The following is a 104,644-nucleotide window of genomic DNA, read 5'->3' on the forward strand; positions in this document are numbered from 1 at the left end:
GCGAATCGTGTGCGCCGTGGTGTGTGCCGCGCCAGACACCATGCCGTCAGCGAGCCCCAGGTGCACCATCATGGTTCCGAAGTACGAAACATCGGTGACCGTGTCAGCCGCTTGCTCAAGGGTCACGCCCTTGTGCGCGCGAAGGGCGGCGTACTCGGCGGCGAACTTAGCGACGTACTCCGGGTCGAACGGGCTCACGATGTGAGCACCTTCGAGCGAAACACCGAGCTCCGTTGCCCTGGCGGTGATGGCATCCACATCGCCGAGGATCGTGAGGTCGGCCATATTGCGGGCAAGTACCGTCGACGCAGCCCGCAGAATGCGGTCGTCGTTGCCCTCGGGCAGCACGATGCGCTTGCGGTTGGCGCGGGCACGCTCGACGAGCGCGTATTCAAACATGAGCGGCGTGACGACGACGGGCTTAGCGAGGCCGACGGCTGCCGCGAGCGCTTCTTCGTCGACGTGCGCGCTAAACAGAGCGAGCGCGGTGTCGTAGCGGCGCTGTGCGTCAAGCTCCATCCGGCCGCGCGCGTTCATGACACGCACCGCGGTGTCGAACGTACCGAGGTCGGTGGTGATGATGGGAAGCGGCGACGAAAGTCCCTCGAGCAGACGGGTCACTTCACCTGGCAACTCGAACGGGCCGTTCAGGATGACGGCGCTCATTGTCGGGAATGTGCCCGACTCATGTGCGAGCAGCGTCGCCAGCAAGACGTCAGTGCGGTCGGCGGCAATAACGACAGCAGCATCAGGAGTGAGTCGCGGCAACACGTTCACCATCGACATGCCTGCCACCACGACGCTGAGCACCTCACGAGTCAGGAGTTCGTGATCTCCGCGAATGAGAGTGCCGTCAACCGCGCGAATGATGTCACGCACCGAGGGTGCGACAAGTGTGCGGTCTTCTGGGATCGCCCAGACCGGAACGGTGCGGCCGAGGTCAGCTTCAATGGCTTGCCCCACGGCACCGGTAATCTCAGCAAGCGCATCGGGGTCGGCACGGTTCACGACGACGCCGAGGAGGTCGGCGCGGTCAGAAGCGAGTTCGGTCACCGCGAGGTCGGCTGCCTGCGCAACCTGCAGCGCGCTTCGTGCCGTCGTGGTTCCGAGTCGTTCCGCCTGAGCCTGTTGGTCGCGCCCGCCGAGCACAAGCAGCACGGGGGCACCGAGGTTGGCGGCAATGCGCGCATTGAAGCTGAGCTCTGCGGGGCTCGACACATCCGTGTAGTCGCTACCGAGAATGACGACGGCATCGCACTGCGCTTCGACGGCTTTGAACCGCGCGACGATCGTGGCGAGCGCCGTGTCCGGATCTGCGCGCACGTCGTCGTAGGTGGTTCCGATGCACTCGTCGTAGCTGAGGTCAGCGCCGTCGTGGGCGAGCAGCATCTCGAGCACATAGTCCGGCTCAGATGTGGAACGGGCAATCGCGCGAAATACGCCGACGCGGGGAGCAGATCGGGCCAGCGTTCGAAGAACGCCGAGAGCGATCGTTGATTTTCCGGAGTGTCCTTCGGCCGATGAGATGTAAATGCTCTGAGCCACGCTCTAACCCTACGCTTGCGCCAGTGGCGACCCTGCCTAAAAAAGAAGGGCGCCGAAGCGCCCAGGGTTCTCCGAAGAGTCGCCGCGAGAAAAGATTAAGACCCTCCGCGCACCCGGCAGAGCCTGGTTACCCTTGCTACGTTTCCGTCCTGGGGGAGTTGGCCTGGATACCGCCGCGCGGAGAGCTGGTTCTATCTTACAGGCTTCTGACAGTGCTGTTGTCCGCTCCCCCGCTTTGCCGGTTCGCGCTAGCATCGAGCCAACAATGACGTTGACCGTGATGGGTGGCCTGATGCAAGATTCTGAAGCTCGCGAACTGATGACCCCTGACGAGTTCCGCGCGCTTACGACGGCGATCACCGATTCTGTGGGAACCGTCATTGATGGCAAGCCTGGCGCGCTCAGCGCCGCATTGGTGTGTCTGCTGGCCGAGGGTCATCTGCTCATCGAAGACGTTCCGGGGGTCGGCAAGACGATGCTCGCGAGGGCTTTGGCTTCATCGATGGATGCCGTCGTGCGTCGCATCCAGTTCACCCCCGACCTGTTGCCAGGCGACGTCACGGGCGTGTCGGTGTTCAACCCGGTTACCCGTGAGTTTGAGTTCAAGCCTGGTGCGGTGTTCGCCAACATCGTGATCGCCGATGAGATTAACCGCGCCTCCCCCAAGACGCAGTCGGCATTGCTTGAAGCCATGGAAGAACACCAGGTCACTGTCGATGGTGAGACGCACCAATTGCCTGCACCTTTTCTTGTCGTTGCGACGCAGAACCCGCTCGAGATGGAAGGCACGTACGCGCTTCCGGAAGCTCAGCGCGACCGTTTCATGATGCGCCTGTCGATGGGGTATCCCGACGCCGCTGCAGAAATGGCGATGCTTCGTCAACGAGATGTGCGTAACCCGCTCGAAGGCGTGAAGGCCGTCGTCGACGCCGCCACCGTGCGCCGCCTGATTTGGTTCGCGCGCAACATTCACGTCTCCCCCGTTATTGAGTCGTACGCAGTGCAACTCATTCAGGCCACACGCACTCACCCGGAAGTGCGTCTGGGCGCAAGCCCGCGCGCAACCCTGCAGCTGGTGCGAGCGGCAAAAGTGTGGGCGGCGTTGAACGATCGCGCTTTTGTCATTCCGGATGACATCACCGATCTGCTCGAGCCGGTTCTGGCTCACCGGTTGATTCCGACGCGCGCGGTGTCTGGATCGCGATCGCGGTCGACGACCGATGCCGTCGCCGACATCCTGGCCTCCGTCGCCCGGTCAACACCTGTTCCCATCGCCACACGGGGCTGAGCATGCAAACGCGGCTGGCCCTGACGTTTCGCGGATGGTGTGTGCTCATCATTGGTGCGATCGCTGTGTGGGGTGCCACCCTCATCGCGCTGCCGGATCTGGCCTACATCGGGTGCATCCTCCTCGCGGCGATCGCGGCCGCAGCTGCATGGCAGGTGATCGGTCGCAAGGCGGGCGAGCTGAGTCGGAGTGTGTCGACAGAACTTCTGTCGGTGGGACATGAGTCAACGATCGAAGTGCAGTTTCGCGCGCAAGCGCTGATGCCGACACCTGTCGGGCAATGCACAGACACCTTGCCAGACGCCTTACGCGGAGACGCCACGGCGACCCTCCCTTCCATCGGATCAACGCTGAACCGTGGGGTGCAGACTCTCACAGTGCGCTATCCCGTAACCGGCGTGCGACGCGGCGTGCACCGGGTCGGCCCGCTCCGCGTGACCATCGCCGATCCGTTTGGCTTGCTTCGCCGCCACACATCGCTCGGCGACGCGACGGCCATCACCATCGCCCCCGCCCTGGTTCCGCTTGCCGCACTGCCCGTCTCCGCAGGCGAGTCTGGCGGATCACTGCACTCCAGCACGTCGCACCTGGGTGAGGGAGCCGACAACCTGATCGCTCGGCCGTATGCTCCCGGTGATTCGATGCGCCGAATTCACTGGCGTGCGACCGCACATCGCGACCAGCTCATGGTGCGACAAGAGGAGAAGGAATCAACGCCTCGTGCGATCGTCATTTTGGATCGCGCTATCATGCGGTGGCAGCCACAGGCCGGACAATCCGACGCGAAAGATCCCGCCTTTGAGACCACGCTGTCGCTGTGCGTTTCTGTTGCCGCGCGCCTCATGTACGAGGGGTACCTGGTCTACATCTGCGACCAGGACGGCATTGAGCTCTGCGACCCGCTCGCCGATGACGTCGATATCCCTGGCATGCTCAGCGCGTTCGCGACGCTGACTACGCGTGGAAGTGACCGTTGGGATCAACTGCGCACGCTCGCCCCTGAAGGCGGGGCAGGGCCGGTGGTGTTGCTGACCCGTGGTGTGAGCCCGCACGAGGCAGCTGCGATTGCGCCTCTCGCCCACGCGTCGACATTTGCCGTGCTGTTCGCTGCTGACTCTGACCCACACGCGCTCGACGAATGTCATCACGCGGGTTGGCGCACCAGCACGGTTGCGGCCGCCGCTATCGACAGGCGCGACGATGCGGTGCTGACGGCGTGGCTCACGGCGCTCGAACAGGGGGCGTCGCGTGTCGATTCGTGAGGCGGAACCACGGATTGCGCCGGGTGCGTCGCCGTGGGATAGTGCGCAGGGCGTTGCCATGGGTGCGGTATCGGGGCTAGGCGCGTCGCCCGTTCGCCGTGCAAGACGGTCGGCACCCGATTTGCTGCTCAGTGGCCTCGCCGCGGCGCTCCTCACCGCAGGAATCTTTTCTCTGCTCGGCCCGATCATCGTGGGCCCATGGATCGTCACGTCGATCGTCGTCATTGTGATTGTGTTCGGCGCTGGCTACCTGCTCAGGCGTCTTCACGTACCGCTCGCCGTGGTTCCGCTCGTGCAAATGGTGCTGTTGATCGGCGTGCTGACGCTGTTCTTCGCGCAGGCGACCGCTCTCTTCGGCGTGGTTCCGACGGATCGCACCGTTGAGTTGTTGCAGTGGCTCATGCCGCGCGCGGTGAATGACATCGTGTTCGGTATTGCGCCGATGGTGGCGTCTGAAGCACTCACCTTCGCCCTGGTAGCGGCCGCAGGGCTCTTAGCAATCGTGCTCGACGTGCTCGTCGTCAGCGCACGGTTGCCGATCTTGGGCGGCGTTGCCGTTCTGATTGTGAGCCTTATTCCGCCACTCATCGTGCCGGGGCCCGTTAATCTGAACGCGCTTATCCCGATCGTGGTGCTGATGTTTTTGGCAACGCGACGCGTCACGGCGCTGGCCGAGCGTCGCCTTTCGCCTCAGGCTGAGCGCGGCGGCCCCGCAACGTCAGCTGCTGTCATGTTGGTGGCGGCACTCGTTGTCGGCGGCGCTGTTGCCCCGCTGATCGAGGGGCCGCGTTCGCAGATCATCCCCGGCTTCGGGCCGGCTATGAGCATCTCCCCGTCGCTGAGCCTGGGAGATGATCTCCGGCAACCGCGCGAAACCGATGTGCTCACCATCTCAAGCGACCGCACTACCCCCGCCTATCTGCGTATTTCGACGCTCAATACCTTCAACGGCAAGACATGGATCGCGAGCCCAGACACCGCAGCCGGATCGCTCGGCACCCTCGCCTCGACGCCCACTGTCGACGTGGCGCCAGATATGCGTGTGACGGAATACACCTCAGCGATCATCGTGAAGAATCTTGCGCTGGACTGGCTGCCGCTGCCCTACCCCGCCGTCAAAGTTTCTGGATTGACGGGTGAGTGGCAAGCGGGAGGAGATACGCGCACAGCGCGTGCCGCCGACGAAGAGACCACCGCAGGCAACCAGACCTACACCGTGCTGAGTCGAGAAGTTCGTCCGTCTGCTGAGCAGATTCGTGCTGCGCAAACCGGCGCCGCGCGCTATCCGGACCTCGCTATCCTTCCTGCGGAGACGCCCGCCGTCGTCAGCGAGCTCGCCACGAGCGTGACCGCTGAAGCCACGAACGACTACGACCGACTTGTCGCGCTGCAAACCTGGTTCCGTTCATCGGAGTTTGAGTATTCACTCGACGCGCCCGTTGAAGATGGATTCGACGGCGACAGCATGGAGGCGATCGATCGTTTTCTGGAAGTGCGTGCCGGATACTGTGCACACTTCGCGGCAGCTTTCACCCTCATGGCGCGCTCACTCGACATGCCGGCGCGCATCGTGGTTGGGTTCTTGCCAGGCGAGTCAACCGACGATGTCGACGACGATAACCAGCGCATCTTCAAGGTGACCTCGAGCCAGCTACACGCGTGGCCGGAAGTTTACTTTGAGGGCATCGGATGGGTGCCGTTTGAGCCGACGCCGTCGCTGGGTACGCCAACGTCGTTTGCCGCCAGCCAGCCGGCGGACGCCGGTGGCACAGAGGTGGGCGCGACTGTCGCACCTACCGAAGCGCCGACCGTGCCCGATGAGACGGTGGCTCCGTCAGTCGCCCCGACAAGCGAAGCGTCATCGGGCACAAAAGCCGCGCCGTTCCCCTGGGTGCCGTTGCTGGTAGTCATCGTCGTCATTGCTCTGGTGCTGTTGATTCCGGCGGCGGCGCGCGCCGTGGTGCGATCGTCACGAACCAGCGCGATCCGTGAGGGCTCTGCCGTTGCTGCCTGGCGCGAAGTGGTCGCAACCGCAGCCGACTACGGAATCGCACCATCGGCCATGATCTCTGCTCGAGAGACCGGTGTGCAGTTGGTGTCGCGCGGGGCGCCGAGCAGTGCGATAACGGCCCTGGTGACCGCGATCGAGCGCGCATCGTATGGTTCCGGACACACATGGGATGCCGACAACGGTGCCGCTATGGCTACCGCGGTGGGCGAGGTCCGCGCCGGGCTGCGTTCGCAAACCGATACCGCCCGGCGCATCATCGCTGTCCTGTTCCCCCGGTCTCTGGTCTCGATACCGTTGCTCAACATCGCCTCTCGCGGCGACCGTGCTGCATCGCGCAGAGATGATCAACTCGTCGGTGTGTTCGGCGCGACGATGGCCGGAGCTCGTACTCGCGGGCGAGGTCTGCGCAACCCGACCGACACCGACGCAACGCGCTAGATGGCGGGGGCGGCTCGCGCTGTTTGTGGGGTTATTTGCGGGGCTGTTTGCGGGAAGCCGGGCGGGTGAGGGAGACGCACCCTGCTTGGCAATTTGTCACGTCGTGCGCAACTTTGGCGCGGCACGGCCGATGTGGTTCGCCGCACCCTCCGCGACAGGGTAGGCTAGTCGAGGCTTACGCCAAGGAGAATTCGCCTAGTGGCCTATGGCGCACGCTTGGAAAGCGTGTTGGGTGTTAAAGCCCTCGGGGGTTCGAATCCCCCATTCTCCGCCACATGAGTAACGCGTCGCCCCGCAGGGGTGGCGCGTTACTCATTTATCAGGCAGCGCCCTGCCACGACTCTGCTCGTGGTTCCGCACCCCCTGGTTCCGCACCTCTCCATGCCTTTCCGCCCCCCCCTGGCGCCACACTCTTCGTCGTGAGAACAGGAAAACACCGCGACAGCAGGAAAGTTCTGCGCGTTTCTTCCCGTTGTCGCGACATTTACCTCCCCTCAGGACATCGGGGCGGGGCTCGCAACCACGGCACAGTGCTGAAACCAGGCCGCGCGAGACCCCAATGCGTTGCAGCATATTTCGCGGATGCCGCCACTTTTTGCGCGTTTCGCGAGGCCCGGCTGCAAAACGCTCTCCCGCGCGACGAGGTTGTGTGGGAGGATCGACGCCCAAGGCCAGGTTCAACGGTGAGGAGACGGCATGAGCGAAATGAAGATGCCCGCGGCTGTGCAACACATGATCGATGCGATCAACGATGGCGACACCGATGCGTTTGTTGCGGCGTTCACAACAGACGGAACCATCAATGACTGGGGTCGAGTGCTGAGCGGCGAGAATGGGTTGCGGCAATGGGCCCGCACCGACGCCATCGGCGCGAACGCGGAGATGACCGTCATCACGGCCGTCACTCACGGAGCAACGACGCGCGTTAGGTTCGGCTGGTCGAGCGAGGCATTCAACGGCGAGTCATCGGGAGTCTTCGAAGTCGCCAACGACCTCGTCCGCAGTTTCAGCATCTTAGAAGCCGACGCCGAGCGCGCCGAATAGCCCTCGCCTCGGCTGGCCGACTTACGCCTGTCTGCCCGTGGCGGGCGTGAAGGCCAACAGCGCTACGCTGCGTCGCCGAACGGGCTCTTTCGCGTCGACACGATGCGTGCTCCAAGCGGCATCAATGACACCGGAATCAGCTTGAAGTCGGCGATCGCCATCGGAATACCAATAATCGTCAGGCAGAGCGCGATGCCGGAAATAATGTGCGCAAGTGCGAGCCACCAGCCCGCCAAGATGAGCCAAATCACGTTGCCGAGGAGCGAGGCGACGCCGGCGTTCTCTTTCGGGATGACAGTGCGCCCGAACGGCCAAATCGCGAACCACGCGATGCGGAATGACGCGATGCCCCAAGGGATGCCGATGATCGTAATCGACAACAAAACGCCGGCAAGCATATAGCCGAGGAAGAGAATCCAGCCGGACAACACCAGCCAGATGATGTTGAGAATGAAACGAATCATGCGCCTATCGTTGCACGCGCTTTGCCGCTTCAAAAGCTCATCAACCCGAGATTCTTTCCACATTGACTTATTCAGCCTTACCTGCCAAGCTGACCAAGCAGGTGCTTGGTAGCTCAACGAGGAGCGACATGTTTCAGGTTCATCCGTTTCGTATCGACGTGTCCGACCATGCGATCACAGAACTTAAAGATCGCCTAGATTCGACGCGTCTCCCCCACGATTTCAACAACGACGACGGAACCTATGGGCTGGAGGCACGCTGGCTAGCAGACATGCTGCGTTACTGGCGCGAGGACTTCGACTGGCGCAGTGTCGAAGCACGCATGAACGCTGTACCGCAGTTTCTTGCGACAATCGACGACACTCCAATACATTTTCAGCACGTCAAGGGGCTCGGGAAACGAGTTGTACCGATCATCCTCTGCCATGGATGGCCCTGGACATTCTGGGACTGGAAGGGCGTGATCGGCCCTCTCAGCGATCCACTCGCTTACGGCCTCCCTGACGACATAGCGTTCGACGTTGTCGTGCCCTCGTTGCCAGGCTTCGCTTATTCTTCGCCCATTGACCGGGGCATCGGATGTCGAGAGACAGCCCGCCTCTTCAATACGCTGATGACGACGCTACTCGGGTATGAGACGTACGTTGCTGCTGGCGGCGACTGGGGTGGCAAGGTTGCAGGTGAACTCGCCCTGATGCATCCCGCTTCAGTTCTCGCTTCGTACACGACGTTGCAGGCGGTCCCTGGACATACCGCACCCCTCGACACAGAGGGACGGTTCTCTGACGATGAACGATGGATGGCCGAGCGCCTCGCAGAAGCCTTACCCACCATGACCAGCCATCTTGAGGTGCACCGCCGCGATCCGCAGACACTCGCGTATGCGCTCAACGACTCCCCCGCGGGCTTGGCCGCATGGATTTGGGAACGTCGTCGCGCCTGGCGCGATCCGGCGACTCTGACTGACATCGATGCAGATCGCGAGTTTCTTTGTACAACGGCCTCGCTCTTTTGGTTCACGCAAACCATCGGAACCTCGATGCGGTTCTATAGCGAAAACTTCGGCGACAAGTTGCCCGCTATGCCAGAGAAATCGCAGCCACCGCGCATGGGTTTTGGCATTCTGCCAAAAGACATCTTGTTCCTTCCCCGCGCAGAGGCAGACGCTGCGGCCGACGTCGTTCACTGGTCGCGGCTGGCAGAGGGCGGACATTTCTCGGCCTACGAGGTTCCGGATCTGCTAGCCGCGGATATTCGTGAGTTTGTCGTCGGACTTGACTGCTGACAGCTCCGATACAGAAAAGGGGTGACCCACCGAGCGAGGTACTCGACAGGCCACCCTCATCGCAGGGCCGCTGCTATGCGCGGTGTCGGCGGCGTGCAGTCAGAAGCCCTCCGCCAATCACCAGCATCAGCGCTAGCGCGCCGATGAGCATCGGCACCGGAGCGGCACCGGTGTGAGCGAGGGCGGAACCATGAGTTGCACTGGTTCCGTTGCCTCCTCCCGCAGCGGAACCAGCGGAGGCGTTGATTCCGTTGTCCCCCGCTGTCGCGGAGCCGCCTGAAGCAGCTCCAGAGGCACCCGAGCCTTCTGACGACGCAGATCCCGCTGCTTCTGCAGCTCCTGAGGCATCAGCCGCACCCGACGGGTCTTCCGATCCCGAGGAGGCTGCTGTGCCTGACGAGTCGGCCGTACCTGACGAGTCAGCAGTACCGGACGAGCCCGTCGAATCAGCCGTCCCCGAGGAATCAGCCGTACCAGCGGAATCAGCCGTTCCAGCCGAGTCAGCCGTTCCAGCCGAGTCAGCCGCAGCGGACGAATCAACCGAACCCGCGGAGTCTGCGGTTCCAGCCGAATTAGCCGTTCCCGAAGAATCTGCCGTACCCGACGAGCCCGCGGTACCCGACGAGTCTGCCGTACCCGACGAGCCCGCGGTACCCGACGAGGCAGCTTCACCCGACGAGCCAGCGTCACCCGAAGAACCCGAAGAACCCGAACTATCAACCGAACCCGACGAATCTGCCGTACCCGAAGAGTCCGCCGTACCCGAAGAGTCCGCGGTACCCGACGAGGCAGCCGACCCCGACGAATCAGCTTCACCCGACGAGCCAGCGTCACCCGAAGAACCCGAAGAACCCGAACTATCAACCGAACCCGACGAGTCTGCCGTACCTGACGAATCCGCGGCACCCGACGAGGTAGCCGACCCCGACGAATCAGCTTCACCCGACGAATCAGCTTCGCCCGACGAATCAGCGTCACCCGACGAATCAGCTTCGCCCGACGAGTCAGCGTCACCCGACGAGGCGGCGTCACCCGATGCATCCGCAGCGCCCGACGAATCAGTTTGACCGCTAGGGTCGGCAGCGCCCGAAGAGTCGGCAGTTGCATCATCTTCGAGGTTGTAATCAATGTTTCGGCTCTGTGCCTGCAGGAAGATCGACGGGGTCGCGGGTACGTATCGAGCCGCGAGCACGTGAGCGCCCGGAGCAAGCGCCGGGATCACCAGGTCTGCTCCTCCGTCGACGAGGGAAATTGGATCGTCGGCCGCGACACCATCAACCACTAATTGAACCTGCCCTTCAACGATGGGGGTTGTGCCGGTCGTTCGGGTGCTAACCGAATCATCGATCGCGGTGGCGACAACGGCGACAATGCCTGGCGCACCGGGGGTTGCGTCCACGTCGGCAACCAGATCGACGTTCCACGCAGTGACCTCTACCGCGGCTGTGGCCTCGGCAGGCGCGAACAGCTCATCGCCGGAGTACGCGCCGGTAACCTGCAGAATTTGCGGGTAGGTGGTCGTAACTGCGAACTGGGCGAGCCCATCAACGACGGAGACAACGTCACCGGAACCATTTGAGACAGAAAAATCTACCGAGCCGGTGAGCGCGCGGTTGTCGTTCGCCTCGCCGGACAGAACCTCTGCGGTAACGACGACGGACCGACCAGCCTTGACGGATGCATTCGCAATGTCAAGGGAAACGGGGCTGCGTACCGTTGTCACGGTATCCGAAATAGAGCTCGCGCCGAAGGCGTTAGGGTCACGAGGCGTGAATGTTGCGGAAACCGATTCTTCACCGGCCGGAGCATCGAACGTGAAGTTGGTTACAGCAATGCCATCAACCAGCGCCACAGGCGCAGTCGTGCTCGTACCGAATGTGAAAACAACGGCGCCTTCCGCTGCCGTTCCATCGCTGTCAGCTACCTCAGCGGTGAAAGTCGCTGGCAATCCCACCGCAGGCATCGCCGGCACCACACTAAGCGTTGTCGTCGTCTGTTTCGGCGCCGCTACGACCATGAGAGTGGTTGTGTGTTCCGCTGCCCGTACGGTCGAATCGGCTGGCGTGAAAACCGATCGCATTGTGTGTGCGCCGACGTCGAGACCGGGTAACGTCCACAGCGACTGCGCCCCAGTCGAGGGCACCGTCCCGAGCGATACACCGTCGATAAAGAGCTCTGTCGTTCCTGTCGCCGACCTTCCGCCCGGAACGGATACCGTTGTCGTTGCTGAGAACGGAACATCCGCGACGATACGTTCAGGCACGCCGTGTGAGACGCTGGCTTGGAAAAGGAAGTTGAGCACAATCGTTCCCGCTGGTTGCGTCCGCTGCGGGCGCTGGCTGCTGGAAATAACCCTCTGACCGTCCACTGAACCGGCGACGTAGTGTGCACCTCCCGCTCCACCACCGGCAGGGTTGCTGGCAAGGATTGACGACTGCCCCGGGCCTCCGGCCGAATAGCCGCCGCCACCGCCACCGCCGCCACCGCCACCGGCATTTGCTGGCGAATTCGCCGCGGCCATCGCATGTGGGCCCTGGTTATATTCGCGCGGGCTACTTCCCCCTGCTCCGGCTGCTCCGCCGCGGGCACCGCCAGTCGACGCGGCGCTCCCAGCCAGGCCGCCAGCTCCACCAGCACCTCCGTTGCGGCCGCTGCCATTTCCTGCGCCGCCACCGCCACCGCCACCGCCTGCCACCGCGATGAGCGTTCCGTACGATGTGCTGAGCGAGGCAGACCCACCACCACCGCCACCCCATCCGCCGATCGTACCGGGCGTATTGTGCCCGCTGTTCCCACGGCCGCCGGGCGACCAGCCCGTGCCGGGATTCATAGTCGAAGCGTTCGACGCCCCAAAAGCGTAAAGAACATTCGCGGGACCGCGAGGAATCAGAACCTCGACTTGTCCACCAAGCCCCGCGGCACCGCCGTTCCCACCCCACATTCCTTGACCGGCGAACCCATCGCCGCCAGAGAGCGTGGCTTGCACATGGGTCGCCCCGTTGGGCCAAGCGACGCGTTCTTGAGATGTTCCGGTCACCGTCGCGGTCGTTCCGCCGTTCGACCACGAGATCGCCGCGTGGGCTGGTGCCGCGAAAACAAGCGACGATGCCGCGATCAGTCCAAGAGTTGATAGGGCTGCAGCGCTTGTGCGGCGTAATCGCGGAGGACGAGTTCGTGTAGAAGTTTTCATTGTGTCCTTGTTCGGGTAGCTTGCCACGTAAGTGGAATCACTGAACAAGTATGGACTGCCTCCATAAACATCTGCAAGCTCACCCCTGACTGTAGTCATTAGTGGTAGCGGAGGTTAAGGCAACACTGTTCAACCCTGCGAGCCACGCGGTGATATTCCAAAAGTTCTCAGCAGGGTTTTCAAGCCCGGTGAAGTCTCTACCGAAGCAGGGTTTCCAGCGCCGCAGCAGACAGCGTCGCCCCGAAAAGCGGCTGCCCGGGTTGCAGCGCATACGTCGCCGCGAGCGACCCGACCATCACAGGGTCAAACCCGACCGCATCTACCCACGCCGCAACCGTGGTTCCGGCGTCCGCATCATTGGCCGCCACGGCGACGCCCCACCGATGCGGGTCACCAGAAACCCGCGCGCCACCGGCCAGATCCTTGTACGCGACGTGGTTGAACGCCTTGACGACGCGCGCCCGATCAAACCACCGTTGCACGAGCATGCTCGTCGGCGTCGACGGATCATCAAAGTCGGGCCGCGGCCCATCTGCCTCATCCCAGTGGTTCATCGGGTCAACAACGATGGTTCTGTCGAAGAGAGAACCATCGAGAACTTCGGCATCGCTGAGCGGAATCGCCAGCACCACGATGTCAGCGGCAGTCACCTCGTCGAGAGACGCCGGCGTGGCAGCAATGTCAAAGCTCTCGAGAACGCGCGCCGTGCGCGCGAGGGGGCCGGAACCATGAATCACGACCGAGAGTCCAGCAGCAAGCGAGAGCCGCGCGAGGGTGCGCCCGAGCTTACCCGCGCCAACAATCCCGATTGTCTCCGCCGCGCTCGCCGCCATGCTTCTCTCATCTTCCTGCGTCGCGTGCACGTGAGACACACCGTGAATAATGCGGTTCGGCCCCACGACACCGTTTAAATGCCGATAATAGAAGCATGGTGTCGTCTGCTGCCGGATACAGCGCGATTTCGAGCGAGTCGCGCGTTCAGATCCTTCATATGCTTCAGACCCGACCCCAGCGCACGATCGACGAGCTCGTCGAGTCGACCGGATTGCACGCAAACACGGTGCGCGAACACCTGCAGCGACTCACCGAAGACGGCTATGTCGTCTCTGAGACGGAACGACGCGAAACTCGCGGGCGCCCCCGCACGCTGTACAGCGCGGCCACGGGCACACCAGAGGCGAGTAGCCCGATCGCCGAGCGTAAGGTTCGAGAAGCCGCCAAGCGTGGCGACTTGATGCGCCGCGTCATGCCCGAAACCGATGACAGCGATCTCGACCATGATGAGCTTCACCAGATCGATGCTCTCGTTGAGAACCTCATCGACTCCGGGTTTGACCCGCTTGTTAACCCCAACGACCTCACGATTGACCTTTCACCGTGTGCGCATATGGGCACCCCAGGGCAAGAACCGAGTATGCGCTGCGCCGTGCATGTGACGCTCCTGCAATCGGTCGTCACCCAGGCAGGCGGCCCCCTCAACGTGGAAGGACTCCGCACCACCTGCAACCCGCAGGACTGCGTGATCCAGCTCCGCCGAGCGAACCCAGAAGCATAGCTTCTTATTCACGGCCACACCAGACACCATTTTTCGGCGCTGAGCGTACCGTGAAGGCATGTGCGACTGACCCGTGTCGCGCGTTCTCGGAGGCCCCAACATGGATCTACTCGACCCACTGGCTCTCGCCCGATGGCAATTCGGGTTGACGACCGTCTACCACTACCTCTTCGTGCCGCTCACAATCGGAATGGTGCTTGCCGTTGCGATTTTCCAAACGGCATGGGTACGAACCGGAAAGATTCACTACCTACACCTGACGCGATTCTTCGGAAAGATCTTCCTGATCAACTTCGCGATGGGTGTTGTCACCGGTATCGTGCAGGAGTTCCAGTTCGGTATGAACTGGTCAGACTACTCGCGCTTCGTGGGCGATATCTTCGGTGCTCCGCTGGCTTTTGAGGGTCTCATCGCGTTCTTCTTCGAAGCGACCTTCATTGGTCTGTGGATCTTCGGGTGGAACAAGTTGCCCGCCAAGATTCACCTGCTCACGATTTGGGCAACCGCCATTGGTTCCATCCTGTCGGCGTACTTCATCATCGCAGCCAACGCGTTCATGCAGAACCCGGTCGGCTACGAATTGAATGCTGAGACGGGTCGCGCCGAGCTCGTCGACTTCGGCGCTCTGATGACCAACCCGGTCGCCCTCGCCGCCTTCCCGCACACCATCTTCGCCGCTTTCATGTTCGCCGCCGGTGTCATCATTTCGGTGGCCGCGTGGCACATCTCCCGCGCACAGCACCTCGACTCGATGCGCACCGCGCTGCGCTTCGGCCTGTGGTTCATGATCATCTCGACCATCGGCGTCGTCATCACCGGTGACCAGCTGAGCCTCGCGATGTACGCCACGCAACCCATGAAGATGGCGGCCGCCGAAGCTACGTTCAACACCGCATGTGGCGCCGATGCTTCGTTCTCGCTGTTCACTCTGGGCACGCCAGACGGCAAGACGGAGCTGTTCTCGATCCGCGTTCCGTACCTGTTGTCGATCCTGTCGAACCACACGTTTGATGGCTGCGTGCACGGTATCAATGACCTGAACGCGGAATACGCACAGACGTACGCTGCGATGGGCATCGATAACTTCGCCCCGACCCTGTGGATCACCTACTGGGCATTCCGCTGGATGATCGCCCTCGGCATGGTGCACTGCCTCATCGCTATTGCTGGTCTGTGGGTCACCCGCAAGAAGGCCAAGAAGCCGGTCGCTCAGTGGATGTGGAAGGTCGCGATCTGGTCGTACCCGCTCAGCCTCCTCGCCTCGATCGTTGGCTGGATCTTCACCGAAATGGGTCGCCAGCCGTGGATCGTGTTCGGCCTGATGACCACGCGCGACGGTGTGAGCCCCGATGTTTCGGGTCTTGAGGTCTTGATCTCGCTCATCGCATTCACCGCCATCTACGCGGCCCTCGCGTTCGTCGAGTTCCGCCTCATCATTCGCACCGCGCAGAAGGGCCCGGACGAGACCGAACAAGCTGACGTCGATTCCAAGCCCGCCTCGGTCGTCTACTAAGAAAGGGACATCATGGATCTCAATACTCTCTGGTTCTGGATTGTCGCCTTCCTCTTCGTTGGCTACTTCGTTCTAGACGGCTTCGACTTCGGTGTCGGTATGTCGCTGCCGTTCCTCGGCAAAGACGACGTCTCGCGCCGCCAGATCATCAACACCATCGGCCCGGTGTGGGACCTCAACGAGACCTGGGTCATCGTTGCTGGCGCCTGCCTGTTCGCGTCGTTCCCTGAGTGGTACGCGACGCTGTTCAGCGGCTTCTATCTCCCGCTCCTGCTGATTCTGCTCGCGCTTATCCTGCGCGGTGTCTCGTTTGAGTACCGCCATCAGCGCCCTGATGCAGCGTGGCGTAACCGCTTCGACTGGATGATCATCATCGGCTCCGCCGTGCCGGCGTTGCTGTGGGGTGTGGCTTTCGCCAACATCGTGCAGGGCGTTCCGATGAATGCTGACCACCACTTCACCGGCAACCTGTTCACGCTGCTGAACCCGTACGGCCTGCTCGGTGGTGTCACGACGCTCATGCTGTTCTTCACGCACGGCGCGACGTTCATCGCGCTGAAGACCGACGGCGAACTGCGACAGAACGCACAGAAGCTGGCCCTGAAGTCGGGTCTGATCACGATCGTCGTCGCTGCAACCTTCCTGGTTTGGACCGTTGTCGCACACTTCTCGATCTGGGGTCTGATCCTGGCAGCACTCGCCGCCGTTTCGCTGATCGCCTCGGTGTTCGCCAACTGGCGTGGACGCGAAGGATGGGCATTCACCGCGGGAGCAGCAACGATTGCGTTCGCCGTGTTCGCACTGTTCGCATCGCTCTTCCCGAACGTCATGCCTTCCACGACCGACCCGGCTTTCAGCCTCGACATCTGGAACGCCTCCAGCACCGATTACACCCTCACCATCATGAGCTGGCTGGCTCTGATCTCCCTGCCGCTCGTACTCTTGTACCAGGGCTGGACGTACTGGGTCTTCCGCAAGCGCATCACCCGCGCTGACATCGAGGCAGCCCCACACCAGGTCGACGACACGACAGACGAGAAGGTCACCGCATAAGCGGAGTGCGTTCAAACGCACTGAGGTTAGATCATCAGCAAGAAAGCCCGTTCCGGGCCCGTTGACCCGCGGTTGCTGCGCCATGCGCGCAGTGCCCGCGGGTTCTTCGGCGCTCAGGCTGTTATTTCGCTCCTATCCACCGCCGCGATCATCGCCTTCGCCTGGCTGATCACACATGCCATCGTGGGTGCTGTGGAAGGCACCGGAACCATCGGTGCCGTGCTCGCGGTACTCACGCTGGTGGTCGTGGTGCGGGCTGCGATGGTGTGGGCGACCGAACGCGTCAGCGCTCGCGCCGCGGCCCGGGTCGGTTCGCAACTGCGCACCGCGCTCATCACGGCGATCTCAGCCCGTGGTTCCGCGTGGCTTGCATCGCAAAACTCCGCCCAGCTGACGCTGACCGCGACGCGCGGGCTGGGTGCTCTCGATGCGTACTTCGGGCGCTTTCTGCCTCAGCTCGTCGCGACCATGGTCACGACGCCGATTCTGGTGGCGGTGATGTGGCTGCAAGATTTCCCGACCGGCATCACGCTGCTGATCACGCTGCCACTCATTCCGCTGTTCATGATCCTAATCGGCCTTGCGACTCGCACCGTGCAGGAAAAGCAGTGGAACACGCTACAGAAGCTCGCAGTGCGCTTCGCTGACACCGTGCAGGGCCTCGCCACACTGCGAATCTTCGGCCGTGCTGAACGCGCCGCTGCCTCCGTCGAACGTTCCAGCAACGAGTACCGCGTCGCCACGATGAAGGTGCTGCGCGTCACGTTCCTCTCCGGCTTCGCGCTCGAGCTACTCTCCTCGCTGGCCGTCGCGCTGATCGCCGTGTCGGTGGGCCTGCGCCTGCTCAGCGGCGATCTCGAACTCAGCGTCGGATTGTTCGTCCTGTTGCTTGCACCCGACGCGTTCTTGCCATTGCGCCAGGTCGGCGCGCAGTTCCACGCCGCCACCGAGGGTGTGCAGGCAACACGCGACGTGCTCGATTTGCTTGATGAGGCAACGGTGGCCACCCCTCGTGTCGCGGCGAAACGCGGCGGCGAGCTCGTCCTCAGCAATGTGCGGGTGATGCGCGGCACGCACGAGCTGGCTCCCGTTTCGTTTGTCGCGGATCGCGGAACCATTACTGCCCTCGGTGGGGCAAGTGGCTCCGGCAAGTCGAGTGTTTTTGCCGCACTCCGCGGCGCGGCCCCGTTCAGCGGATCGTGCACATTCGGAGGCGTCTCGACCGCTGAAATGGATCCGTCCACATGGCTCGCGTGGGCTGGACAATCGCCCATGCTTTTCGCTGGCACTGTCGCGACGAACGTCACCCTCGGCTCGGTGACCGATGACGCGGTCATCACGTGGGCGCTACGCACGGCGGGCGCCGCAGAAATTACCGCCGATACTCGGATCGCAGCCGATGGTTCCGGTCTATCAGGAGGCCAAGCACAACGCGTCGCCGTCGCACGAGCGCTGTACCGCTGGCGGGTCGGTGCCGCCGATGTGATCGCCCTCGATGAACCCTCAAGCGCGCTCGACGCTGACGCGGAGGCCGTGCTGTGGGACGGCCTGCGCCAGGTCGCCGATGAGGGTGCCACGGTGCTGCTCATCTCACACCGGCCTTCCGCGTTTGCCATGGCGGACGCGATTGTCACGATGACGGAGGTGCACGCATGACCACCACGCGTGACGTGCTTCGGGCTGCAATGCCGAGCCGTAAGAAGTTCGCGCTCGCCCTGTTCTGGGGCTTTCTATCGGCATCGGCTGCCGTCGCCCTCCTGACCGTGAGCGGCTGGCTTATCGTGTCGGCAGCCATCGTCAACTCGCTCATCTACCTGAATGTCGCGATCGTGGGTGTGCGATTCTTCGCCACGTCACGCGCCGTTTTTCGCTACCTTGAGCGTCTGTCGAGCCACGAGGCCGCCTTCGGACACCTCGCGAAGAGCCGTTCGGATATCGTTCGTCGCCTCACTCCCCTCTCCCCTGCGGGTATGGGGCGCACCGAACAGTCGGGTGTGCTCGCAACGCTCGTTGACGATGTTGACGAACTGCAGAACCTGTCGCTACGTGTAGTACAACCGCTCGTCGTGGGAGCCGCTGTCTCCCTCGGCGCCATCGCTGTTGTGACGATCATCTGGCCTCTGGCCGGTCTCACCCTGTTCATCTGTCTGGCCGCTGCAACCGCCGTCGCAATCACGCTGGGGTGGGCGGCAGGTGCGCGCGCCGAGCGTTCGATCGCGGCCGCCCGCGCGCGGCTCTCGCACGCCGTCACCGCGTACATTCAGGGCTTCGATGTGCTGAGCGCTTACGGCACAGAGCCCGACGCACGCGAGCACGTGTTCGCTGCGGATACCGAGCTGCGCACGGCGCTCACGCGAGCCACAAGCGCACAGGGTATTTCCTCCGCCGTGGTCTCGTTGATGGCTGGGCTCGCGTCGATCATGGCACTCGCCGTCGGCACCCCCGCCGTCCTGGCTGGCACGCTTGACCCGGCGTGGTTCGCCGTCACCGTGCTTGTTCCGATGGCCGTCTTCGATGTCTTCGCCACGGTTCCGGCCGCCGCGAGCGCCTGGCGCCTCGTGCACACCAGCGCCGAGCGTATCGCCGCGGTGGTCCCCGATGAGATTCCCGCTGAGCTTGTTGTGGACGAGGGTTCCGGTGCGCAGCCGTCAGGCACGGCAATTCAGCTCCGAGGCGCATCGGTGTCATGGCCTGGAGGGCCCGACATCTTGCGCGGAGCTGACCTCGACATCGCGCCAGGCGAGCGGGTGCTGATTACCGGGTCAAGCGGAACCGGTAAGTCGACTCTGGCGTACGCGTTGGCCCGCTTCTTGGAGGTACGCGGCGCGTTCACGATCGGCGGCACCGACGCCTCCGGCCTCTCCCCCGCAGGCGTACGCACGCGCGTTGGCCTGTGCGAACAGAATCCCTACCTGTTTGATGAAGACATTCGGCAGAACCTGCTGTTCGCCCGCGATACCGCGACCGACGACGAGCTCTTCACCGTGCTCGAGCGGGTGGGTCTTGCCGATTGGGCGCGCGCTCGTGGCGGCCTGGATGCACGCGTTGGTGAGCGTGGGGCACTTGTGTCAGGCGGTCAGGCCCAGCGTATTGCGCTCGCCCGCGCCCTGCTACGCGGTTTTGATGTGCTGATTCTGGATGAGCCAACGGCAGGAGTAGACGGCGATACCTCCGATGCGTTGCTCACCGACCTCTTGACCGCTGCCGGTGATGACAATCGCACGGTGGTGTTGATCTCCCACGTCGCGCCGCCCGCTGGGCTCATCAATCGCACGCTTCGCCTGCGGGATGGCAAGCTCGTCGCCTAGGCAGCACGTAGCACAGCACTTGCATAGGGCTCCCGGAGTTCTTCCACCCGAGGTTCCTACGATGAGGGCGTGAAGACTCCCGTGAAAGTCGCGCTTGCTACCGGTGTTGTTATTCTCCTGGCGTTGGCCGCTGCCCTGGGCTATGTGCTGACCCAGCGCACCGACGATGTGCAGCCGGATGACGCGCAGAGCACTGCCCAGGTGATGCGGGAAGACTCTCACGTTCTCGATGCCGGCGGCGCTGGTTCCGTCCGCATCGTCGAGTTCTTGGACTTCGAATGTGAAGTATGCGCCGCGTTCTACCCGATCGTTGAAGACCTGCGTGACGAGTACGCTGGCCGCATCACATACGTCGTGCGCTACCTGCCCCTACCGGGGCACGAGAACTCCGCAACGTCAGCGCTCGCAGCGCAGGCGGCGGCCGAGCAGGGACGATTCGAAGACATGTATCACCTGCTGCTGAGCAGGCAGGCCGAGTGGGGCGAAGTCACCCAGTCGCAGAGCCCCATCTTCCGTGGGTACGCTGAGGAGCTCGGCCTCGACATGGACGCGTACGATGCCAGTGTCACCAGCACCGCAAGCCTCGAGCGGGTCAAGGCTGACTTCGATGAGGCCACAGCGCTCGGTGTGACCGGGGCGCCAACGTTCTTCGTCGATGACAAGCAACTTGTGCTGCGCGATTTTGATGATCTTGAAGCCGCCATCGTCGACGCGCTCGACGATGGCAAATAGATACGGTCAGAGGAGCATGCCGTAGGCGGCGCCACCCTCAGACTCAAGTTGCTCGAAGCCCAGCTTCTCGTAGAAGCGCTGAGCGTTCTCGTTGTCGAGTGACGCGACAAGATGCAATCCGCGCACGCGCTCCTCACGAAGTTGCGCGAGGAGTGCCTCGATCAGCGTGCGTCCCCATCCCCCGCCGCGCAGATCATCAAGCAGGTTGATGTGCAGATGCGCGGGATACTGCGACGCGAATCGAGCCGCATCATCACGGCGGCGCGTGAGACCGTTGATGAGGTTCAACGTGCCTTCGTCGGCCCCGCCGCGGTAAGCGGCGTCGCGCTCAGGCCACCACGAGTCGATGAACCACTCTTCGAACGCCGTCGTGTCCGGGGTTGCAACGAGGTAGCCTTTTGCCCCGTCACCGTCATCGACGACCCATGCCCAGTGCGGATCCCGCACCGCATACGGAACCGCGTAGATGTCGCCGAGGATCCGGTCGTCACTGAACCGGCCGGTTGCGTCGTGCCCGGATGCGCCAGTCAATAGGCAGATTTGGGTGAGGGCGTCAGCGTCTCGGGGTTCGTACCGCCGCAGTGTGGCGCTCATGATCTTCTCTCTCCAGCCGTGCGGAAAACGCACCAAGCATGATCAGGGCGGCACCGGTTCCGATCACCACCCCCGCCATCGTATCGGTGAGCCAATGCGCCCCCAGATAGGTACGGGACAGCGCCATCGCGACGATCCACATGACGCCAACAATGATCATCCACGTCTTCCGAATCAGGATGATCAGCACCACCATCAGAGTGGTGGCGTTCGTGACGTGCCCAGAAGGGAAAGACCCAAAGTCACTCGTCACCAAAATCTCCTCGGGCCGGGCGCGCGCAAAAAGCGTTTTCATGGTCTGCACAAGGGCCACGGAAAACAACGAGGCTGCGACGAAGTACGCGATCGCCCACCAGCGCTGAAGCAGCGCCAGCAGCACGATCACCGTCATCGGCACCGCCACCACCGCGCGCCATCCGCCGCCCAGCCAGTCGAGGAATTCGGCGGCTGCGGTGAGCGGCTCAATGCGCGCGGCGGCCATGAGCGCCATCCACCCGCGGTCGACGACGTTCACGGTGCCGATGGCGGTCACGATCAATCCGATCGCAATGCCGACACACACAAGCGCGACACCCCAGAGCGAGGTTTTCATGGCGCGGGTAAGGCTCATTCGACCATTGTGTCGATCAGCCGCCGTTTTCGCGAGCCGACCCGCACCGGAACCCGTAGTTCCGCTCAGGCAGCGTCTACGGGTTAAGCAGACCCACGGTGCGCGGACGCACCAGAGTCCACAGCGCAATGATGCCGATGACCGCGCAGCCCACCATCACGACCGCCATCGTCGTCGCGGTGATCGCCGAGCCTGCGGAAAGCAAACCAACCAGCGGCGAAATGAGGGCAGCGACCGCGTTGTTGCTCGCGCCCAGCAGGGAGGCCGCGGTACCTGCGGCGCTGCCGTGGCGATCGAGCGCGAGCACCTGCACGCAGGGGAAGGTGAAACCACACGCCATCATGAAGAAGAACAGTGGAACCACGGTGCCCCAGAGGCCGAGATCGAGGGCATCCGTGATGAGAATAGCGATGCCCGAGACGAGCAGCATCACCGTTGACCATGCCAGTACCCATTGCGGACCGAAACGTGCAGCCAATCGCGCCGAGGTTTGGTTTCCGATGATGAGACCGACGGAGTTGATCGCGAACAGCAGGCCGTACTGCAACGCAGTGAAGTCATAGGTGACTTGGAAGAGGAAGCTGGACGCGCTCAGGTAGCTGAACAGGCCAGAGAACGTCATGCCACCGATAATCAGCACACCTACGTACACGCGGTCGCTGAGCACGCTCTTGTAGCGGCGGAGAACTGTCTCGCTGCCTTTACCCTGGCGACGCTCCTTGGGGAGTGTTTCTGGCAGGAAAAAGATCGAGCAGATCACCATGAAGAGGCCGTACCCAAGGAGCACCCAGAAGATGCCGCGCCAGTCCATGTGCTCCAGAAGCCACGAGCCGATGAGCGGCGCAATGACGGGAGCCACACCCATGACGAGGGCGAGGCGCGACAACATGATGACCAGGCGCTTGCCGCCAAAGAGGTCGCGCACAATGGCCATCGCCACGACGCTGCCTGCCGCAGCACCCATGCCCTGAATGACACGTGCGGCACCAAGAATCTCGAGGGTCGGCGCAATCGCAGCGACAAGGCTCGCGACAATGTGCAGGGATGTCGCGACGAGCAGTGGCGTGCGTCGCCCGACCTTGTCGGTGAGGGGGCCGACGATAATCTGCCCGAGTCCAAAACCCAGCATGGTTCCGGTCAGCGTCAGCTGAATTGCCGAAGCGGATGTCGAGAAATAGCCCTCAAGCACCGGAAAGGCAGGCAAATAGAGGTCCACGGTGAACGGACCGAGTGCCGTCAGCGCGCCAAGCAGAAGCACATAAAGCAGGCGGCGACGGGCCGAAAGCGCGTCACCCGGGTGCAGCATGATCGGCGCCGTCTGCGGGTTTGAGCCCATCGCCCTGATCGCACCGGTGGAGGTGGGAACCACAATCGCACCGGTGTGCGTTGCGGCGCCCGCCCGCGTCGTAGCGTCAAGCGGAACCTCCGCGCGTTCCGTCACATCAGTGCCAGTGTCAGGAGGAACGACGGAACCAGCAGATTGGTCAGCAGGGTCGTGGGGGTCTTGCGGGGCAGAAGTTGATGTGCTCACGATGGCTTTCAGCTGATCAGTTTCGAAACGATTCGACGTGCGGCGTGCTGCTTAATGTTACTCCTGTTCATACGGGAGGCGCGTGGGTCTCGCATTACCATGACCGAGAACCCTAGGCTCGGCAGGAGCCGGATTTCTGTCTTTTCCCAGCGAGAGTTCTATCCATTCGCATACGATGACGCCATGGCCAAGACTCCCCACCGTGCGAGCGGAAACCCCGCTAAGAATAACGGCGCAATGAATGCTCAATCTCAGAAGCAGCAACGTCAGGACGAACGTCAGGCCAAACTCGCTGAGTACCAGCGCAACATTGCCCGGCGCAAGCGCAACAAGGCCCTAACTTGGGTCATCAGTGGCGTGGCCGTAATTGCCGTCGCCGGACTCGTCGTCGGCTCCTACCTCATGACGCCGAAACCGGTCACGTATGAGATTGCGAACGGCTCGTTGACGATCGAAGGCGTTGAAACATTCGATCATGAGACGCTTCACACCGAAGATCCGGTGGAGTACGAACAGACACCGCCTGCCGGTGGCCCGCACTCCTACCGCTGGCTCACCTGTGGGGTCTATGACGAACCTGTCGCCGACGTCAACGCCGTACACAGCATGGAACACGGTGCGGTTTGGGTGACGTATGACCCCGCACAGGTTACCGCTGAAGATATCCAAACACTCAAGAGCATGACCCCCGACACGTACGCGATCCTCAGTCCGTACGAAGGTATGGAAACCCCGATCACGATGAGTGCGTGGAACGCACAGCTGGCGCTCGACAGCGTCGACGACAAGCGCATCACCGAGTTCTTCAAGAACTACTGGCGCAGCAATCAGGTTCCCGAGCCTGGCGCACTGTGCGTCGAGCCGCAGGGCGGTTGGCCGGCGTGACCGACTCGTCGATCGACGATCTCAATCTCCCTACGGAGCCACCGACTCCGCGATGGCAGAAGATCTTGGGCATCACCGTAGCCGCGGTGACGATTGCGGCGGCGGCCTTCGCGATCGGACGCTTCTCCGCCTTCGACTCCACCCCTGCAGCCCAGGTTCCGCTCGACTCCTCCGCCGAGGCGGGCTTCGCTCGCGACATGCAGACGCATCACCAGCAGGCGGTGCAGATGGCGATGATCATCTACCCGAAGACAGAAGACGCCGACCTCCGCGCCATCGCGTACGACATTGCGACAGCGCAGTCAGCGCAACTCGGCCAAATGCAACAGTGGCTCATCGACTGGAACCTGCCGGCGTACGGCTCGGCCCCGGCGATGCAGTGGATGGCGTCCAGCGGCGATCACAGTGGCCACGGCGACCCATCGCTGACGGCGGAAGAGCGGAATACTCAGATGGGCATGGCCACCGACGCACAGCTCGACGAGTTGGCCGCGGCCTCTGGCACGCAAGCGGACTGCAAGTTTCTTGCGCTCATGATTCGTCATCACGAGGGCGCGATCGACATGGTTGATGCGATTGAAGACGTCGGAACCAATGCGAACGTTCTCGATCTCGCTGGCAAGATGGCGGCGACTCAGACGAGTGAGATCTCCGCCATGCAGACCTTGCAGACGCGCTTCGGGTGCGCTGAATAGGCACGACCACAAGGGTGAGGGACTCGTGACGAATTCACGAGTCCCTCACCCTTTTTGTCACCCCTTCGTGGTTCCGCCCTACCCCTTCGTTGCTCCGGCGAGCAGGCCACGCACGAAGAAGCGTTGCAGGGCGAAGAACACAATCAACGGCACGATGATCGCGATAAACGCACCGGCCGATTGCAGGTACCACTTGTCTCCCCAGCTGCCGGAGAGCGAGTTCAAGGTTTGCGTCAGCGGCAGCGACGTGTCTGGCGCGAAGATTGTCGCGACGAGCAGGTCGTTCCACACCCACAAGAACTGGAAGATGCCGAACGACGCGATGGCAGGCATTGCGAGCGGCAGGATGATCCGGAAGAACACCTGGCCGTGACCGGCTCCGTCCACACGCGCCGCTTCAATGACCTCATTCGGAATCTCCGCGATGAAGTTGTGCAGCATGAAGATCGCCAACGGCAGCGCAAAGATCGCGTGCGCGATCCACACGGTCGCAAAGCTGTGATCAGCGTCGCGCAGGGCAAGCCCGGGGAAGATCGTCACATCGTTAATCGTGAGCCCGCGCGAGAACAGCGACAGCAGCGGAACCAGTGCCATCTGAATCGGCACGATCTGTAGGGCGAAGACAAAGACGAACAGCCCGTTGCGCCCCTTGAACGGAATCCACGCAAAACCGTATGCCGCAAGCGACGCGATGGCAATCGGGATGATCGTCGCCGGAATCGAAATAGCGAGGGAGTTGATGAAACTCTCCCCCAGCGTCAGCGAGGTTCCGCCCGCTGTCAGCGCCGAGAAGTAGTTATCGAGCGTGAAGTTGGGGTTGGTGAAGGCCGTCCACCAGCCGGTGGTCGAGGACTCGGAACCAGGACGGAACGACGTCACCAACAACCCGAAAGTCGGGATGCTCCAGAAGATCGCGATGATGACCGCGGCAATCGTCGCGCCCTTGGAGGTGAGCCGCTTCTGTGCGGACTTTTCGTTGCGTCGCGTTTCGCGCTCGATGTCACGAGCGGAGCGATTGTCCATGACGATCGTCGTTGTCGCACTCATCAGCGGATCTCCCTTTGCTTCGTGAGCTGTCTCGCGTTGAAGATGATCAACGGCAGCACGAACAAGAACAGCACAACGGCGAGAGCCGACGAGTGCCCGTAGCTCTGGAAGCGCTGTTGCTGGTTGACCATCTCAAAACCAAGCACTGTGGTGTCCGCTCGACCACCGGTCATCACGGCGACGATGTCGTAGACCTTGAGGGACATGATCGTGATGGTCGTCAAGACCACGATGAGCGAGCCTCGAATGCCTGGCACCGTGACGTTCGTAAAGCGTTCCCACGAGTTGGCGCCATCGAGGGCCGCCGCCTCGGTCTGTTCCGTCGGCACCGCCTTAATGGCCGCGGAGAGGATCACCATAGCGAAGCCCGTCTGGGTCCAGATGAATACGATCAGCAAGAACAGGGTGTTCCAGATTGGTCGGGCATCAAGCCAGCTCACCGGATCACCACCGAAGGCCGTCACGATGGCGTTCAGGAGACCAATCTGCTCCCCCTGGCGTACGTCGTACATGAACTTCCAGATGATGCCTGCACCGACGAACGAAATGGCGACGGGCATGAAGACCAAGACCTTCAACACCTTTTCGCCACGAGCGCGGTCAATGAACACCGCATAAGCGAGACCGATCGCCGTGGAGATCGTGGGCGCGAGCAGCGCCCAGATCAAGGTGTTAATGATCGACCAGGTGCCCTCGGGGTTGGTCAGCACCCACTCGTAGTTCTCGAGACCGACGAAGTTCGCACCGCTCTTGTCGAAGAAGGACTGCACGACGGTGGAGATGGCCGGGTAGATCAGGCCGATGCCGAGCAGAATTGCCGCAGGCGCCATGAACAGCATGAGCTGGAACAGGTAGCCGGACCCCTGGCGGGCGCGGAGATCTGCGAAGAACAGCAGACCACCGGTTGCCAGTGCAATCGCCACGACATAGAGCAACGCGTTCGCATACGGCCGTAGCAGCATGAAGGCGATAAAGGGGATCGCGAAGGTTGCAACCAGACGAATCCAGAAGTAGACCTTGCCTCGTCGAGGCGCATACTCCACGAGCAGCAGAATTAACCCGATAACGACCCCGAATGCGAGCAACACGATCGGGATCTGCACGAGCGGCTGCATATCGCCGAGCCACTGGAAGAAGGCGTTGAGTGAGAAGCCGAGCGTTCGTGGATTCGCGTCGGGGTTGGGCGTGCTCATCAGAAGAGCGACGATCAACCCGATAATCAGCAGGAATCCGCCGATCACACCGACGGCGGTCATCTTCGTGTTGTACTCGCCTGATTTCGCGAGTGGTTCGGTAGCGAGACTATGAGACATCATTACCCCTTCTGAGCGCATCATTGAACTCGAAGCCAGCCGGAGACGGGTGAGGGGCCGGGGCAAAAATGCCTCGACCCCTCCTGAATCTCTGGCGTGACGACCAGACTAGTTCTTAAAACCAGCTTGGATGTCGCTCAGAACCTGATCAGTGCTCTTTCCGTCGACCCAGCTGACCATTCCCTTCCAGAAGGATCCGGAACCAACGGTTGCGGGCATCAGGTCGGAAGCGTCGAAACGCACGACCGTCGTGTCGTCCTGCAGAACCTTCATAGCTTCCGTCAGGAACTCGCTCGATGCCTTCGACGGGTCAGCGTTCTTGTTAGCCGAGATCGCACCGCCGAGTGCGACGCGAGCGTCAGCAAACTCCTTAGTAGCCATGAACTCCACAACGGCCTGCGTTGCCGCATCGTCGCTGAAGGCGACAACGAACTCGCCACCGACCTCAACCTGCAGCTCGCCTTCCGTCATGCCAGGCATGATGAACGCGTAAAGGTCACCGTCGGGCGCAATGACCGGGGTCTCGCCAGACTCGGTCTTGGTCTCCAGGAGGTTGGCCGTCAGGAACGAGCCCTGGTGCGTCAGCGCGCACGTGCCCTCAGCAAGCTTCGCTGCCACGTCGCCGAAAGCGGTGGTGTTAATGCTCTTGACGTCACCGAAGCCAGCGTTGACGTAATCCGGATTAAGAATGATCTCGCCGACGGCGTCGAAAGCGCTCTTAATCTCAGGGTCGGTGAATTTCACGTCACCCGAGATCCACTTGTCGTACACCTCAGCACCAGACTGGCGAAGCACAAGGTCTTCAATCCAGTCGGTTCCGGGCCAGCCGGAGGCCTCACCTGAAGCGAACCCAACACACCACGGCGCGGCGTTCGTCTTCTCCTGAATCGTTTTCGTCAGGTTGAGCATTTCATCCCATGTCTTGGGAACCTCCACGCCCCATTCCTCGAACTGCGCAGGCGAGTAGAAGATGTAGCCCTTGACGTTCGCGAGCATCGGGGCCGCGTAGAATGTGCCGTCTACGGTTCCGTAGCCCTTCCAGTCCGCCGACCAGTTTTCATCGACGAGCTTCTCAACGGCTTCGGGTGCCGGCTTTGCTTCGCCGGTTCCGATCAGCGTGTTCAACAGACCGGGCTGCGGAACAATCGCAATGTCAGGGGCGGATCCGCCGTCAACCTTAGTGACAATGTTGCCTTCAAAGCCCTTGTCACCGGTGTAGTCGACCTGGATGCCCGTGTCTTTCTCAAACTGCGCGAAGGCTTCGTTCAGCGCATCGGCCTCGGTACCGGTGATGCCACCGGAAATCTTGACCGTTTCGCCTTCAAGCGAACCACCCTCGCCGGGTGCTGCGCCGCCATCTTCTGACTCGGCGCAACCAGCAAGTGTAAGGGCAGCGATGCTGGCGACGGCAAGGCCAACCAGCAAACGACGTCGGGTACGGACAGCCATGTCGATTCCTTTCCAGCGCGAGGAGCTCTTCCTTGCGCTCCCGGCTCCTGTAAGGAACCGCTTCCAGCAGAATCTATTGATTGTTGCCCCGGAGCGCAAGGGTTCAAGTGATCACGACTCGATAACCTCTTGATATGTAATTGGGAGCGCTCCCGTAGCGAATACGCACGCTCTCGCACGCTCGGTACCACCTGGAACCGGTTCCACATATTGGCTGCTTTTCACCTATGCTGAGACCTACTGCGCACCGATGGGAGAGCCGAATGAGCGGAATCGCCGATGTGGCACGCCGAGCAGGGGTATCGAAGTCCACAGCTTCACGCGCCCTCACAGGCAGCGGCTACGTTTCTGCCGAGACGCGTCAACGGGTGCGTGCCGCCGCCGATGCACTCGGGTATGTCCCCTCCACGCATGCGGTCTCACTTGCGACTGGCAAAACACGCACCATCGGCGTGATCGTTCCACATGTGACACGGTGGTACTTCGGCGAAGTAGTTGACGGCATCCAAAGTGCCCTCATTTCGCACGATCTCGATTGCGCCCTGTTCTCCGCAGAGCCGGGGTCGGCGCACCGCCAACGCATGTTCGACACCTACCTCGGGCGCAGGCGATTCGATGGGCTCATTACCGTCGGCATCGAGCCATCCGCGCGCGAACTGGAGCGCATCGCGGAGCTCGGCAAGCCGCTCGTCACGATCGGCAGCTATGACGCAGGCGCCAGCGCTGTTTCGATCGATGACTTCGACGCCGCGCATCGTGCCACCGAACACCTCATCGGGCTCGGCCACACGAACATCACTTTCGTCGGCGGTGCGCCGGAAAACGATGAGCATAGCTTTGGCGATACCCGACGGATCCTCGGTTACCGGGCTGCCATGGCAAAGTCCGGGCTCGCAGAGCACGCGAGGCACGTCCCCTGTGACGTCGATATGCCTGACGGTTATGCCACCGCCGTCGATTTTCTCAGCTCGTCACGTGTACGCCCGACGGCCATTGTCGCGGTATGCGACGAGGTTGCCATCGGCGTCATCATTGCCGCACGCCGCCAGGGCGTCGGTGTGCCCAATGACCTCAGCGTCATCGGTATTGACGACCACGCACACGCCGAAATGTTCTCCTTGACGACCCTGCGCCAGAACCCGCGCGAACAGGGAGAGACGGCGGTTGAGCTCCTGAATCGGCTCATCGCAGAGCCGGCGAGCTCGCCTGAGCGCGTGTGGGCACCAGCCACCATGATCATCCGCAATTCGACTGCGGCACCTCCGGATCACGCACGCGCGTAGGTTCTACTCCCCTGGTTCCGCTCCCCTGGTTCCGGTGCCGGAGTCCACTCTCACGACACACAGAGACGTGCCGGAAAAGGACACAGGGCCCCGGGAAAACCCGGAGCCCTGTGTAAAACGCGAAAGCGTGATTACTTAACGGTAACCGTTGCGCCAGCCTCTTCGAGGGCCGTCTTGGCCTTCTCAGCAGCTTCCTTGTTTGCGCCCTCAAGAACAGCCTTGGGTGCACCGTCGACGACAGCCTTAGCCTCGCCGAGGCCGAGCGAGGTGAGCTCGCGAACGACCTTGATGACCTGGATCTTCTTGTCGCCAGCTGCCTCGAGAATAACGTCGAACGAGTCCTTCTCTTCCTCAGCCTCTGCAGCGCCAGCGCCAGCTGCGCCTGCAACTGCAACGGGAGCAGCAGCGGTAACGTCAAACTTCTCTTCGAAAGCCTTGACGAACTCGCTCAGTTCAACGAGGGTCAGGCCGGCGAACTGCTCGAGCAGCTCCTCAGTGGTGAGCTTAGCCATGGTGGTATCTCCTAGATAAATGTGGATTGTCGAAGAATCGGGGGCTGCTTACGCAGCTTCGGCCGACTCCAGCTTTTCGCGAAGAGCGTCGATGGTGGCTGCTGCCTTGCCCATCGTTGCCTTCATCATGCCCGCAGCCTTCGCAAGCAGAACCTCACGGCTCTCGAGCGAGGCGTACTTGTTGACCTCGTCAGCGGTGAGAGCATTACCCTCAAACACGCCGCCCTTGATCACGAGAAGCGGGTTTGCCTTGGCAAAGTCACGCATAGCCTTCGCGGTGGCGACGAAGTCACCGTGCACGAATGCGATTGCCGACGGACCCTTGAGGTCGTCGTCAAGCGACGTGATTCCTGCCTTGTTGGCAGCAATCTTGGTCAGCGTGTTCTTCACCACGGCGTACTCAGCGTCCTGGCGGATAGCCGTACGCAGCTGCTTGAGCTGGGCTACCGTCAGACCGCGGTACTCGGTCAGCAGGACGGCGTTGGAGTTCTCGAAGTTCTTCGTGAGCTCAACGACCGATGCATCCTTCTGCGCCATGGTCACTCCTTGATGTGTACATAACACCGCGCGGGTGCGGGGTGTCTGCCTTGACCTCACCACAACAAAAAAGCTCCGGCGCAAGCGCACGGAGCAAAATCTTCAGAAGATAATTCGTGTCACCTGCGTGGGCCTCTGCTGAGCAGTGCTTCGATTGCCATGTGAACATGACAATGACCGACGGTCTTTGGCTTCGTTAAGAATAACCCACCCGAACCGCCACACCAAATCCGGCCAGCCGATTACGGCGACCCACGCACGCAAGGCTCATGGCCGCATTAAAGAGGCGTAGCCTCGAGGAGTGACTCCCGAACTTGCTGCCCGAATTGTTGCGGACTCTCGTGACAGGGTGGCGTGGGTTCGAGCCCGCTCGCGCGGTATCACCGCGACGGATGTCGCGACGCTCAGTTCAGCCGCGTCGATTCAGCGGGCCGCCACCGCGAAGCTCGGTGGCGGCGCACGGTTCAGCGGCAACGCTTACACCGACCATGGTCGCCGCCGCGAACCCGAGATCGCAAGCTGGATGGCGGCGACGCACGGCATCATGTCGTCGTCTGCGCTCTTCCACGCCGAGATCGAGAAGCGTCACCTCGCGACGCCCGATGGCATCAAGCAGGATACTGCGGGCCGCATCACGCTGGCCGAGATCAAGACGACAAACAAGCCGTTCCGCTCAATTCCACGCAACTACCTGCGCCAGATCTGGTGGCAGCAACACGTCCTTGGCGCTGAGCGCACTCTGTTCGTGTGGGAAGAGCACGAGAATTTTGTGCCTCTGCACGACGAGCCAAAGTGCCAGTGGGTCGACCGTGACGATACGGAGATTGCCAAGCTCGTGGGTCTCGCAACGAACCTCATCGACGAGCTTTACATCCGCACGACGGGCAACGTGGTCGCGCCTCGCACCCCGCGCGAGCAGTTCCGCGCTCTCGCCCTCGCCGATTAAACGCCACCTCAACGAATCATTTGCGGCGCACTGAGCCGCGGAACCTCGAGCGAAGTAACGGGTTAGCGTTGCGTTGATTGCGCGACGGCTTTGCGCACTTCTTCTCGATCGTCGATGTCAATCAGAGCGCCAGCGATGTCTTGCACCGTCTCGTGGCCGCGACCAGCGATCACGACAATGTCTTCGGGGGCGGCCAGGTCAATCGCCGCAGCAATCGCGTCAGCCCGGGGGAAAATCTCCAGCACCTCGCGCCCTTCACGGCGTTCCGCGACGGCACCCTCAAGCACCTGCGCCCGAATGGAGGCCGCGTCTTCGGTGTGCGGGTCGTCGTCGGTGACGATTGCGATGTCTGCGTATCTGGCAGCAATCTCACCCATCGATGCGCGTTTGATGGCGTCGCGCTCCCCCGCCGCACCGAACACCAAAATGACGCGCCCTGTCGAGGTCTGCACGGTTTCGAGCATGCGCATCAGACCACCGGGGTTGTGCGCGAAATCGACGTATACGGTGGGCGACGTGTTTACGACTTCCATGCGGCCGGGAACGCCCTGCGACAGCGGTCGATCGTTCGATGACACCGCCGCCGAAACAGCAGCAACGTCATATCCTGCTTCCAGCACCATGGTGAGGGCGAGTGCCGCGTTTGAAACGTTGAATCGGCCGGGAAGCCCAACGACGGCAGACAACGAACGCCCATCACGGTGCGTCAGCGTAAAGACGTGCCCGAAGCCTTCTGGACGCACGTCCGTGACGCTCCAGTGACCGCGGTGGGCGCCATCGGTGCTGAGAGTGACAACGTCGACGCCCGCTTCCTGCGCCATACGCTCACCCCACTCGTCGTCAATGACGACAACCGCACGGCTGACAAGTTCAGGCTGAAAAAGCGCGAGCTTCGCTTCGAAGTACGCGTCCATCGTGCCGTGCAGGTCGAGGTGGTCAGGCGACAGGTTCGTAAACCCAGCGACGGCAAACTGAAGACCGGCCGTGCGTTGGAAGACCATCGAGTGTGACGAGACCTCCATCACGGCGGCGCCAACATTACTCTCGGCCATGCGAGCCATCAGGCCGTGCAGTTGCGGCGCTTCCGGAGTGGTCATCGTCGACGGCACGTAATCGTCACCGATCGTGATGCCAATGGTTCCAATCGTCCCCATACCGACGCCCAGCGCCCGCAGCAGCGATGAAACCATGAATGTCGTGGTGGTTTTGCCGTTCGTTCCGGTGACACCGAAAAGCTGGGGCTGATGCGCTGCAGTGTCGTAGACCGCGGCGCTGACAACGCCCAGCTGGCCACGAGCGTCGTCGGCAATGATCGCCGCAATGCCGGCATCATGCGCCAGCGCATAACCGGCAGAATCCGTGTACACCGCGCGCGCACCACGTTCCAGCGCCGCGCGGATGAACTGTGCTCCGTGCACGTGTGCACCAGGAAGAGCAGCGTAGAGGTCGCCAGGCAAAACCGATCGTGAATCGAGCGATACGCCCGTCACCTGAACGGCGTCATCACCGCTCAATCGCACGCCAGGAAGTTGGCTCGCGATGTCTTTGAGCGAAATCGGAACCACGTGCTGAGGTCGAAAGTGCCGCTCTCGATCGACTGCCGTCGCGAAAGCATCACGCGGTTCTTCAACGAGCGCCAACTTCGTCCCATCTATCGCCCTTTTGAGGCGCCCAAGAAACGCCAACAACAAGGATTCAGCCTACTCCTGTCCCCGGCGGATTCCTGAGAGCCTTTGAGCGCTTCCCCAGGCAACGAGGCTCGCTGGGCGTTTCCTATGGATGAGAAATTAGTTGATCTTTGTCAACATTCCTGAGGTATTGTTGACTTTACTCAACTAATGAATGGCGAAGACACCCACTAATGACGTCAATTGCAACTCCTCCGCAGATGAGCCGGAGGCAGGTGCTCGAAGCACTTTCGGGCCTCCTTCTTGGCATGTTCGTTTCGATGATTGCTGGCACCGTGGTCTCCACGTCGCTGCCCGTCATTGTGCACGATCTTGGCGGTGACCAAACCGCCTTCACCTGGGTTATCACCGCAACCCTCTTGACGACGGCCATCTCAACCCCGATCTGGGGAAAGCTTGCCGATCTTTTCAACCGCAAGCTGCTGATTCAGATTGCCCTCGTCCTGTTCGTTGTCGCCAGCGCGGTTGCCGGTTTCTCCGAGTCGGCATCGGCGTTGATTGCTGCGCGAGCCGTGCAGGGCATCGGTGCCGGTGGCCTGGCTGCGCTCAGCCAGATCATCATGGCCGACATCATCAGCCCGCGTGAGCGCGGCAGATATGCCGGCCTCTTCGGTGCTGTCATGGCCCTGGCCACGGTCGGCGGCCCGCTCCTCGGCGGCCTGATTACCGACACTCTCGGCTGGCGCTGGAATTTCTTCGTCGCCGTTCCATTCGCCATTGCCGCCCTCATCATGTTGCAGCTCACACTGCACTTGCCTCGATTGCCGCAGCGGCGTGTGCGTATCGATTACTTCGGCATCGTGTTGTTGTCCGTGTCGGTATCGCTGCTGCTTATTTGGGTCACAATGGGCGGCTCGCAGTTCGAATGGGACAGCCTCACGTCGATCCTGATGGGCGGTGGCGCAGGCGTCGGTATCATCGCCTTCGTTATCGTCGAAATCTTCGTCAAGGAGCCCCTGGTTCCGATGTCGCTGTTCCGCAACCGCACGTTCACGCTCTCCGTCATCGCCTCGATCGCCACCGGTCTGGCGATGTTCGGTATGTCGGTTTACCTCAGCCAGTACATGCAGATGTCGCGCGGCGCATCGCCCACCGAGGCGGGTCTGATGACGTTGCCGATGATCGGCGGACTGCTCATCTCCAGTATCGTGGTCGGCCAGCTGATTAGCCGCTTTGGCAAGTTCAAGATCTACATGGTGGTCGGCTCAATCATGCTGCTGGCGGGCTCTTTCCTGCTCACCACAATCCACTACGACACCAACTTCGGGCTGCTATCCCTCTACATGTTCTTGGCAGGTGCAGGCGTCGGCATGACGATGCAGAACCTGGTGCTCGTCGTGCAAAACACCGCGAAACCGTCGGAGATGGGAGTCGCATCTTCTGGTGTCGCTTTCTTCCGCTCGGTCGGTGGCACCGTGGGCGTCTCGGTCATGGGCGCCATGCTCGCGTCGAAGTTGCTGGAGTTGTTTGGAACCAATGCTGCCGCTTTGAAGAAGGCTGCAGCTGCGGCTGGCACCAAGGGCCGCGAAGCGCTGGAAGGCTTGAGCACGGGCACGATACCCGAGGTACGACTGCTGCCTGCCGGCATTCGTGAAATCGTTGAAGACTCGTATGCGCAGGCCATTGCGTTCTCGTTCTGGATCGCGGTTCCGCTCGCTCTCATCGCACTCATTGCCATCATCGTGCTCCCCAATGTGCCGCTCGGACACTTGACGACGTCCGAGCGCTTGGCAGAAGACGAAGCCTCACTCGCCGCCGTCAGCGGCAATGTGTCAACCGCGACCGGTTCCATCTACCTCCCCGACGTCGCGGACACCGCGGCGGCAACGACAACGGAACCGACGGAACCGCAGGTTCACCCGGCGACGGACGCGCACGCCGCGGGCCGCTCCGCGCGGAGCAGCTCATGATGACAAACGACACTCCGGATCCGTTCGAAGCCGCCATTCGGCAGCTCGAAAGTGAGTTCACCCACCTGATGGGGCACATTCGCCGCTCGTTCCGCGACAATGCGAACCGTGTCTCCCCCGGGATGCTGGTGGGCACCTACAAGGTGCTGACGTTTCTGGCATCGGATGGTCCATTAACGGCATCCGACATTGCGGAAAGGCTGATGCTCGACAAGGGGCATCTCAGCCGCATGATCAAAGACCTCGACGAGCGTGGCTTTGTGCATCGGGAGGCAGACCCCACCGATAAACGGGCGACCCTGCTGTCCGTCAGTGAGGCTGGTCGCGAGCGGTTTAGCGCCGCACGCCGCTCCACCCGCGAGGGCTTGACTGCGGCTCTCGGCGGCTTTGATCCAGCCGACATTGACACGGCCTCCAACGTCTTGCGCGCGCTGCACCAGCACCAGTGGCCGACCGCAGAGGGCCAAGCCACGACCGCGGCCGGACAGCCGTCAACAGCCGAATAGGGCAAACGTCGAAGGGGCTCGCCTGGCATTAGTGCCTGGCGAGCCCCTTCGGGTTCAGCGAGTGATTACGCTTGAGCGTTCTCCTGCGCGGCCTGCTGCTCGGCGATCTGACGACGAACGTCGTCCATGTCGAGACCCTTGACCGCGGTGATGACCTGCTCGAGGCCCTCAGCGGGAAGTGCGCCTGGCTGCGAGAACACCAGAATGTTGTCGCGGAACGCCATCAGCGTCGGAATCGAGGTGATCTGGAAGGCACCGGCGAGCTGCTGCTCAGCCTCGGTGTCAACCTTGCCAAACACCACGTCGGTGTGCGTCGTCGAAGCCTGATCGTAGATCGGCGCAAACATGCGGCACGGACCGCACCATGATGCCCAGAAGTCGACGAGCACAATGTCGTTGTCGGTAATGGTCGACTCGAAGTCGGCCATGGTCAAGTCGCGAGTAGCCATATTTCAACGGTACCGGCGTTCTGCTGAGTATGGGCAGTGTTCGGCATCAGCGAAACCGCACACTAATGCCTTACGCAACCGGTCAGCCGCGCAGTGCGTCGTCGCGGTATTCGTCGCCCGTCCGGCCGTCGGCGTATCGCTCACGCTCGCGGGCGCGCAGCTCGGCGCGACGAATCTTGCCTGAAATTGTCTTCGGCAACTCGGCAAACTCCACGCGGCGCACGCGTTGCCACGGCTGCAGGTTTTCTCGTGCATACCGCAAGATTGCCATCGCGGTTTCTTCGCTGGCCTCCCACCCTGCCGCGAGCGCGACGAATGCCTTCGGCACCGCGTGGCGGTCGGGGTCGGGTGCCGGAACCACGGCAGATTCTGCGACAGCCGGGTGCTCAAGCAGGACGGATTCGACTTCAAACGGGCTGATCTTGTAGTCAGATGCTTTGAAGACGTCGTCGGTGCGACCGACGTAGCTCACGACGCCGTCAGCATCGCGCGATGCAATGTCACCGGTGTGGAAGAACCCGCCGCGGCACGCTTCGGCCGTCTTCTCTGGGTCTCCCACGTATTCGGTCATGAGGGCGAGCGGCTTCTTCGACAGATCGAGGCACAGTTCGCCCTCGCCGATGCCGTCGACAATTTGGTTAGTCTCCGGGTCAACAAGTACCGAAGGCACACCGGGCAGCGCCATGCCCATCGACCCGGGTTTCACCGGACGCCCAGGAGTGTTACCAACCTGTGCGGTTGTCTCGGTCATGCCGTAGCCATCGCGAATCGGCAGGCCCCACGCACGCTGCACCTGTGCGATGACCTCGGGGTTAAGCGGCTCCCCCGCACCGATCGCCTCGCGCAAGTCTTGCGGCTTGGTTCCGAGGTCTGCCTTAATGAGCAGTCGCCACACCGTCGGCGGCGCACACAGCGACGTCACGCGCTGCTCGCGCAGCTGCTGCAAGAATTCGCCTGCTTCGAAGCGGTGATAGTTGTACGCGAGGATGGTCGCCTCGGCGATCCACGGCGTAAAGAATGACGACCAGGCATGCTTCCCCCACCCCGGCGATGAGACGTTCAAGTGCACGTCACCCGGTTGCAGTCCGAGCCAGTACATCGTCGACAGATGCCCAACCGGATACGACACCTGCGTGTGTTCCACCAGCTTCGGCCGCTGCGTGGTTCCGGAGGTGAAGTACAACAGCAGGCGGTCATTCGGCGCGGTTTCGGGGTGCGTCGCTGCCGGAGCCGGCGCGGCGTGTGCATCGCCCAGTGCGTGCCATCCGTCGCGCGGCGTCGTGCAGATGCGCAGGTAGTCGCCCGGAACCTCGTCAAATTTGGGCGCGTCTTCGGCGTTGCAAATCACGGCGCGGGCACGGCCACGCTCGACACGGTCGGCAAGGTCGGTGGGGCCAGCGGCTGTGGCCGTCGGCATGAGCACGCCACCGAGTTTGATGACGCCGAGCATTGTCGTCCACAGCTCGATCTGGTTGTTCAGCATGAGGATGACCGAATCACCCTTACCGATGCCGATGCTCGTGAGGTACGCCACCATCTCATCGGAGCGCTTCGCCAGCTCGTCGAACGTGTAGCGCTCGTCTGGCACGCCCTCGGCTGCAATGATCAGTGCGGTTCTGTCATTGCCGCGGGCCATGGCGTCGAACCAATCGATGCCCCAGTTGAAACGGCTCCCGACATCCGGAAACACAAACTCCGCGTTCGCTCGTTCATGCTCACCGCGTAAAGCCAACAGTTGATCGCGGGCTTCGCGGTACGAGGTGATCGCGTCCGTCATGGTTCCTCCGCCTCCGGCGCCTCGGATGACGCACGGGGTGCCTCCCAGACTATGCCCGTTGACATGACTCAGTGTGCATATGCGTCGTCGGCGGGCCCGCGCTAGTCCAAGACGGCGCGGGCGTGCTCAAGCACCGCCTGCGCAACCTCATCAAGAAGCGCCGATCGCATGTTCCACTGTTGCCAGTAGAGCGGAACCTCAACGTGCGAGTCATCGAGGGGGTGCAGGCGCCCAGCGGCGATCCCCTCATCCATTTGAAACGGGAGGAGCTGCCCCCAGCCGAGCCCCATACGAATGGCGTCGGCGAAGTCACTTGACGCAGGAACGCGGTGTCGCGGCGGCTTCGTCGGGTCAATCCCCCTGGCCACGAGCCAGCGTGTTTGTAGGTCGTCGCGGCGATCGAAGTCGACGAGCGGCGCACGTTCAAGCGCCTCGTTGGAGACACCGTCGGCGAACCAGCGGTCGCGAAATCGGGTGGCAGCGATGGGGGTGTATCGCATAGAACCGAGCGGAACCACGCGGCAGCCGGCGATCGGGTCGCTGCGGCTCGTGACGGCTGCGACGACAATCCCCTGTTCGAGGAGTCGTTCGGTGAAGTCTTGATCGTCGCGGTGCAGGTCAAACGTCACGGGCAGTCGCTCGGCCAGCTCGATCAGGGGTGGAAGCATCCATGTGCTGAGCGAATCGGAGTTGACGGCGATCGGCAGGCTCGTCGGCGTGGTGGCATTACCCATGCCGAGCGCGGCAACGGCATCACGTTCGAGGTGGGCGAGCTGTCGCGCGAAACGAATAACCGCTTCGCCTGCCTCGGTGGCACGCACCGGTCGTGATCGCACCAGAAGCACCTGACCGGTGAGGGATTCGAGGGCGCGAATGCGTTGGCTGACAGCGGGCTGGCTGATGCCGAGCACGACCGCCGCGCCCTCCATCGTGCCCTCATCAACGACGGCGGCCAACGTGAGGGCATGATCCGGTGCGATGCGCATGTGCGGTCCTCTCCAAGCCAACTATAAGAAATACTAATGCTCACGAAGGTTTCACTATTGGACGTTCTTCTCAGGCTCTCCCAGACTGAACCCATGTCGTTCCTCGTTGGCCTGGGCATCGGGCTTTCCCTCATCATCGCGATCGGTGCACAAAACGCGTTCGTCCTACGCCAGGGCGTGCGTCGCGAGCATGTCTTCGCGGTAGCCCTCGTGTGCGCCACGTCAGACGCCATCCTGATTCTGTTGGGTGTTGCAGGCGTCGGTGTTGCTCTGCAGGCTGCCCCCTGGCTCATCGTGATTGCCCGCTGGGCAGGTGTCGCTTTTCTTGTGACATACGCGACCCTGGCGCTGCGTCGGGCACTCAAACCCGGCGATACCGGGCTCGTCGCCGCACCGGACTCGGCGGCAAACCAGGGTGCGCCGCCGCATGGTTCCGGCCCCCGCACCGCCCAAAAGACGCTGATGAGCACGGTTGTCGCAACGCTTGCGATTACCTGGCTCAACCCGCACGTCTACCTCGACACGATCGTGTTTCTGGGATCGGTTGCCCAGACGCAGGACGACGGTCGTTGGCTGTTCGCGTTTGGTGCTTTCACCGGTAGCTTTGTCTGGTTCTTCGCGCTCGCCTATGGGGCGCGCTACCTCGGCCGGTTCTTGAACAGCGCCCGCTCCTGGCAGGTCTTAGACATCGTGATCGCGATCTTCATGCTGATCATCGCGGGTGTGCTCGCGTTCGGCGGCTAACCGCGATCGGCCAGGCTCACTTTTTGTCAAGCCGTCCGTCAATCTCGCCGACCCGGAACGCCACAACCGACCGGATCTGTGGTTCCGCTGTCGATGATTCGAACGGGTAGCGAAGCGCGCCCTTCGCGTGGTGTCCGGGGCCGAACTCCTCAATGATGTGCTCCACCGCGGTGGCTGAGAAGGGGTACACGCCAATGTGCTTGGCGGTGTCCTGCGCGCTGAAGAGCCCCTTGCCGCGGTACAGCAACGCGGCCATACCGTAGCTTTCGCCCTGCTCGACTGTTCCGCCATGCTCGGCGACCACCTCCTCGGCGATCGCATACAGGCGCTCCAACTGTGCGCGACGCGGCTCGTCCCTGCGCGCGAGGTAATCGTCAACGGTGCCCATACCCCCATCTTGCGGTGCCCCGCGCAACCGCACAACCGGTTCCGGAACCGAAGCTGGCGCCAAGCACGTCGTCGGCGGCAACGACAAACGGCTCCCACCCGAAGGTGAGAGCCGTTTGTGTGAAGCGAATTAGATCGCGTTTACATCGAGCGGGATGCCCGGGCCGAACGTGGTCGACACAGCACCCTTCTGGATGTAGCGGCCCTTCGAGCTTGCCGGCTTCAGGCGAACGATCTCGTCGAGAGCTGCCTTGACGTTGTCGTCAAGCTGCTCTGCCGAGAACGATGCCTTGCCAACGATGAAGTGCACGTTTGCGTGCTTGTCAACGCGGAACTCGATCTTTCCGCCCTTGATCTCTTCAACAGCCTTTGCCGGGTTCGGCGTAACGGTGCCGGTCTTCGGGTTCGGCATGAGGCCACGGGGACCAAGAACCTTACCGAGACGACCAACCTGGCCCATGAGCTCAGGGGTCGAGACAGCTGCGTCGAATGCGGTCCAGCCGCCAGCAACCTTCTCGATGAGCTCTGCGCCACCGACCTCGTCAGCGCCAGCAGCGATTGCTGCTTCTGCTGCCGGGCCCGTTGCGAAAACGATCACGCGCGACGTCTTACCAGTGCCGTGCGGAAGCATAACCGTGCCGCGGACCATCTGGTCTGCCTTACGGGGGTCAACGGCGAGCTTGAGTGCAACCTCAACCGTTGAGTCGAACTTTGCCGAGCCAGTCTCCTTGGCGAGTGCTACAGCCTCGGTGGGCGTGTAGAACTTACCTTCTTCGATCTTGGCGACAGCGGCCTTGAATGCCTTGGACTTCGTCATGATATTTTCCTTAGCCCTCGACCGTGATGCCCATGGAGCGAGCGGTACCAGCGATGATCTTCGATGCAGCATCGATGTCAATCGCGTTCAGGTCAGCCATCTTCTGCTCAGCGATCGTGCGGACCTGGTCTGCCGAAATCTTTGCAACCTTGACGGTGTGCGGCGTCGACGAACCCTTGGCAACACCAGCTGCCTTCTTGATGAGCTCAGCTGCCGGCGGCGTCTTCAGGACGAACGTGAAGCTGCGGTCTTCGTAAACGGTGATCTCAACAGGGATCACGTTTCCGCGCTGCGACTCGGTCGCTGCGTTGTAGGCCTTGCAGAACTCCATGATGTTCACGCCGTGCTGACCGAGAGCCGGTCCGATCGGCGGCGCCGGGTTGGCTGCACCAGCGTTGATCTGAAGCTTGATCAGGCCGGTCACCTTCTTCTTAGGTGCCATTTCCTTTTCCTTTCTTCGAACGAAACTCTCATTTCGCTCTCCCGCACTTCCGGCCGTTCCGGAACGCGGTTGTTCGCACGTGCACGAATGCGGCGCACAAACCACACAAGTCTACCCCATATCGCGCCCCACCTTCGACCCGCCCGCGCCCGCGCCCAGCCGCCCCTTTCCCTCTGGCCACCCCTCCTGGTTCCGCACCCCTGGTTCCGCACCCCACCACAATCCTGTTCTGCACGATGAGCGTTCGGCGCGGCGCACAATGCATGGCGTGTTTCGAGGATGCGCGCGTTTCATCGTGCAGAACAGGGAATGGGTCGGCGAGACAAGCGAAATTCGGGCTTGCAGGTTCGAAGAGCCCAACGGCTTGGAAGATTTGCAGGCTCGATGGGCCCGACGGGCTGGGGCTTGGAGGCTTGGGGGAACGCAAAAGGCCCCGGCGAACCGGGGCCTTTTGCAAAAAAGTCTTACATCATCTTGGTGACCTGGTCGAACGACAGCTCGACCGGAGTCTCACGCTCGAAGAGCGAAACCAGAACGGTGAGCTTGCCGCTCTCCGGCTTGATCTCGGAGATCGTTCCGGGAAGGCCAGCGAACGAGCCTTCCTTGATCGTGATCGTCTCGCCGACCTCGAAGTCAACCTCAGCCGAGACCGAGCGAACCGGAGCGGCGATGCCGTTCTTGCCTGCGGCCTTAGCCAGCTGAACGTCCTTGACCTCAACGAGCGACTTCAGCATGTTGAAGGCCTCTTCGAAGCGCAGCGGCGTCGGGTTGTGAGCGTTGCCGACGAAGCCGGTAACACCAGGCGTGTGGCGAACAACCGACCAGGTGTCTTCGTTCAGCTCCATACGCACGAGCACGTAGCCCGGGATGCGCACGCGGGTAACCATCTTGCGCTGGCCGTTCTTGATTTCGACGACGTCCTCCATGGGGACCTCGATCTGGTAGATGTCTTCTTCTACCTCAAGAGTCGACTTACGCTGCTCGATGTTGGCCTTAACCTTGCGCTCGAAGCCAGCGTACGAGTGAATGACGTACCACTTGCCAGGCAGCGTGCGCAGTTCCAGCTTGAACGCCTCGTACGGGTCAGCGTCTTCGTCAGCCTCGGGGCCGTCGTAAGGGGTGACCTCATCAGCAGCGTCAGCAGCCTGCTCTGCAACCTCTTCAGCGAGTGCGTCGGTAAGAACCTCGGCAGCGGCCTCCGCTTCAGCCGTCTCGTTGATGTCGAGCGCGTCGTTCACGATTGCGTCTGCCTCCGGGTCGTTAATGTCAATGTCGTCGAGGTCGCTGTCATCAGCGCTCTCATCGTCGACGATGTGCATGGCAGCCGTCTCGGCTGCATCACTGGCGTGCTCGTCAGCTGCGAGGACGTTGCCCTCTTGAGCCTGGTCATCCTCGCTGGACTGCTCTGCCGCGGGCGCCCAGTCGGCGTCGTCGTGAATACGTTCAGTCACTGGAATCTCTTTCGTCGATGATTGGCGGAACCCCTTCCGCCAATGGGTTCGCGAAGCGAACCGTGCGTCAGGATGGAACTCCGAAGACGACGTTGGCCATTGCCAAGAACAGCGTGTCGAGGCCAAACACCAAGGCCATCATGACGACGACGAAGCCGAGAACAACCGCAGTGAACTTAATAAGTTCACTGCGTGTCGGCGTGACGACCTTGCGAAGCTCGGCGATCACCTGACGGAAAAACAGCGCAATACGCGCGAAGACGTTCATCTTCTTCGCTGCTACTGCACCGTTCGCCGCGAGCTCGCCGCGCGAAGCGTCATCAACCATCGTGAATGTACCTTTCGTGAGCCAGCGTGCGCTGACGCGCAGGGCGGACAGGAATCGAACCTGCAACCTGCGGTTTTGGAGACCGCTGCTCTGCCAGTTGAGCTACCGCCCTAGAGGCCTTGCGACCTCGAGGTGAAACCTACGTTCTTCACCGTGACAGGCATGGCAAAAGAATGCAGACTTCAACTGCATCACCAAGCATACGGCATGCCACAAGCGTCGGCGAACCAACTCCGAATCCCGCGCGCGTCGAAACGGAACCATGCGGTGCGCACCGCAGGAATGGTTCCGTCATCTTCCACTCCCCCGCGGTATGCACAGCGCCCGCGCCGTTTCGCGCGAAAGTGGCACGCCGCGTAGAGTCGAAGCTCTGTCGAGAGCGCGATTTTGGGAGTACATGTGACCTCGTCCCCACAACAGTTTCAAGTGGACCTTCGGGGCGTTGTCGACCTCCTCAGCCGCCACATCTATTCGAGCCCGCGGGTCTACCTGCGAGAACTCCTGCAAAATGCCGGCGATGCCATCACGGCCCGTCGCTCGCTCGATGGCGGCGGTGGGTCCATTCGGATCACGCCGATTGGCCAGGCGTCCAGCGAATTTGTGCTGCGCGACGACGGCATTGGCCTGACAGCCGATGAGGTCGCTGAGCTTCTCGCGACCGTGGGCCGCAGCTCGAAGCGCGACATTTTTGACCTGCCGCGGCAAGATTTTCTCGGGCAGTTCGGTATTGGACTGCTGAGTTGCTTCATGGTGGCAGACGAAATTGTCATTCGTTCGCAGAGCGCGACCGGTGCGGCCGCTGTCGAATGGGTGGGTAAGACCGATGGCACCTTCACGGTGCGGGAACTGACGGAACCACTTCCCATCGGCACCAGCGTGCACCTCACGCCCCGAATGGGGCAGGTCGAGCTGTTGCAGGCGGCCACAGTGCGCCGCCTCGCCGAGACCTTTGGCGAGTTTCTCCCCTACCGCATCGCGATTGATCTGCCAGGCGGCGGAGACGATGCCATCAACCACGAGCCACCGTTTCTCGACGTCGCTTCCCACCCCGAAAAGGCGTTGGAGTACGGAACCACGGTGCTGGGCACGCAGCCTTTCGACATGATCGACTTGTCGGCGCCCGGAACCGGTTGCCGCGGTATCGGGTACGTTTTGCCGTTTATGCCGCCGCCGAGTGCCAGACAGACCAGCCGCGTCTATCTCAACCGGATGCTGCTGGGCGAGCGCATCCCTGACCTGCTTCCGGAGTGGGCGTTCTTCGTGCGCGCGGTTGTCGATTCCACCGGGCTGCACCCCACCGCGAGCCGGGAATCACTCGTCGAAGACGATGCCCTCGAAGAAACCCGCGAGGCGTTCGGCCAGGCGATTCGCCGGTGGGTGCTTGACCTCGGCCTCACGCAGCCGCACCGTCTGCAACAGTTCGTCGCGATTCACGAAGTCTCGCTGAAATCACTCGTGCGTCACGACGAAGAACTGGCGCAGTTCATCGTGCGCTGGTTGACCGTGGAGACCACCCACGGCCGCCTCGCTATCGGCGATCTCGTGCAGCGCTTCGGTCGCGTGCGATACGCGGAGACGGTCGATGAATATCACCAGGTCGCGAGCATTTCTGACGCGTCGACCGTGCTGGTCAACGGCGGATACCTCTACGACGCCGACATCGTGCGCATGCTTCCAGCCCTCTACCCCGCCGTTCTCGTTGAGCGTGTCGACGTCGTCAGCGAGTTTGAACGACTCGACCCGCCGCCGCTCGATGATCGCGACACCACCGTCGCACTCGAAGCCCGCGCCACCGCGGTGCTCGCCGACGTCGACACCACCGTCATCGTGCGCACGCTCGACCGCCAGAGCTTGCCTGCACTGTACGTCGCTGACCCCGAAGTGCTCCGCAAGATCGATCGCACCCGGGCGCAGGGCATCTCCGGCTCGCTGTGGTCGGGGGTGCTTGGCAAGCTCGATGAAATCACGTCGTCGATGCGGTCAGATGACACCGATCTGTCTGCCCGGCTGTGCCTGAACTGGGGCAACAAGACCGTCCGCACCCTCACCAGGGTCACCGATGACGCCGTGTTCAGCCGCACCGTGCAGTTGCTGTACGTGCAGGCGCTGCTCGCCGGTCACCGCCCGCTGTCTGAACGCGACCGCGCGCTCATGACCACGGCGCTTGCTGACCTCATTGCGCTGTCCGCAGGCGAGATCGAACCCGACTTTCTTCCCCCTCTCGAGAACGGTGACGCATGACAACGGCCGAAGAGATCACCGCACTGTTCCAGCAGATTGACCACACCGCGTGGGGCCCTGAAGAGCGTGAGCTCACCGCCCGCGCCGTCGCGATGGCCGTCGAACTGGGCGACGAAGAGCTCGAGTACCGCGCCCGCATGCGCCAAACCTCGTCGGCGAATCAGGGCGGCGACACCACCCTGCTGCTCAGCTCGTTTGCGTGGTGCTTGGCCAAGCACGATTCCGACCCCACGCGTTTCCCGTCGGACATCGGCAACGGTGGCGCCGACCTGATGTGGCATTTCAAGTGGATGGCCTCCACCCTGCGCGCCAGCCCCGAGTTCAGCACCGAGCAGATTCAGGCGGTGCTCGATGACATGGAAGCGCACTTCCGCGCTGAGGGGCTGGGCCTGAGCGCCGTCGCGATGGCGCGCTTTGAAGATGCGTGGGGCTCCGGCCGCCTCGCCGAGGCGGAAGAGCGCCGGCTCGTGCTGGAAGCGACACCGCGCGACGACCACAGCCACTGTGACGCATGCGGACGCAGCCAACTCGTCGGATACTTCGCCGATACTGACCGCGACGCCGATGCGATCCGTCTCGTTGAAGAGATGATCGAGGGCGGCTTCGGGTGCGGCGAAGAGCCTGAGCACGCGCTCGCCCGCTCCCTTCTCCCCTTCCTCCGCGCTGGCCGCCTTTCCGACGCGAGGCGCGCGCATCTGCGGAGCTACCGGCTGGCTCGTGACAACGCCGACAACCTCGGCATGGTTGCCACCAACATTGTCTTCGCCGCGATCACGGGCAACGAGGCACGCGCTCTCGCCATGGTTGAGCGTCACGTGCGCTGGCTCGCTCACGATGCGCTCAACGTTGCTGGCCACGCCCGCGCCCTGCGGTCCTTCGGCATCGCGCTCGACGCCGTGACCCGTGCCGGCCACGGCGACACCGTGGTTCGCGGCGCTGATGCCACCGAGCTTGTGCGCTTCTTTGGCGAGCACGACGGCGCGTGGACGGCCGCCGAGCTCGCGCCGGTCGCCTGGGCGAAGGCTGCTGAGATTGGCGCCCGCTTCGATGCGCGCAACGGAACCACAGCTTTCGCCGATGCGTTGGCTCGCGATCAGCGCGTGGCTGAGTTGCGCTTTGACGTGCCCATTCTTTCTGAAGCCTTCATACCGGAACCCGCAGCACTGGTTCCGCAGACGGCAGCGGAGCGTTTCACCCGTGCGATCGAACTGAGCGACTGGGGCGACGCCGCTGGCGCGCTCGTCGCCCTGCAGGCGGCTCTCGACGACAACGACCCGACGCACGCCGCCGATCTGCACGGCCTCATGGTCGGCGCTCTGCTGGCCGCCGACCGGCAGGACGAAACCGGGCCGCACCTTGCCGCTTACGCCGCCGCCAGCCGCGCCGACGGCCACGACGAACTTGCCCGTCTTATCGAAGACCTGGGGCTCACACTGTTTGGTATCGAGGGCGAAGCCTCCGTGCCACGCCTGTTGGAGGCGGCCGATGCGGCTGTGTCACCGGGCGTGCGCGCCGTCACGCTGAGCGGTATCGCAAGCGCCTACCTCCGCGACGGCAAGGTGCAAGAGGCCCTCGATATGGCACACCTGTCGCTGGAAGCTTTTGTGATTCACGGCGATGTAGAAGATATCGTCGATGCGCTCGCCAACGTCGCCTTCTACGCCGGTATCGCCGGTGATGTTGCCGCCGCGCGCGCAGCCGCCGACCAAGGCTTGGAAATGCCAGCCGCATCGCGTGGGCAGCGCGCCTCAATGCTCGAGATTCGCGGCCGCATTCGTGGTGGCGAAGGCGAGTTCGTTGAGGGGGCAGCCGATGCTGATGAGGCGTCACGCCTGATCGCGCTGATCGGTGCCACATGGGGAGCCGCACGGGTATCGGTGCTGGCTGGCGCCATGTACGAAGACGCCGGGATGCCGACCGAAGCGGCCGCCCGCTACCGTGTCACCCTTCGGCAGGTCGAGCGCGACGGCGATGACACGTCAGCCGTGCGGTTCCGGCTCGCTCGTGCCCTTCTCTCCGCTGGCAACGCGGGTGAAGCCGCCGAGCTGCTCTCCGTCGTGCACGAAGAAGAAGCCGCCGCTGATGCGACTGCAGCGAACCGCGCCGAAACGGTCTCGCTGCTGGCCGAGGCGTTTGAGGTGGACGAGCAGTACGGCAACGCTGTCGGCGCGTGGGGGTATGCAGCTGAGCTCTTTGAGCAGGCTGAGAGCACGGCCGGTCGCGCCCACGCCCTCGCCATGCAGGGCCGCATTCTCGGCCAGTTCGGTGAGACCGAAGAGTCGGTGGCGCTACTCGAGCAGTCGATCGACCTGGCCAGGCAGGAACCTGACAACGTCGTGCTCCTCAGCCGTTCACTGCACCTGCTCGCACAAACGCTCGGTTCCGTTGGCGACCCCCGCGCACTCACCGTGCTCGATGAAACCGAGAAGCTGGCGATCGAGCACGATGCGCCCTGGTTGATTGCCGACGTCACGGATTCTCGCGCACGAACACTGGGCGCGATGGGTCAGCTCGACGAGGCGATTGCGATGGCACTGCGCGCCGCCGACGGCTACGACAGCGAAAGCGATGCGCAATCCGCCGGCGGAGCAGAGCTCTTCGCGGCTCGCGTGCTTGCTGGTTCCGATCGCCTCGATGAGGCCATCAGTATCTATCAAACGCTCCTCGCGCGCCCGATCCACGGCACCCCGGTGCACCAGGTCGCAGCGCTCGAGCTCGGCAACCTACTGACGACGCTCGGCCGCCACGGCGAAGCCGCCGAGGTGCGCACCGCGCTCGATGAATAGCGCGCGAGCACTCACGTTTCGATCACGGTTCCGGCAGCGGTGCCCAGGTACCGAATCTGCGTGAAACGAGTGTCGTGAGTGCCGCGACCAACGGCTGGTCTTCTTCGCCGACGCCGGGTCCGTCGAAGTGGATGCCACGCCCGTCTGAAACGGCATCGATGTCAAAGAGCCGGAGAACATCTTGAAGGCGCTCGACATATTCGGCGCGCTCAAGCGTCGACACCACGCGCACGGGAATGATCGACGTGAGCCGCTCAAAGAGGAACGGATCCGGCACGCTCACGGCGCCGCCAACACGAACATTGTGGTCTTCATCGTGACGACTCCTTCACCGTGATGGTGTCAGCCTCACGAAGGGACAGGAGATTGTCAAGGATTCAGCGAAACGCCCGCGGGCGCGAGCCAGCGTTATGCAACGGCGACGCCTGTAAATCCTGAGGAGTCGGCCGACTTTCTGCGACTTAACGCATCTGGTGATTCCTAACGCCGCGTGAGCAACCCTCGCATGTTGCAGTGAATGCAACTGTTCACACTTCCAAACGACGTCTATTCACCAGAGAGGTGCGGAACTGCTCTGACCATAACAGCGAGATCTGGCGGATGCTGAGATCTGAGTTGACAGGGTGATGCACTGTCCCATACTTTGTTGCATCTAATGCAAGATTTTGGGGCTTCTCCAGCGGCGCTTCGGCTGATCACGTCAGCATCGAACGTCGCACTGGCGAACCCGGAAGCGCAGTTTTTCAGCGCGATGATCGATGGTTGGCGGAACCAGCAGCTGTCGCGCGGACTCCGTGAGCAGACGATACGGAACCGGACGGCGACGGTGACGCGGTTCCGTGATTTCGTGGACAAACCGCCATGGAGGTGGACGGTCGCGGATGTGGATGAGTTCACTGCTGAGTCCGGCGGTCGCACTCGGACGCTGTCGACGATGCGCGCCAACCATGGGTCTATCCGTGGGTTCTGTGATTACCTCACGAACCCGTTGTACGACTGGATGGAGATCTGCGATCGCGAGTTTGGGGAGGTCCCCTCGCAGGTGTGTCTGCCGTGGAACACGGTGGCGCATCGGTTCGAGTTTGAAGGCGATGGGAAGCGTCGCCCGTTCACGTACGACGAGATTGAGCGCCTGTTTGACACGGCCGACGCTCGCGTCGAGCTGCTCGTGAGCTCCGGGAGAAAGGGTGCGCTCGGCGCGTTGCGGGATGCCCAGTTGCTGAAGACGGTCTACGCGTTCGGTCTGCGCCGCACTGAGGCGGTGATGCTCGATACCGTCGATTTGCACCACAACGCGAAGATGCGGCAGTGGGGGCGCTACGGCGCGGTTCACGTGCGATGGGCGAAGGCGGCGGGCGGTGGCGCGCCACGACGTCGCACGGTGCTGCTGGTGCCGGAGTTCGACTGGTGGGTGCCCGGCATGCAGCAATGGCTCGAGCAGGCCCGGGCCCGTTTCGCGCCCGGAGACCGCCTCGACGCGCTCTGGGTGACCGAGCGCCGTACGCGTCTGTCTGCTGGGTATCTCGACCGGAGGTTCGCAGAGCTGCGTGATGAAGCCGGCCTGTCGAAGGATCTGACACTGCACAGCCTCCGGCATTCCTATGTCACGCACCTTCTCGAGTTCGGGTACGCCGATCGATTCGTCCAAGAGCAGGTCGGGCATATGCATGCCTCGACGACCTCGATCTACGCCTCCGTCAGCTCGGACTACAAGAACCGTGTGCTCGCCGAAGCGCTGAAGGCCCTCATCGAAGGAGAAGTTGATGACCGTTGAGCTCGACACCGGCTGGAATCTGCGCAGCGTGATGGCTTCGCGCGGGATCTTCCAGACCTCCAAGCTGAAGCCTCTGCTCGAAGAGCGCGGCATCGACCTGTCCCGGGAGCAGGTCTATCGGCTGGTGACTCAGCCGCCACAGCGGGTGCGTCTTGACGTGTTGGCGGCGTTGTGTGATGCACTGGAGTGCTCGCTCGACGATCTCGTGACGATCACTCGCCGGGAGGCCTTGGCCCCGGTGGCGGTGGGCGAGGAGGCGACACGGGGGTCGATCGGTGATCTCCGTCCTGTTCGCGCGGCGATTCGTCGGCCGCGTACGAAGTAGCCGCGGTGGCCAAGCCTCCGCAGCTGCCGCGAGTCGCTGAAGTCGTCGCTCTCGTCCACCCTTTCGTTCCCGAAATCTCTCGCGAGCGAATCGCTGAGATCGTGCATTCGGTTGCGCCAGTACCCCTCACGCAGCGGCTTCTTGAGCTCGCGCTGATCAAGCAGCCCGGAGTCCTGGAGGGGCAGCATGCGAACGTGCCGGTGACTGTTCAGGATCTGGCCCGCGCGTTGGTCGAAGAAGGGGCAAGCCGGGTGATGCTGCCGACGTGCGAGTCCTGCGGACGCGCGGTGAGAATGCCCCACAAGACGCCGGGCGGTGGTCGACACTGCTCCCGATGCGAGCGGAACGCCCGGTCCGTCTCGTGCGCGTCCTGTGGCCGGGTCCGGCCCGTGCAGCGCACGATCGACGGACAGCGCTTTTGCCGTGACTGTTGGCGAGCCGACCCTCGATCGTTCGGCGACTGCTCGCGGTGCGGTCAGCATGCGACCATCATCGTCCGTCGCCCGGAACTGGTCTGTCTGGCCTGCTACACCGCACCGATCAAGACCTGTGGTCTCTGCGGAGAACCTGGCCGCGTCGCCTCCCACCTCGACGGACGACGAGTATGCGCGCGCTGCTACTACGCGATACGCAGACCACAGCCTTGTCCCGAGTGCGCGCGCAGGGTGTTCCTGACCGGCTTCATGAATGGCCAGAAGGTCTGCGCCGACTGCGCGGGTACTCCGATCACGATGGCCTGCCCCGGATGCGGCTCGATCGAGGAGATCCGCAAACATCACCTCTGCGTCGAGTGCCGCCGGCCCGTCGCGATCCAGCAACTGCTCGCCGACGATGCGGGAGAGATCCGCGCGGACCTCCAGCCCCTTGCTGACTATCTGCTCACGCACCATGGCAAAGCGGCGTCGCTCGAACGCTGGCTGCACAAGAGCAAGTGCGCGATGGTGCTCCGCGAGCTCGCGGACGGGACCCTGCCGCTCACCGCCGAGGCGATCATCACCCGAGCCCGGTCGGGACAGTCGGTCACGTTCCTCCTCTCACTGCTGGTCCGTTCCGGCGTGCTGCCGGAGCTCGACGTCGAGGGCACGCGTTTCACCCACTGGCTCAACGACTGGCTCGATGGCATCGACCATCCCGAGGACCGGCTGATCCTGCGCCGCTACTGCACCTGGGAGCTCCTCCGATCCACTCGGGCACTGCGCATCGCGTCCAGCCCTGCTTCCGGCTTCCAGAGGCAACGGGCTGCGCTGAAGTACTGCGCCGCGTTCCTTGGAGAGATCCGGTCGCACCAGGAGACGCTGGCGACGTTTCCGCAGCGCCTACTCGACGCGCATCTGACCGATTCGCCCAGCCAACGCGACGCGCTGGCACCGTTCACTCGCTGGCTGCGAAAGCACCGGTTGAGCACCCTTCGCGTCGAGTTTCGAGCCCATCGCCTCGAAGGGCGAGACTATGCCTCCGACCACCGATGGCAGATGGCCCGCAGGTTCCTGTCCGATGCCGACATGGACCCGAAGACCCGGGCCGCGGGTCTTCTCGTATTGCTCTACGGCATTCAGCTGACCCGCATCGTCACGATCACCCGGGCACAGGTCGATACGAGCTCACAGCCCGTGACGCTCACCGTCGGAGCCGAGCCGATCAAGGTCCCAGAGATCCTCGGCGACGCCATCGTCGAGCTCGTCGATGCCACAAAGGGCCATCCTGAAGGATGGCTGTTCCCCGGCAGGAACCCAGGCCGCCACCTCACCCCGGGCCCACTGAGCCGTCGTCTTCGCGCCGAAGGCCTGCTTGCCGGGAGCGCCCGCACAACAGCGCTCATCGAACTCACACGGCAACTGCATCCCCGGATCGTCTCGGACCTCCTCGGCATCACGACGGCGTCCGCTGCCTCATGGTCACGTCTCGCCGGTGGTGAGTGGTCCGATTACCCGGCTCTTCGTTCCACCCGCGCCTGATCAAGCATCACCCGTCAGCGCTCGCCCGGAAATCGCCTCGCGCAACTGCTCGACGGTCGGAGACCCTCCCAGCCCGGCAGGGGTACTAAACACCCGGCAGGCGAGCCCGACCGGCGCGTGCTCGTCGGCGAAGGGATCGACCCCGTCGACGAGAACGGTCGGTGACCCGTGGAACCCGAGTCGCACAGCGTCCTCCGGGGTCTCGACCAATTGACGTGTGACGCGGACATCTGATCGGCCGTCGAGCAGCCCAGCAAGCCGACGGTCGAGTATCTCCCAGTTCGGGCACCCGTCGAAGTATTGCAACGTAATCTCCATGACCAACTCCTCTCAGTTCCGACCCGCGTGGACCGCGACAGGTGAAGAAGGCGTTACCGACGACAGCGCGGGCGACTTGGCGCGCGCGGCGCGCAGGCCGTTAAGGATCACGATGACCTCAGCGATCTCGTGGACGAGGACGACGGCGGCCAGCCCCAGGACTCCGAACAGCGCGAGTGGGAGCAACGCGGTGATGATCAGCAACGACAGGATGATGTTCTGGTTGATGATCCGCCGACACCGGCGGGCGTGGTCGAACGCCCGCGGAATGAGGCGCAGGTCGTGGCCCGTGAACGCGACATCGGCGGACTCGATCGCTGCGTCGGAACCGGTCGCTCCCATCGCGATGCCGATGTCCGCGGAGGCGAGGGCCGGGGCGTCGTTGATGCCGTCGCCAATCATCGCGACCGATCCCGCCTTCGACAGCTCACCGATTGCCGCTGCCTTGTCCTCGGGACGCAGCTCCGCACGCACATCCTTGATGCCAGCCTGTGCGGCGAGGGCGCGTGCGGTGCGGGCGTTGTCGCCGGTGAGCATGGTCATGTCGATGCCCTGATCCGCGAGCGTGCGGACGACTTCGGGAACTTCGGGGCGCAGTTCGTCGCGGACACCGATCGCCGCGACCGGGAATCCGTCCCGGTGGACGATCACGACGGTCATGCCCTGTTCCTCGAGACCCGCGACCCGGTCTCCGAGCTCCCCGGCGTCGAGCCAGCGGGGGCTGCCGACGGTGATTCTCGACCCGTCGACGGTGCCTTCGATGCCGTGCCCGGCCTTCTCGGTCACGTCTACAGCTGCCGCAATGCCCGGAGTCGCAGCGGTGATAGCGGAGGCGAGGGGATGCGTGCTGTGCTGTTCCAGCGCCGCCGCCCAGGCCAGCGCCTGTGTCTCGGTCACGCTGTTCGCGGTGAGGACGGCGGTGACCGCGGGCTCGTTGCAGGTGAGGGTGCCGGTCTTGTCGACGGCTACGTGCCGGACCGTGCCGAAGCGCTCGAAGACGGCTCCGGATTTGATGATCACGCCGAACTTGCTCGCCGCGCCGATCGCGGCGACGACCGTCAGCGGAACAGAGATCGCCAGCGCACAGGGTGAGGCTGCGACTAGCACGACGAGTGCGCGGGTGATCCACATCTCCGGGTCGCCCAGCAGCGATCCGAGGATCGCGACGAGGGCGGCGAGGATCAGCACACCGGGCACCAGCGGGCGAGCGATCCGGTCCGCGAGACGAGCACGCTCGCCCTTCTCCGTCTGCGCCTGCTCCACCAGTTCGACGATCGTGGTTAGCGAGTTGTCGGTACCCGCCGCGGTCGTTTCGACCTCCAGTGCGCCGGCGCTGTTGATCGCGCCGGCCGACACCGCATCGCCGGGCTCGACCTCGACCGGGATCGATTCCCCGGTGATCGCCGAGGTGTCCAAGCTGGAGCGCCCCGCACGGACGATCCCGTCGGTCGCGATCCGCTCGCCCGGTCGGACCACCATGACCTGGCCGACCGTCAGCTCCTTCGCCTGAACCTGCACGGCCACCCCGTCGCGCAGCACTGTCGCCGTCTCCGGCACCAGCTTCAGCAGCGCCCGCAGCCCTCCCCGGGCGCGGTCCATCGCCTTGTCCTCGAGGGCCTCTGCGATTGAGTATAGGAAGGCCAACGCTGCGGCCTCCTCGACGTAACCGAGAATGACCGCGCCGATCGCGCTGATCGTCATCAGCAGCCCGATCCCGAGCTTGCCCTTTAACAGCTTCCGGATCGCGCCAGGAGTGAACGTCGACGCGCCCAGCAACAGGCCGGCCCAGAACAGCACGAGCGCCGGGATCTCGAGGCCGGACCATTCAAGGATTAGACCGGTGAGGAATGCGACACCTGAAAAGACCGGCACCATGATGCCGCGGTCCTTCCACCAGGGTCGCCCCACCTCTTCATTCTCATCATCCGCCGCAGTAGCAGGCTCGTGTTCGCAGCCACACGCCGCGCTCACGCGTCCGCCCTCGTCCCGCAGCAGCAAGGTACCGTGCATGCTGAGTCCACGCAAGGTGCGTGCTCATCGACAGCCAGCGTCACGTCCACGAGGGAAACGAGCGCAGCAGCAAGGTGCGGATCTGCGATCTCGTAGCGAGTCTGGCGACCCTCAGGCTCAGCGACCACGACCCCGCAGTCGCGCAGGCAGGTGAGATGGTTAGACACGTTCGAGCGCGTCAGCTCCAACTCGCGCGAGAGCACGGCCGGGTAGCTCGGACCATCGAGCAACGTCATCAGGATCCGGGAACGCGTCGGATCCGCCATGGCACGGCCGAGCCGGTTCATGACGTCGAGGCGTGAAACAATAGTCAGCACACGCTGAACTATACAGCACTGACTGATCAATCAGTGCTCCACCGCCAAGCGACACAGCACCCGATATCTGCTGAACACGCGATTCAACGATGCGGCTCGGCAGCGAGATCGCGACCCACAGTTGCGCCTCGATGCGTCAGCGTCTGGCATCCCGGCGGGTTCGAGCGGAAGAACTCGTCATCGAGCATTTTCGCCTGCTCTTCGGTAAGCGTCGTGCCTTGTGCGCGGAGAGGAAGATGCATGACAGTCAGCCTGCGCCAATCACGATGTTTCCCGACTCGGGGCGGCTGTGAATAGGTCGCAGCTCAACGAGGCGGCGTTTGGCACTGCGGACGCGCGCATGTATGAACGCCGCAGACGTTGTGACCTTTCGTGAAACAGGCAGTCAGAGCGTCGATCACAACCTCCGCGTGATTCCGCGGCTCTCACCTCACCGGACGAGGCGGCCGATGGCTTGAGATGCCTCTCGTATTTTCTCTTCGGCAGTGTCCCCGCCTGCGCGGACGGCGTCTGCGACGCAGTGGCGGAGGTGGTCTTCGAGGAGTCCGATGGCGACGCCTTGCAGGGCGCTGGTGAGTGCGGAGATCTGGGTGAGGACATCGATGCAGTATTGCTCGTCTTCGACCATGCGGTGCACGCCACGTGCTTGGCCTTCGATGCGTTTGAGTCGGGCGAGGTAGCGGGCTTTGTCGGTGATGTAGCCGTGCTCGCCGTGGTCACACGAAGCTGCAGGTTTAATGACGTCGGTCATCGTCTTCTCCTGATTCGTCATGGTCATCGGTCGAGGATGGCGCGAGTCGTGGTCTCAGGACGAAGGTCCAGGCGCCGCAACAGCTGCGCGTTGAGCGCGACGACGATCGTGGACAGCGACATGAGGACGGCGCCGACCGACATCGGCAGCACGAACCCGATAGGGGCGAGGGCACCGGCTGCGAGGGGGACGGAGATGAGGTTATAGCCCGCAGCCCACCAGAGGTTCTGTTTCATCTTTCGGTACGCGGCGCGGGACAGTTCGATTACCGAGAGCACGGAGCGGGGGTCGTCGCTGGCGAGGATGACGCCGGCCGAGGCGATCGCGACATCCGTGCCCGCGCCGATTGCGAGCCCGACGTCGGCTTGGGCGAGTGCGGGAGCGTCATTAACACCGTCGCCGACCATCGCGACTTTCCGACCTTCTCGCTGAAGCTCCTGGACCTTCGCGGCCTTGTCTTCTGGACGGACCCCGGCGAAGACCCGGTCGATGCCGAGATCTTGAGCGACGGCATGTGCGACGGCCTCTGCGTCTCCGGTGATCATGACCACTTGCACGCCGAGGACGTGGAGCGCATCGACCGCTTCGCGCGACTCCGAACGCACCTCATCGGCGAGCTTCAACGCACCAATCACACGCCCGTCTTGAATGACGTGGAGGATGATGGCGCCGTCCGTGCGCCAGGCGTCGGCAATGGGGAGTTCGTCTGCGCCTTCCTCCGTGAGAAGGTGCGGTCCACCGACGCGGATGGTCGACCCGTCGACGGTTGCAGTGACGCCAACCGCGGGAGATGAGGTGAAGTCGCGACTTCCGGGCACCGTGAGCTTCTTCTCGGCAGCGGCACGGACAATCGCCTTCGCCAGGGGATGCTCACTGTCGACTTCCGCGGCGGCCGCCAGCGCAAGCACCTGATCCGCGTCGCCCCCGTCGGTGATCGATACTTCGGAGACGACAGGCTCGCCTTTCGTGAGAGTTCCGGTCTTGTCGAACAACACAGTGTCGACAGTGCGCATGCTCTCCAACGCCAGCCGGTCCTTGACGAGGACGCCACCGCGCGCGGCCCGCTCGGTCGCGATCGACACGACTAGCGGGATGGCCAGACCGAGCGCGTGGGGGCAAGCGATCACCAAGACGGTGATCGTGCGGATGACGGCGGCATCCGGGAATCCCACCAGGGTCCATACGAGCGCGGTGATGGCCGCAGATCCGAGTGCGAACCAGAACAGCCATCCGGCGGCGGTGTCGGCGAGTCGCTGGGCGCGGGACGAGGAGCTCTGCGCTTCGGTCACCAGGCGTTGGATGCCGGCGAGGGTGGTGTCATCACCGATCGCAGTGATCTCAACACGCAATCCCGAATCGGTGGCGACAGTGCCCGCTGTGACCGGATCACCGCTGCCGCGGGTGACCGTGCGAGATTCACCGGTGACCATGGACTCGTCCATCGACGCGCGTCCATCGACAATGCGCCCATCCGCGGGGACGCTGCCTCCGGGCCGAACGACGACAACATCGCCGACGACAAGGTCGGCGGGTGAGACGACAACGACCTCGCCATTCTCGACCCGTTCCGCCTCATCCGGGAGGAGAGCGGCCAGAGAGTCGAGGGCGGAGGTGGTCTGGGCGAGGGAGCGCATCTCGATCCAGTGACCGAGCAGCATGATGACGATGAGGAGCGCCAGCTCCCACCAGAAGTCGAGCTCGTGATGCAACATCCCTAGGGTCGCACCCCACGATGCGAGGAATGCGACCGTGATTGCGAGGCCGATGAGGAGCATCATCCCGGGCTTTCGGGAGCGGATCTCGCTGACGGCGCCGACGAGGAACGGTTTCCCGCCCCAGACATACATCACCGTTCCCAGCACCGGAGACACCCACATGATCCCGGAGATGTCCGGGAGAGAATAGCCGAGGATCATCGAGAACATGCCCGACAGCGCAACGGTCGGGACCGCCAGGACGAGCATGATCCAGAACAACCGGCGGAACTGCCCGACATGGTCGCCGTGCCCCGCATGACCACCGTGCCCCTCGTGGGCCCCGTGAGTGTCGTGCCCTCCATCGGTGCCGTGCGCACCGTGAGACATCGTGTCGGGATGTGTATGGTGCGAGGAGCCCGATGTCGCGGCATCGGCCACATCCGTATGGGCATGATGCGCCATCTCATGATGGGACTCGTGCTCCGCGGGTGTGTGGGACTCGTGATGTCCGTCGGTGTGTTCAACGCCGTCGTGGTGCGAGTTACTCATGGATCGATCCTCCTCGAAATAGTGACGCTAAACAGGGGTGTTTGGTAGCGAGTACCGCGGGGGTGGTGCGTGTTCAGGCGGCGGCAACGTACTTGGCGGGGTCCGCGTCGAAGCGGGGGCCGCATGCTGCGCAGCAGAAGTAGTAGCGGGCGCCCTCGTAGTCACGGAACAGGCCCGCGGCTTCTGCGTCTGCTTTGACGACGGTGCTGCCGACCATCACCGGGCATTCAGCGAGCTCGTCCGCGGGTGGGGCGAGCAGATCCTTGCGCCCATCGGCCGCGACCGCCACGTGGCTGTTGTGGCTGCAGCAGGATCCAGCGGGGGAATCGGACATATTGTTTTCCTCTTTCAGGCTTGCGGCTCGACTCTGACACGCACAACCGTATACCCCTCGGGGGTATTCCTGTAGAGTGAGCGGAACAGGCTTCACCATCATCGCGTGACGGTTTGGTGAGTGAGATCCGCTCATTGTGTCAGACCCATCACTCAACCGTCGGCGGTGGGCATCTCCCCAGGGTGTTCGTGAAGTTGGTGGTGTTAGCGTGGGAGAAGGAACGGAGGGCCGAGCATATGCAGATCACGCTACGCATCGCGCGTCAGCAGCTATCGTTGCGTGCCCTGTTGCTGATCGCCGGTGCCGCACTCATGATCATCGTGGGGCTGCTTGGCATGCACACCTTCAGCGCCGACGTGGCAGGCCACGACGCCCACCATTCCGCGACAGCGTCAACAGCCCCCGAGCACTCCACCCCGATGGCGGCCACCTCTGACATCAGCGGCGCTATCGCGTGTGATGACACCTGTCTGATGGGAACCGGGCAAAGCCATTCGGACATGGTCACCGCGTGCGTCCTCGCATTGCTTGCAGCTCTTCTTCTGCTGGTTCGCCCGATGCTTCTGGAGCATCTCGGCCCGCCCCTGCGGGCGCTGGCGTCGTCTTTGCGGTTGCGGGCTGTGAGCATCCTGCCGCGCACACCCTCACTCATATTCCTTTCGATTAGTCGAACCTGATCGGTCATCGTCGGCATCTTGCCGACACCCCGGCGTCGCCCTCTGCGCGGCGCTGTGTCCACGACCCCTCATATCTACTCATTCGAAGGATTTACTCATGAAGAAGCTTCCCCTTGCCCTCGGCGCTGGCGTGTTCAGCCTCGCTCTCGTTCTCACCGGCTGCTCTGACGCATCCGCGCCGACAGGCGAGAACACTGCACCGTCGGACACCTCATCGACCGTCACGGCAAACGACGCCGATGAGATGTTCGTGACGATGATGATCCCGCATCACCAGCAGGCCATCGAGATGGCCGACATCGTTTTGGCGAAGGATGGACTCGACCCGGCCGTCGCGGAGCTCGCTCAGCAGATCAAGGATGCCCAAGGCCCGGAAATGGAGCGGATGCTCGGGTGGCTGGACGACTGGGGCGTCGAGTACGAACCCGACGACATGGGTGGCATGGACCACGGTTCAATGGACGACTCCGGCGACGGGATGATGTCCGAAGAAGACATGGCAACGCTGGAAGAGGCAGACGCGACGCAAGCGAGCCGCATCTTCCTCGAGCAGATGATCGTGCACCACGACGGCGCCGTGGATATGGCGCGCACTGCTCTCGAAGACGGTCAAAACCAGGACGTCCTTGACCTTGCCCAGCAGGTGATCGACGACCAGACCGCCGAGATCTCCACCATGCAGGACCTCCTCAACGAGCTCTGACACACCCCGGGCGGGCCGACACTCGACACGACCCGCCCGGCCCCGTCGTAACCTCACACAGCAGGTCTCGACGCGAACCCCCTCTGCCGCGCACCCTACGACCCGTGATCTGCCGTCTCGTAGGGCCCTCTACTTACTTCTCTCGGAGCACCAATGAACCGCCTCCTGCCCCTGACCACGCTCACCGCACTCGCTCTCGTTATTACCGGATGCGCCAACACCCCAACCACCGAACCCGACGCTGCCACACCCCGTATCGAACATGTCCACGGCATCGCCGAAGACCCCCGCGGCACTGACCTGCTCGTCGCCACCCACAACGGCATCTACGCCGTCACCCCGGACGGGGAGGTCTCCGGCCCCATTGGCGGCCACGACTTCGACGCGATGGGATTCACCATCGCCGAAGACACCTTGTTCGCTTCCGGGCACCCCGGCCCCAAAACCGCCGCAGAACTCGGCGCCCCCAACCTCGGCATCATCCAAAGTGACGACTACGGCCAGACCTGGTCACCCGTCGCGCTCAACGGCAGCACCGATTTCCACGTCCTCACCGCCGGCCCCGACGGCACCCTCTACGGAATCGCGTCCAGCGACATCGAGCTCCTCATCAGCACCGACGGCGGCCACGAATGGACAGCAGGAGCATCGATCGGAGCGGCAGATCTCGTCGCCACGGACAACGGCATCTACGCCGCAGCCGAAGAAGGACTCCTGCGCAGCGACGACCACGGTATGACATTCGTCCCCGTCGAGGGCGCGCCACTGTTATACATGCTCGACGCCCGCCCGGACGGCGTCCTCGTCGGCGTCGGCACGGACGGCGCTCTGTGGGAACAAGACGCCGACCAGACCTGGCAACGCCTCGAGGCCGTCGACGGTGCTGTTCAGGCCTTCGCCGCGATCGGCGATGAACGAATCGTTCTCGTCGACGATCGAGGCATCGTGGACATCATCGCAGATGAGACCACCGTCCTCAGCCCCGCACGGTAGGCAACGCTGCACTCTTCGGATCGAGGCATCATGAAACAGCGAAAGAATCCTCTTAGCACCCTGGTGATCTTCATCACCGCCGCGACCATCGCCCTCATAATCGTGGCGATCGCGAGCTACCTCGCTATCGGGGCGATGTTCCAATGACCCCCCGCCTACACCCAGACGGGAGACCCACGGATTCATTGCGGCACCTCCGGCCTCTTGCTGACATCTCGCTGTCCCCGTCTGTAACGACATCGACGGTTCCACATAACGAACGGACGCACCGCCGGCTCGTGCGCCTGGGACGAGTGCTGTTGGTGCTCGGACCGGCGCTCATCATGAGCCACATCCTCAGCGATACACAGTTTGCTGGCGAGACCGCGGTGTGGACCTACACCCTGGCAAGCTACGACGTCGCTGTCGTCGTCACGATCATTGGAGCAGCACTCACCTGGCGAACCCCACCCGCCGAGCAGATGCTTAGTAGATGATCGAGCAGGCACTGGCCACTGCGATCTTCTGCGCCCGTTTATCGTCGTCGTCATCTGGACTGGGGTCGGATAGTTCCCGAATTGTGCACTCTTGAACAATCGTCACTACCAGTAGAGGCGGAACCGCGGGGCCACGCAACAAAGAAGCGGGGCGGAACCATATGGTTCCGCCCCGCTTAAAGCTCGCGTCAGCGCGTCATGCGACGCGGATGAGCTTCTTGTTGACGAACTCTTCCGCCGCGAGCGAGCCCATTTCGCGGGCCGTGCCGGAGCGCTTCACGCCGCCGAACGGTAGCTCAGGCGAGTCAGCCAGCACGATGTTGACGTAGACCATGCCGGCTTCGAGGTTGTTTGCGACGCGGTCGGCCTGCTCGGGGTCGGTCGTGAACACGTACGAGCCGAGGCCGAACGTGGTGTCGTTTGCGAGCGCGACGGCCTCGTTTTCGTCGGCGACGCGGTACACGACGCCGGCCGGGCCGAAGAGCTCTTCGCCGTACACGTTCATGTCGCTCGTGACGTCGGTGAGAACGGTCGGCTCGAAGAACGCGCCGTCACGCTTGCCACCGGTCACCACGCGTGCACCCTGCGCGACAGCCGTGTCGATCTGCTCCTGCAGACGCTCGGCCGCAGCCAGCGACGACAGCGGGCCGAGCACGGTGTCGTCTTCGAGCGGGTCGCCGACGGTGGCCTCAGCCATCTTCGCGGCGAACTTCTCGAGGAACTCCTCGTACAGGTCGGCAACAACGATGAAGCGCTTCGCGCCGTTGCACGACTGGCCGGTGTTGTCCAGACGTGCATCGGTTGCCATCTGCGCGACGCCGTCAAGGTCGTCGGTGGAGAGCACGATGAACGGGTCGGAGCCACCGAGTTCCAGCGCCACCTTCTTGAGGTGACGACCAGCGATCTCGGCAACGGCAGCGCCCGCACGCTCCGAACCGGTCAGCGAGACACCCTGAACACGCGGGTCGGCGATGATCGTCGCCGCCTGGTCGTTCGTGGCGTACACGTTGACGTACGTACCCTCAGGAAAGCCCGCGTCGAGGAAGATCTTCTCGATTGCGGCGGCCGACTCGGGGCACTGCGGAGCGTGCTTCAAGATGATCGTGTTGCCGTTCACGATATTCGGGGCGGCAAAGCGAGCAACCTGGTAGTACGGGAAGTTCCACGGCATGATGCCGAGGAGCACCCCGAGCGGGGCACGGCGAATGACGGCCGTGCCCTCCCCCAGAATGTCGATCGGCGTATCTGCCGTGAATTTCTCCGCGTTGTCTGCGTTGTATTCGATGATGTCGGCGGCAAAGTCGACCTCACCGAGCGCACCCTCGCGGGTCTTGCCCATTTCGCGCACGATGATGTCAGCGAGCTCCTCACGGCGCTCACGGTGCAGTTCTGCAACGCGACGCAGGAGTGCGCCTCGTTCGGCTGCGGTCGAGGTGCGGGCCCAGCCGGTGTAGGCGGCGTGGGCAGTGGCGATGGCGTGCTCGACTTCGGCGTCGGTCGCTACCGGGTAGCTGGCAAGAGTTTCGCCGGTTGCCGGGTTGATGACGGTGTAGTCACTCATCTCTGGTCCTTTCAGATCAGCTGATGGGGATCAGCGTGTACTTCGTCGATAGGTATTCGTGGATGCCCTCGGCGCCGCCCTCACGGCCGATGCCGGACTGCTTAACGCCACCAAACGGAGCCGCTGCGTTGGATACAACGCCCACATTGAGGCCCATCATGCCGGTCTCAAGCGCCTCGATCATGCGGTGACCGCGAGCCAGGTCTTCGGTGAAGACATACGACACCAGGCCGTACTCGGTGTTGTTTGCGAGGCGCACCGCTTCTTCTTCGGTTTCGAACGTGGCAATGGCCAGCACCGGCCCGAAGATCTCCTCACGGAGAATCGCGGAACCATCGGCGACGTCGGTGAGGACGGTGGGCTCGTAGAACGAGCCGTCGCCTGCAACAACCTTGCCGCCGGTGGCGAGGGTCGCGCCCCGTGAAACCGCGTCCTGCACCAGCTCATCTGCCTTGGCGACCGCGTCGTTATCGATCAGCGGGCCGATCTCGACGCCGTCTTCTGTGCCGCGACCGATCTTCATCGCGTTGACCTGTTCGGTCACGCGGCGAGCGAACTCGTCCTTGACCGAGGAATGCACGATGAAGCGGTTGGCTGCGGTGCAGGCCTGGCCGATGTTGCGGAACTTCGCGGCCATCGCTCCGGTGACAGCCTTGTCCAGGTCAGCGTCTTCGAAGACCACGAACGGGGCGTTGCCGCCGAGTTCCATCGAGACGCGCAGCACGCCCTCGGCGGCCTGTGCAATGAGCTTGCGACCCACCTCGGTCGAGCCGGTGAAGGAGAGCTTGCGCAGGCGCGGGTCGGCGATGATCGGAGCCGACAGCGCCGACGAACGCGACGTCTGCACAACGTTGACGACACCGGCAGGAACACCGGCTTCTTCCAGCAGCTGCGTGAAGAAGATCGTGGTGAGCGGCGTCAGGGCCGGCGGCTTGATGACGACGGTGCAACCCGCCGCGAGCGCCGGAGCGATCTTGCGCGTTGCCATCGCGAACGGGAAGTTCCACGGCGTCACGAAGAAGCAGGGCCCAACCGGGCGCTGCGAGACGACCATGTGTCCCGTACCCTCCGGGTTGGTTCCGTATCGGCCCTGAATACGCACGGCCTCTTCGCTGAACCAGCGGAGAAACTCGCCACCGTAGTTGACCTCGCCGCGGGCTTCAGACAGCGGCTTGCCCATTTCGAGCGTCATCAGCAGCGCGAGGTCTTCCTTACGCTCCTGCACGAGGTCGAACGCGCGGCGCAGAATGTCGCTACGGGTGCGGGGAGCTGTTGCCGCCCACGCATCCTGTGCGGCAACAGCCGCGTCGAGGGCGCGAATGCCATCAGCGGGTGTTGCGTCTGCGATCGAGGCGATGACGTTGTTCGTCGCCGGGTCGTGCACGTCAAAGGTCGCGTTCGACTCTGACTGCACCCACGCTCCGTTGATGTACAGACCAGACTGCACGCCTGCCAGCAACTGAGTTTCGCGGTCGCTCATTGTTTCTCCTGTTCGGATTGGGGGTTAGCGTCGAACGCGTGCGCGTTCGCTGGGCGGTGCATACACGCCCAGAGTCTTGCCACGGAAGAAATCCGGGGCACGGAAGTACTGGATGATCATGATGACCACGCCCAGCAAGATCACGCCCATTCCCAAGACGAACACGAGGCTCATACCGAACAGCGTGGCATCGCTGCCTAGCTCTCCGCGCCAGGCTTCGCCCATCGACAGGCCGAACAAGCCCAGGAGCATAATGCCGCCGATCAACGGGAACAGGAAGGTGAAGAAAGTGTTGCGTACCGAGTCAAACCACTGGTGACGGAAGTACCAAACGCAGGCGAACGCGGTCACGCCGTAGTAGAAGCAGATCATGATGCCGAGGGCGGCGATCGTGTCCCATAGGGCGTCTTCGCTGACGAAACGCATGACGGCATAGAAGCCACCGGCAGCGACCGCTGAAGCAATCGTCGCGTAGCCCGGGGTGAAGAACCGGGGCGTCACCTGTGCGTACTTCTTGGGAAGCGCGCCGTAGTGACCCATAGCCAATAGCGTACGCGCCGGGCCCACCATGGTCGACTGCAGCGAGGACGCCGATGAGGTCAGCACGGCGAGGGAGACCAAGAAAGCGAGCGGGCCGAAGATCTCACCGGAGAGGTAGAAGAAGACGTTGCCACTGATGTCTTCGTTCTTCAGCCCCAGGCCTTCCTCCCCCATTCCGGCGAACATCGTCATGCCGATCGTGAGCAGCAGGTACACCATGATGATCGACACGATCGTGAGCGCGGCGGCACGTCCTGGCGTGCGCTCCGGGTCTTTTGTCTCTTCATTCATCGTGAGTGTGACGTCCCAGCCCCAGAACATGAAGATCGAGACCGACAGACCCGCGACAACCATCATCATGTCGGGAACGGCGAACGGGTTGAACCAGTTCCAGTCGAACGGCGTCGCGTCGTACGCATCGCCCTGCGAGGCACGCACAATCGCCACGATCGAGAACGCGACGAGCACGAGCAACTGGAAGCCCACGAGCCAGTACTGCAGCTTTTGCGACGTCTGCATGTCGCGGTACGAGATCCACGCCGCGACCGCAACGAAGACCAAGCACACCGCGACGTTGATGAACGGGTTAAGCGTCAGGTCGGCGATTGCGCTGTTGCCGGTAATCTGCGCGATCAGCAGAAAGAGGAAGTCAACGGCGATGCCTGCGAGGTTCGAGAGCACCAAAATGGTGGCTGCGATGAGCCCCCATCCCGCCATCCAACCCACCCACGGGCCGAACGCGCGTGCCGCCCACGTAAACGAGGTTCCGGAGTCTGGCATCACGCGGTTCAGTTCGCGGTAGCCGAAAGCCACCAGCAGCATCGGAATGAATCCGACGAGCAGGATGGCCGGAATCTGCGTGCCGACCGATGTGGCCGCGCCGCCAACGCCAGCCGTGAAGGTGTAGGCCGGCGCGATGCAGGAGATACCGACGACGACGGCACCAATCAAGCCGACGGTTCCGGTGCTCAAGCCTTTTTGGGAAATCCCGGTGGTAACCGGATCCACCTCATTGTGGATGTCAGTCATGTCAGTTGCCTTCGTTACGGGTTCGAGGAACCACGATCATAGGAACGGGCAACACGCGCAGCATCTTGCTGGCGGTGGAACCCAAAAACAGCCGGCGAGGCTGGGCGAGACGGCTGGAACCAACGATGACGAATTCGCCGTCGCTCCAGTCCAAACGGGCGACCGCGTCTTCGACGCTGCTGCCGCTGGCAACGATCGCTTCGGTTTTCACGTCGCTCGGAAGCGCCTTGGTCGTATGTGCCAGAATTTCGTCAGCGTGCGACGTACCGGCCAGGTGCAGTGCCTGCGTGTCGAGGCTTGCCGGCATGTCAATCGCGACGAGCGACAGCAGGCGCAACTCGGCACCCGTTGCCTTCGCCAGGTCGACAGCTTCTTCGAGCAGAGCGTCGGCGCCGACACGCTCACCGAGCGCCGCAGTGAAGCGGGTGATCGGCGTCGTGACGCCGGCGTATCCGGCGGGAGCGAGCACAACCGAGACATCGCTGGAGTGCAGCAGGTCGTTGGCGACCGATCCGAGACGGTGGCGACCGAAGGTTCCGCTGTTCGCAGCGCCAATCACAATGTGGCTGGCACCAAATTCAGCGGCCGCGTTGACAAGCCCCTCGGCAAACGACTCGGCGGGGCGCACGTGGCCCTTGCTCGCGATGCCTTCAGGAACGAGTGTCGTGGCCTCACGCAACCATTCGCGCGACTGCTCGCGCACGTGATCCGTGTAGCCGTCGAGCGGCGGAACCACGCCGCTGCGTGCCGTGATCGGGGTCACCATGACGAGCTCGAGGCTCGCTCCGAGGGCCGCAGCCAGGCGTGAGGCGACCGCAATCGCGTCGGCACCTGCCGGGGTCGCCGTGTATCCGACGACGATCGGGCGGGTCATGACCGCGCCTTTTCGATGAGCTGGTCAGCGACCAGGCGGCCCATCCGGATGGCACCGTCAACGTGCTGGTAGCCAGCACCTGCGATGTCAGAGCACGCGAAGTGGATCGGGCCGACCGCGGTGCGGACGTCTTTTCCGTAGCGGTGCAGGCCACCGAAGTCGAAGCTCGCGGCGTACGCGCCACGGGTCCACTCCTCGCTTCCCCAGTCTGATTCGTAGTACACGACCGGGTTCTTCGCTTCAGCGCCGTAGTAGTGCGAGAGCGATTCGAGAATGCGAGCCTTGCGCTCCTCAGCGGAGAGCTCGAAAACGCCGTCGGCGTTCTTGTCGCTCACGAAGCCGACGAGGGTTCCGCGCGGGTCGTCGTGGTTGGTGTTGTCGTAGGCCTCGTGCGAGAGCTCGTACGGGCCAAACGCGGTGCCAGACAGACCCTGCTCACGCCAGAACGGGCGGTCGTACACGGCGTGCACCTTGATCACAAAGCCCATCGACAGGTGCTGGTGCATTTGGTGTTGGCGGCGCGGGAGCGGCGGAACAAACGAGATGCGGTCATAGAGCACGGGTGCGTGCGCAAGAATCGCGAAGCGGGCTCGCACCGTGACGTCACCGTCTGCGTGCGCGACGACACCGTCGTCACCCCACTCCAGCGTGCGAACGGGAGCGTTCAGGAAGACGTCGTCGCCGAGACGCTCGGCGAGGTGGATCGACACTTGTTGCAGGCCGCCGACGACGCGCTTGTCGAGAATGAAGTCTTCGTCGACGAGGTTTGAGAAGCTGCCTGCGCTTGCCGCCATGAGCAACGCCTGCAGGAGCGAGAATGCCTTGGCGGGCTTCGTGAGCATGGCGCCCGCGATGAACAGGGCGATGTTGTCTTGCGCTTCGACGTCGTCGGTCTGCTGCGCGAGCCAGTCGGCGAATGTGACCTCGTCGTACTCCTCAGCCTTAGGGTGCGCCCACGGTTCATCCGGGTTGACCTCGGCGACGAGCACATCGAGCTGGTCGATCAGGGCGAGCATCGCCTGCTTGGTACCGTCAGCCACCGGGAAGATGTCTCCCGTGTAGCGGCGGGCTACCCCATCGGTGCCGATGTAGACCGATTCACCCTCGCGGTAGCGCGAGTAGGTCTCCAGACCCAACTCCTCGATCGTTTCGATCAGGGCTTCCTGGTCGGGCGATACCCACTGGCCACCGATTTCCAGCATGGCGCCATCGATAACATCGGTCCAGGTTCGACCACCAACCCGGTCGCGTGCTTCCAGCACCGCAACCGACAGTCCAGCCTTTTTGAGTTGGTTGGCGGCGGTCGTGCCCGCGGGCCCCGCCCCGATAATGACGACGTCGCGAGTGATATCGGTCATAGATATGCTCCTTTGCAGTCGCCGGAGACCTGTGTCGCCGGTTACGTTATGCCGAGGATCCGCCCCCTCCCCACGAGTTGACGGATCCTCGGTGGTTTAGTTGGCGGCCAGAGCCGCAGCGACGACGTCGAGTCCGTCGTTCAGCAGGGTGTCGTCAATCGACAGCGGCGGCAGGAAACGAATGACGTTTCCGTAGGTGCCGCAGGTGAGAACGATGACGCCGTCATTCATGGCCTGCTTTGCGATCGCGCCGGTAAGGGCTGCGTTCGGGGCGCCGTTCTCGTCAACAAATTCGATGCCGATCATGGCGCCGTGGCCACGAATGTCACCGATGCGCTTGTCGCTCTCGGCGAGCGACGCGAAGCGTGCCTTGATGACGTCGCCGATGTCGCGAGCGCGGGCCGCCATGTTGTCTTCTTCGTACGCTTCGATCGTCGCGAGCGCCGCGGCGCATGCGATCGGGTTTCCGCCGTAGGTTCCGCCAAGGCCTCCACCGTGCGAGGCGTCCATGATGTCAGCGCGTCCGGTGACGCCAGCCAACGGAAGGCCGCCCGCGATGCCCTTGGCCGTCGTGATGAGGTCAGGAACGATGCCGAAGATTTCGGAGGCGAACCAGGCGCCAGTGCGGGCAAAACCGGTCTGCACTTCGTCAGCGATGAAGACGATGCCCTTGTCGTGGCACCAGTCGACGACGGCCTGGAGGTAGCCGTCAGCCGGAACGATAAAGCCGCCCTCACCCTGAATGGGCTCGATGATGACGGCTGCCGTGTTTTCGGCACCGATCTGCTTTTCGATCATGGAGATCGTCTTAGCAGCGGCTTCCGGGCCGGTGAGTCCGTCACGGAACGGGTACGACGCCGGTGCGCGGTAGACCTCAGGGGCGAACGGACCGAAGCCGCTCTTGTACGGCATGGCCTTCGCGGTCAGCGCCATCGTGAGGTTGGTGCGGCCGTGGTAGCCGTGGTCGAAGGCGACGACAGCGGGGCGGCCGGTGAACTTGCGAGCGATCTTGATCGCGTTCTCCACGGCTTCAGCGCCGGAGTTAAACAGCGCGGTGCGCTTTTCGTGGTCGCCAGGGGTGAGCTCGTTGAGCTTCTCTGCGACGGCAACGTAACCCTCGTAGGGAGCGATCATGAAGCACGTGTGGGTGAACTGCGCGACCTGAGCCTGCACGGCGGCGACAACCTTGGGGTGCGCGTTACCGACCGAGGTCACCGCGATACCGGCGCCCAGGTCAACAAATGAGTTGCCGTCAGCATCAAGGATCACGCCACCACCGGCAGCGACAGCGGCGATCGGAACGGTGTGGCCGACGCCAGCGGGAACGGCTGCGGCTTTACGGTTCAGCAGGTCTTGCGAACGCGGGCCGGGAATTGCGGTGACGACGCGGCGCTCCTGCGGGAGGGTCGGTCCGCCGAGGGGGGTCTGGACGGTTGCATCGATGGTGCTCATACCGCGACTGTAGGTCGTGAGGACTCAGGCCCGCACTATCCGCCCTGTATATTCTTGGTAATTGTTTATACAGATCGGATAGCTATGGCGTCGGCTTCGTTGGAAATCACTCCCACCCTGCGCGCCCTGCTTGATCGCTCAGCGCTGGGGTTGCGCCTCATCAGCCGGGAGAGCGATCTTGCTGACGGCGCCCTGGATCGCACGTTGCGGTGGGTGCACACCACCGATCTCGCCGACCCCACCCCCTTCCTTACTGACGATCTACTGCTGCTCACAACCGGCACCCAGTTCGCCACCGGAACCGCCCAGGAGGCGGAAAGTTATGTGCAGCGCATCACGTCGCGGGGCGTTGCGGCGCTCGGCTTCGGCACCGAAGTCGTTCGCGATGGCGTGCCGCCCGCGCTCGCCGCTGCCTGCGCCCGCGCCGCACTCCCCCTCTTCGAGGTTCCGTATCGCACACCCTTTATCGCCATCGCGCGCGCGAACGCCGAGGCGGTGGCGGCACAGGCATACGCCCGCCGGTCTTGGGCACTCGATGCGCAGCGCGCGATCTCGTTAGCCGCTCTGCGTCCGGATGGACTGGGTGCCACGGTGGCGGAGCTTGCCAAGCAGCTCGGTGCGTGGGTCGCCCTCTTTGACGCCGCCGGAACCATGACGCGCGAATCGCCCGCTGGTGCGCTCACCGACACCATGCGTGCGGCGCTGGACGATGAAGTCACGGCGGTGCTTAGCCGTGGCGCCCGCGCCGGCTCTGCCCTATCAATTGCCGGTCAGCCGTTCACCCTGCAGACGCTGGGGCGCGGCGGTCACTTACGTGGCGTTATCGCGATTGCCTCCACGGAGCTGGACCAGGAGGGACGGAGCGTCGTGACCTCGGTTATCGCGATGGCCGGGCTGGCGTTGGAACAGCACCAGTCGCTCGGCAGGTCACGGGCGGCGCTGCGGGCGGGCCTCATCGATGCCCTGCACGCGAATCACACCTCGTTCGTGCGGCGGGTGGTTCGTTCTTCCGGTGATGCGTTGCCTCCAGCGCCCGTCATGGTTGCCGTCGCAAAAGCACCGCAACGCCTCGATGCGGTGACCGAGTGGCTGGAGCTGCGAGGAGCAGAGTCTCGCGGATCAGTGTTTTTCGGCCGCCATGAAGGCGATCTCGTGGTGATTATTCCGGCGACCGCGCGTGAGCGGCTGGCAGCGTTTGCCGCACGCTTTGACCTGCATATCGGTCACTCCGACGCCACCGACTACGATACGTTTGCCGAAGCCCTCGCTCAGGCGCGCCTCGCGCGTGATCGCGGCTCATCAGGGGTGACCGCGTTCGCCGACACCCATTCGGCTGGCGTGCTTGGCACCCTCAGCGAAGAGTCACGCCTCGTCGCCCAGCGTGTGCTCGCGCCGCTCGCCGCGGTTGATGAGCGAGACGGCAGCGACCTGATGCACACGCTCCGCACGTATCTCGAGTGCAATGGTTCCGCCGAGTCAACGGCTACCGCGCTCGGCGTTCACCGGCACACGGTGCGCGCCCGTGTGAAGGCTGCCGAACGCGCCCTCGGTCTGCGCCTTGATACTTTTCCCGCACGCGCCGAGCTTTGGGCAGCCTTCCAAGCCTCCCCGGCCTAAGCCGTCCCGATCACCGAGCGGCGAGGGCGTCGATCGCGTCGGGGGTCAACTCCGGGGTGTTCGCGCCCGGATACTGTGCGACAATCGCGCCGGCAGCGGAACCACGGCGCAGCGCCGTCTCAAAATCGGCACCGGCGGCGATGGCCGTAGCGAAAGCACCACAGAACGCGTCGCCAGCACCCGTGGTGTCGACCGGAACGATGGGGAAAGCGTCGATGTGGATTGGCTCCGCGCCGACAAGGTAGCCGTCCACGCCATCGCCACCGCGGGTCACAACGACCATCTCAACACCGAGGTGCTGCAACGCATCCACGCCGCCAAACTCTTCGCATTCGGTTTCGTTCACGATGACGGCGTCAGCGAGCGCCAGCACGGTGAGCGCGTCAGTGTTGGCGGGAGCTGCGTTCACAATTGAGAAGGCGTCCGCTTCGTTGGCTGCCGCGAGCGCAGCGGCCACCGTCTCGAGCGGAACCTCCAGTTGCGCGAGCACGACGGCGGCGCCAGCGACCGCGGCTTCAACGTGCTCGCCCGTGAGGTGCGAGTTCGCACCGGCCGCCACCACGATGGAGTTGTCACCGTCGGGATACGAGAAGATGTGCGCGACACCCGTCGGCGCTTCTGGCGTCGTCAGCATGGTTCCGCTCACTCCCGCAGACTGCAGTGCCTCTTGCAGGAAGGTTCCGGCGTCATCCGCACCAACCATGGCGGAAAAACGCGTCGGGGCCCCCGCGCGGGCGGCGGCGATGGCCTGGTTCAGTCCTTTGCCGCCAGCGTGCCTGCCGAGCGCGTCGCCGAGAAGGGTCTCCCCCACCTGCGGCGGTCTGGCAACACCCACCACGAGATCCAGGTTGGCACTGCCTACGACAACAACGTCACGCGACATCAAATCTCCTTCGTCCCAGCCAGGCTAGTGCCCGCGCCGGGTCGCATGCACACCGCGCGACACCTCAACGTCACGTTCGGTCTGCGCGATCAACTCATCCACGCTCGCAAACGCGACCGTCGTGCGAAGCAGATCCAGAAACTCAACGGCCATCACGTGTCCGTACAGATCGATCGTCACATCGTGCAGGTACACCTCAACGCGCGGGGCCCGTTCGCCGCCGAACGTCGGGTTTGTGCCGACTGAGACGGTTGCGTCAAACTCACCGTCAGTACCCTCGACACGAGCAACGGCAACATACACGCCATCGGGCGGAACCTCGTGGCGCTCGAGCTGCAGGTTGGCCGTAGGAAATCCGAGCACCCGGCCGCGCCCGTCGCCGGGGACTACAAGGCCGCGTACGCGCATCAGGGTGTCAAGCGCGGTCATCGTCGGAGCGAATGGCGCGGTAGCGGCTCTGATGAAACAGCAGCGGCTCGACGTCTTCAAACACCGTGACATCGAGGATTTCGTAGAGCCCGATGACGTGGTCACCCGCGTCAACGGTGTTGTACGGGCGGCAAGTCAGCCAGAGCGCGGCTCCCTCGAGAAGCACGGCACCACCGTCTGACGTGTTCCAGACATGGTGCGCGAAGCGATCTTCAGCGTCGCGCGAAGAAAGCAGACGACTCAACGGCTCCTGCGAGTTTGCCAGAACACTCATACCCAACTCGGGAAGGGCAGAAAGCACTGGCCAGGTACGCGAGGTTTTGGCCGCGCTGACGGCGACGAGAGCCGGATCGAGCGAGATTGATGTGAACGAGTTGACTGCCATACCCACGGGTCGGCCATTCGCGATGCCGGCCAGCGCCATCACACCGGTCGGATATACCGAGAAGGCCCTGCGCAGGTCGTGGCTGCGTGATGCGTTTTCAGAAATAGCAGTAGTCATGAGCATGTCCGTTCATATAGTCAACATTGACTAGTTTGAAGTCTACGAACTTCGTCCGTTGATGACAACCTCGAATTAGGCAAAGTGCACCTATACGATGGACGCATGTCAACGACTCGGCTCATTGTGCTCGGCGCGGTCAAACAGTTTCAGCCCGTGCACGGATACTTCCTCCGCCGCGAGTTGATGACATGGCACATCGACGAGTGGGCGCACATTCAGCCCGGGTCGATCTACAACGCATTGCGCGCGCTGGAAGTCGATGGCTACATCGAGGAGTGCGCGACGGAGACGGAAGGCAAGCGTCCGGCCCGCACGACGTATCAAATCTCCGCGGCAGGTGAAGTCGAGCTCCAACGCATGCTGCGCGAAAATCTTTGGAACGTGGCACCTTTCGATACCCAGGGCATCATGACGATCGCGTCGTTCATGTTTGTGCTGTCTCGCCAAGAGGTGACTGCGGGCCTCGAAAACCGGCTAGCGAAAATTGATGCGCTCGTTCTCACGAACGGCTTCCACGTGCAAGACACGCTTGCCTCCCCCACGACGCCGAAATATGTGCGAGAGATCTTCGATCTCTCGACTTCTCGCCTGGTAGCCGAAAAGCAGTGGATTACAGCCCTGCTTGAGCGGCTTAAGACTGGCGAGTATCACTTCGCCGGGGAGTAGCGACAGACGAAAACAACGATGGCCCGGACGATGTCGTCCGGGCCATCGTGTTACGGCTTAGCTACGTCGGTAAGCCGAGCCGGGGTGCGAGTCTGCAAGATCCGCGTTGGAGGTGCCAAGCAGACGCTGACGCAACGTCGTCGCCGCGTCATTGACCGGCGCGATGCGACCGCGTTCACGCAGAATCGGCAACACGTGCTCGACGAAATCTGCCGTCGACGCCGGCGGAATCGTCGGGGCAAACAGGAAGCCATCGAGGTCACCACCATCGGCGAGCTCAATCATGGTGTCTGCCACCTGCTCCGGCGTGCCAACGATCGGGCGCGCGCCCACACCGTGCGCATGCCAGTCATCAAGCACATTACCGACCGTCTTGTCAGCAAAGCGCGCGACCTGCGTCTGCGACAGTTCCGTGTGCAGTTCCTTCATCGGGGTATCGCGGTCAAAGCTGGAAAGGTCAAGACCGGTGAACCAGGCATACGATGCCACGGTCAGCGCCGGGTCTTGCGCATCGGCAACCGACGCGTACTTCGCCTTGGCCTCAGCCTCGGTGGAACCAACGATGGCAGCCATCGCCGACATCACCTTGACCTCATCAGCACGGCGGCCGTTCTTCACAGCCTCCGCACGAATTGCTGATGAGTGCCCCAGCAGCTGCTCCGCGGTTCCGGAACCCACAAAGATGGCCTCGCCGTGCTTGCCACCAAACTCGCGGCCAGCTGGCGACGCACCAGCCTGGAAAAGCACCGGAGTGCCCTGCGGCGAGCGCTGCGTATTGCCGTAGCCGTGCGAACGGAAGTACGTGCCCTCGTGCGCGATGCGGTGCACCTTGCTGGCGTCAGCAAAGATGCCGGCCTTGTCGCGCACCAGGGCATCGCGCTCCCACGCTTCTTCCCACAGCTTGTAGACGACCTGCATAAACTCGTCGGCCATGACGTACCGCTCATCGTGACCAACCATGTCGACGCCAAATGCCTGCACTGCGGTGTCTGCGGTTCCGGTCGTCACGATGTTCCAGCCGATACGACCGCCAGACAGAATGTCGAGCGTCGCCATACGGCGTGCGAAGGAGTACGGCGGTTCCAGAAGAACGGAACCAGTGGCGACGAGACCGAGGCGGGTCGTCTGCGGAATGAGTGCCGCAAGCACAATTGCCGGGTCGAGACGCGGGAGGTCGAGCCCCTCGGTCGTCGCGATATCGGGGCGCGTGCCGTTGACTTCTGCCCAACCCCACGCGTCAGCGAGGAAGAGGAAGTCGAACCCGGCATCTTCAGCCAGCTTGGCTGTCTGAGCCCAGTAGTCCAGACGATCAAAGAGGTGGCGCTGGTTGTCGGGGTGACGCCACGTTGACGTTCCCGAGTCATTGGCCTGCGCGTTCTCAAACAGTCCGAGACGAAGCTGCTTGACCATGGATATTTCCTTACCTTCAGGCGGCCGTCGGTTGACGGCCCGCTGGATCTTTTAGCCCTTGGCGACGATGTCGCCTTCGGCCCACCACAGCACGCGCTTGCGCATCAGGGCGAGCACGGCGATCAGAGCGACTCCCATGACACACAGGAGCGTGATCGCACCCCACGTGACGGGCAGGTTTGCTTGGGCAGCAGAGGTCGTGACGAGCGAGCCGAGACCGGCCTGCTGGCCTGCCGCAACGAACTCAGCAACAGCCGCACCGACGACGGCGAGGGGCAGAGCAATGCGCAGGCCCGCGAAGACGAACGGCATGCAGCCGGGCAGACGCAGGTCGCGGAAAATCTCCCATCGGCTGGCGTGCAGCGTCTGGAAAACGTCAAGCGCCCGCGGGTCAACGTCGCGGAGGCCCGCGAGGGAGTTGACCAGCATCGGGAAGAACACCACGAGCCCGGTGACGATGAACTTCGGGATCATGCCGAACCCGAATGCCACGACCAGCGCAGGCGCGATTGCCACAATGGGGGTCACCATAACGATGATCACGAGCGGCATGACGGCGCGTTCAATGATGTGAAACTCGGCCATGATGACCGCGACCAGGAAGCCAGCGATGATGCCGCCACTGGCACCGACGACGACCTCGAGTAGCGTCACCAGGAAGTTCTGCCAGTACATGCCCGCGTCTTCTACGAGTGTTGTGGCGATGGCTTCGAGCGACGGAATGACGTACGGGTTGGTCCACGCGACGATCTGCCACAGCGCACCCGCGATGAGAAAAGTGATCAGCGTCGGGACCCAGTTGGTCCATTTCAGCCACGATGGGATTGGCCTGGGCTGTGTACCGCGGTCCTGCGCTGCCAGCGTTGCGGTCGCGGTTCCGATTTCAGGCATATGCCTTCTCCATCTGCGTGTGCAGCGAACGACGAACGATGCCTTCGAGCTCGCGGAACTCGTCGGTCGCATACGACTCAGCCGTACGGGGGCGGGGCAGGTTGACGTCGATGATTTCAGCGATGCGGCCGGGGTGGGCGGCCATCACGACGATGCGATCGGAAAGCACAATCGCTTCCGGAACCGAGTGGGTAACAAACATCACGGACTTCTGGTTTGACTGCCAGAAATCCAGGAGTGCGATGCGCTGCTGATCACGGTTGATCTCGTCGAGCGCAGAAAACGGTTCATCCATCAGCATGATGGTCGGGTCAAACACGAAACCACGCGCGATCGCGGCACGTTGCTGCATGCCGCCGCTGAGCTGGCCAGGGTACTTATGCATCGCCTGCCCAAGACCGAATGACTGCAGGAGTTCAGCGGGGTCGCGTAGCTGCCTGCCTGCGTTGCCCTTGCGGTTGACCTTGAGCGGAACCTTGACGTTGTCGATCACGGATTTCCACGGCAGGAGCGCGGGAGACTGCGGAACCAGGCCGATCAGTTTGTCGCGCGAAGCTTCCTTGACGGACTTACCGCCGACCGTGACGGTGCCCTCGTCTTGCTCGACGAGTCCTGCCACCACCTTCAGCAGCGTCGACTTGCCACAACCAGACGGACCGATGACGGAGACGAACTCTCCGGCAGCGATGGTCAGGTTGATGTTGTCGAGGACCGTGACGCGCGAGCCCGGCTTACCAAAAGCTTTGCTGACGCCACGGACCTCGACACCCGAGTGGGCAATGGTTACTTGCTCGGCCACGAGAGAGTGTCTCCGTCGTAGAGGTCAGCGACCAGGTCGGTGTCCATCATGTCTGCGATCGCAGGCAGGCTCTTCACACCACCGTACTTCTTGACGAGCTCGTATTCCGGCTCCCACATCTCGATGGTCTGTACGCCAGGGTTACCGCCCTCAGAAGTGCGGATCCACTCCGACTCCACAGCCCACGTGCGTGCGAGCTGGTCGCGCGGGAATGCCGCGCCCTGGCCGTTCTTTTCGGCCAGTTCAGCGATCATGTCAATGCACTTGTCGTCTTCGGTGAGGCAAAAGTCGAGCGCCTTCAGGGTGGCGCGCATGAAGTCGGCAGCCACCTCACGGTTTTCGGCAAGGAACTGCGAGTTCACTTCCATGACGTTGTACGTACCCTTGACGTCAAACTCCGATGGCAAGAACTCAACAAAGGGCTCGCCCGCGGCCTTGAGCGCTTGCGGCTGGTTCGACGCGTAACCAACGATGGCGCTGACCTGGTCCCGAACCACGACGGTCGGGTCGTAGTTGGTCATCTTCACCATTTCCACCTTGGAGGTGTCAACGCCCGCCTCGTCGAGCATCGCGGAAGCGATGGGCGTGAGGTTAATGAAGTATCCCAGCGAGTTACCCTCGAGGTCTTTCAGACTGTTGAGCTTCTCGTTGCCGAAGATGGAGAACGGAGGCGTCGTACCGTAGGTCGCCACCGCCGTCAGGTTCTTGCTGTTTGCTGCGGCAAGCATCACATCAGATGCTGATCCGAGCGCAGTGAACTGCGCCTGACCCGAGGCAACAAGCTGCTGTCCGTTCGCGCCGGACGCGTTGATCTCAACATCGAGGCAAAGGTCATCGAAGTAGCCAAGCTCCTCAGCGAGGAAGACCTCCAGCTGAGCCGCGCTCGCGGAGTACCCGTATCCGGAAATGTAGGTGATCTTGCCGGCAGCTTGGTTCCGCTCGCAGAAATCGCTAGACGATCCTGCATCGGGCTTCTCAGTGTCAGCGGGGGTTCCTGCGCAAGCAGCCAGCAGCAAGCTAGCGGCGAACACGCTCGTCAGGGTGGCGACTCGACGTCGAGTCATTCCTGAAAAGGAAGTAGCCATGGTGGTCCCTTCTCGGCCGTTCATCATTGATGGCACAGCGAAAGTAACATAGTCAAGATTGACTAAGCAAGATCAAAATAGAGTCCTTCTCACTCACTGAGACAGAGTCGGAACCAGACAGGGCGAGTAGGGTGGACGGGTGAGCTCTGAGATTCCTGAGGTTGAGGTCGAAGGCGACATGATTCGCCTCGGCCAGTTCTTGAAGTACGCCAGCCTCGTCGACACCGGCGGCGACGCAAAGTCGGTTCTCGCCGATGGCCTGGTGTTCGTGAACGGAGAAGTCGAGACCCGTCGGGGAAGGCAGCTCCACGACGGCGACATCGTCGACATCGCCGAGGCAGCCATCGCCCGCGTGCGCCTCCTCGGCTAACTCCACCAGCCGGACAATGCGAAACACATTTTGGTCGGCGAAAAACATGCGGCAGCGCTTCGTTTCGCCGACCAAAATGTGTTTCGCGGAAAATGAGGGCGGGCTATCCCGGGGCTACTGGGGCGCGTGGGCAGCCAAGAACTCGTAGACGTCGGTTGTGTCGACGCCGGGGAATGCTCCGGTCGGGAGCGTTGCAAGCAGTGTGCGCGGCGTGCGCACGTTCGGCCACGAGTTCTCGCGCCATTCGTTTTCCAGCTCGGCTGGCGCGCGGCGGCAGCACACTTCAACGCCGTGTCGCGATAGTCCGCGGTTGGTGGTGTCGCGGCCCAGGAACCATTTCGTGTCGTCGAAGCGCACGCCCACGCTGACGGAGTGGGTGCCTTCGCTCGATTGCTCAACGCGTGCGGTGCACCAATAGGTGCCATTACCAGTGTCGGTGTACTGGTAATACGGGTTGAACTTGTCATCCACCTCGAAGACCTCACGGCTGGTCCACTTGCGGCAACACATTTGCCCCTCGATGGAACCAAAGCGATCCGTCGGGAAGTTCACGTCGTCGTTTTCGTACGCCTTGGTGATGGTCCCGGATTCGTGGACCTTCAAGAAGTGCACCGGAATGTCGAGGTGGCGCGTCGCAAGGTTCGTGAAGCGGTGCGCAGCAGTCTCGTATGACACCGAGTAGGTGTCGCGAAGATCTTCAATAGAGATCGCGCGGCGCTGCTTGGCATCAAGCAAGAACTCGGCGGCGTGATCTTCCGGAATCAGGATGGCCCCCGTGAGGTAGTTGGTCTCGACGCGCTGACGAAGAAAGTCGGCGTAGCTGGTGGGTTCAGCGTGCCCGAGGATGCGCGACGACAGCGCCTGCAACAGCGCGGTGCGCGGGTCGCCCTTCGCCGTGAGCGAGCGTGACAAGTACAGACGCCCATTTTTGAGGTCAGCGATAGAACGGGTCGATTGCGGCAGATCGCCCACATAGTGCAGGGTGAAGCCCAGGTGGCCGGCGATGTCTGCGGCCGTGCGTTGCGTCAGCGGGCCACCAGGGTGACCGACGGCTGCGAGAAGTTCGCGAGCTTGGGTTTCGAGTTCAGCGAAGTAGTTGTCTTGTCCGCGCATCAGGTGCCGCAATTCGACGTTCGCGCGCCGCGCCTCCTCGGGCGTTGCTGCACGCTCATCGCGAAGCCGATCGATCTCGCCATGCAGCGCGAGCATTGCACGCAAAACATCGGTGGGCACGGTCTTCGAGATGCGGAACGCGTCAATTCCGAGTGCCTGAAACGTTTGCCCTGCCATCGCGCGCTCCAGCGCGATCTCCATCGTCGCGCGCTCATCAAGCGTCTCCGCTTCCCAGAGCGACTCCATAGTCACGCCGAGCGCCTTGGCAATGGCGCGAAGCAGGGTGAGCTTGGGCTCCCGCTTGCCGTTCTCAATCATGGAGATCTGGCTGGGCGCGCGGTCAACGGCGCCTGCCAGCTGCTCGAGGGTGATGCCTGCGGCCGTGCGCACCTGGCGAATGCGACGCCCCAATGTGAGGGCATCCAGCTCTTCCGACTCATCTGCGAGTGTCATGCCGGCCATTCTGTCACAAGAACAGAAATTTTGAGAAACTTCTCTAGCAAATTGGCCTTCCAAGTGGTTGATCTTCTCTCAGAGTGGAACCAGACCACAGCGGCTCCCCGCTTCCACCCACATGAGGAGACACATCATGAGCACCGCAATCCTCGACGACGCGACAACCCGTCCGGCAACCGGACCGATCCCCACGGCCGGCCCCGACGTAGAAATCGCCGGCCCCATCCGCGATCGTTACGACGAGATCCTCACCCCTGAGGCCATCCGCTTCGTCGCGGAGCTCCACCACCGTTTTGCTGGCCGCCGCCACGACCGCCTCGCCGACCGCATGCGTCGCCGCTTCGAGATCGGCAACGGCCGCGACCCGAAGTTCCGTAAGGACACCGCGCACATCCGTGCGGACTCCCGCTGGCGCGTTGCTGGCGCTGGCCCTGGCCTCGAAGACCGCCGCGTTGAGATCACCGGCCCCACTGACCCCAAGATGACGATCAATGCGCTCAACTCAGGTGCCAAGGTGTGGCTGGCTGATCAAGAGGACGCCACCAGCCCGACCTGGAAGAACGTCATCGAGGGTCAGCTGTCGCTGCGTGACGCGATCCGCGGCGAACTTGCCTACACGAGCCCAGAAGGCAAGCGCTACGAGGTCACCGCGAGCGAGACGCCCACGATCGTGATGCGTCCGCGTGGCTGGCACCTCGTCGAAAAGCACATCCGCTTCACCGACCGCCTCGGCCGCCAGATGGCGACCAGCGCATCGCTCGTCGACTTCGGCCTGTACTTCTTCCACAATGCTCAGGCACTCATTGATGCGGGCCGTGGCCCCTACTTCTACCTGCCCAAGATTGAGTCGAGCGAAGAGGCTCGCCTGTGGGACGACATCTTCAGCTTCAGCGAGGAATACCTCGGCATCACCCACGGAACCATCCGTGCGACAGTACTGATCGAGACGCTGCCTGCGGCGTTTGAGATGGAAGAGATTCTTTTCGAGCTGCGGGACCACTGCGCGGGCCTCAACGCCGGCCGCTGGGACTATATCTTCTCGATCATCAAGAACTACCGCGGCCGCGGCGCACGGTTCGTGATGCCTGACCGTAGCGAAGTGACGATGACGGTTCCGTTCATGCGTGCGTACACCGAACTGCTGGTAAAGACGTGCCACAAGCGTGGCGCACACGCCATCGGCGGCATGAGCGCCTTCATCCCGAACCGTCGCGACGCTGACGTCACGCGGCGCGCCATGGAGAAGGTATCGGCAGATAAGAAGCGCGAGGCTGGCGACGGCTTCGACGGCACCTGGGTTGCACACCCCGACCTCATCGCCACCGCTCGCGCAGAGTTCGACGCTGTACTCGGCGACCGCCCCAACCAGATCGACCGTCAGCGCGACGATGTGAAGGTGAAGGCTGCCGACCTGCTCGACGTGCACATCGGCCGCCCGATCACAGCGCAGGGCGTGCACGACAACGTCTCGGTGGCGATCCGCTACATCGAAGCATGGTTGCGCGGCCTCGGCGCCGTCGCCATCGACAACCTGATGGAAGACGCCGCGACCGCAGAGATCTCCCGCTCGCAGGTGTGGCAGTGGATTCACCAGGACCGCACGACGGAAGACGGAACCACGATTACGCGCGAATACATCGAGCAGCTGATCCAGCAGACGCTTGCCGACGTGCCCCGCACGGCAGATGACCGCTTCGAGGACGCAGCGGATGTGTTCCGCGAGGTCGCGACGGGTGATGACTTCCCGACCTTCCTCACCACGGTTGCGTACTCCAAGTACCTCACCGACGAACAAGACTAACGCACCTAAAAACACGTGGGGCTCCGGCACAGATTCATGCCGGAGCCCCACGTGTTTTTGGCGGTGTTAGCCCATCGGGATCGCGACGTACAGCACCCACGTGAGCAGGAAGCCCGTGACGCCGAGGAGGGTGGTCAGCGGAGTCCAGGTGCGGAGGCCATCCTTAACCGAAAGGCCGAGGTAGCGGGTGACGACCCAGAAGCCCGAGTCGTTAACGTGGCTGAGGCCCAGCGCACCGTAGCCGATAGCGACGGCGACAAGTGCGATGTGAATCGTGTCAAGGCCCAGCACCGAGACGGACGGCAGCAGCAGCCCGGCGGTGGTCGTGATTGCCACGGTTGCCGAGCCCTGTGCGGCGCGCATGATGAGCGAAATGAGGAAGGCAGCAAGCAGGAGCGGCATGCCGGAGTTGGCGAGCACCTCGGCGACAGCGCCGCCGATACCGGTCTCGGTCAGAATGCGACCGAACGCACCACCAGCTCCGGTGACCAGGATGATGACGGCGGCAGCGGGTAGCGCCGATTCCATGACTTCACCGAGCTTGGCAGCTGACCAACCGCGGCGCACGCCGAGGAAGAACATGGCGGCGGCGATGGCAACCATGAGCGCAAAGATCGGCTGGCCGATCATCGCGAGGAAGCCGTTCCAGAACGTGCCCTTTTCAAACGTCGGCGCAACGGCCGTACCCAGCATGATGAGCACAAGCGGCAGCAAAATCAGACCGAGCACGGTGAAAGCACTCGGTGCCTTCTCCCCCTCCCGCAGGCCAGCGTTTGCCGACGGCTTTTCGGTTCCGAAGCTGTCAAACATTTCCTTGGTCGCCGGGAGCATCGCAAACTCGCGACGGTTGAGGAGCTTGCCGCCCCAGAACGACAGCGCAGCCAGCGGCACAGAAATCGCCAGCGACAGGATCGTCACCCAGCCGATGTCAGCGCCCAGGATCGTGGAACCACCAACAATGCCGGGGTGCGGCGGCACGGCAACGTGCACGGCGAGCATGATGCCGGCAACCGGCAGACCGAACTTGATGGGGTTCAGGCCAGCAACCTTCGAGAACGCGAAGATGATCGGAACCAGGATGATGAATCCGGCATCGAAGAAGACCGGGATCGCGAGAATACCCGCGGCAATCACGAGCGCGATACCAACGCGCTTCGGGCCGAGCCACGACGTGAACTTGCCTGCGAGGGATTCTGCGCCGCCAGAGAGTTCAATAATTTTGCCGAGCATCGATCCCAACGCGACGAGCACCGCAACGGACCCCAAGGTTCCGCCGACCCCGGCAATAATCGCCTGAATAATGCCGAGCTTTTCGGGCGTCGTTTCCGTCGCCGCGATCGTCGTCATCGGCAGGCCAGCGGCCAGACCAACGACGATCGAGACCAGGATAAGCGCGTAAAACGCCTGCATCTTGAATCGAATGATCAGCAGAAGCAGCAGGCCAAGGCCCGCGAGGCCAATCGCAATAAGGGCGGGAAGAGGGAGCATCGTTGGTTCTCTCGTTTTCGTGGGTCACGCGCGGTAACGCGTGAGATCGGGATCAGGACAGACGGTGGGGGGCGACAACGCGAATAACGGCCGAGTCATCGAGCTCGCCAAGGCCCTGAGCCTCACCGAGCAAGAAGAGCTGTTCTGCAGCATTGGCGACGGGCGTCGACAGATGTGCGGCGCGAGCCGCGGTGCCGACAATGCCGAGATCCTTGACGAAGATGTCGAGACGGCTGAGTACTTCAGCGCCGTCCTCGTCGTAGGCCTGCAGCGTGCGCGGGCCACGGTTGCCGAGCATGAAGGAGTTGGCGGCACCTGCGGTGAGTGCTTCGAGCGTCTTCTCGCGGTCAAGGCCGAGGGCATCTGCAAGCGCCAGCGCCTCAGCCGCTGCCGCGATGTGCACGCCGCAAAGCAGCTGGTTCACGGTCTTCAGCGCCTGCCCGTCACCGGGCTTCTCACCCACGATCGACAGCGTCGACGCAAGCTGATCAAGCACGGGACGCGCCACCTCGAGCGCGGCGGGCGTTGCCCCCACGACGATGAGCAGGTCGCCTGCACCGGCGCGCACGGGGCCGCCAGACAGCGGCGCGTCTACCAGCTGCGCGCCGTGCTCGGCGAGACGGCCGGCAATCTCGTCAATGCCGTCGGTTCCGACGGTGCTGGTGAGGATCACTACGGAACCATCGGCGAGGTGCGTTGCCAGGCCCGCGTCACCGAAGAGCAAATCGTGCAGTTGCGCACCCGTGCGTACCGCAACGAGTACGGCGTTAGCCTCGGCAACGGCTTCGGCAGCGGAGGCTGCGCCCTGCACACCCTGCTCTGCCGCGAGCGCGACGCGCTCGGCCGCAATGTCGAAACCGGTGACGGTGAATTTCTCGGCGAGGCGGGTGGCCATGGGCAGTCCCATGGCTCCGAGACCGATAACAGCGACGTTGGTGGTCATGTCAGTTCCTTTCAAAATCACTCGGCGTCGGCCAGCGTGGCGACAACGCGAGCAAGTGAATCTGCGACGCCGACGTTGCCGGCGAAGACGATGTAGGGGATGCCGACCGCGGGCCCGGTCTGCGGCTGCCACAGCGAGACAATGCCAGGCAGCATGGGGCCAAGCACGGTAGCCCGGCGAATCTCGAGGGCTTCACTCGCGACATCGCTTGACGTGATGCCGCCCTTCGCAATAACAAAGCGCGGCGGTGCGATCGCGAGCACGCGGCTCACCAGCTCGACGACGCCACCGGATACCTGTCGCGCGATCGCGAGGCTCTCGTCACCGTCGGCACCGGTAACCAGCTCCCGCGTCGTGTGCACAATCACGGTTCCGTCTGCCAGGGCGGCGGCGACCGTCGCTGCCTGTTCCGCGAGGTACGCATCACGGCGCTCACCGATCAGTCTGCGCACATCGAGCTCAATCGTCACGGTGTCAGGGCGCTGGGCACGAAGCTCGGTGAGCTGCGCGGTGGTCAGCGGCACGTGGCTTCCTACGACGACGAGCCCGCCGCGGTCGTGCGCAAACGTAATGTCGGCGGCAGACACGGGTTGGGCGATGTCCTGCCCGATGTGTGCCCGCACATAGGGCGGTCCGACGCGCAACAGCACCTCGCGGTTCAGGCTGTGCAGGGCAAGCGCGACGACGCGCATGTCGCTTTCTTCGACAACGTCGACGGCGACAACGGAACCAGTGGGCACGGCGCGCAAGAAGTCGCGGGTCGCGTCGACGCCAGCACGAATAACGCTCAGTGTGAGGGCGGCGACGGCGTCGGCCGGGATGCGCCCCTGCGTCTTCTCGGCGACCCAGTCGCGGAGGTTGGATGATGCGAAGCCAAAGGTGGCATCTTGCGCGAAGGCGGTTTCTCCGACCGGAACGGCCTCGCCATCGGTGACCCAGTAGTGCACGGAGTCGACGGTGATGCGACCGGCGTCAGGGAACGCCGGAACCAGCAGCGTCAGTTCTGGTGCCGCGCCGCCACGCGAAGCGATTTCGGCGGCGAGCACGTCGGTCTCCAGCGGGAAATGACCACGCAAGGTGGAATCGCCGCGGGACACGAAGGTTACGCGTTTTCCGGCCTCGGCGGCTGCCGCGAGCGCGACGGCAACGACCTCACGGTTGCGCAGCGCAGCTTCGTCTTCATCAAGTGAGCGGGTGTTGGTGAGAACGTAGACGGCGCTCGCGCCCGTGGCGAATGCGCCAGCAAGATCGCTGTGCTCCCACCGAGTCAGCACCGGGAGGTTGGCAACCGACTGCGTTCCGGTGGGGTCATCGTCGAGCACGACGAGCACGGAGCGGGCATCGACCGCCTCACGAACCTGTGCCGCGGCAATGTCGAGCGGGGCCGGAAGATCGGCCAGAAGCGCGTCAATGTGCACAGGAACTCCTTCGTTCAGAAAGATTGAGGGTCGAAACCGGTTGTTATCCGATATCAGATATCGATGGTACGCCCACATTGCCTATCAGGCAACCTGCGGTGTAGGTTACTCCCCCAGCACGTAGTGCAACAGGTCGTCGCGCGTTTGGCGCATGTGGCTAGCCATCGCCTCTCGAGCGGCTTCTGCCGAGCGCGTGCGCATCGCCTCGAGCACGGCGGCGTGCTCGGCCAGCGCGTGCTCCCGAATGTCAAAGACAGCGCTCGTTTCCGTGCGGGAATCCTGCAGCAGCGTCGTCAGCGGGCGCACCGAGGCCACCAGAATGCGGTTGTCTGCTGCCGCAAAAATGACGTCGTGAAAGGCGAGGTCAGCGTCGACAAACCCACGCACATCACCGTTCGCGTGGGCCTCACGCATACGGGTGAGGAGTCGATCGAGCTGGTCAATGTGGTCATCGGAACAGCGGGGTGCGGCAAGCTCGGCTGCCCCGGTTTCAAACATGACACGCATGTCGAGGAGGTCAAGCGATGTGCGCCGGCGCGCACCGCCGCTACGGGAATACCGCAGCACAGCTTCCAGGCCTGTCCACTCATCAACAGGGGCAACGCGATGCCTGCTGCCAGGTACCGGAACAATCACTCCCTGCGCCTGCAGCAGGCGCACGCCTTCACGCAGCGTGAGACGGGAGACACCGAGCATCTCGGCCAGGTCTGCTTCGGCAGGCAGCGGCTCCCCCGCCACGACGCGCCCCGCGATGATCTCATCGAGCAACCCGTCAACGACGGATTGCGTACGGGTGACTCGCTCGACCTTCATACTCCAACGGTACTGGTCTTCACCGCTTCGCCATGGTTCCGCCCGGAAAAAGCGTTTCGCGGTAAATCGACCGATTATTTCGTGGTCATCGTCCTGTCTGATCGTCGCACCGCGGAGTACGCTCGAAGGGTGACTGAGCGTGCACCACTTTCTCGTAAACTTTCCGCCATCGCCGAATCGGCGACCCTCAAGGTTGATGCCAAAGCTAAGGCTCTGAAGGCCGAGGGCCGCCCGGTGATTTCGTACGCCGCTGGCGAGCCCGACTTCCCGACGCCGCAGTTCATTGTGGACGCGGGTATCGAGGCTATGCACAATCCGGCGAACTTCCGTTACACCCCGGCCGCTGGCCTGCCGGAACTGCGCGAAGCGATCGCCGCAAAGACTCTGCGTGACTCTGGCCTTGCCGTCGAGCCGAGCCAGATCATCGTGACCAACGGTGGCAAGCAGTCGGTGTACCAGGCCTTTCAGGCGGTTGTGAACCCCGGCGATGAGGTTCTCCTGCCCGCGCCGTACTGGACCACCTACCCCGAAGCCATTGCCCTGGCCGATGGCGTGCCCGTCGAGGTGTTCGCCGGCTCCGAGCAGGAGTACAAGGTCACCGTTGAGCAGCTCGAGGCCGCTCGCACCGAAAAGACCACCGTGCTGGTGTTCGTGTCGCCGTCAAACCCGACCGGTTCGGTGTATACGCCGGAAGAGACCAAGGCGATCGGCGAGTGGGCTCTGGAACACGGCATCTGGGTGATCAGCGATGAGATTTACCAGAACCTCGTCTACGAAGGCACCAAGGCGGTCTCGATCGTCGAGGCGGTTCCTGAGCTTGCGAACCAGACGATTCTCGTCAACGGTGTCGCAAAGACTTACGCCATGACCGGGTGGCGTGTGGGCTGGATGGTCGGCCCGAAGGACGCCATCAAGGTTGCAGCGAACCTGCAGTCGCACCTGTCAAGCAACGTAAACAACGTGGCTCAGCGCGGCGCAATTGCGGCGCTGACCGGCCCGCAGGCCGAGGTTGAGCAGATGCGCCAGGCGTTCGACCGCCGCCGCCAGCTGATCGTGGCTGAACTCAGCAAGATCGACGGTATGAAGGTTCCGAACCCGCTCGGCGCGTTCTACGTCTACCCCGACGTCACGGGCTTGCTTGGCAAGACCTGGCGCGGCAAGACGCCGACCACGAGCCTCGAGCTGGCCGACCTGATCCTTGATGAGGTCGAAGTTGCCGTGGTTCCTGGTGAGGCATTTGGCCCGTCTGGCTTCATCCGCATGTCGTACGCGCTCGGTGACGAAGAACTGCTCGAGGGCGTTCGCCGCCTGCAGGAGCTGTTCTCCTAAGCACGCTTCATGAAAGTGGGCCGGTTCTTGTCGAGCCGGCCCACTTTTCTTTGCCTTTATGAGCAGCTCTGCGCGGCCTCAACCATGCTCTGCGGTGGCTCACCATACACGCTGACACCGTTACCTTCGCCGGTGTAACCACGAGCGATCGCCCATGCGGTGGCCCACTGCTCGATGCTCTCCTGCGTCGACCAGTCGTACATGTCACCGCAACGGATAGTGAGCGCGTGCCCAATCTCATGCGCGACCAGGGCTCGCACCATCGAGTCATATCGGGAGCCCCACAGTTCGGCCACCGAGTCGCTCAGCGTGATCGTGGCGTACCCCGGATCCATCCACCAGTGCGTGGTTCCGCCCACGGAAAGCCCGCCGCCAGCACCGGCAACAATCGGCGCCCAATCAAAGTCGAGCATGAGGCCGGGTGCGAGATCCCGCGCGAACTGCTCAACCTCAAGTCGCGCGGTCAGCAGCGGTCCTGCTTTCTCGTCGAGTTCGGCCTGCTGCGACGCCACGAGCACAGTCGCGGCATCGACATAGGTGCTGACGGCCGTGGCGCTGGAACCATCGAGCTGGGTGAGCTGCGTGAGCACGCTGGATGCCCGTTCAAACGACAATTTCGTTTCGTTCTTGGCCGCGATATTTTCGGCCAACAGCGACTCGGAGTATTCGGTGGCGGAACCAAAGAAGTCGGTAGCCGCGGAATCGACCGTTGTCGTAGCGGTCGCGACCGCCGCGATGCCCTGATCGAATGCGACAATGTCATCGTTCGCAGCATCGGCTCTGGCTGAAATCGCGGCCGCTTCTGCTTCCCGCTCCCACGGCAATGCGGGCATCTCTCCTGGCGAGCGTGGCGCTGACAGTGCGTCCGGTGCTCCGGCGAGCGCGTCGTCGAGGGCGGTGACGCTGTCGGTGAAAGATTGCGCCAGTGCCGGGTCAAACAGTCCGGCGGTCGCGGTCTGTGCAATGGTGTCGGCAGCGAGCTGGCGCACCTCGGCATCGGCAAGCGTCGCGGTGCCGACCGTGTTCGCCGCTACGACGTCGTCTTGTGTCTGCTCGAGTTGGGCAACAGCCGCCTCGTAGGTCGCCTCTGCGGCGCTCTGCCACATGATGAAGCCAATCACGCCAGCGATGGCCGCAAGCGTCACCACCGTCATCGTGATGATGAGACCGGTGCGCCGCTTCTTTTTCGGCTGCGGCGGCGCTGGCCACGACGAGGATCCATCCGAGGGCTGGGCTACGTACGGCGGCTGCGCCAGATAGGAAGGTGGAGGCGGCGCTCCAAAACCCGGATAGCTCGGCGACACCGGTGGCGAGGGCAACGGTGGAGGCGGGCCCGGATACTGTGGATCCGTCATCACGCCTCCTCGCGCCTAAATCTCGACGCCCACCAGGATGGGCTCGGGCTCCAGCAGGAGTCCGTACTCCGAATGTACGCGTCCGCGAATGTACCTGGCCAGTTGAGCGAGCTCTTCCGCGCGCGCCGCGCCCCGGTTAGTGAGCGCCAACGCGTGTTTCGTCGACAACCCGGCGTGGGATCCGGGGAGGCGGAACCCCTTGCGAATGCCCACGTGCTCAATGAGCCAGGCCGCACTCACTTTGAAGGTGCGCTCCGTGTGCGTCACTTGCGGCACGTAGCCGTCGTATTCGTCGAGCGCGATGACCCGATCGGCGACATCAACCGTGCCAGACATAAGCCAGCGCGGGCAGTCCTCTGGCAGCGTCCGCACGAAGGTTTCCGGCAGAATCGCGTTCTGGAAGAACGAGCCAGCGCTGTACGTGTCCGGGTCATCGGGGTTCAGCACCATGCCCTTCGACGCGCGGGTTGCCAGCACCGTCTCACGAATCTCGGCGAGCGACATGCGGGCATCGTCGTCCAGGCGCAGCGCCTGGCGCAACTGCTCCCCCGCGACCGTCACCGGCTCGGTACCGACGGCGCGCAAGTCAAATGTTGCCGACAAGATGACAGCGTCATATTCGGCGACGGAACCATAGTGCGCTTTCAGAACGGACGTGCGAAATCCGAGGCCGAGGCGAGCAGCGGGAGCCACAATGACCTCGCCGGTTCCGGCGTCGATGAGTTCGACTTCGTGCAGAGTCTGCACCACTTCTTGGCCGTAGGCGCCGACGTTCTGCACCGGTGCCGCACCCACGGTTCCGGGGATTCCGGAGAGGCCCTCAACACCGGCGAGCCCGGCGTTCACCGTCCACTCGACGAACGCATCCCACTGGTGTCCGGCTTCAACCCGAACACGAACAACGCCAGGCGCGGGGGAACCGACCACGGCGATGCCCTCATTGCGCAGGCGCACGACGGTGAGGTCGAGGTCATCGTCGCCGACAAACAGGTTGGATCCGCCGCCAAGCACGAGCCAGTCGTCACCGCTACGCCAGACATCGCGCAGCACGTCAATGGCTTCGTCACGCGAGGTGGCTTCGATGAGGCGCCGCGGGGTGCCGCCCACGCGAAGCGTGGTCAGCTCGGCGAGCGGACGAGGGGTGAGTTCGGGCACGTTACGCCTTTTCCGGGGCGACGAAGACCTGCGCTTTTCCGAGCACGGTCTTGCCCTCGAACATGACGGTCAGGTCGATGCGAATGGCCTCATCAGAAACAGCGGCAACCTTGGCTGTGATGTCGATGTCGGCACCGGCGTTCGCATCCACGACGACGGGGCGCGTAAACCGCACACCGTATTCGCGAATGCGTCCTGCGTCCCCGAGGGCCGAGATGATGGTTCCGACCGCAATGCCCATCGTGAGCATGCCGTGTGCGAGCACGCCGGGAAGCCCCACCGATGCGGCAATATCGTCGCGGTAGTGAATCGGGTTGAAGTCGCCCGAGGCACCGGCATACTTCACCAGTGCGTCGCGGGTGATGTGCAGGGAACGTTCTGCGACGATGTCGCCGACGCCGTACGTCATGCGCTGGCCTCCCCGGCAAGCAGCACCGAGACGGCGGTGACGACGTGATCGCCGTTCGCGTCAACGATGGTGGTTTCACTGTTAATCATGGTTGCGGGGCCCATGGCGCGAAGGCCGGTCACCGATAGCGTCGCCGTGAGCTCATCACCGGCCACAATCGGACGCGAGTAGCGGAACTTCTGTTCAGCGTGAATCAGGTTCTGCAGTTCAATCCCCGAGTTCGGCGCATTCAGCAACTGGTGAATCGTGAAGTCTTGAATCACCATGGCGAACGTCGGCGGCGCGACAACGTCGGCGTAGCCGAGCGCGCGGGCGGCGTCTTGGTCATGGTGTTGCGGGTCATCGGCGAATGTCGCACGAGCGAACTCGCGCACCTTCTCGCGGCCGACAAGGTAAGCAGCGGTCGGCGGGAACTCCTGGCCGACAAGATCCGGATTTACGGGCACGTTCTCATCCTAACGAGCGTGAGTGTGGGGTGCGGGGAGAGCGCCGGAGTTAACCCTGCTGGCGACGCCCCTTGATCGCCTTGATCACCATCTGCGATGCGATAAACACCAGGTATCCGGCGAACAGCGCGTTCGCGATGCGCGGGTCGATGTTCACGGCAATCCATGCGCCGACGGCGGTTGTTGCGGCGGCGGAGAGCCCGATCAGGAGGCCACCGAGAATGTCGACGTTCTTGCGTCGCAGATTTCCGATGGTTCCGCTGATCGCTGTCGGAATCATCATCAACAGCGACGTGCCCTTCGCGATCAGATCGCTGATGCCGAACACCACCATCAGCACCGGCACCACGATGACGCCGCCTCCGACGCCGAGCAGGCCAGCCAGCACGCCGGTGATCAGCCCGAGAACGATGAGTCCTGAAATGGTCATGGCGTCGAGCACGAATTGGGAGTCACGCGAGGGCACCACAATGAACAGGCTGACGATCACAACGACGATGAAAACGACAAATCCCCATCGCAAAGCCGTTTGCGAGATTTTTGGCAGCAGCGCGGTTCCGATCTGCGCACCGATGACGGAACCAGCAGCAAGGATGAGCGCTGGAATCCACGCCACCGAGTCGGTCACCGCATACGAGATCACGCCAACAGTGGCGGTCGGCACAATGGCCGCGAGCGAGGTGCCAGCCGCAAGACGCTGGTTATACGCCAGGAACATGACGAGAAACGGCACGATGATGGTTCCGCCGCCGACACCGAACAGCCCAGATAGGAGGCCGGCGGTGACGCCAATGCCGACGAACGTGAGGATCGTGCGGGGCGTGCGGACGGGGGCGTCTTCGGGCATATTCAACTTTCGTGCACGTCGGCACAAGCCGACGGTCGGACCTTAAATCGTTTCGCGCAGCGCCAGCAGCTCGCGTGCGTGGGCGAGCGCCGCCTCAGAGTCAGCCATGCCAGACAGCAGCCGCGCCATTTCGGCGTCGCGTTCGGCGCCGTGCAGGTTGCGCACGCTGGATGCCGTGACGCTGCCGTCACTCTGTTTGACGACGCTGAGGTGATTGTTCGCGAACGCCGCTACCTGCGCCAAGTGGGTGACGGCGATGACCTGCGACGTCTCGGCAAGGCGAGCGAGACGGCGCCCTACCTCGATCGCGGCGGCACCGCCGATGCCAGCGTCGACCTCGTCGAAAACAAACGTCGGCACCGGGTCGGAGGCGCTCATGACAACCTCAATTGCCAGCATGACGCGGCTCAGCTCGCCACCAGATGCGCTCTTGGCGACGGGGCGGGGTGAGGCTCCTGGGTGCGGTGCGAGAAGAATCGTGACGTCGTCGCGACCGTTCATCGTGCCGACGGCGGGGGCGACCTCCACCTCGAGGCGCGCGTCAGGTAGCGCGAGCTCGCGGAGTTCGGCGGTGACGGCCTTTCCCAGCCGCGCGGCCGCTTTGGTGCGTGCCGTTGTGAGCGCCGCAGCACACGCGTCGAGCTCGACGGCAAGCGTCTCGCGCTCCGCGGCAAGCCGTTCGAGCGTTCCGGGGTCATCGTCAAGTTCTGCAAGGCGGGCGGAACCAGTAGAGAGCAGGTCGATCGCGGCGGCGAGAGACCCGTGCGAGCGCACGAGTGCACCGAGCACCGCACGCCGTTCTTCGACGGTCGCCAGTTCGTGGGGGCCGGACTCATCGAGGTCGGCGAGATACGCGGAAAGCTCCTGCGCAATGTCTGTGGCCCGATAGCTGAGATCCGCCAGCTGTTCTGCGAGCGTCGTCAGCGCAGGATCGGCGGCACGTTCCAACGCTCGCCGCGCCTCCGCGATGAGCGCCAACACGTCAGCGGCATCGTCCTCGCTGGAGAGGGATTCGTGTGCGGTCGCTGCGGCGATCCGAAGGTCTTCGGCGTTTGCGAGTCGTTCCGCACGTTGCGCAAGCTCTTCGTCTTCGCCCGGCTGGGGGTCCGCCTGCTCGATGTCGGCGAGCACCCCACGGAGGTGCGCTGCTTCGGCGAGGCGCGCGCCCTGGTGTTCCGTGATCTCGGCGATCCGAAGTTCTAGTGCGGTGAAGCGTGTGTAGGCGTCGCGGTAAGCCTCCGCGGCACGGGCAATCGGCTCGCCGCCGAAACGGTCAAGCGCGTCGCGTTGTGCGCTGGCCGAGCGCAACCGCAACTGGTCAGACTGACCGTGCACAACGACCAGGTTGTCGGCGAGGTCGCTGAGCACACTCGCCGGAGCCTTCACCCCTCCGACACTCGCGCGACTGCGCCCTTCTGCGGTGATGCTGCGCGACAGGTACAACTCGCTGGTGTCATCGTCAATGGCTTCCAGCTCGCCACCCGCGTCGGCGACGCGTTCTGCGACGGCCCCAGTCGACGGAACCACCCAGACGCCAGCGACGCTGGCTTGCGATGCCCCCGCGCGGACGGCGGAGAAATCGGCGCGCTGACCAAGCAGCAGGCCGAGTCCGGTGACCACCATCGTTTTGCCTGCTCCGGTTTCGCCCGTAATCGCAGTGAAACCGGCCCCCATCGGCAACGTTGCTTCGGCGATCACGCCCAAGTCTCGCAGGCGCATCTCTTCGATCATGCCTGGGCGTCCTTGACCGTCGGAATCGCCGACGTTGTCGGATCAGCGCCACGCCAGCCGTCGACAGGGAGCTGAAACTTGTTCACAAGTCGATCGGTAAATAGGGCCGTGTGCAGACGTGCCAGGCGTACCGGCTGGGCCGAGCGCCGCACGATGACGCGCGCACCCTGCGGAAGCTCGTGGGAACGACGACCGTCACACCACAGCACACCGGTGCCCTGGTTTCGTTGCAACACCTCAATCGTCACCGATGACGACGGGTCGATGACGAGCGGGCGGGCAAACAAGGCATGAGCAGAAAGCGGAACCACGCTGATGGCTTGCACGGTGGGCCAGATTACGGGGCCGCCAGCAGAGAAGTTGTAGGCGGTGGATCCGGTCGGCGTGGACAGCACCACGCCATCACAGCCAAAGCTGGAAAGTGGTCGACGGTCGATGGCGATCACGACCTCAAGCATGCGCTCTCGCGAGGCCTTCTCGACGGTTGCCTCGTTGAGCGCCCACGTCTCGTAGATGGTGTCTCCCGCGCGGTTTTTCACGCGAACAGACAACGCCAAGCGTTCCTCGACCGTATACTCGCCTGCGATAACGCGGCGGACAGCTTCATCCATGTCGTCGCGCTCGCTCTCGGCGAGAAAGCCGACGTGGCCCATGTTGATGCCAAGAATGGGGGCCGCTCGTCCGCGCACCAGCTCCGCAGCGCGCAGAATGGTTCCGTCGCCGCCCAGCACGATAGCCAACTCGACATCATCGACGGCGACGTTTTCGCCCAGCACCAGAAAATCGTCCAGTATCGCGGGGTTGTCGGTCACGTCGCGCAGATCACGCAGATCTTCAGCGCTGAGCACACATCGAGCACCCGCTGCTTTCAACGAGTGGTAAATGCGTTCGGCGGCAGCCACCGTGTCGTCACGATGGGCGTGAACGACAACGAGAATATTGCGTTCGCTCATGCGCGCTCCGTCATTCGTTTGATGTCGTCTCGATATTCTGTCGGGTTTTTACCGTTGGTGTCGCAAAGGTGCACAAGGTACTCGCTGTTGCCGTGCGTTCCCAGGATCGGACTCGGTGCGAGGCCACACACGCCGAGCCCCTGATCCCACGCCGACCACAGCACACGGCCAACCGCGTCTGCTCGTGTCGCCGCGTCGGTGACAAGGCCGCCTTTCACCGCGGTGCGCCCCACTTCAAACTGCGGCTTGATAAGTAACACGATGTCGGCCGCTGGCGCAGCCGTAGCCGCAACCGCAGGCAAAACGTGTTCCAGCGATATAAAGGAAAGGTCACCAGTGACGATGCTCGGGCGCTCGGTGATTCCGGTGGCAGCAGCGAGATTTTCTGGCGTCATGTAACGCACGTTAAAACCCTCAACCGCGTGCACGGTGGGATCGGCAGCGATCTCGGCGGCCAACTGGTCATGGCCCACATCCACGGCCATGATCGCGGCAGCGCCGCGTTCGCTCAGCACCTGAGTGAAGCCGCCAGTGGAGGCGCCCATGTCGAGCGCAACACGACCGGCCGGATCGACCTGGAAGGCGTCAAGGGCAGCCACGAGCTTGTGCGCTGCCCGGCTGACGTAGTGATCGGCGCCTGCGACGGTGAGCTCATCTGTCTCCGTGACGGGGTGCGCGGCTTTTACGGTTCCGCGACCGTTCACGGTGACCAGACCATCGGCAATAAGCCGAGCGGCATGCGTGCGGGATCGTGCGAGACCACGGTCTGCGAGGGCAGCGTCCAGGCGCGTCATCCGGCCGACTCGCTGGCTGTGCGCGTGACGGGTGCGTCGAGTCGCTTCGCGAGCTCATCGTGAAGCCCGGCGTAGCCGGCGGCACGCGACTCGAGCGGTTGCTCTTCGATCACGCGGACACGGCTCACAAAACCGACACTGTGCTCACTTGACGGGTTACTCACGCCTCCAGACTACGCGGTCGTGGCGACATCGACCCGTTTAGCGACGAATCAGGAACGGGTCTTCGTACAGCTTCTCCGGAACGCGGAACCCGAAGATCTGGCGTCCGGTTGCCCAGATCGCGTGCGCAGCCGCGCGGAGCAAATCGATTTGGTCACCCGCGGCCAGAATCCGAATGTCGGTACCTTCAACACGCACCGAGGCGCCGCGAACGGAGACCACGTCGCCCTTCACTGTCGTGACCGGGTACGGCTCGAACAGGCCGCGGAGGTCAGGAAGAATGTATGTCGGGTGGGCGTGCGACGGAGCAGCCAAGACGTGCTTGGGTCGGTCGATGCCGGTGAGGACGAGAACCGAGTCGATGCCAGCTCGCTGTGCACCAGCAATGTCGGTGTCCAGCCGGTCGCCGATGAACAACGCCTTCTTTGCAGCAAAGCGGTCAACCGCCACATCGAAGATCGGCTTTTCCGGCTTACCGGCGACGGTGGCAAGCCGACCAACGGCCGTGTGCACAGCGGACACCAGCGTGCCGTTGCCAGGCGCGGTTCCGCGGGCCTGCGGGATGGTCCAGTCGGTGTTGGTGGCGATCCACGGAATGCCGCCCTCAGCCTCAGGCAGTGCGAGCGCGTACGCCGCTTCGGCGAGCTGGCTCCAGTCGACGTTCGGCGCGAAACCCTGCACAACGGCGGCCGGGTTATCAGCTGACGACCGGGTCACAACGTAGCCGGCCTTCTCCAACTCGACGACGAGTCCTTCACCACCGACGACGAGGATGGTGGAACCATCAGCGACGGTCGTCCGAAGCAAGCGAACGGCAGCCTGTGGGCTCGTCACGATTTCGTCTGGCGTGGTCTGGAGGCCGAGTTCAGTGAGGTGCTCAGCCACTGTGATGTCGGTGCGCGCCGCATTATTGGTGATGTATCCGATGCGGGCGGTCTCCCGCGCGCGGTTCAGCGACTCAACTGCGTGCGGAAGGGCGCCGGGGCCGGCGTACACCACACCATCCAGGTCAGCGAGAATCGTGTCAACGCCGGCAAGCGGCATCACCGTGGACGGAGTACGAGAGAACAGGCCCATTACTTCTCGGCCGCCTCAGCAGCCGCAGCTTCAGCAGCCTTGGCTGCCTTCTTCGCCTTCTTTGCCTTCTTCTCGTCGTCAGACTTGTCGGAACCCTTGTCCTTCTTGTCCTTCTTATCCTTCGACTTTTTGTCCTTCTTCGGCTTCTTGTCTTTCTTGTCCTTCTTCGAGGCCTTGTCTTTGTCGCCCTTGGATTCTGTGTCGTCCGTGAGCTCTTCAGCATCATCAGCGACATCAGCCTCGTCAGCTACAGGAACGACATCAGCCTCGTCAGCGAAATCAGCGACATCAGCATCGTCAGCGTCAACGTCAACGTCAACGTCAACGGTGTCGTCAGCGTCGTCAGCCTTGCCAGCTTCGTCGGCTACAGGAGCTTCGTTGGCTACAGGAGCCTCGTTGGCTACAGGAGCTTCGTCGGTTCCAACAGTCTCGTCAGCGTCTGTTCCGTTTGCGGCCGCGAGTGCGGCTGCTTCCGCGGCTTCAATCTCGCGGAACATCGCTTCTTCTGCGGCGTATGCAGCTTCTTGTGCTTCGTACGCGGCACGACGTTCCTGAGCTTCGATTTCACGAACGAGTTCTTCGTCTTCCGACTCGTCCACGACAACCATCTCGTCAGAGTCGTCAGTTGCCATCGCTTCGGCGGCGACCTCAGCCCGGCGTAGCCACTCTGCGGCCTCTGCCTCGCGGCCGAGGTCTTCGAGGACAGCCGCGCGGGCAGCAAACAGGCCGGTGCTGTAGCTGTAGGCGACATCGGGGTTAAGCTCAGGGATGTCCAGCTCTGCCAGTGCGCTTTCCGTCTGTCCAAGATCCAGGCGCGCGCCCGACATTGCGATCGCGAGCTCCACGCGCGTTGAAGCCTCAAGCTTGGAGCGGTCGACAGCACGGCCCTCTTCGAGCGCCTTCTCCGGACGGCCAATGCCGCGCTCACTGTCAACGATCAGCGCGATCTGCTCATCGCTGCCAGAGATACGTCGGTAGGTGCGCAGTTCGCGCAGCGCCAGAGCGAAGTCGCCCGTCGCATACGCGGTGATACCAACCGTTTCGCGGACAACGCCAACACGTCCAGCACGGCGCGACGCTGCCATAGCGTGCGCGTGTGCCAGCTCGGGGTCTTGGTCAATGTAGATTGCCGCGGCCGCCAAGTGCCGTGCCACGGTGTCTGCGTTTTCCGCCGACAACGTCTTCAGCTCATTACGAGCGGAACCATGCAGGTCGCGTGCCGTGATGTCGTCAGGTAGCTCGGGATCACGCGGGCGGTCCGATCGAACGTCCTGCGGCGGACGCGACTGGCGACGGTCATCGCCCCGATCATCCCGACGCTGGTAGCCGCCTTCGCGGTTGCCCTGGTATCCACCTTCACGACGGTCACCATCGCGACGCGGAGCACCGCCATCACGGCGCTCGTAACCGCCCTCACGACGAGGAGCAGCACCGTCACGACGCTGGTAACCACCCTCACGGTTACCCTGGTATCCACCTTCACGACGGTCACCATCGCGACGCGGAGCGCCACCATCACGGCGCTCGTAACCGCCCTCACGACGGGGAGCAGCACCGTCACGACGCTGGTAACCACCCTCACGGTTACCCTGGTAACCGCCTTCACGGCGCTCGCCATCACGACGGGGAGCAGCACCATCACGGCGCTCGTAACCGCCCTCACGACGGGGAGCAGCACCGTCACGACGCTGGTAACCACCCTCACGACGGGGAGCAGCACCGTCACGACGCTGGTAACCACCCTCACGGTTGCCCTGGTAGCCACCTTCACGGCGGTCACCATCACGACGCGGAGCAGCACCATCACGACGCTCGTAACCGCCCTCACGACGGGGAGCAGCACCGTCGCGACGCTGGTAACCACCATCGCGGTTGCCTTGGAAACCGCCTTCACGACGGTCGCCATCACGACGGGGCGCAGCACCGTCACGACGCTGGTAACCACCGCCACGGTTACCCTGGTAGCCGCCTTCACGGCGCGGGGCACCACCATCGCGGTTACCCTGGTAGCCACCTTCGCGGCGCGGGGCACCACCATCACGGCGTTCGTAGCCGCCTTCACGACGGTCGCCATCGCGGCGTGGGGCAGCACCGTCGCGGCGCTGGTAACCACCATCGCGGTTGCCCTGGTAGCCACCTTCACGACGCGGTGCACCACCGTCACGACGGTCACCATCACGACGAGGCGCTGCACCATCACGACGCTGGTAGCCACCGTCGCGCTGCGGGCGCTGGTCACGGGAGGCTCCGCTGTTGTCGCGGTACTGGGGGCGTGAGGAGTCGCGAGGCGCGCGCGATCCGCCGTCTCGGGGTTCTTGCGCTTCTGCCATGACGATCTCCTCTGTCGAATTTGTCTATAAATGCAAAATGGCCACCCAGCATTGGGTGGCCATTTTGACTAAAAGGAGTCCGGCGGTGTCCTACTCTCCCACAGGGTCCCCCCTGCAGTACCATCGGCGCTGAGAGGCTTAGCTTCTGGGTTCGGAATGTAACCAGGCGTTTCCCTCTCGCTATGGCCGCCGAAACACTATTGATGTTTCAAAAACCTAACGAACAAGACGTGTCTTGTTGTTGGGGTTCTCGACCGTACATCGAGAACCACTCAGTGGACGCGGAGCATCACTCATGTATGAATGATTATCAAGTCATCGGCTTATTAGTACCAGTCAGCTGCATGCGTTACCGCACTTCCACATCTGGCCTATCAACCCAGTAGTCTAGCTGGGAGCCTCTCACCCGAAGGTATGGAAATCTCATCTTGAGGCCGGCTTCCCGCTTAGATGCTTTCAGCGGTTATCCATCCCGAACGTAGCTAACCAGCGGTGCACTTGGCAGTACAACTGGCACACCAGAGGTTCGTCCAACCCGGTCCTCTCGTACTAGGGTCAGATCCTCTCAAATTTCCTACGCGCGCAGCGGATAGGGACCGAACTGTCTCACGACGTTCTAAACCCAGCTCGCGTACCGCTTTAATGGGCGAACAGCCCAACCCTTGGGACCTACTCCAGCCCCAGGATGCGACGAGCCGACATCGAGGTGCCAAACCATGCCGTCGATATGGACTCTTGGGCAAGATCAGCCTGTTATCCCCGAGGTACCTTTTATCCGTTGAGCGACAGCGCTTCCACAAGCCACTGCCGGATCACTAGTCCCGACTTTCGTCCCTGCTCGACTTGTCAGTCTCACAGTCAAGCTCCCTTGTGCACTTACACTCGACACCTGATTGCCAACCAGGTTGAGGGAACCTTTGGGCGCCTCCGTTACTTTTTGGGAGGCAACCGCCCCAGTTAAACTACCCACCAGGCACTGTCCCTGAACCGGATTACGGTTCGAAGTTAGATATCCAATATGACCAGAGTGGTATTTCAACAATGACTCCACGATGACTGGCGTCACCGCTTCATAGTCTCCCACCTATCCTACACAAGCCACACCGAACACCAATACCAAGCTGTAGTAAAGGTCACGGGGTCTTTCCGTCCTGCTGCGCGTAACGAGCATCTTTACTCGTAATGCAATTTCGCCGAGTTCGCGGTTGAGACAGTTGGGAAGTCGTTACGCCATTCGTGCAGGTCGGAACTTACCCGACAAGGAATTTCGCTACCTTAGGATGGTTATAGTTACCACCGCCGTTTACTGGGGCTTAAATTCTCAGCTTCGCCTTGCGGCTAACCGGTCCTCTTAACCTTCCAGCACCGGGCAGGCGTCAGTCCGTATACATCGTCTTGCGACTTGGCACGGACCTGTGTTTTTAGTAAACAGTCGCTACCCACTAGTCTCTGCGGCCACCAAACGCTTTTCGGAGCAAGTCCGTATACGTCGATGGCCCCCCTTCTCCCGAAGTTACGGGGGCATTTTGCCGAGTTCCTTAACCACGATTCTCTCGATCTCCTTAGTATTCTCTACCTGACCACCTGAGTCGGTTTGGGGTACGGGCGGCTAGAACCTCGCGTCGATGCTTTTCTTGGCAGCATAGGATCACCCACTTTTTATCCGCATCGTGTCTCAGCCGAACGAGAGACGGATTTGCCTATCTCTCAGCCTACGCACTTGCACCAGGACAACCATCGCCTGGCTTGGGTTACCTTCCTGCGTCACACCTGTTAATACGCTAACCGCACCAGAACGGGGTCGCGCGCTAGCCTCCACGGCGAATCCCGAAGGATTCAGTGTGAAGATTCGGGCGCTTAGCACTACTGGATTAGTTTGGGCGGTTCTTCGCCGGTACGGGAATATCAACCCGTTGTCCATCGACTACGCCTGTCGGCCTCGCCTTAGGTCCCGACTTACCCAGGGAAGATTAGCTTGACCCTGGAACCCTTGGTCTTTCGGAGGACGTGTTTCTCACACGTCTTTCGCTACTCATGCCTGCATTCTCACTCGTGTAGCCTCCACGGCTGGTTCACACCGCCGCTTCGCTGGCCACACGACGCTCTCCTACCCATCAATACGGCTGGACCACGAAGGCCTACCAAAAATATTAATGCCACAACTTCGGTGGCGTGCTTGAGCCCCGTTACATTGTCGGCGCGGAATCACTTGACCAGTGAGCTATTACGCACTCTTTCAAGGGTGGCTGCTTCTAAGCCAACCTCCTGGTTGTCAAGGCAACTCCACATCCTTTCCCACTTAGCACGCGCTTTGGGACCTTAGTTGGTGGTCTGGGTTGTTTCCCTCTCGACTATGAAGCTTATCCCCCACAGTCTCACTGCTGCGCTCTCACTTACCGGCATTCGGAGTTTGGCTGACGTCAGTAACCTTGTAGGGCCCATCGGCCATCCAGTAGCTCTACCTCCGGCAAGAAACACGCAACGCTGCACCTAAATGCATTTCGGAGAGAACCAGCTATCACGAAGTTTGATTGGCCTTTCACCCCTATCCACAGCTCATCCCCTCAGTTTTCAACCTAAGTGGGTTCGGTCCTCCACGCGCTCTTACACGCGCTTCAACCTGGCCATGGATAGATCACTTCGCTTCGGGTCTAGGACACGCGACTGAATCGCCCTATTCAGACTCGCTTTCGCTACGGCTACCCCACTCGGGTTAACCTCGCCACGTATCGCTAACTCGCAGGCTCATTCTTCAAAAGGCACGCTGTCACAGCTACTAAGGCTGCTCCAACGGTTTGTAAGCAAACGGTTTCAGGTACTATTTCACTCCCCTCCCGGGGTACTTTTCACCTTTCCCTCACGGTACTTGTCCGCTATCGGTCATCTGGGAGTATTTAGGCTTATCAGGTGGTCCTGACAGATTCACACGGGATTTCTCGGGCCCCGTGCTACTTGGGATACTTCTCGCGTCAACACACGCATTTCGACTACGGGGTTGGCACCCTCTATGACTGGCCTTTCAAGACCATTCGTCTATACGCTGCTGTCACGCTGACAGATCGGCAGACCTGTCTGAAAAGTCCCACAACCCCGAATACGCAACTCCTGCCGGATATCACACGCACTCGGTTTAGCCTGTTCCGGTTTCGCTCGCCACTACTAACGGAATCGCGGTTGCTTTCTCTTCCTGTGGGTACTGAGATGTTTCACTTCCCCACGTTCCCTCTACCCGCCCTATATATTCAGGCGGGAGTCACTAGGTCGGCAAGCCGCCCAGCGGGGTTTCCCCATTCGGAAATCCTCGGATCACAGTGTGCTTATCCACTACCCGAGGCTTATCGCAGATTGCTACGTCCTTCTTCGGCTCCAGATGCCAAGGCATCCACCGTTTGCTCTTAAAGACTTGAAATCACATGAGTATGTGTTAAGAAAATCAATCTCAAAAAAATTGAATTCTAATGATCTATAAGATCATCAATTACGAAACAAACCGAAGCTTGTTCCGCAAGATGCTCGCGTCCACTGTGTAGTTCTCAAAGTACGGGCGGTACCCACACCACTCAAAACCAAAAGGCTCATCATGAATGCAGGTCCGAGGAACAGTCACAACCCGAAGGTCATGTCCGGTCCCTCAGGACCCAACAGCGTGCAGCCACCCATCCGCTCACCCAGAACTTTCCAACCGCAAGCGGCGTACTCATCCCAAGATCACATCCTGGCAGCATGTCAAATGTTCCACCCATGAGCTCCCAGCGAAGAACGTACGCCTTCGATCTGGGTTCTGGAAGTCCGAAGACTTCAGATGCTCCTTAGAAAGGAGGTGATCCAGCCGCACCTTCCGGTACGGCTACCTTGTTACGACTTAGTCCTAATTACCGATCCCACCTTCGACGGCTCCCTCCACAAGGGTTAGGCCACCGGCTTCAGGTGTTACCGACTTTCATGACTTGACGGGCGGTGTGTACAAGACCCGGGAACGTATTCACCGCAGCGTTGCTGATCTGCGATTACTAGCGACTCCGACTTCATGAGGTCGAGTTGCAGACCTCAATCCGAACTGGGACCGGCTTTTTGGGATTCGCTCCACCTTGCGGTATCGCAGCCCATTGTACCGGCCATTGTAGCATGCGTGAAGCCCAAGACATAAGGGGCATGATGATTTGACGTCATCCCCACCTTCCTCCGAGTTGACCCCGGCAGTATCCCATGAGTTCCCACCATTACGTGCTGGCAACATAGAACGAGGGTTGCGCTCGTTGCGGGACTTAACCCAACATCTCACGACACGAGCTGACGACAACCATGCACCACCTGTTCACGAGTGTCCAAAGAGTCCCGTATTTCTACGGTGTTCTCGTGTATGTCAAGCCTTGGTAAGGTTCTTCGCGTTGCATCGAATTAATCCGCATGCTCCGCCGCTTGTGCGGGTCCCCGTCAATTCCTTTGAGTTTTAGCCTTGCGGCCGTACTCCCCAGGCGGGGAACTTAATGCGTTAGCTGCGTCACGGAATCCGTGGAATGGACCCCACAACTAGTTCCCAACGTTTACGGGGTGGACTACCAGGGTATCTAAGCCTGTTTGCTCCCCACCCTTTCGCTCCTCAGCGTCAGTTACGGCCCAGAGATCTGCCTTCGCCATCGGTGTTCCTCCTGATATCTGCGCATTCCACCGCTACACCAGGAATTCCAATCTCCCCTACCGCACTCTAGTCTGCCCGTACCCACTGCAGGCCGGAGGTTGAGCCTCCGGATTTCACAGCAGACGTGACAAACCGCCTACGAGCTCTTTACGCCCAATAATTCCGGATAACGCTTGCGCCCTACGTATTACCGCGGCTGCTGGCACGTAGTTAGCCGGCGCTTTTTCTGCAGGTACCGTCACTTTCGCTTCTTCCCTGCTAAAAGAGGTTTACAACCCGAAGGCCGTCGTCCCTCACGCGGCGTTGCTGCATCAGGCTTTCGCCCATTGTGCAATATTCCCCACTGCTGCCTCCCGTAGGAGTCTGGGCCGTGTCTCAGTCCCAGTGTGGCCGGTCACCCTCTCAGGCCGGCTACCCGTCGACGCCTTGGTGAGCCATTACCTCACCAACAAGCTGATAGGCCGCGAGCTCATCCCAGACCGAAATTCTTTCCAAACAATGACCATGCGGTCCTGTTTCATATCCAGTATTAGCAGCTGTTTCCAACTGTTATCCCAGAGTCCGGGGCAGATTGCTCACGTGTTACTCACCCGTTCGCCACTGATCCACAGAGCAAGCTCTGCTTCACCGTTCGACTTGCATGTGTTAAGCACGCCGCCAGCGTTCATCCTGAGCCAGGATCAAACTCTCCGTAAAAAACGATTGCATACACCCCAACCGGAATAGGCTGGAAATGCAGCGAGTTCAATCATGACCAAAGAGATAAATCATTGCTGACTATCCGTTGCCTAGCCGAAAAACGACTAGGTCTTTGATCCAAAGGAATTCTCACCCAGCCGAAGCTAGACGAGGATAATTTGGCATTTGACAAGTGCACGCTGTTGAGTTCTCAAGGATCGGATGCTCCCCCACCAAACCATTCCTGGCCTGCCGAAGGGCAACTTCTCTATCTTA

Annotated in this window: 90 protein-coding genes, 2 tRNA genes, 3 rRNA genes and 1 other RNA gene (1 of these 96 only partly in view); 33 read left to right on the forward strand and 63 right to left on the reverse strand. The window is 62.6% G+C overall.

From position 1 onward, the window contains the following. A protein-coding gene (gene pta / locus KTJ77_RS09715) for a phosphate acetyltransferase (protein WP_217338186.1) crosses the window boundary here: on the reverse strand, positions 1 to 1,545 show its 5' portion. The gene continues 573 nt to the left of window position 1, outside the view; 1,545 of the gene's 2,118 nt are visible here — the first part of the coding sequence; its start codon is at positions 1,543 to 1,545; its stop codon lies off the left edge, out of view. Between the two features lie 93 nt (positions 1,546 to 1,638). Further along, positions 1,639 to 1,735, reverse strand: an RNA gene (gene ffs / locus KTJ77_RS09720) — signal recognition particle sRNA small type. A 129-nt stretch (positions 1,736 to 1,864) separates the two neighbouring features. Here ffs and KTJ77_RS09725 point away from each other — a divergent pair. The 5 genes from KTJ77_RS09725 (at position 1,865) to KTJ77_RS09745 (ending at position 7,588) form a co-directional block, all read left to right on the forward strand. Continuing rightward, a complete protein-coding gene (locus KTJ77_RS09725) occupies positions 1,865 to 2,833 on the forward strand; it encodes a MoxR family ATPase (RefSeq protein ID WP_217338434.1) in 969 nt (322 codons plus the stop codon). Between the two features lie 2 nt (positions 2,834 to 2,835). Beyond that, positions 2,836 to 4,095, forward strand: a complete 1,260-nt coding sequence (locus KTJ77_RS09730; protein WP_217338187.1) for a DUF58 domain-containing protein — start codon at positions 2,836 to 2,838, stop codon at positions 4,093 to 4,095. Next, on the forward strand, positions 4,082 to 6,544 hold the full coding sequence (locus tag KTJ77_RS09735) for a DUF3488 and transglutaminase-like domain-containing protein (RefSeq protein ID WP_217338188.1): 2,463 nt from the start codon (positions 4,082 to 4,084) through the stop codon (positions 6,542 to 6,544). The genes KTJ77_RS09730 and KTJ77_RS09735 overlap by 14 nt, the downstream gene beginning before the upstream one ends. A 184-nt stretch (positions 6,545 to 6,728) precedes the next feature. Further along, positions 6,729 to 6,818: transfer RNA gene (locus tag KTJ77_RS09740), tRNA-Ser, on the forward strand. 422 nt (positions 6,819 to 7,240) lie between these two features. Beyond that, positions 7,241 to 7,588: a nuclear transport factor 2 family protein gene (locus KTJ77_RS09745; protein WP_217338189.1), complete on the forward strand. Its 348-nt coding sequence runs from the start codon at positions 7,241 to 7,243 to the stop codon at positions 7,586 to 7,588. A 62-nt stretch (positions 7,589 to 7,650) separates the two neighbouring features. On the opposite strand, the gene KTJ77_RS09750 is transcribed toward KTJ77_RS09745, so the two are convergent. Further along, positions 7,651 to 8,049: a YccF domain-containing protein gene (locus KTJ77_RS09750; RefSeq protein ID WP_217338435.1), complete on the reverse strand. Its 399-nt coding sequence runs from the start codon at positions 8,047 to 8,049 to the stop codon at positions 7,651 to 7,653. Positions 8,050 to 8,180: 131 nt separating this feature from the next. Here KTJ77_RS09750 and KTJ77_RS09755 point away from each other — a divergent pair, with 131 nt between their 5' ends. Then, positions 8,181 to 9,338, forward strand: a complete 1,158-nt coding sequence (locus tag KTJ77_RS09755) for an epoxide hydrolase family protein (RefSeq protein ID WP_217338190.1) — start codon at positions 8,181 to 8,183, stop codon at positions 9,336 to 9,338. Positions 9,339 to 9,411: 73 nt separating this feature from the next. Here the strand turns inward: KTJ77_RS09755 and KTJ77_RS09760 are convergent, their stop codons facing one another. Beyond that, positions 9,412 to 12,168 carry a hypothetical protein gene (locus tag KTJ77_RS09760; protein ID WP_217338191.1) on the reverse strand — a complete coding sequence of 919 codons (2,757 nt, stop codon included), beginning with the start codon at positions 12,166 to 12,168 and terminating at the stop codon, positions 9,412 to 9,414. Positions 12,169 to 12,725: 557 nt separating this feature from the next. After that, positions 12,726 to 13,427 (reverse strand): NADPH-dependent F420 reductase, encoded by a 702-nt coding sequence (locus tag KTJ77_RS09765; RefSeq protein WP_367948885.1) that lies wholly within the window; start codon positions 13,425 to 13,427, stop codon positions 12,726 to 12,728. Between the two features lie 29 nt (positions 13,428 to 13,456). On the opposite strand from KTJ77_RS09765, the gene KTJ77_RS09770 reads away from it, so the two are divergent. The 6 genes from KTJ77_RS09770 to KTJ77_RS09795 all read left to right on the forward strand — a co-directional run bounded on the left by KTJ77_RS09770 (position 13,457) and on the right by KTJ77_RS09795 (position 20,689). Then, positions 13,457 to 14,083: an ArsR family transcriptional regulator gene (locus tag KTJ77_RS09770; RefSeq protein ID WP_217338193.1), complete on the forward strand. Its 627-nt coding sequence runs from the start codon at positions 13,457 to 13,459 to the stop codon at positions 14,081 to 14,083. Between the two features lie 100 nt (positions 14,084 to 14,183). Continuing rightward, entirely contained in the window at positions 14,184 to 15,596 is a 1,413-nt protein-coding gene (locus KTJ77_RS09775) for a cytochrome ubiquinol oxidase subunit I (RefSeq protein WP_217338194.1), read from the forward strand. A 12-nt stretch (positions 15,597 to 15,608) separates the two neighbouring features. After that, positions 15,609 to 16,649, forward strand: a complete 1,041-nt coding sequence (gene cydB / locus KTJ77_RS09780) for a cytochrome d ubiquinol oxidase subunit II (protein WP_217338195.1) — start codon at positions 15,609 to 15,611, stop codon at positions 16,647 to 16,649. 72 nt (positions 16,650 to 16,721) lie between these two features. Continuing rightward, positions 16,722 to 18,305, forward strand: coding sequence for a thiol reductant ABC exporter subunit CydD (cydD, locus tag KTJ77_RS09785; protein WP_254367413.1), 1,584 nt, complete (start codon positions 16,722 to 16,724; stop codon positions 18,303 to 18,305). Further along, a complete protein-coding gene (gene cydC / locus KTJ77_RS09790) occupies positions 18,302 to 19,957 on the forward strand; it encodes a thiol reductant ABC exporter subunit CydC (protein WP_217338196.1) in 1,656 nt (551 codons plus the stop codon). The genes cydD and cydC overlap by 4 nt, the downstream gene beginning before the upstream one ends. Positions 19,958 to 20,026: 69 nt before the next feature. Then, on the forward strand, positions 20,027 to 20,689 hold the full coding sequence (locus KTJ77_RS09795; RefSeq protein WP_217338197.1) for a thioredoxin domain-containing protein: 663 nt from the start codon (positions 20,027 to 20,029) through the stop codon (positions 20,687 to 20,689). A 6-nt stretch (positions 20,690 to 20,695) separates the two neighbouring features. Here KTJ77_RS09795 and KTJ77_RS09800 read toward each other — a convergent pair whose 3' ends face one another. From KTJ77_RS09800 to KTJ77_RS09810, 3 genes are all read right to left on the reverse strand, one after another. Further along, positions 20,696 to 21,283 carry an N-acetyltransferase gene (locus KTJ77_RS09800; protein ID WP_217338198.1) on the reverse strand — a complete coding sequence of 196 codons (588 nt, stop codon included), beginning with the start codon at positions 21,281 to 21,283 and terminating at the stop codon, positions 20,696 to 20,698. Further along, positions 21,243 to 21,815, reverse strand: a complete 573-nt coding sequence (locus tag KTJ77_RS09805) for a phosphatase PAP2 family protein (protein ID WP_367948886.1) — start codon at positions 21,813 to 21,815, stop codon at positions 21,243 to 21,245. Before KTJ77_RS09805 ends, KTJ77_RS09800 begins: the two co-directional genes overlap by 41 nt. Positions 21,816 to 21,969: 154 nt before the next feature. After that, on the reverse strand, positions 21,970 to 23,229 hold the full coding sequence (locus tag KTJ77_RS09810) for a multidrug effflux MFS transporter (protein WP_217338438.1): 1,260 nt from the start codon (positions 23,227 to 23,229) through the stop codon (positions 21,970 to 21,972). Between the two features lie 378 nt (positions 23,230 to 23,607). Here KTJ77_RS09810 and KTJ77_RS09815 point away from each other — a divergent pair, with 378 nt between their 5' ends. Next, complete coding sequence (locus tag KTJ77_RS09815) at positions 23,608 to 24,309, forward strand: DUF3105 domain-containing protein (protein WP_217338199.1); 702 nt, start codon at positions 23,608 to 23,610, stop codon at positions 24,307 to 24,309. Next, positions 24,306 to 25,004 carry a DUF305 domain-containing protein gene (locus KTJ77_RS09820; RefSeq protein ID WP_367948887.1) on the forward strand — a complete coding sequence of 233 codons (699 nt, stop codon included), beginning with the start codon at positions 24,306 to 24,308 and terminating at the stop codon, positions 25,002 to 25,004. The genes KTJ77_RS09815 and KTJ77_RS09820 overlap by 4 nt, the downstream gene beginning before the upstream one ends. Positions 25,005 to 25,082: 78 nt before the next feature. Here KTJ77_RS09820 and KTJ77_RS09825 read toward each other — a convergent pair whose 3' ends face one another. From KTJ77_RS09825 to KTJ77_RS09835, 3 genes are all read right to left on the reverse strand, one after another. Then, entirely contained in the window at positions 25,083 to 26,027 is a 945-nt protein-coding gene (locus KTJ77_RS09825) for a carbohydrate ABC transporter permease (protein WP_254367749.1), read from the reverse strand. Positions 26,028 to 26,050: 23 nt separating this feature from the next. Continuing rightward, positions 26,051 to 27,367: a carbohydrate ABC transporter permease gene (locus KTJ77_RS09830; RefSeq protein WP_254367414.1), complete on the reverse strand. Its 1,317-nt coding sequence runs from the start codon at positions 27,365 to 27,367 to the stop codon at positions 26,051 to 26,053. 105 nt (positions 27,368 to 27,472) lie between these two features. Then, entirely contained in the window at positions 27,473 to 28,813 is a 1,341-nt protein-coding gene (locus KTJ77_RS09835; RefSeq protein ID WP_217338202.1) for an ABC transporter substrate-binding protein, read from the reverse strand. A gap of 263 nt (positions 28,814 to 29,076) precedes the next feature. On the opposite strand from KTJ77_RS09835, the gene KTJ77_RS09840 reads away from it, so the two are divergent. Continuing rightward, positions 29,077 to 30,096 carry a LacI family DNA-binding transcriptional regulator gene (locus KTJ77_RS09840; RefSeq protein ID WP_217338203.1) on the forward strand — a complete coding sequence of 340 codons (1,020 nt, stop codon included), beginning with the start codon at positions 29,077 to 29,079 and terminating at the stop codon, positions 30,094 to 30,096. A gap of 131 nt (positions 30,097 to 30,227) precedes the next feature. On the opposite strand, the gene rplL is transcribed toward KTJ77_RS09840, so the two are convergent. Continuing rightward, complete coding sequence (gene rplL / locus KTJ77_RS09845; RefSeq protein ID WP_217338204.1) at positions 30,228 to 30,608, reverse strand: 50S ribosomal protein L7/L12; 381 nt, start codon at positions 30,606 to 30,608, stop codon at positions 30,228 to 30,230. 48 nt (positions 30,609 to 30,656) lie between these two features. Further along, on the reverse strand, positions 30,657 to 31,145 hold the full coding sequence (gene rplJ / locus KTJ77_RS09850; protein WP_217338205.1) for a 50S ribosomal protein L10: 489 nt from the start codon (positions 31,143 to 31,145) through the stop codon (positions 30,657 to 30,659). A 301-nt stretch (positions 31,146 to 31,446) separates the two neighbouring features. Between rplJ and KTJ77_RS09855 the strand changes: the two genes are divergently transcribed. Beyond that, on the forward strand, positions 31,447 to 32,091 hold the full coding sequence (locus tag KTJ77_RS09855; RefSeq protein ID WP_217338206.1) for a YqaJ viral recombinase family protein: 645 nt from the start codon (positions 31,447 to 31,449) through the stop codon (positions 32,089 to 32,091). 62 nt (positions 32,092 to 32,153) lie between these two features. On the opposite strand, the gene KTJ77_RS09860 is transcribed toward KTJ77_RS09855, so the two are convergent. Continuing rightward, on the reverse strand, positions 32,154 to 33,731 hold the full coding sequence (locus tag KTJ77_RS09860) for a UDP-N-acetylmuramoyl-L-alanyl-D-glutamate--2,6-diaminopimelate ligase (protein WP_217338207.1): 1,578 nt from the start codon (positions 33,729 to 33,731) through the stop codon (positions 32,154 to 32,156). Positions 33,732 to 33,952: 221 nt separating this feature from the next. Between KTJ77_RS09860 and KTJ77_RS09865 the strand changes: the two genes are divergently transcribed. Further along, on the forward strand, positions 33,953 to 35,689 hold the full coding sequence (locus KTJ77_RS09865) for an MDR family MFS transporter (protein ID WP_254367415.1): 1,737 nt from the start codon (positions 33,953 to 33,955) through the stop codon (positions 35,687 to 35,689). Then, on the forward strand, positions 35,686 to 36,195 hold the full coding sequence (locus tag KTJ77_RS09870) for a MarR family winged helix-turn-helix transcriptional regulator (RefSeq protein ID WP_217338208.1): 510 nt from the start codon (positions 35,686 to 35,688) through the stop codon (positions 36,193 to 36,195). Before KTJ77_RS09865 ends, KTJ77_RS09870 begins: the two co-directional genes overlap by 4 nt. Positions 36,196 to 36,260: 65 nt before the next feature. On the opposite strand, the gene trxA is transcribed toward KTJ77_RS09870, so the two are convergent. The 3 genes from trxA to KTJ77_RS09885 form a co-directional block, all read right to left on the reverse strand. Beyond that, positions 36,261 to 36,644 carry a thioredoxin gene (gene trxA, locus KTJ77_RS09875; RefSeq protein ID WP_217338209.1) on the reverse strand — a complete coding sequence of 128 codons (384 nt, stop codon included), beginning with the start codon at positions 36,642 to 36,644 and terminating at the stop codon, positions 36,261 to 36,263. A gap of 82 nt (positions 36,645 to 36,726) precedes the next feature. Beyond that, positions 36,727 to 38,421 carry an AMP-binding protein gene (locus tag KTJ77_RS09880; protein ID WP_217338210.1) on the reverse strand — a complete coding sequence of 565 codons (1,695 nt, stop codon included), beginning with the start codon at positions 38,419 to 38,421 and terminating at the stop codon, positions 36,727 to 36,729. Positions 38,422 to 38,522: 101 nt separating this feature from the next. Continuing rightward, on the reverse strand, positions 38,523 to 39,407 hold the full coding sequence (locus tag KTJ77_RS09885; protein WP_217338211.1) for a LysR family transcriptional regulator ArgP: 885 nt from the start codon (positions 39,405 to 39,407) through the stop codon (positions 38,523 to 38,525). Between the two features lie 93 nt (positions 39,408 to 39,500). Between KTJ77_RS09885 and KTJ77_RS09890 the strand changes: the two genes are divergently transcribed. After that, the gene (locus KTJ77_RS09890) at positions 39,501 to 40,151 is read left to right on the forward strand and encodes a LysE/ArgO family amino acid transporter (protein ID WP_254367416.1); all 651 of its coding nucleotides are present in this window, start codon (positions 39,501 to 39,503) and stop codon (positions 40,149 to 40,151) included. A 16-nt stretch (positions 40,152 to 40,167) separates the two neighbouring features. Here the strand turns inward: KTJ77_RS09890 and KTJ77_RS09895 are convergent, their stop codons facing one another. The 6 genes from KTJ77_RS09895 to KTJ77_RS09920 all read right to left on the reverse strand — a co-directional run bounded on the left by KTJ77_RS09895 (position 40,168) and on the right by KTJ77_RS09920 (position 43,688). Next, positions 40,168 to 40,539 carry an iron chaperone gene (locus KTJ77_RS09895; RefSeq protein WP_217338213.1) on the reverse strand — a complete coding sequence of 124 codons (372 nt, stop codon included), beginning with the start codon at positions 40,537 to 40,539 and terminating at the stop codon, positions 40,168 to 40,170. 129 nt (positions 40,540 to 40,668) lie between these two features. Next, positions 40,669 to 41,358, reverse strand: a complete 690-nt coding sequence (gene rplA / locus KTJ77_RS09900; RefSeq protein WP_217338441.1) for a 50S ribosomal protein L1 — start codon at positions 41,356 to 41,358, stop codon at positions 40,669 to 40,671. Between the two features lie 7 nt (positions 41,359 to 41,365). Next, on the reverse strand, positions 41,366 to 41,797 hold the full coding sequence (gene rplK / locus KTJ77_RS09905; RefSeq protein ID WP_217338214.1) for a 50S ribosomal protein L11: 432 nt from the start codon (positions 41,795 to 41,797) through the stop codon (positions 41,366 to 41,368). A 464-nt stretch (positions 41,798 to 42,261) separates the two neighbouring features. Beyond that, a complete protein-coding gene (nusG, locus tag KTJ77_RS09910; RefSeq protein ID WP_217338215.1) occupies positions 42,262 to 43,248 on the reverse strand; it encodes a transcription termination/antitermination protein NusG in 987 nt (328 codons plus the stop codon). Between the two features lie 67 nt (positions 43,249 to 43,315). Continuing rightward, on the reverse strand, positions 43,316 to 43,576 hold the full coding sequence (secE, locus tag KTJ77_RS09915; RefSeq protein WP_217338216.1) for a preprotein translocase subunit SecE: 261 nt from the start codon (positions 43,574 to 43,576) through the stop codon (positions 43,316 to 43,318). Positions 43,577 to 43,615: 39 nt separating this feature from the next. Continuing rightward, positions 43,616 to 43,688, reverse strand: a tRNA-Trp gene (locus KTJ77_RS09920). Between the two features lie 287 nt (positions 43,689 to 43,975). Here KTJ77_RS09920 and KTJ77_RS09925 point away from each other — a divergent pair. Then, the gene (locus KTJ77_RS09925) at positions 43,976 to 45,817 is read left to right on the forward strand and encodes an HSP90 family protein (protein ID WP_367948888.1); all 1,842 of its coding nucleotides are present in this window, start codon (positions 43,976 to 43,978) and stop codon (positions 45,815 to 45,817) included. Beyond that, on the forward strand, positions 45,814 to 48,603 hold the full coding sequence (locus tag KTJ77_RS09930; protein ID WP_217338218.1) for a lipopolysaccharide assembly protein LapB: 2,790 nt from the start codon (positions 45,814 to 45,816) through the stop codon (positions 48,601 to 48,603). Before KTJ77_RS09925 ends, KTJ77_RS09930 begins: the two co-directional genes overlap by 4 nt. Before the next feature lie 22 nt (positions 48,604 to 48,625). Here the strand turns inward: KTJ77_RS09930 and KTJ77_RS09935 are convergent, their stop codons facing one another. Continuing rightward, positions 48,626 to 48,886: a hypothetical protein gene (locus tag KTJ77_RS09935; RefSeq protein WP_217338219.1), complete on the reverse strand. Its 261-nt coding sequence runs from the start codon at positions 48,884 to 48,886 to the stop codon at positions 48,626 to 48,628. 372 nt (positions 48,887 to 49,258) lie between these two features. Here KTJ77_RS09935 and KTJ77_RS09940 point away from each other — a divergent pair, with 372 nt between their 5' ends. The 3 genes from KTJ77_RS09940 to KTJ77_RS09950 are packed head-to-tail and all read left to right on the forward strand — an operon-like array spanning position 49,259 to position 52,657. Continuing rightward, entirely contained in the window at positions 49,259 to 50,377 is a 1,119-nt protein-coding gene (locus tag KTJ77_RS09940) for a tyrosine-type recombinase/integrase (protein WP_254367418.1), read from the forward strand. Beyond that, on the forward strand, positions 50,367 to 50,702 hold the full coding sequence (locus KTJ77_RS09945; protein WP_217338220.1) for a helix-turn-helix transcriptional regulator: 336 nt from the start codon (positions 50,367 to 50,369) through the stop codon (positions 50,700 to 50,702). Before KTJ77_RS09940 ends, KTJ77_RS09945 begins: the two co-directional genes overlap by 11 nt. A gap of 5 nt (positions 50,703 to 50,707) precedes the next feature. After that, positions 50,708 to 52,657 (forward strand): hypothetical protein, encoded by a 1,950-nt coding sequence (locus KTJ77_RS09950; protein ID WP_254367419.1) that lies wholly within the window; start codon positions 50,708 to 50,710, stop codon positions 52,655 to 52,657. Here KTJ77_RS09950 and KTJ77_RS09955 read toward each other — a convergent pair whose 3' ends face one another. The 7 genes from KTJ77_RS09955 to KTJ77_RS09985 all read right to left on the reverse strand — a co-directional run bounded on the left by KTJ77_RS09955 (position 52,658) and on the right by KTJ77_RS09985 (position 58,633). Further along, complete coding sequence (locus KTJ77_RS09955) at positions 52,658 to 52,975, reverse strand: hypothetical protein (RefSeq protein ID WP_017884924.1); 318 nt, start codon at positions 52,973 to 52,975, stop codon at positions 52,658 to 52,660. It abuts the gene before it with no gap. 12 nt (positions 52,976 to 52,987) lie between these two features. Further along, positions 52,988 to 54,985, reverse strand: coding sequence for a cation-translocating P-type ATPase (locus KTJ77_RS09960; RefSeq protein WP_254367420.1), 1,998 nt, complete (start codon positions 54,983 to 54,985; stop codon positions 52,988 to 52,990). Continuing rightward, positions 54,943 to 55,302 carry a metalloregulator ArsR/SmtB family transcription factor gene (locus KTJ77_RS09965; protein WP_217338221.1) on the reverse strand — a complete coding sequence of 120 codons (360 nt, stop codon included), beginning with the start codon at positions 55,300 to 55,302 and terminating at the stop codon, positions 54,943 to 54,945. Before KTJ77_RS09965 ends, KTJ77_RS09960 begins: the two co-directional genes overlap by 43 nt. 83 nt (positions 55,303 to 55,385) lie before the next feature. Beyond that, positions 55,386 to 55,544 (reverse strand): hypothetical protein, encoded by a 159-nt coding sequence (locus KTJ77_RS09970; protein ID WP_217338222.1) that lies wholly within the window; start codon positions 55,542 to 55,544, stop codon positions 55,386 to 55,388. A gap of 188 nt (positions 55,545 to 55,732) precedes the next feature. Further along, positions 55,733 to 56,053 carry a metal-sensitive transcriptional regulator gene (locus KTJ77_RS09975; RefSeq protein ID WP_217338445.1) on the reverse strand — a complete coding sequence of 107 codons (321 nt, stop codon included), beginning with the start codon at positions 56,051 to 56,053 and terminating at the stop codon, positions 55,733 to 55,735. 23 nt (positions 56,054 to 56,076) lie between these two features. Then, entirely contained in the window at positions 56,077 to 58,137 is a 2,061-nt protein-coding gene (locus KTJ77_RS09980) for a heavy metal translocating P-type ATPase (protein WP_152424332.1), read from the reverse strand. 235 nt (positions 58,138 to 58,372) lie between these two features. Then, positions 58,373 to 58,633, reverse strand: coding sequence for a YHS domain-containing protein (locus tag KTJ77_RS09985; RefSeq protein WP_217338223.1), 261 nt, complete (start codon positions 58,631 to 58,633; stop codon positions 58,373 to 58,375). Positions 58,634 to 58,869: 236 nt separating this feature from the next. Between KTJ77_RS09985 and KTJ77_RS09990 the strand changes: the two genes are divergently transcribed. The 4 genes from KTJ77_RS09990 (at position 58,870) to KTJ77_RS10005 (ending at position 61,482) form a co-directional block, all read left to right on the forward strand. Beyond that, a complete protein-coding gene (locus KTJ77_RS09990; protein ID WP_206348532.1) occupies positions 58,870 to 59,310 on the forward strand; it encodes a DUF6153 family protein in 441 nt (146 codons plus the stop codon). Positions 59,311 to 59,407: 97 nt separating this feature from the next. Next, the gene (locus KTJ77_RS09995; protein ID WP_017884931.1) at positions 59,408 to 60,013 is read left to right on the forward strand and encodes a DUF305 domain-containing protein; all 606 of its coding nucleotides are present in this window, start codon (positions 59,408 to 59,410) and stop codon (positions 60,011 to 60,013) included. A 153-nt stretch (positions 60,014 to 60,166) separates the two neighbouring features. Then, a complete protein-coding gene (locus tag KTJ77_RS10000; protein WP_217338224.1) occupies positions 60,167 to 61,006 on the forward strand; it encodes a F510_1955 family glycosylhydrolase in 840 nt (279 codons plus the stop codon). A gap of 278 nt (positions 61,007 to 61,284) precedes the next feature. Further along, a complete protein-coding gene (locus tag KTJ77_RS10005; protein ID WP_217338225.1) occupies positions 61,285 to 61,482 on the forward strand; it encodes a hypothetical protein in 198 nt (65 codons plus the stop codon). Positions 61,483 to 61,678: 196 nt separating this feature from the next. Here KTJ77_RS10005 and KTJ77_RS10010 read toward each other — a convergent pair whose 3' ends face one another. From KTJ77_RS10010 to gabT, 6 genes are all read right to left on the reverse strand, one after another. Then, the gene (locus tag KTJ77_RS10010; RefSeq protein WP_217338226.1) at positions 61,679 to 63,043 is read right to left on the reverse strand and encodes an NAD-dependent succinate-semialdehyde dehydrogenase; all 1,365 of its coding nucleotides are present in this window, start codon (positions 63,041 to 63,043) and stop codon (positions 61,679 to 61,681) included. Positions 63,044 to 63,059: 16 nt separating this feature from the next. Next, complete coding sequence (locus KTJ77_RS10015) at positions 63,060 to 64,523, reverse strand: NAD-dependent succinate-semialdehyde dehydrogenase (protein ID WP_217338227.1); 1,464 nt, start codon at positions 64,521 to 64,523, stop codon at positions 63,060 to 63,062. Positions 64,524 to 64,547: 24 nt separating this feature from the next. After that, complete coding sequence (locus KTJ77_RS10020; RefSeq protein ID WP_217338228.1) at positions 64,548 to 66,092, reverse strand: APC family permease; 1,545 nt, start codon at positions 66,090 to 66,092, stop codon at positions 64,548 to 64,550. Position 66,093: 1 nt separating this feature from the next. Continuing rightward, positions 66,094 to 66,966: a universal stress protein gene (locus KTJ77_RS10025; RefSeq protein WP_217338229.1), complete on the reverse strand. Its 873-nt coding sequence runs from the start codon at positions 66,964 to 66,966 to the stop codon at positions 66,094 to 66,096. Beyond that, positions 66,963 to 68,324: an NAD(P)/FAD-dependent oxidoreductase gene (locus KTJ77_RS10030; protein ID WP_217338230.1), complete on the reverse strand. Its 1,362-nt coding sequence runs from the start codon at positions 68,322 to 68,324 to the stop codon at positions 66,963 to 66,965. Before KTJ77_RS10030 ends, KTJ77_RS10025 begins: the two co-directional genes overlap by 4 nt. Before the next feature lie 96 nt (positions 68,325 to 68,420). Beyond that, the gene (gene gabT, locus KTJ77_RS10035; protein WP_217338231.1) at positions 68,421 to 69,776 is read right to left on the reverse strand and encodes a 4-aminobutyrate--2-oxoglutarate transaminase; all 1,356 of its coding nucleotides are present in this window, start codon (positions 69,774 to 69,776) and stop codon (positions 68,421 to 68,423) included. Between the two features lie 84 nt (positions 69,777 to 69,860). Here gabT and KTJ77_RS10040 point away from each other — a divergent pair, with 84 nt between their 5' ends. After that, positions 69,861 to 71,393 (forward strand): PucR family transcriptional regulator, encoded by a 1,533-nt coding sequence (locus KTJ77_RS10040; protein ID WP_217338232.1) that lies wholly within the window; start codon positions 69,861 to 69,863, stop codon positions 71,391 to 71,393. A 10-nt stretch (positions 71,394 to 71,403) separates the two neighbouring features. Here the strand turns inward: KTJ77_RS10040 and KTJ77_RS10045 are convergent, their stop codons facing one another. The 3 genes from KTJ77_RS10045 to KTJ77_RS10055 are packed head-to-tail and all read right to left on the reverse strand — an operon-like array spanning position 71,404 to position 73,207. Next, positions 71,404 to 72,276, reverse strand: coding sequence for a PfkB family carbohydrate kinase (locus KTJ77_RS10045; protein WP_217338233.1), 873 nt, complete (start codon positions 72,274 to 72,276; stop codon positions 71,404 to 71,406). 24 nt (positions 72,277 to 72,300) lie between these two features. Next, a complete protein-coding gene (locus KTJ77_RS10050) occupies positions 72,301 to 72,705 on the reverse strand; it encodes a riboflavin kinase (RefSeq protein WP_254367421.1) in 405 nt (134 codons plus the stop codon). After that, positions 72,692 to 73,207, reverse strand: a complete 516-nt coding sequence (locus tag KTJ77_RS10055; RefSeq protein ID WP_217338234.1) for a flavin reductase family protein — start codon at positions 73,205 to 73,207, stop codon at positions 72,692 to 72,694. The genes KTJ77_RS10050 and KTJ77_RS10055 overlap by 14 nt, the downstream gene beginning before the upstream one ends. 105 nt (positions 73,208 to 73,312) lie before the next feature. Here KTJ77_RS10055 and KTJ77_RS10060 point away from each other — a divergent pair, with 105 nt between their 5' ends. Continuing rightward, a complete protein-coding gene (locus KTJ77_RS10060) occupies positions 73,313 to 73,876 on the forward strand; it encodes a PadR family transcriptional regulator (protein ID WP_217338235.1) in 564 nt (187 codons plus the stop codon). 57 nt (positions 73,877 to 73,933) lie between these two features. On the opposite strand, the gene KTJ77_RS10065 is transcribed toward KTJ77_RS10060, so the two are convergent. Genes KTJ77_RS10065 through KTJ77_RS10080 form a run of 4 tightly spaced genes read right to left on the reverse strand, consistent with a single transcriptional unit; the run spans position 73,934 to position 78,061 of the window. Beyond that, positions 73,934 to 75,286, reverse strand: a complete 1,353-nt coding sequence (locus tag KTJ77_RS10065) for an NtaA/DmoA family FMN-dependent monooxygenase (RefSeq protein ID WP_217338236.1) — start codon at positions 75,284 to 75,286, stop codon at positions 73,934 to 73,936. 51 nt (positions 75,287 to 75,337) lie between these two features. Further along, complete coding sequence (locus KTJ77_RS10070) at positions 75,338 to 76,177, reverse strand: ABC transporter permease (RefSeq protein ID WP_217338237.1); 840 nt, start codon at positions 76,175 to 76,177, stop codon at positions 75,338 to 75,340. Then, positions 76,170 to 76,976, reverse strand: a complete 807-nt coding sequence (locus KTJ77_RS10075) for an ABC transporter ATP-binding protein (protein ID WP_217338238.1) — start codon at positions 76,974 to 76,976, stop codon at positions 76,170 to 76,172. The genes KTJ77_RS10070 and KTJ77_RS10075 overlap by 8 nt, the downstream gene beginning before the upstream one ends. Next, complete coding sequence (locus KTJ77_RS10080; protein ID WP_254367422.1) at positions 76,961 to 78,061, reverse strand: ABC transporter substrate-binding protein; 1,101 nt, start codon at positions 78,059 to 78,061, stop codon at positions 76,961 to 76,963. Before KTJ77_RS10080 ends, KTJ77_RS10075 begins: the two co-directional genes overlap by 16 nt. A 139-nt stretch (positions 78,062 to 78,200) precedes the next feature. On the opposite strand from KTJ77_RS10080, the gene KTJ77_RS10085 reads away from it, so the two are divergent. Beyond that, entirely contained in the window at positions 78,201 to 78,431 is a 231-nt protein-coding gene (locus KTJ77_RS10085; protein WP_217338240.1) for an RNA-binding S4 domain-containing protein, read from the forward strand. A gap of 114 nt (positions 78,432 to 78,545) precedes the next feature. Here KTJ77_RS10085 and KTJ77_RS10090 read toward each other — a convergent pair whose 3' ends face one another. Then, on the reverse strand, positions 78,546 to 79,997 hold the full coding sequence (locus KTJ77_RS10090) for a helix-turn-helix domain-containing protein (protein WP_217338241.1): 1,452 nt from the start codon (positions 79,995 to 79,997) through the stop codon (positions 78,546 to 78,548). A 136-nt stretch (positions 79,998 to 80,133) separates the two neighbouring features. Between KTJ77_RS10090 and aceB the strand changes: the two genes are divergently transcribed. Then, positions 80,134 to 81,801 (forward strand): malate synthase A, encoded by a 1,668-nt coding sequence (gene aceB / locus KTJ77_RS10095; RefSeq protein ID WP_217338242.1) that lies wholly within the window; start codon positions 80,134 to 80,136, stop codon positions 81,799 to 81,801. A 66-nt stretch (positions 81,802 to 81,867) separates the two neighbouring features. Here aceB and KTJ77_RS10100 read toward each other — a convergent pair whose 3' ends face one another. The 4 genes from KTJ77_RS10100 to KTJ77_RS10115 all read right to left on the reverse strand — a co-directional run bounded on the left by KTJ77_RS10100 (position 81,868) and on the right by KTJ77_RS10115 (position 86,463). Then, the gene (locus KTJ77_RS10100; RefSeq protein ID WP_217338243.1) at positions 81,868 to 83,289 is read right to left on the reverse strand and encodes a GntP family transporter; all 1,422 of its coding nucleotides are present in this window, start codon (positions 83,287 to 83,289) and stop codon (positions 81,868 to 81,870) included. A gap of 52 nt (positions 83,290 to 83,341) precedes the next feature. Beyond that, complete coding sequence (locus tag KTJ77_RS10105; RefSeq protein ID WP_217338244.1) at positions 83,342 to 84,232, reverse strand: NAD(P)-dependent oxidoreductase; 891 nt, start codon at positions 84,230 to 84,232, stop codon at positions 83,342 to 83,344. Between the two features lie 17 nt (positions 84,233 to 84,249). Next, positions 84,250 to 85,650 carry a four-carbon acid sugar kinase family protein gene (locus tag KTJ77_RS10110; RefSeq protein WP_217338245.1) on the reverse strand — a complete coding sequence of 467 codons (1,401 nt, stop codon included), beginning with the start codon at positions 85,648 to 85,650 and terminating at the stop codon, positions 84,250 to 84,252. Between the two features lie 105 nt (positions 85,651 to 85,755). Then, positions 85,756 to 86,463 (reverse strand): FadR/GntR family transcriptional regulator, encoded by a 708-nt coding sequence (locus KTJ77_RS10115; protein WP_217338246.1) that lies wholly within the window; start codon positions 86,461 to 86,463, stop codon positions 85,756 to 85,758. A gap of 129 nt (positions 86,464 to 86,592) precedes the next feature. On the opposite strand from KTJ77_RS10115, the gene KTJ77_RS10120 reads away from it, so the two are divergent. Then, complete coding sequence (locus KTJ77_RS10120) at positions 86,593 to 87,792, forward strand: pyridoxal phosphate-dependent aminotransferase (RefSeq protein WP_217338247.1); 1,200 nt, start codon at positions 86,593 to 86,595, stop codon at positions 87,790 to 87,792. Positions 87,793 to 87,848: 56 nt separating this feature from the next. On the opposite strand, the gene KTJ77_RS10125 is transcribed toward KTJ77_RS10120, so the two are convergent. The 14 genes from KTJ77_RS10125 to KTJ77_RS10190 all read right to left on the reverse strand — a co-directional run bounded on the left by KTJ77_RS10125 (position 87,849) and on the right by KTJ77_RS10190 (position 104,386). Further along, complete coding sequence (locus KTJ77_RS10125) at positions 87,849 to 89,147, reverse strand: hypothetical protein (protein ID WP_217338248.1); 1,299 nt, start codon at positions 89,145 to 89,147, stop codon at positions 87,849 to 87,851. Between the two features lie 15 nt (positions 89,148 to 89,162). Beyond that, a complete protein-coding gene (locus KTJ77_RS10130; RefSeq protein ID WP_217338249.1) occupies positions 89,163 to 90,302 on the reverse strand; it encodes a UDP-N-acetylmuramate dehydrogenase in 1,140 nt (379 codons plus the stop codon). 1 nt (position 90,303) lies between these two features. Beyond that, positions 90,304 to 90,711: a MaoC/PaaZ C-terminal domain-containing protein gene (locus tag KTJ77_RS10135; RefSeq protein WP_217338250.1), complete on the reverse strand. Its 408-nt coding sequence runs from the start codon at positions 90,709 to 90,711 to the stop codon at positions 90,304 to 90,306. After that, on the reverse strand, positions 90,708 to 91,157 hold the full coding sequence (locus KTJ77_RS10140; RefSeq protein WP_217338251.1) for a MaoC family dehydratase N-terminal domain-containing protein: 450 nt from the start codon (positions 91,155 to 91,157) through the stop codon (positions 90,708 to 90,710). The genes KTJ77_RS10135 and KTJ77_RS10140 overlap by 4 nt, the downstream gene beginning before the upstream one ends. Positions 91,158 to 91,206: 49 nt before the next feature. Beyond that, entirely contained in the window at positions 91,207 to 92,004 is a 798-nt protein-coding gene (locus KTJ77_RS10145) for a sulfite exporter TauE/SafE family protein (protein ID WP_217338252.1), read from the reverse strand. Between the two features lie 42 nt (positions 92,005 to 92,046). Continuing rightward, on the reverse strand, positions 92,047 to 93,735 hold the full coding sequence (gene recN / locus KTJ77_RS10150; RefSeq protein WP_217338253.1) for a DNA repair protein RecN: 1,689 nt from the start codon (positions 93,733 to 93,735) through the stop codon (positions 92,047 to 92,049). Further along, positions 93,732 to 94,688 (reverse strand): NAD kinase, encoded by a 957-nt coding sequence (locus KTJ77_RS10155; RefSeq protein ID WP_217338254.1) that lies wholly within the window; start codon positions 94,686 to 94,688, stop codon positions 93,732 to 93,734. Before KTJ77_RS10155 ends, recN begins: the two co-directional genes overlap by 4 nt. Next, entirely contained in the window at positions 94,685 to 95,482 is a 798-nt protein-coding gene (locus KTJ77_RS10160; RefSeq protein WP_217338255.1) for a TlyA family RNA methyltransferase, read from the reverse strand. Before KTJ77_RS10160 ends, KTJ77_RS10155 begins: the two co-directional genes overlap by 4 nt. Then, positions 95,479 to 95,646 (reverse strand): hypothetical protein, encoded by a 168-nt coding sequence (locus KTJ77_RS10165; protein ID WP_217338256.1) that lies wholly within the window; start codon positions 95,644 to 95,646, stop codon positions 95,479 to 95,481. Before KTJ77_RS10165 ends, KTJ77_RS10160 begins: the two co-directional genes overlap by 4 nt. A gap of 37 nt (positions 95,647 to 95,683) precedes the next feature. Continuing rightward, positions 95,684 to 96,721, reverse strand: coding sequence for an HAD-IIA family hydrolase (locus KTJ77_RS10170; RefSeq protein WP_217338257.1), 1,038 nt, complete (start codon positions 96,719 to 96,721; stop codon positions 95,684 to 95,686). Continuing rightward, entirely contained in the window at positions 96,721 to 99,051 is a 2,331-nt protein-coding gene (locus KTJ77_RS10175) for a primosomal protein (RefSeq protein WP_217338258.1), read from the reverse strand. The genes KTJ77_RS10170 and KTJ77_RS10175 overlap by 1 nt, the downstream gene beginning before the upstream one ends. Before the next feature lie 77 nt (positions 99,052 to 99,128). Then, positions 99,129 to 99,245 (reverse strand): 5S ribosomal RNA (rrf, locus tag KTJ77_RS10180). A 112-nt stretch (positions 99,246 to 99,357) separates the two neighbouring features. Beyond that, positions 99,358 to 102,460: ribosomal RNA gene (locus KTJ77_RS10185) — 23S ribosomal RNA — on the reverse strand. Positions 102,461 to 102,864: 404 nt separating this feature from the next. Beyond that, positions 102,865 to 104,386: ribosomal RNA gene (locus KTJ77_RS10190) — 16S ribosomal RNA — on the reverse strand. Together the 16S, 23S and 5S rRNA genes form the textbook arrangement of a ribosomal RNA operon. Between the last annotated feature and the right edge of the window lie 258 nt (positions 104,387 to 104,644).

It is taken from the genome of Microbacterium sp. NC79, assembly GCF_019061125.1.
In the GTDB taxonomy this organism is placed as follows: Bacteria; Actinomycetota; Actinomycetes; order Actinomycetales; family Microbacteriaceae; genus Microbacterium.

Excerpts from the sequence above, each read along its gene's own strand:
- KTJ77_RS10055 (WP_217338234.1), bottom strand. The coding sequence starts at position 73,207 with ATGACTACTGCTATTTCTGAAAACGCATCACGCAGCCACGACCTGCGC.
- KTJ77_RS09975 (WP_217338445.1), bottom strand. The coding sequence starts at position 56,053 with ATGACCGACGTCATTAAACCTGCAGCTTCGTGTGACCACGGCGAGCAC.
- KTJ77_RS09930 (WP_217338218.1), top strand. The coding sequence starts at position 45,814 with ATGACAACGGCCGAAGAGATCACCGCACTGTTCCAGCAGATTGACCAC.
- KTJ77_RS09800 (WP_217338198.1), bottom strand. The coding sequence starts at position 21,283 with ATGAGCGCCACACTGCGGCGGTACGAACCCCGAGACGCTGACGCCCTC.
- KTJ77_RS10065 (WP_217338236.1), bottom strand. The coding sequence starts at position 75,286 with ATGGTCAAGCAGCTTCGTCTCGGACTGTTTGAGAACGCGCAGGCCAAT.
- rplL (WP_217338204.1), bottom strand. The coding sequence starts at position 30,608 with ATGGCTAAGCTCACCACTGAGGAGCTGCTCGAGCAGTTCGCCGGCCTG.
- KTJ77_RS10105 (WP_217338244.1), bottom strand. The coding sequence starts at position 84,232 with ATGACCACCAACGTCGCTGTTATCGGTCTCGGAGCCATGGGACTGCCC.
- KTJ77_RS09830 (WP_254367414.1), bottom strand. The coding sequence starts at position 27,367 with ATGATGTCTCATAGTCTCGCTACCGAACCACTCGCGAAATCAGGCGAG.
- KTJ77_RS10000 (WP_217338224.1), top strand. The coding sequence starts at position 60,167 with ATGAACCGCCTCCTGCCCCTGACCACGCTCACCGCACTCGCTCTCGTT.
- KTJ77_RS09990 (WP_206348532.1), top strand. The coding sequence starts at position 58,870 with ATGCAGATCACGCTACGCATCGCGCGTCAGCAGCTATCGTTGCGTGCC.
- KTJ77_RS10125 (WP_217338248.1), bottom strand. The coding sequence starts at position 89,147 with ATGACGGATCCACAGTATCCGGGCCCGCCTCCACCGTTGCCCTCGCCA.
- KTJ77_RS10160 (WP_217338255.1), bottom strand. The coding sequence starts at position 95,482 with ATGACGCGCCTGGACGCTGCCCTCGCAGACCGTGGTCTCGCACGATCC.
- KTJ77_RS10115 (WP_217338246.1), bottom strand. The coding sequence starts at position 86,463 with ATGAAGGTCGAGCGAGTCACCCGTACGCAATCCGTCGTTGACGGGTTG.
- KTJ77_RS09770 (WP_217338193.1), top strand. The coding sequence starts at position 13,457 with ATGGTGTCGTCTGCTGCCGGATACAGCGCGATTTCGAGCGAGTCGCGC.
- KTJ77_RS09810 (WP_217338438.1), bottom strand. The coding sequence starts at position 23,229 with ATGGGCTCAAACCCGCAGACGGCGCCGATCATGCTGCACCCGGGTGAC.
- KTJ77_RS09745 (WP_217338189.1), top strand. The coding sequence starts at position 7,241 with ATGAGCGAAATGAAGATGCCCGCGGCTGTGCAACACATGATCGATGCG.
- KTJ77_RS09995 (WP_017884931.1), top strand. The coding sequence starts at position 59,408 with ATGAAGAAGCTTCCCCTTGCCCTCGGCGCTGGCGTGTTCAGCCTCGCT.
- secE (WP_217338216.1), bottom strand. The coding sequence starts at position 43,576 with ATGGTTGATGACGCTTCGCGCGGCGAGCTCGCGGCGAACGGTGCAGTA.
- KTJ77_RS10170 (WP_217338257.1), bottom strand. The coding sequence starts at position 96,721 with ATGGGCCTGTTCTCTCGTACTCCGTCCACGGTGATGCCGCTTGCCGGC.
- gabT (WP_217338231.1), bottom strand. The coding sequence starts at position 69,776 with ATGAGCACCATCGATGCAACCGTCCAGACCCCCCTCGGCGGACCGACC.
- KTJ77_RS10135 (WP_217338250.1), bottom strand. The coding sequence starts at position 90,711 with ATGACGTACGGCGTCGGCGACATCGTCGCAGAACGTTCCCTGCACATC.
- KTJ77_RS10045 (WP_217338233.1), bottom strand. The coding sequence starts at position 72,276 with ATGTCGCGTGACGTTGTTGTCGTAGGCAGTGCCAACCTGGATCTCGTG.
- KTJ77_RS10090 (WP_217338241.1), bottom strand. The coding sequence starts at position 79,997 with ATGACACTCGCAGATGAGTCGGAAGAGCTGGATGCCCTCACATTGGGG.
- KTJ77_RS10025 (WP_217338229.1), bottom strand. The coding sequence starts at position 66,966 with ATGACCCGCCCGATCGTCGTCGGATACACGGCGACCCCGGCAGGTGCC.
- KTJ77_RS10080 (WP_254367422.1), bottom strand. The coding sequence starts at position 78,061 with ATGGCTACTTCCTTTTCAGGAATGACTCGACGTCGAGTCGCCACCCTG.
- KTJ77_RS10015 (WP_217338227.1), bottom strand. The coding sequence starts at position 64,523 with ATGAGCGACCGCGAAACTCAGTTGCTGGCAGGCGTGCAGTCTGGTCTG.
- recN (WP_217338253.1), bottom strand. The coding sequence starts at position 93,735 with ATGATCGAAGAGATGCGCCTGCGAGACTTGGGCGTGATCGCCGAAGCA.
- KTJ77_RS09825 (WP_254367749.1), bottom strand. The coding sequence starts at position 26,027 with ATGGACAATCGCTCCGCTCGTGACATCGAGCGCGAAACGCGACGCAAC.
- KTJ77_RS09890 (WP_254367416.1), top strand. The coding sequence starts at position 39,501 with ATGTCGTTCCTCGTTGGCCTGGGCATCGGGCTTTCCCTCATCATCGCG.
- trxA (WP_217338209.1), bottom strand. The coding sequence starts at position 36,644 with ATGGCTACTCGCGACTTGACCATGGCCGACTTCGAGTCGACCATTACC.
- KTJ77_RS09730 (WP_217338187.1), top strand. The coding sequence starts at position 2,836 with ATGCAAACGCGGCTGGCCCTGACGTTTCGCGGATGGTGTGTGCTCATC.
- KTJ77_RS10155 (WP_217338254.1), bottom strand. The coding sequence starts at position 94,688 with ATGAGCGAACGCAATATTCTCGTTGTCGTTCACGCCCATCGTGACGAC.
- KTJ77_RS09755 (WP_217338190.1), top strand. The coding sequence starts at position 8,181 with ATGTTTCAGGTTCATCCGTTTCGTATCGACGTGTCCGACCATGCGATC.
- KTJ77_RS09885 (WP_217338211.1), bottom strand. The coding sequence starts at position 39,407 with ATGCGCATCGCACCGGATCATGCCCTCACGTTGGCCGCCGTCGTTGAT.
- KTJ77_RS09945 (WP_217338220.1), top strand. The coding sequence starts at position 50,367 with ATGACCGTTGAGCTCGACACCGGCTGGAATCTGCGCAGCGTGATGGCT.
- KTJ77_RS10020 (WP_217338228.1), bottom strand. The coding sequence starts at position 66,092 with ATGACTGACATCCACAATGAGGTGGATCCGGTTACCACCGGGATTTCC.
- KTJ77_RS10145 (WP_217338252.1), bottom strand. The coding sequence starts at position 92,004 with ATGCCCGAAGACGCCCCCGTCCGCACGCCCCGCACGATCCTCACGTTC.
- KTJ77_RS10100 (WP_217338243.1), bottom strand. The coding sequence starts at position 83,289 with ATGCTCCCTCTTCCCGCCCTTATTGCGATTGGCCTCGCGGGCCTTGGC.
- KTJ77_RS09865 (WP_254367415.1), top strand. The coding sequence starts at position 33,953 with ATGACGTCAATTGCAACTCCTCCGCAGATGAGCCGGAGGCAGGTGCTC.
- KTJ77_RS09980 (WP_152424332.1), bottom strand. The coding sequence starts at position 58,137 with ATGTCTCACGGTGCGCACGGCACCGATGGAGGGCACGACACTCACGGG.
- KTJ77_RS10030 (WP_217338230.1), bottom strand. The coding sequence starts at position 68,324 with ATGACCGATATCACTCGCGACGTCGTCATTATCGGGGCGGGGCCCGCG.
- KTJ77_RS09840 (WP_217338203.1), top strand. The coding sequence starts at position 29,077 with ATGAGCGGAATCGCCGATGTGGCACGCCGAGCAGGGGTATCGAAGTCC.
- KTJ77_RS09940 (WP_254367418.1), top strand. The coding sequence starts at position 49,259 with ATGCAAGATTTTGGGGCTTCTCCAGCGGCGCTTCGGCTGATCACGTCA.
- KTJ77_RS10070 (WP_217338237.1), bottom strand. The coding sequence starts at position 76,177 with ATGCCTGAAATCGGAACCGCGACCGCAACGCTGGCAGCGCAGGACCGC.
- cydB (WP_217338195.1), top strand. The coding sequence starts at position 15,609 with ATGGATCTCAATACTCTCTGGTTCTGGATTGTCGCCTTCCTCTTCGTT.
- KTJ77_RS10010 (WP_217338226.1), bottom strand. The coding sequence starts at position 63,043 with ATGAGTGACTACACCGTCATCAACCCGGCAACCGGCGAAACTCTTGCC.
- KTJ77_RS09880 (WP_217338210.1), bottom strand. The coding sequence starts at position 38,421 with ATGACGGACGCGATCACCTCGTACCGCGAAGCCCGCGATCAACTGTTG.
- rplJ (WP_217338205.1), bottom strand. The coding sequence starts at position 31,145 with ATGGCGCAGAAGGATGCATCGGTCGTTGAGCTCACGAAGAACTTCGAG.
- KTJ77_RS09970 (WP_217338222.1), bottom strand. The coding sequence starts at position 55,544 with ATGCATCTTCCTCTCCGCGCACAAGGCACGACGCTTACCGAAGAGCAG.
- KTJ77_RS09955 (WP_017884924.1), bottom strand. The coding sequence starts at position 52,975 with ATGGAGATTACGTTGCAATACTTCGACGGGTGCCCGAACTGGGAGATA.
- rplK (WP_217338214.1), bottom strand. The coding sequence starts at position 41,797 with ATGGCACCTAAGAAGAAGGTGACCGGCCTGATCAAGCTTCAGATCAAC.
- aceB (WP_217338242.1), top strand. The coding sequence starts at position 80,134 with ATGAGCACCGCAATCCTCGACGACGCGACAACCCGTCCGGCAACCGGA.
- KTJ77_RS09815 (WP_217338199.1), top strand. The coding sequence starts at position 23,608 with ATGGCCAAGACTCCCCACCGTGCGAGCGGAAACCCCGCTAAGAATAAC.
- KTJ77_RS09760 (WP_217338191.1), bottom strand. The coding sequence starts at position 12,168 with ATGAATCCCGGCACGGGCTGGTCGCCCGGCGGCCGTGGGAACAGCGGG.
- KTJ77_RS09895 (WP_217338213.1), bottom strand. The coding sequence starts at position 40,539 with ATGGGCACCGTTGACGATTACCTCGCGCGCAGGGACGAGCCGCGTCGC.
- KTJ77_RS09835 (WP_217338202.1), bottom strand. The coding sequence starts at position 28,813 with ATGGCTGTCCGTACCCGACGTCGTTTGCTGGTTGGCCTTGCCGTCGCC.
- cydC (WP_217338196.1), top strand. The coding sequence starts at position 18,302 with ATGACCACCACGCGTGACGTGCTTCGGGCTGCAATGCCGAGCCGTAAG.
- KTJ77_RS09870 (WP_217338208.1), top strand. The coding sequence starts at position 35,686 with ATGATGACAAACGACACTCCGGATCCGTTCGAAGCCGCCATTCGGCAG.
- KTJ77_RS09985 (WP_217338223.1), bottom strand. The coding sequence starts at position 58,633 with ATGTCCGATTCCCCCGCTGGATCCTGCTGCAGCCACAACAGCCACGTG.
- KTJ77_RS10040 (WP_217338232.1), top strand. The coding sequence starts at position 69,861 with ATGGCGTCGGCTTCGTTGGAAATCACTCCCACCCTGCGCGCCCTGCTT.
- KTJ77_RS09725 (WP_217338434.1), top strand. The coding sequence starts at position 1,865 with ATGACCCCTGACGAGTTCCGCGCGCTTACGACGGCGATCACCGATTCT.
- KTJ77_RS09960 (WP_254367420.1), bottom strand. The coding sequence starts at position 54,985 with ATGCACGGTACCTTGCTGCTGCGGGACGAGGGCGGACGCGTGAGCGCG.
- KTJ77_RS10060 (WP_217338235.1), top strand. The coding sequence starts at position 73,313 with ATGTCAACGACTCGGCTCATTGTGCTCGGCGCGGTCAAACAGTTTCAG.
- KTJ77_RS09775 (WP_217338194.1), top strand. The coding sequence starts at position 14,184 with ATGGATCTACTCGACCCACTGGCTCTCGCCCGATGGCAATTCGGGTTG.
- KTJ77_RS10050 (WP_254367421.1), bottom strand. The coding sequence starts at position 72,705 with ATGACCGCGCTTGACACCCTGATGCGCGTACGCGGCCTTGTAGTCCCC.
- KTJ77_RS10175 (WP_217338258.1), bottom strand. The coding sequence starts at position 99,051 with ATGGCAGAAGCGCAAGAACCCCGAGACGGCGGATCGCGCGCGCCTCGC.